93 protein-coding genes and 10 pseudogenes (1 of these 103 cut by a window edge) are annotated in these 115,102 nt (G+C 71.2%); 43 read left to right on the top strand and 60 right to left on the bottom strand.

What is annotated here, in order from left to right; translation table 11 throughout:
• From FB563_RS41865 to FB563_RS41890, 6 genes and pseudogenes are all read right to left on the bottom strand, one after another.
• A pseudogene (locus FB563_RS41865) lies at positions 1-487 on the bottom strand (hypothetical protein); the annotation flags it as partial.
• A gap of 35 nt (positions 488-522) precedes the next feature.
• A complete protein-coding gene (locus FB563_RS41870; protein WP_055705810.1) occupies positions 523-1,506 on the bottom strand; it encodes a ScbA/BarX family gamma-butyrolactone biosynthesis protein in 984 nt (327 codons plus the stop codon).
• Positions 1,507-1,516: 10 nt separating this feature from the next.
• Complete coding sequence (locus FB563_RS41875; protein ID WP_055705809.1) at positions 1,517-2,455, bottom strand: nucleoside-diphosphate kinase; 939 nt, start codon at positions 2,453-2,455, stop codon at positions 1,517-1,519.
• Positions 2,452-3,543 carry an SDR family oxidoreductase gene (locus FB563_RS41880; protein WP_055705808.1) on the bottom strand — a complete coding sequence of 364 codons (1,092 nt, stop codon included), beginning with the start codon at positions 3,541-3,543 and terminating at the stop codon, positions 2,452-2,454. Before FB563_RS41880 ends, FB563_RS41875 begins: the two co-directional genes overlap by 4 nt.
• 38 nt (positions 3,544-3,581) lie before the next feature.
• The gene (locus FB563_RS41885) at positions 3,582-5,234 is read right to left on the bottom strand and encodes a hypothetical protein (protein ID WP_055705807.1); all 1,653 of its coding nucleotides are present in this window, start codon (positions 5,232-5,234) and stop codon (positions 3,582-3,584) included.
• On the bottom strand, positions 5,231-7,993 hold the full coding sequence (locus FB563_RS41890; RefSeq protein WP_234357711.1) for a phosphoenolpyruvate synthase: 2,763 nt from the start codon (positions 7,991-7,993) through the stop codon (positions 5,231-5,233). Before FB563_RS41890 ends, FB563_RS41885 begins: the two co-directional genes overlap by 4 nt.
• Before the next feature lie 330 nt (positions 7,994-8,323).
• On the opposite strand from FB563_RS41890, the gene FB563_RS41895 reads away from it, so the two are divergent.
• The 4 genes and pseudogenes from FB563_RS41895 to FB563_RS41910 all read left to right on the top strand — a co-directional run bounded on the left by FB563_RS41895 (position 8,324) and on the right by FB563_RS41910 (position 13,042).
• Positions 8,324-10,069, top strand: a complete 1,746-nt coding sequence (locus tag FB563_RS41895) for a TIGR03767 family metallophosphoesterase (RefSeq protein ID WP_055705806.1) — start codon at positions 8,324-8,326, stop codon at positions 10,067-10,069.
• Positions 10,070-10,336: 267 nt separating this feature from the next.
• Positions 10,337-10,522: pseudogene (locus tag FB563_RS41900) on the top strand (ATP-binding protein); the annotation flags it as partial.
• 180 nt (positions 10,523-10,702) lie between these two features.
• Positions 10,703-11,167 (top strand): hypothetical protein, encoded by a 465-nt coding sequence (locus FB563_RS41905; protein WP_142219289.1) that lies wholly within the window; start codon positions 10,703-10,705, stop codon positions 11,165-11,167.
• A gap of 264 nt (positions 11,168-11,431) precedes the next feature.
• Positions 11,432-13,042 carry a S8 family serine peptidase gene (locus FB563_RS41910; protein ID WP_234357710.1) on the top strand — a complete coding sequence of 537 codons (1,611 nt, stop codon included), beginning with the start codon at positions 11,432-11,434 and terminating at the stop codon, positions 13,040-13,042.
• Between the two features lie 145 nt (positions 13,043-13,187).
• Here FB563_RS41910 and FB563_RS41915 read toward each other — a convergent pair whose 3' ends face one another.
• From FB563_RS41915 to FB563_RS41955, 9 genes are all read right to left on the bottom strand, one after another.
• A complete protein-coding gene (locus tag FB563_RS41915; protein WP_055708996.1) occupies positions 13,188-13,382 on the bottom strand; it encodes a hypothetical protein in 195 nt (64 codons plus the stop codon).
• Positions 13,379-13,990: a TetR/AcrR family transcriptional regulator gene (locus FB563_RS41920; protein WP_055708995.1), complete on the bottom strand. Its 612-nt coding sequence runs from the start codon at positions 13,988-13,990 to the stop codon at positions 13,379-13,381. Before FB563_RS41920 ends, FB563_RS41915 begins: the two co-directional genes overlap by 4 nt.
• A gap of 47 nt (positions 13,991-14,037) precedes the next feature.
• Positions 14,038-14,940 carry a 3-hydroxybutyryl-CoA dehydrogenase gene (locus tag FB563_RS41925; protein ID WP_055708994.1) on the bottom strand — a complete coding sequence of 301 codons (903 nt, stop codon included), beginning with the start codon at positions 14,938-14,940 and terminating at the stop codon, positions 14,038-14,040.
• Positions 14,941-14,975: 35 nt separating this feature from the next.
• Positions 14,976-16,145, bottom strand: coding sequence for an acyl-CoA dehydrogenase family protein (locus tag FB563_RS41930; RefSeq protein WP_055708993.1), 1,170 nt, complete (start codon positions 16,143-16,145; stop codon positions 14,976-14,978).
• Between the two features lie 140 nt (positions 16,146-16,285).
• On the bottom strand, positions 16,286-17,458 hold the full coding sequence (locus tag FB563_RS41935; RefSeq protein ID WP_055708992.1) for an acyl-CoA dehydrogenase family protein: 1,173 nt from the start codon (positions 17,456-17,458) through the stop codon (positions 16,286-16,288).
• A gap of 50 nt (positions 17,459-17,508) precedes the next feature.
• On the bottom strand, positions 17,509-19,563 hold the full coding sequence (locus tag FB563_RS41940; RefSeq protein ID WP_142219290.1) for an acetate--CoA ligase family protein: 2,055 nt from the start codon (positions 19,561-19,563) through the stop codon (positions 17,509-17,511).
• Between the two features lies 1 nt (position 19,564).
• Positions 19,565-19,756, bottom strand: a complete 192-nt coding sequence (locus FB563_RS41945) for a ferredoxin (RefSeq protein ID WP_055707605.1) — start codon at positions 19,754-19,756, stop codon at positions 19,565-19,567.
• 63 nt (positions 19,757-19,819) lie between these two features.
• Complete coding sequence (locus tag FB563_RS41950) at positions 19,820-21,076, bottom strand: NADH-ubiquinone oxidoreductase-F iron-sulfur binding region domain-containing protein (RefSeq protein WP_055707604.1); 1,257 nt, start codon at positions 21,074-21,076, stop codon at positions 19,820-19,822.
• Positions 21,073-21,498, bottom strand: coding sequence for a hypothetical protein (locus FB563_RS41955; RefSeq protein ID WP_055707603.1), 426 nt, complete (start codon positions 21,496-21,498; stop codon positions 21,073-21,075). The genes FB563_RS41950 and FB563_RS41955 overlap by 4 nt, the downstream gene beginning before the upstream one ends.
• 406 nt (positions 21,499-21,904) lie before the next feature.
• On the opposite strand from FB563_RS41955, the gene FB563_RS41960 reads away from it, so the two are divergent.
• From FB563_RS41960 to FB563_RS41990, 7 genes are all read left to right on the top strand, one after another.
• Entirely contained in the window at positions 21,905-23,080 is a 1,176-nt protein-coding gene (locus FB563_RS41960) for an aromatic ring-hydroxylating oxygenase subunit alpha (RefSeq protein ID WP_055707602.1), read from the top strand.
• Positions 23,081-23,249: 169 nt separating this feature from the next.
• Positions 23,250-24,374, top strand: a complete 1,125-nt coding sequence (locus FB563_RS41965; RefSeq protein WP_055707601.1) for a polyamine ABC transporter substrate-binding protein — start codon at positions 23,250-23,252, stop codon at positions 24,372-24,374.
• A 1-nt stretch (position 24,375) separates the two neighbouring features.
• Positions 24,376-25,260 (top strand): ABC transporter permease, encoded by an 885-nt coding sequence (locus FB563_RS41970; protein ID WP_055707600.1) that lies wholly within the window; start codon positions 24,376-24,378, stop codon positions 25,258-25,260.
• Positions 25,257-26,138 carry an ABC transporter permease gene (locus tag FB563_RS41975; RefSeq protein WP_079048902.1) on the top strand — a complete coding sequence of 294 codons (882 nt, stop codon included), beginning with the start codon at positions 25,257-25,259 and terminating at the stop codon, positions 26,136-26,138. The genes FB563_RS41970 and FB563_RS41975 overlap by 4 nt, the downstream gene beginning before the upstream one ends.
• Positions 26,139-26,141: 3 nt before the next feature.
• Complete coding sequence (locus FB563_RS41980) at positions 26,142-27,212, top strand: ABC transporter ATP-binding protein (RefSeq protein ID WP_055707599.1); 1,071 nt, start codon at positions 26,142-26,144, stop codon at positions 27,210-27,212.
• Positions 27,213-27,221: 9 nt separating this feature from the next.
• Positions 27,222-28,553, top strand: coding sequence for a flavin monoamine oxidase family protein (locus FB563_RS41985; RefSeq protein WP_234357834.1), 1,332 nt, complete (start codon positions 27,222-27,224; stop codon positions 28,551-28,553).
• Positions 28,546-29,979, top strand: coding sequence for an aminobutyraldehyde dehydrogenase (locus FB563_RS41990; protein WP_055707597.1), 1,434 nt, complete (start codon positions 28,546-28,548; stop codon positions 29,977-29,979). Before FB563_RS41985 ends, FB563_RS41990 begins: the two co-directional genes overlap by 8 nt.
• A gap of 215 nt (positions 29,980-30,194) precedes the next feature.
• Here FB563_RS41990 and FB563_RS41995 read toward each other — a convergent pair whose 3' ends face one another.
• Positions 30,195-30,953 (bottom strand): SDR family NAD(P)-dependent oxidoreductase, encoded by a 759-nt coding sequence (locus FB563_RS41995; protein ID WP_055707596.1) that lies wholly within the window; start codon positions 30,951-30,953, stop codon positions 30,195-30,197.
• Positions 30,954-31,120: 167 nt separating this feature from the next.
• Here FB563_RS41995 and FB563_RS42000 point away from each other — a divergent pair, with 167 nt between their 5' ends.
• A complete protein-coding gene (locus FB563_RS42000; protein WP_244329081.1) occupies positions 31,121-31,537 on the top strand; it encodes a VOC family protein in 417 nt (138 codons plus the stop codon).
• A 73-nt stretch (positions 31,538-31,610) separates the two neighbouring features.
• Here FB563_RS42000 and FB563_RS42005 read toward each other — a convergent pair whose 3' ends face one another.
• The 6 genes from FB563_RS42005 to FB563_RS42030 form a co-directional block, all read right to left on the bottom strand.
• Complete coding sequence (locus FB563_RS42005; RefSeq protein ID WP_055707595.1) at positions 31,611-32,273, bottom strand: methyltransferase; 663 nt, start codon at positions 32,271-32,273, stop codon at positions 31,611-31,613.
• A 126-nt stretch (positions 32,274-32,399) separates the two neighbouring features.
• Positions 32,400-33,380 carry a 2,3-diaminopropionate biosynthesis protein SbnA gene (sbnA, locus tag FB563_RS42010; RefSeq protein ID WP_055707594.1) on the bottom strand — a complete coding sequence of 327 codons (981 nt, stop codon included), beginning with the start codon at positions 33,378-33,380 and terminating at the stop codon, positions 32,400-32,402.
• Positions 33,381-33,416: 36 nt separating this feature from the next.
• Entirely contained in the window at positions 33,417-34,487 is a 1,071-nt protein-coding gene (gene sbnB, locus FB563_RS42015; RefSeq protein ID WP_055707593.1) for a 2,3-diaminopropionate biosynthesis protein SbnB, read from the bottom strand.
• Positions 34,484-35,488, bottom strand: coding sequence for a TauD/TfdA family dioxygenase (locus FB563_RS42020; RefSeq protein ID WP_055707592.1), 1,005 nt, complete (start codon positions 35,486-35,488; stop codon positions 34,484-34,486). Before FB563_RS42020 ends, sbnB begins: the two co-directional genes overlap by 4 nt.
• A gap of 70 nt (positions 35,489-35,558) precedes the next feature.
• Entirely contained in the window at positions 35,559-38,810 is a 3,252-nt protein-coding gene (locus FB563_RS42025) for a non-ribosomal peptide synthetase (RefSeq protein WP_055707591.1), read from the bottom strand.
• A gap of 13 nt (positions 38,811-38,823) precedes the next feature.
• Complete coding sequence (locus tag FB563_RS42030) at positions 38,824-41,409, bottom strand: Pls/PosA family non-ribosomal peptide synthetase (RefSeq protein ID WP_055707590.1); 2,586 nt, start codon at positions 41,407-41,409, stop codon at positions 38,824-38,826.
• 361 nt (positions 41,410-41,770) lie between these two features.
• Between FB563_RS42030 and FB563_RS42035 the strand changes: the two genes are divergently transcribed.
• Complete coding sequence (locus FB563_RS42035) at positions 41,771-42,757, top strand: L,D-transpeptidase (RefSeq protein WP_234357833.1); 987 nt, start codon at positions 41,771-41,773, stop codon at positions 42,755-42,757.
• A 152-nt stretch (positions 42,758-42,909) separates the two neighbouring features.
• Positions 42,910-43,263, top strand: a complete 354-nt coding sequence (locus FB563_RS42040) for a hypothetical protein (protein ID WP_055707589.1) — start codon at positions 42,910-42,912, stop codon at positions 43,261-43,263.
• A gap of 127 nt (positions 43,264-43,390) precedes the next feature.
• Here the strand turns inward: FB563_RS42040 and FB563_RS42045 are convergent, their stop codons facing one another.
• The 6 genes from FB563_RS42045 to FB563_RS42070 form a co-directional block, all read right to left on the bottom strand.
• Complete coding sequence (locus FB563_RS42045) at positions 43,391-44,509, bottom strand: PP2C family protein-serine/threonine phosphatase (RefSeq protein ID WP_055707588.1); 1,119 nt, start codon at positions 44,507-44,509, stop codon at positions 43,391-43,393.
• 164 nt (positions 44,510-44,673) lie between these two features.
• Positions 44,674-45,342 (bottom strand): CoA transferase subunit B, encoded by a 669-nt coding sequence (locus tag FB563_RS42050; protein WP_055707587.1) that lies wholly within the window; start codon positions 45,340-45,342, stop codon positions 44,674-44,676.
• A 2-nt stretch (positions 45,343-45,344) separates the two neighbouring features.
• On the bottom strand, positions 45,345-46,145 hold the full coding sequence (locus FB563_RS42055; protein WP_055707586.1) for a CoA transferase subunit A: 801 nt from the start codon (positions 46,143-46,145) through the stop codon (positions 45,345-45,347).
• Positions 46,146-46,370: 225 nt separating this feature from the next.
• The gene (locus FB563_RS42060) at positions 46,371-48,323 is read right to left on the bottom strand and encodes a helix-turn-helix domain-containing protein (protein WP_055707585.1); all 1,953 of its coding nucleotides are present in this window, start codon (positions 48,321-48,323) and stop codon (positions 46,371-46,373) included.
• Positions 48,324-48,439: 116 nt separating this feature from the next.
• Positions 48,440-49,837, bottom strand: a complete 1,398-nt coding sequence (locus tag FB563_RS42065; RefSeq protein WP_199832891.1) for an MFS transporter — start codon at positions 49,835-49,837, stop codon at positions 48,440-48,442.
• Between the two features lie 129 nt (positions 49,838-49,966).
• Positions 49,967-50,794 (bottom strand): 3-hydroxybutyrate dehydrogenase, encoded by an 828-nt coding sequence (locus FB563_RS42070; protein ID WP_055707584.1) that lies wholly within the window; start codon positions 50,792-50,794, stop codon positions 49,967-49,969.
• Between the two features lie 456 nt (positions 50,795-51,250).
• On the opposite strand from FB563_RS42070, the gene FB563_RS42075 reads away from it, so the two are divergent.
• Positions 51,251-52,717 (top strand): extracellular catalytic domain type 1 short-chain-length polyhydroxyalkanoate depolymerase, encoded by a 1,467-nt coding sequence (locus FB563_RS42075; RefSeq protein ID WP_055710424.1) that lies wholly within the window; start codon positions 51,251-51,253, stop codon positions 52,715-52,717.
• Here the strand turns inward: FB563_RS42075 and FB563_RS43400 are convergent.
• Positions 52,695-52,859 carry a hypothetical protein gene (locus FB563_RS43400; RefSeq protein ID WP_159045635.1) on the bottom strand — a complete coding sequence of 55 codons (165 nt, stop codon included), beginning with the start codon at positions 52,857-52,859 and terminating at the stop codon, positions 52,695-52,697. The genes FB563_RS42075 and FB563_RS43400 overlap by 23 nt on opposite strands.
• Positions 52,860-53,293: 434 nt before the next feature.
• On the opposite strand from FB563_RS43400, the gene FB563_RS42085 reads away from it, so the two are divergent.
• Positions 53,294-55,423: an amylo-alpha-1,6-glucosidase gene (locus tag FB563_RS42085; RefSeq protein WP_055710425.1), complete on the top strand. Its 2,130-nt coding sequence runs from the start codon at positions 53,294-53,296 to the stop codon at positions 55,421-55,423.
• A 65-nt stretch (positions 55,424-55,488) separates the two neighbouring features.
• Positions 55,489-55,695, top strand: coding sequence for a hypothetical protein (locus FB563_RS43405; protein WP_159045636.1), 207 nt, complete (start codon positions 55,489-55,491; stop codon positions 55,693-55,695).
• On the opposite strand, the pseudogene FB563_RS45700 reads toward FB563_RS43405, so the two are convergent.
• From FB563_RS45700 to FB563_RS42095, 3 genes and pseudogenes are all read right to left on the bottom strand, one after another.
• Positions 55,692-55,784: pseudogene (locus FB563_RS45700) on the bottom strand (serine protease); the annotation flags it as partial. The gene FB563_RS43405 and the pseudogene FB563_RS45700 overlap by 4 nt on opposite strands.
• A 2-nt stretch (positions 55,785-55,786) precedes the next feature.
• Complete coding sequence (locus FB563_RS42090; protein ID WP_055710426.1) at positions 55,787-56,671, bottom strand: alkaline phosphatase family protein; 885 nt, start codon at positions 56,669-56,671, stop codon at positions 55,787-55,789.
• Between the two features lie 311 nt (positions 56,672-56,982).
• On the bottom strand, positions 56,983-57,207 hold the full coding sequence (locus tag FB563_RS42095) for a hypothetical protein (protein ID WP_055710430.1): 225 nt from the start codon (positions 57,205-57,207) through the stop codon (positions 56,983-56,985).
• Positions 57,208-57,861: 654 nt separating this feature from the next.
• Here FB563_RS42095 and FB563_RS42100 point away from each other — a divergent pair.
• Together FB563_RS42100 and FB563_RS42105 are read left to right on the top strand one after the other, a co-directional pair.
• Positions 57,862-58,671 (top strand): pentapeptide repeat-containing protein, encoded by an 810-nt coding sequence (locus tag FB563_RS42100; protein ID WP_055710427.1) that lies wholly within the window; start codon positions 57,862-57,864, stop codon positions 58,669-58,671.
• A 298-nt stretch (positions 58,672-58,969) separates the two neighbouring features.
• Positions 58,970-60,028, top strand: a complete 1,059-nt coding sequence (locus FB563_RS42105; protein WP_324615902.1) for a PP2C family protein-serine/threonine phosphatase — start codon at positions 58,970-58,972, stop codon at positions 60,026-60,028.
• Between the two features lie 305 nt (positions 60,029-60,333).
• Here the strand turns inward: FB563_RS42105 and FB563_RS42110 are convergent, their stop codons facing one another.
• Positions 60,334-61,068, bottom strand: a complete 735-nt coding sequence (locus FB563_RS42110) for a DUF1275 family protein (protein WP_167528561.1) — start codon at positions 61,066-61,068, stop codon at positions 60,334-60,336.
• A 201-nt stretch (positions 61,069-61,269) separates the two neighbouring features.
• Between FB563_RS42110 and FB563_RS42115 the strand changes: the two genes are divergently transcribed.
• The 3 genes from FB563_RS42115 to FB563_RS42125 all read left to right on the top strand — a co-directional run bounded on the left by FB563_RS42115 (position 61,270) and on the right by FB563_RS42125 (position 63,865).
• Positions 61,270-62,130 carry an NAD-dependent epimerase/dehydratase family protein gene (locus FB563_RS42115; protein WP_055703590.1) on the top strand — a complete coding sequence of 287 codons (861 nt, stop codon included), beginning with the start codon at positions 61,270-61,272 and terminating at the stop codon, positions 62,128-62,130.
• A gap of 177 nt (positions 62,131-62,307) precedes the next feature.
• Positions 62,308-63,204: a LysR family transcriptional regulator gene (locus FB563_RS42120; protein WP_055703591.1), complete on the top strand. Its 897-nt coding sequence runs from the start codon at positions 62,308-62,310 to the stop codon at positions 63,202-63,204.
• Positions 63,205-63,403: 199 nt separating this feature from the next.
• Complete coding sequence (locus tag FB563_RS42125) at positions 63,404-63,865, top strand: SRPBCC family protein (protein WP_055703592.1); 462 nt, start codon at positions 63,404-63,406, stop codon at positions 63,863-63,865.
• A 62-nt stretch (positions 63,866-63,927) separates the two neighbouring features.
• Here the strand turns inward: FB563_RS42125 and FB563_RS43410 are convergent, their stop codons facing one another.
• Complete coding sequence (locus FB563_RS43410; protein ID WP_159045427.1) at positions 63,928-64,068, bottom strand: hypothetical protein; 141 nt, start codon at positions 64,066-64,068, stop codon at positions 63,928-63,930.
• A 217-nt stretch (positions 64,069-64,285) separates the two neighbouring features.
• Between FB563_RS43410 and FB563_RS42130 the strand changes: the two genes are divergently transcribed.
• The gene (locus FB563_RS42130; protein WP_055708833.1) at positions 64,286-64,657 is read left to right on the top strand and encodes a hypothetical protein; all 372 of its coding nucleotides are present in this window, start codon (positions 64,286-64,288) and stop codon (positions 64,655-64,657) included.
• Positions 64,658-64,945: 288 nt separating this feature from the next.
• Here FB563_RS42130 and FB563_RS42135 read toward each other — a convergent pair whose 3' ends face one another.
• The 3 genes from FB563_RS42135 to FB563_RS42145 all read right to left on the bottom strand — a co-directional run bounded on the left by FB563_RS42135 (position 64,946) and on the right by FB563_RS42145 (position 68,596).
• Positions 64,946-65,875 carry a LysR family transcriptional regulator gene (locus FB563_RS42135; RefSeq protein WP_055708832.1) on the bottom strand — a complete coding sequence of 310 codons (930 nt, stop codon included), beginning with the start codon at positions 65,873-65,875 and terminating at the stop codon, positions 64,946-64,948.
• A gap of 131 nt (positions 65,876-66,006) precedes the next feature.
• Positions 66,007-67,113 (bottom strand): NAD(P)-dependent alcohol dehydrogenase, encoded by a 1,107-nt coding sequence (locus tag FB563_RS42140; protein WP_055708831.1) that lies wholly within the window; start codon positions 67,111-67,113, stop codon positions 66,007-66,009.
• A gap of 25 nt (positions 67,114-67,138) precedes the next feature.
• Positions 67,139-68,596, bottom strand: coding sequence for an aldehyde dehydrogenase family protein (locus FB563_RS42145; RefSeq protein ID WP_055708830.1), 1,458 nt, complete (start codon positions 68,594-68,596; stop codon positions 67,139-67,141).
• Positions 68,597-68,702: 106 nt separating this feature from the next.
• Here FB563_RS42145 and FB563_RS42150 point away from each other — a divergent pair, with 106 nt between their 5' ends.
• Positions 68,703-69,131 (top strand): MarR family winged helix-turn-helix transcriptional regulator, encoded by a 429-nt coding sequence (locus FB563_RS42150; RefSeq protein ID WP_055708829.1) that lies wholly within the window; start codon positions 68,703-68,705, stop codon positions 69,129-69,131.
• A 29-nt stretch (positions 69,132-69,160) separates the two neighbouring features.
• Here FB563_RS42150 and FB563_RS42155 read toward each other — a convergent pair whose 3' ends face one another.
• Complete coding sequence (locus FB563_RS42155; protein WP_055708838.1) at positions 69,161-70,423, bottom strand: phosphatase PAP2 family protein; 1,263 nt, start codon at positions 70,421-70,423, stop codon at positions 69,161-69,163.
• 396 nt (positions 70,424-70,819) lie between these two features.
• Here FB563_RS42155 and FB563_RS43415 point away from each other — a divergent pair, with 396 nt between their 5' ends.
• Together FB563_RS43415 and FB563_RS43420 are read left to right on the top strand one after the other, a co-directional pair.
• Positions 70,820-70,975, top strand: a complete 156-nt coding sequence (locus tag FB563_RS43415; RefSeq protein ID WP_167528562.1) for a DUF6131 family protein — start codon at positions 70,820-70,822, stop codon at positions 70,973-70,975.
• Between the two features lie 467 nt (positions 70,976-71,442).
• Positions 71,443-71,709 (top strand): hypothetical protein, encoded by a 267-nt coding sequence (locus FB563_RS43420; RefSeq protein WP_167528563.1) that lies wholly within the window; start codon positions 71,443-71,445, stop codon positions 71,707-71,709.
• A gap of 182 nt (positions 71,710-71,891) precedes the next feature.
• Here the strand turns inward: FB563_RS43420 and FB563_RS42170 are convergent, their stop codons facing one another.
• Together FB563_RS42170 and FB563_RS42175 are read right to left on the bottom strand one after the other, a co-directional pair.
• On the bottom strand, positions 71,892-72,716 hold the full coding sequence (locus FB563_RS42170) for a cytochrome c oxidase assembly protein (protein ID WP_199832955.1): 825 nt from the start codon (positions 72,714-72,716) through the stop codon (positions 71,892-71,894).
• Positions 72,717-72,724: 8 nt separating this feature from the next.
• Positions 72,725-73,291 (bottom strand): DUF2243 domain-containing protein, encoded by a 567-nt coding sequence (locus FB563_RS42175; RefSeq protein WP_055708827.1) that lies wholly within the window; start codon positions 73,289-73,291, stop codon positions 72,725-72,727.
• Between the two features lie 501 nt (positions 73,292-73,792).
• On the opposite strand from FB563_RS42175, the gene FB563_RS42180 reads away from it, so the two are divergent.
• On the top strand, positions 73,793-75,148 hold the full coding sequence (locus FB563_RS42180) for an alpha/beta hydrolase family protein (protein WP_234357913.1): 1,356 nt from the start codon (positions 73,793-73,795) through the stop codon (positions 75,146-75,148).
• A 794-nt stretch (positions 75,149-75,942) separates the two neighbouring features.
• Complete coding sequence (locus tag FB563_RS42185) at positions 75,943-77,862, top strand: ArnT family glycosyltransferase (RefSeq protein ID WP_055708826.1); 1,920 nt, start codon at positions 75,943-75,945, stop codon at positions 77,860-77,862.
• Between the two features lie 186 nt (positions 77,863-78,048).
• Here FB563_RS42185 and FB563_RS42190 read toward each other — a convergent pair.
• Positions 78,049-78,665 (bottom strand): annotated as a pseudogene (locus tag FB563_RS42190) (hypothetical protein); the annotation flags it as partial.
• A 100-nt stretch (positions 78,666-78,765) separates the two neighbouring features.
• Here FB563_RS42190 and FB563_RS42195 point away from each other — a divergent pair.
• Together FB563_RS42195 and FB563_RS42200 are read left to right on the top strand one after the other, a co-directional pair.
• Entirely contained in the window at positions 78,766-79,188 is a 423-nt protein-coding gene (locus FB563_RS42195; protein ID WP_142219292.1) for a hypothetical protein, read from the top strand.
• Positions 79,189-79,265: 77 nt separating this feature from the next.
• Positions 79,266-80,453, top strand: coding sequence for a permease (locus FB563_RS42200; RefSeq protein WP_055708836.1), 1,188 nt, complete (start codon positions 79,266-79,268; stop codon positions 80,451-80,453).
• Positions 80,454-80,547: 94 nt separating this feature from the next.
• Here FB563_RS42200 and FB563_RS42205 read toward each other — a convergent pair whose 3' ends face one another.
• The 4 genes from FB563_RS42205 to FB563_RS42220 all read right to left on the bottom strand — a co-directional run bounded on the left by FB563_RS42205 (position 80,548) and on the right by FB563_RS42220 (position 84,361).
• On the bottom strand, positions 80,548-81,765 hold the full coding sequence (locus FB563_RS42205) for a threonine synthase (protein ID WP_055708835.1): 1,218 nt from the start codon (positions 81,763-81,765) through the stop codon (positions 80,548-80,550).
• Between the two features lie 248 nt (positions 81,766-82,013).
• On the bottom strand, positions 82,014-82,214 hold the full coding sequence (locus FB563_RS42210) for a hypothetical protein (RefSeq protein WP_234357912.1): 201 nt from the start codon (positions 82,212-82,214) through the stop codon (positions 82,014-82,016).
• A 246-nt stretch (positions 82,215-82,460) separates the two neighbouring features.
• Positions 82,461-83,615, bottom strand: coding sequence for a carboxylate-amine ligase (locus tag FB563_RS42215; RefSeq protein ID WP_055708822.1), 1,155 nt, complete (start codon positions 83,613-83,615; stop codon positions 82,461-82,463).
• Positions 83,616-83,851: 236 nt separating this feature from the next.
• Entirely contained in the window at positions 83,852-84,361 is a 510-nt protein-coding gene (locus FB563_RS42220) for a hypothetical protein (protein WP_055708821.1), read from the bottom strand.
• Positions 84,362-84,477: 116 nt separating this feature from the next.
• Here FB563_RS42220 and FB563_RS42225 point away from each other — a divergent pair.
• Positions 84,478-84,928 (top strand): annotated as a pseudogene (locus FB563_RS42225) (thioesterase domain-containing protein); the annotation flags it as partial.
• Positions 84,929-85,293: 365 nt separating this feature from the next.
• On the opposite strand, the gene FB563_RS42230 reads toward FB563_RS42225, so the two are convergent.
• Entirely contained in the window at positions 85,294-85,731 is a 438-nt protein-coding gene (locus tag FB563_RS42230) for a PPOX class F420-dependent oxidoreductase (protein WP_055708819.1), read from the bottom strand.
• Positions 85,732-85,894: 163 nt separating this feature from the next.
• Here FB563_RS42230 and FB563_RS45065 point away from each other — a divergent pair, with 163 nt between their 5' ends.
• From FB563_RS45065 to FB563_RS42265, 8 genes and pseudogenes are all read left to right on the top strand, one after another.
• Complete coding sequence (locus FB563_RS45065) at positions 85,895-86,362, top strand: amidohydrolase family protein (protein ID WP_208766336.1); 468 nt, start codon at positions 85,895-85,897, stop codon at positions 86,360-86,362.
• A 17-nt stretch (positions 86,363-86,379) separates the two neighbouring features.
• Positions 86,380-86,649, top strand: coding sequence for an amidohydrolase family protein (locus FB563_RS45070; protein ID WP_280116606.1), 270 nt, complete (start codon positions 86,380-86,382; stop codon positions 86,647-86,649).
• 32 nt (positions 86,650-86,681) lie between these two features.
• Positions 86,682-87,182 (top strand): annotated as a pseudogene (locus tag FB563_RS45075) (GntT/GntP/DsdX family permease); the annotation flags it as partial.
• A gap of 90 nt (positions 87,183-87,272) precedes the next feature.
• Positions 87,273-88,142: a hypothetical protein gene (locus tag FB563_RS42245; RefSeq protein ID WP_055708834.1), complete on the top strand. Its 870-nt coding sequence runs from the start codon at positions 87,273-87,275 to the stop codon at positions 88,140-88,142.
• Between the two features lie 44 nt (positions 88,143-88,186).
• Complete coding sequence (dnaK, locus tag FB563_RS42250) at positions 88,187-90,043, top strand: molecular chaperone DnaK (protein ID WP_055708817.1); 1,857 nt, start codon at positions 88,187-88,189, stop codon at positions 90,041-90,043.
• Positions 90,044-90,045: 2 nt separating this feature from the next.
• Positions 90,046-90,597, top strand: coding sequence for a nucleotide exchange factor GrpE (grpE, locus tag FB563_RS42255; RefSeq protein WP_079048991.1), 552 nt, complete (start codon positions 90,046-90,048; stop codon positions 90,595-90,597).
• A gap of 62 nt (positions 90,598-90,659) precedes the next feature.
• The gene (locus FB563_RS42260) at positions 90,660-91,904 is read left to right on the top strand and encodes an LmeA family phospholipid-binding protein (protein ID WP_079048990.1); all 1,245 of its coding nucleotides are present in this window, start codon (positions 90,660-90,662) and stop codon (positions 91,902-91,904) included.
• Positions 91,905-92,023: 119 nt separating this feature from the next.
• Positions 92,024-92,515: a hypothetical protein gene (locus FB563_RS42265; protein WP_142219294.1), complete on the top strand. Its 492-nt coding sequence runs from the start codon at positions 92,024-92,026 to the stop codon at positions 92,513-92,515.
• Positions 92,516-92,586: 71 nt separating this feature from the next.
• On the opposite strand, the gene FB563_RS42270 is transcribed toward FB563_RS42265, so the two are convergent.
• The gene (locus FB563_RS42270; RefSeq protein WP_055706218.1) at positions 92,587-93,810 is read right to left on the bottom strand and encodes a saccharopine dehydrogenase family protein; all 1,224 of its coding nucleotides are present in this window, start codon (positions 93,808-93,810) and stop codon (positions 92,587-92,589) included.
• Between the two features lie 139 nt (positions 93,811-93,949).
• Here FB563_RS42270 and FB563_RS42275 point away from each other — a divergent pair.
• Positions 93,950-94,642 (top strand): annotated as a pseudogene (locus tag FB563_RS42275) (TetR/AcrR family transcriptional regulator); the annotation flags it as partial.
• On the opposite strand, the pseudogene FB563_RS43425 reads toward FB563_RS42275, so the two are convergent.
• Together FB563_RS43425 and FB563_RS42280 are read right to left on the bottom strand one after the other, a co-directional pair.
• Positions 94,640-94,735: pseudogene (locus tag FB563_RS43425) on the bottom strand. The pseudogenes FB563_RS42275 and FB563_RS43425 sit on opposite strands and share 3 nt — an antisense overlap.
• A gap of 155 nt (positions 94,736-94,890) precedes the next feature.
• Positions 94,891-97,197, bottom strand: coding sequence for an FUSC family protein (locus FB563_RS42280; RefSeq protein ID WP_079048768.1), 2,307 nt, complete (start codon positions 97,195-97,197; stop codon positions 94,891-94,893).
• Between the two features lie 323 nt (positions 97,198-97,520).
• Here FB563_RS42280 and FB563_RS42285 point away from each other — a divergent pair, with 323 nt between their 5' ends.
• Complete coding sequence (locus tag FB563_RS42285) at positions 97,521-99,038, top strand: glycoside hydrolase family 43 protein (RefSeq protein WP_234357752.1); 1,518 nt, start codon at positions 97,521-97,523, stop codon at positions 99,036-99,038.
• 461 nt (positions 99,039-99,499) lie between these two features.
• Here FB563_RS42285 and FB563_RS42290 read toward each other — a convergent pair whose 3' ends face one another.
• The 11 genes and pseudogenes from FB563_RS42290 to FB563_RS42340 all read right to left on the bottom strand — a co-directional run.
• Positions 99,500-100,183, bottom strand: coding sequence for a response regulator (locus FB563_RS42290; RefSeq protein ID WP_055706216.1), 684 nt, complete (start codon positions 100,181-100,183; stop codon positions 99,500-99,502).
• A 170-nt stretch (positions 100,184-100,353) separates the two neighbouring features.
• Complete coding sequence (locus FB563_RS42295; RefSeq protein WP_199832815.1) at positions 100,354-102,036, bottom strand: ABC transporter family substrate-binding protein; 1,683 nt, start codon at positions 102,034-102,036, stop codon at positions 100,354-100,356.
• Between the two features lie 63 nt (positions 102,037-102,099).
• Positions 102,100-104,184: a dipeptide ABC transporter ATP-binding protein gene (locus FB563_RS42300; protein WP_055706215.1), complete on the bottom strand. Its 2,085-nt coding sequence runs from the start codon at positions 104,182-104,184 to the stop codon at positions 102,100-102,102.
• Complete coding sequence (locus tag FB563_RS42305) at positions 104,181-105,020, bottom strand: ABC transporter permease (RefSeq protein ID WP_055706220.1); 840 nt, start codon at positions 105,018-105,020, stop codon at positions 104,181-104,183. The genes FB563_RS42300 and FB563_RS42305 overlap by 4 nt, the downstream gene beginning before the upstream one ends.
• A gap of 100 nt (positions 105,021-105,120) precedes the next feature.
• Complete coding sequence (locus tag FB563_RS42310; protein WP_055706219.1) at positions 105,121-106,104, bottom strand: ABC transporter permease; 984 nt, start codon at positions 106,102-106,104, stop codon at positions 105,121-105,123.
• Between the two features lie 270 nt (positions 106,105-106,374).
• Positions 106,375-106,903, bottom strand: a pseudogene (locus tag FB563_RS42315) (LLM class oxidoreductase); the annotation flags it as partial.
• 3 nt (positions 106,904-106,906) lie between these two features.
• Positions 106,907-108,352 carry an NtaA/DmoA family FMN-dependent monooxygenase gene (locus FB563_RS42320; RefSeq protein ID WP_483030219.1) on the bottom strand — a complete coding sequence of 482 codons (1,446 nt, stop codon included), beginning with the start codon at positions 108,350-108,352 and terminating at the stop codon, positions 106,907-106,909.
• A gap of 80 nt (positions 108,353-108,432) precedes the next feature.
• Positions 108,433-109,479, bottom strand: coding sequence for an aliphatic sulfonate ABC transporter substrate-binding protein (locus tag FB563_RS42325; RefSeq protein WP_055706214.1), 1,047 nt, complete (start codon positions 109,477-109,479; stop codon positions 108,433-108,435).
• 36 nt (positions 109,480-109,515) lie between these two features.
• Positions 109,516-110,247 carry an ABC transporter ATP-binding protein gene (locus FB563_RS42330; protein ID WP_055706213.1) on the bottom strand — a complete coding sequence of 244 codons (732 nt, stop codon included), beginning with the start codon at positions 110,245-110,247 and terminating at the stop codon, positions 109,516-109,518.
• Positions 110,244-111,137 (bottom strand): ABC transporter permease, encoded by an 894-nt coding sequence (locus FB563_RS42335; RefSeq protein WP_055706212.1) that lies wholly within the window; start codon positions 111,135-111,137, stop codon positions 110,244-110,246. The genes FB563_RS42330 and FB563_RS42335 overlap by 4 nt, the downstream gene beginning before the upstream one ends.
• A gap of 41 nt (positions 111,138-111,178) precedes the next feature.
• A pseudogene (locus tag FB563_RS42340) lies at positions 111,179-111,793 on the bottom strand (TauD/TfdA dioxygenase family protein); the annotation flags it as partial.
• A 521-nt stretch (positions 111,794-112,314) separates the two neighbouring features.
• Here FB563_RS42340 and FB563_RS42345 point away from each other — a divergent pair.
• Positions 112,315-113,136, top strand: a complete 822-nt coding sequence (locus FB563_RS42345; protein ID WP_055710188.1) for a class I SAM-dependent methyltransferase — start codon at positions 112,315-112,317, stop codon at positions 113,134-113,136.
• Between the two features lie 182 nt (positions 113,137-113,318).
• A protein-coding gene (locus FB563_RS42350; RefSeq protein WP_234358073.1) for a helix-turn-helix transcriptional regulator crosses the window boundary here: on the top strand, positions 113,319-115,102 show its 5' portion. 1,117 nt of this gene lie beyond the right edge of the window; only the first 1,784 of its 2,901 coding nucleotides appear in the window; its start codon is at positions 113,319-113,321; its stop codon lies off the right edge, out of view.

Below are 115,102 nucleotides of genomic sequence, written 5' to 3' on the forward strand. Positions count from 1 at the left end.
AGCACTGCACCGGGTAGGTGACCGCGAGATTGAGCAGGTGCCGGTCGCGTACCGCGGGTGACCGCCGTTCCAGCGCGGCGAGGAAGGTCCCGTAGCCGAGTGCCACGAGGATCAGCAGGGCCGCCGTGGCCGAGAGGACGGCGTTCAGGCCCGTCACGGCCACCGCGATCGCCGCCATCGCGGCGCGCAGCTCGGCCCCGGTGATCGCACCGGTGACCAGCGGCCGGTCCGGGTGGTGCACCCGGTCGTGCGCGAGGTCCTTCTGCTCGTCGAGCATCCGCAGGAACAGCAGCGCCAGTACGACGCTCAGCACCCGCACCCAGGTGGCGCCGGACGGCCGCCAGGGGGTTCCCGTCGCGGCCACCGCCGAACCCTCCAGGGCGAAGACCCACAGCAGACCGTAGGCGGCGTAGAGCTGCGGCGCGAACCTGCGCAGCACGAAGCGGCCCAGCCGGGCGGGAACCCGCGCGGCGGCGACGGAGGTCACCGCCGGGACTGCCCCGGGTCCACCGCGTGCCCGGTTCATGCCGCTCCCCGGGCCGCCGCGGCGGCACCCGCCAGGCCGGCCGGGTCGAGGTCCGGGTCGGCGAGCCTGATCCGCGCCTCGGCAGCCACGGCGCCGGGCTGGCGCAGGGTGCACTCGATGTCGGCACCGGGCCGGACCGGGGCGGTCCGGCACTCCAGCGGCAGGTCCATCTCGGCGAAGCAGCGGAACCGGGCGGCCAGGCCGAGCGGAAGCACCGTGGGCGTGCGGACGGTGCCGGCCGCCACGGCCGCCGTCAGGGCGAGTTGGCGGAAAGCCTCCAGTTCCAGCATGCCGGGCACGTGGTCGACCCAGTGGTCGTAGAGGGTGGGATGCCCGGTGTCGGCGGTCAGCCGTGCCGTGCGGCCGCCGTCGCCCGTGGCGCGCGGCGGGGAGATCACCGTGTTGGCCGGGTCGCGTCGCCCGACGAGGGCCGCAGCGACGCGTGGTCCGGGCAGCGCGACGGGCCCGTCGGGCAGGCCGAGCGCGCCGCGCTGTCCGGCCCGCAGCCCGGTCCAGTCCTCCGGGCGCATCCAGGAGTAGCCGATGCGGGCCAGCAGGGCCACCTGCGGGCCGATGGCCAGGGCGAAGCGCAGCCGCAGGCCGGTCACCCCGGTGCGGACGCGGAACCGGTGCTCGACATGCGTGGTGATGACGGCCTCCGTGGGACCGTCTCCCATGGTGAGGGCCGATGCGTGCGGCACCTCGAACTCGACCGTGCGCAGCAGGAACTTGTACCCCAAGGGCACGTCGAAACAGCGGTGGGCGACCACGAAGATGCCCTGCCGGCACACCTCGAGCAGCAGCAGCGGATCGTGCCGGTCACGGGGGCCGAGGGTGTCGTGGTAGAAGGCGTGGCGGCGGGGGAGCTGCGCGCCCAGCAGCAGTTCGTCCTCGCCGTGGTACTCCATGTCGGTCAGGAAGACCTCGGCGACCGCGGCGCGGTGCACCAGCTCCTTGGGGAGTGTCCGGGTGAACTGCATGGGCCGCTCCTCAGGTCAGGGTGGCGCGGACGGCCCGCAGGTGGCGGCGCCAGGCGTCGGCGTCGGCTCCGTCGAGCACCGGCGCACGGCCGGGCTGCCGCATGGGCAGCACCGTCGAGCCGACGATGACGGCGTCCCACGGGTCGAGTTCGATGCCGTGCCGCCACGCGGTCTCCAGCAACTGCCGCGCGCCCGCGTCGGTGCCGCAGTGCGGTGACATGAGGTCCCGCAGCCGTTCCACGGCGGGCTGGAAGTCGAGGTCCCGGGGCTTGGTCGCGGCGTAGAGCCGCCCGGTCAGCTCCAGGGCGTCCGCAAGGCGGTCGTCGCCGGCGAGGGCGGTGCGGAACAGACGCTCGCGTGCGCTGTCGTCGAAATGGACGGCCAGCTCCCGCAGGACGTCGGCGGGTTCGTCAGGGGTGTGCACCAGGTTCAGCAGGTAGCTGTAGCGGCCGAGGAGATGACGCAGTTGGCCGGGCTGCCGGGCGTCGGGGTCCGTGGGGCCCTTGAGCCGGGTCAGTTCGACCGATGCGGGGACGTCCAGGTCGTGGACGGCTCGGACCAGCAGCACGAGGGCGTCGGCGTCCTCGAGGAACAGGGCCGCGAGCCTCCTGCGGTAAGGGGTGGCGAGGTTCCACTGGAAGTACCACAAGGAGCGGATCATGGTGCGGGTCAGCCGGGTGACCGCCGCTCCGACGATCCTGAAGCCCTGCCCGGCCAGCCAGTACACCGCCGCGTCCAGCCTGCGGGCCACCACGGCGTCCGGTTTGAGCAGCAGCATCGCGTGCCGGTGGGCGAAGCCCGGGACGTCCTCGGTGAGGGTGGCGAGCTGCTCGTGACTCTCCTGGTAGTAGGTGTCGGCGCCGTACAGCCGCTGTTTGGCGGGCTGGCAGGTGAGCAGCGGGGAGACGGGAATGCCGCGCGGGGGCTCGGCGAGGTGCGCGGTGGTCATCGATGGGTGCTCCCGTCGGGTCGGGCGGCGGCCGGTCCCCGGTGCGGGGCCGGGCCGAGATAGCCGGTCATGAGGCAGTGGTCGAGGAGGCGGCGCAGGTACGGTCGTGCGCCGGCCGGCGCCGGCCGGTGGCTGAAGACCGTCGCCTGGGCGTCGTCGAAGTGGACACGCCGCCGGAAGTAGGTCTCGTACAGGGAGATGACGCGGTGGTAGTAGGGGCGTTCCCGGTCGGGCAGGTCCGCGGCGGAGAACGCGGACCGCGGGACGAACCGCGGCACGTGGAAGGAGGGGTACTCGGCCAGGACGTCGGAGAAGTCCCGCAGCGTCAGCTCGTGCCCGACGGCGTGCAGGGTGCGGCCCTCGGCCTCGGGGAAGCGGGTGGCGGCCTCGGTCACCAGGTGGGCGACCCGGTCGACGGGGACCAGGTCGAGGACGGCGTCGTAGCGGCCCGGCACGGTACGCACCAGGCCCCGGGTGAGGACCCGCAGCACGGGGTAGATGGTCTTGAAGTCGCGGACGCGGCCGGTGCGGGCGGCCCCGGTGACGATGCTCGGGCGCACCACGCTCACCGGCAGGCCCTCGGTCGCCGCCGTGCGGACCAGCGTCTCGGCGCCGAGTTTGCTCTTCTCGTAGCCGTTGCCCAGGCGTTGCCCCAGATCGGTTTCGTCCTCGCGTGCGGTGCCGTCGCGTTCCCCGCACACGTAGGCGGTGCTGACGTGCACCAGCGGTGTGCGGTCGGCGAGGGCCAGGGCCAGGACGTGCCGGGTGCCCGCCACGTTGACGCGGTCGTAGCGTTCGTCGGGCAGTCCGAAGTCGGTGACGGCGGCGCAGTGCACGATCCGGTCGGCGCCGGCGGCGAGCCTCCGGTCGTCGTCGGTCAGCCCGAGGCGGGGGCGGGTGATGTCCCCGGTGATCCGGGTCAGCCTGCCCGGCCCGGGGGTGAGCTCGCTTCCGTGGTTGCGGACGATGCGGGGGGTGCGGTGCAGCAGCGCCAGCACGGTGTGGCCCGCGGCGGTGAGCCGGGCGGTCACCTCCGCGCCCACGAGGCCGCCGGCTCCGGTCACCAGCACCGTCATCGGGTCGGGCATGGGCGGCTCCTTCGGGCGGAACGTCGGATGCGGCACCGTCACAGGGCCTGGTGGGGCTGGGCGCCGTTGCTTGCCAGGAGGTCGCGGGCTTCTTCGACGGGCAGGTCCGCGTCGAGGTGGGCGCCGATGCGCAACCAGTCGTGGCCGAGCCGCAAGGTGGCCGCCCAGGTGGCCGCTGAGTCGAAGGAGGCCGGGAACGTCCCGGCGCCCACCGCGGTACGGACCAGGGCGGTGCAGGCGCGCACCTCCGTGAGCAGTCCGTCGCCCTCTTCCGCCGAGTCGACGGTCCGCCGCAGCAGTTCGCCGGCGCGTGCCCCGATCGGCCGGGTGGCGGGCGGCAGGAGGTCGAGGCGGCGTACCAGACCGGCGTCGGCGGGCAGCGGATGGACGCCGTGGGCGCTGAGCAGTCCGCGCAGCACGGCGTGCACGGCACGGCGCGCGCTGAGTTCGGCCACCCGCCACTGACCCTGGCGCAGGGCACCCGTCAGATCCTCGACGGCGTTCTCCACGACGACGTTGGACCACACCAGGGCCATGGCGGCGGCCGCGAACCGGTCGGCGGGCAACGGCAGCAGGTCGACGGCGCGGGAGCCGGTCACCGCCGCACCGTGCAGCGACAGCAGCGGCCGTGCGAGGGAGGGCGGTGGGGTGACGGGGCCGGGCGGAGCGGCGAGCGGCAGCGCGGGGGTGACGGTGCCGCCGCCCTTCCAGGCGAGGCGGATCAGGCCGTAGCGCAGGAAGGCGGCCAGCAGCGCTCCGGGCTCGCTGACGCCGGTGTGCGCGGCGGTGTCCAGCACCCAGGGCAGCGGCCGGCCCAGGACGAGGGAGCGCCAGACGGACCCGGCGTCGTCGCCGAGCGCGAACACCTCACGGCCACCGCGGATGACATGCACCCGCTCACCGGTCTGCCAGGTGGTCACCCCGGCCACGCGTTCGACGGTGAGCCGCTCGGGCCGCCAGGACACTCCGGTGAGTCCGAGATCCCGGGCGAAGGCGAGGCAGGCGGTCAGGTGGTCGCGGGCGGCGTCGGCGTCGCCGGGCGCGGGGGTGACGGCGTCCAGTTCCCCGTAGCGGTCGCGTACGTCCGCGCGGCCGGTCCGGGCAAGCTGCAGGGACAGCCACTTGGGTTCGAGGTAGGTCTCCCCCACCCCGGCGGCCCAGGACTTGACGGCCTGGACGAGTCCGGCGCGGGTCCATTCGGCCGCCTCGTCGCCCTCGCCGAGACACAGCAGCGCGATCGCGTGGCGCAGGGACTGGCGGGCCCGGTGCGCCCACCAGTCGGCGGTGATCCGGCGGAACTCTTCGACGGGCAGCATCGCCTTCACCTCCTCGACCAGGGCGTGGTCGCGCAGCGGGTGGCTGTGCAGCAGCCGCTGGCAGCGGTTGAGGAGGTCCTCCGGGAGCCGGCCGGGCCGCTTGGCGTGCTGCTGCACCGCGTGGAACTGGGCGGCGATCTGCCGCACCGACCGGGTGCGGATCTCCACTCGCCGGCCGTCCACGAACAGCAGGGACGGCATGATCGGCAGGTCGTCCCCGCAGCGGTCGATGAGGAGGAAGTCGATGTCCGAGGAAGAGTTGCCGAAGCCCTCGGCCACGGAGCCTTCGAGGGTCACGGCGCTCTGGGTGGCGCGGGGCAGTTCGGCGAGGGACTTGTCGAGCAGGTCCTGGAGCTGCTCCTCGGTGAGGATCACGGGTGGGTCTCCGTTCCAGAGCTGTGCCGGGCGGCGGGCGTGGCGTCGTCGGGCGGATCGGCGAGTACGGTGACCGTCCCGGCGGCGCCGTCGACGCGCAGCCGGGTGCCGGTGCGGATCTCGGTCGTGGCGTCCCTGACCTGGACCACGGTCGGAATGCCCAGCTCACGTGCCACGACGGCGACATGGGTGAGCGGGCTGCCCCGCTCGATGACGAGCGCGGCCGCCGAGGTCAGCGCGCCGACCCAGCCCGGGTCGGTCCGATAGGTGACGAGAATGCCGCCGCCGATGTCGCGCGGGCTGTCGGTGACGACGGCGCCTCCCTCGGCGACGCCGGGGCAGCAGGGGGTGCCCTGCAGTTCACGGGCACCGCTGCGGGCGGCCGGGGGGCTGCTCCAGCCGGCCCGCTCCAGGTTCCCCGACCAGTACGGGGCGCCGCGGGTGACGAAACGGGACGGCGCGCTCTGCGCGGTATCGGCGGCCAGTCGCCTGCGGCGCAGGGCGGCCAGCTCGCGCAGTTCCGTGTGGACGATCGCGCCCTCGTAGGCGCCCGCGATCTCCTCCAGGCGCAGCATGAACACGTCGTCCCAGGCGTCGATGGCTCCGGCGTGTGCCAGGTCGCGGCCGAGGGCGCGCAGCATGCGCTTGGCCGCTCCGAAGGCACGGGTGCGGCAGAACCTGAGGCGTTCCCGGTCGGCCAGCGCCGTCCGGGCCTTGCCCCGCACCCGCTCGTACAGCAGTCGGCGCGGGCCGCGCAGGTGCGCGTCGAGGTAGGCCTGGGCCTCGTCGGGACGCGCCTCTGCCGCGCCGCGCCGCTCCGCGGCACCGCTGTCCGCGCTGTCCGGCAGGGCGTCCCGCAGCAGGGTGACGAGTCCGGCCGGGTTCTCGTGCAGGTCGGGGACCTCCAGCTTCAGTTCGTCGGGGCTGCGGTAGCCGTAGTCGGCGAGGTAGGCGTCGACGGCGGCGAGGAACCGGGTGTGCCCGGCCGCGCGCAGTGCCGGGAGGCACTCGGAGTCGGCGGTGTGCTCCAGGACATGCAGGACCTCGGCGTCGGCGCGGGCCTGGGCGGCCAGCTTGCGCAGGGCGCGCACCGGTTCGGCGGATTCCACGGTGCCGGAGGGGGCCGCCGCGGCCCACGTGAACCATTCCGGTGCGTCGGGCAGCCATCGGCGGGTGAGCAGGGCCAGCAGCCCCATGGAGAGCAGAATGGTGGCGTCCAGGGCCTGCATCGGGCCCCATTTCTCGATGAGTTCGCGCTGCAGGCGGCGGAAACGGCGGTAGGTCTCGTCACCGGGCAGCGCGTCGTAGTCGATATTGTTGAAGATCGCGTATGCCCGGTGGAAATCGCGGTGGAATCGCTCCACGGACTGGTGGATGGTGACGTACCTCCCGGCGAATTTCACCGTGCGGGTCAGGCGTGACCAGCGGCCGCGCAGGCCGGGCCGGGGAGTGAACGGATGGAGGGTGTCGGCGAGTTCGTCGGAAATGCTCTCCGCGACGCCGAGGGATTTCTCCAGGACTCGCCGGCCCAGCGGGTACAGCGGGGCCAGGCGCACCATGCGGTACCAGTGGAAGAGGTTGTAGTAGACCCGGCCGTGGACATAGCCCAGCAGGTGCGGGGTCCACTCGCGCACCTCGCGCAGTTGCTCGCCGCGGACACCGAGGGCGCGGGCGTAGCTGTCGTACACCTTGGCGTAGGTGTCGGCGGCGAAGCTGTAGGTGAGCGGGGAGACGACGCCGCTGAAGCTCTCGATGATGTTGGAGTTGTCCCAGATCCGCTGCTCTCCCCGGGGTGCGGGGCTGGTGACCGGGCGGCTCTGCAGGATCCACAGGGTGTCCTCGGCGATGGCCCACTCGATGTCCTGAGGGGCGCCGTGGTGTGTGCTGATGCGGGTGCCGGCCTCGTGCAGCCGGGCCAGGTCGGCGGCGCTGAGGGCGGGCTCGGCGCGCTCCTCGTCGGCGACGGGTGAGACCTTGCAGCCGGGTCCGGAGCCGGCGTCGTAGCGCTCCCGCTTGTCACCGATCACGGTGGTGAGCGGCTCGCCGGTGGCGGCGTCCAGGACGACGGTGTCCGCATCGACGGCGCCCGAGACCAGCCCTTCCCCCAGTCCGTGTACGGCGCTGACCACATGCCGGTCGGTGCGGCCGGTTGCCGGGTCGGCGGTGAGGAGCACGCCGCTGCGCTCGGCCGGCACCATGCGCTGCACGACGACGGCGACGCCCCCGGTGCCGGGCGGCAGCCGGCGCCGGGCGCGATAGCGCAGGGAGCGTTCCGAGAAGGCGGAGGCCCAGCAGCGGCGGACATGGGCGATCACCTCGTCGGTGCCGCGGATGTTGAGGAAGCTGTCGAACTGGCCCGCGAAGGAGTGCCGCGCGCCGTCCTCCTCGGCACCGGACGAGCGGACGGCCACCGCGCCGCCACCGGCCTGCTGGTAGGCACGCCGGACGGCGTCGGCGACGGGCGGGCCGAGGGGCGCGGCCCGGATGAGACGGGCGATCTCCTCGGCGACCTGCCCGGGCCTCGACTCCCAGCCGTCGGTGAGGAGCCGTGCCAGGTGCGGTTCCAGACCGCTGCCGCGGCAGAATTCCGCGAAGACATTCATGCCGAGGACGGACCATCTCGGCACGTGAAAGCCGAACGTGGTGAGGCTGTGGAGGTTCTTCCCTTTTCCGCCGGCCCATTCGGCGATCAGCGACGGGTCACTGGACGGGGTGAGGACCTGCAGGGACAGGTTTCCGGATGTCGTACCGAGCGACAACTCGTTTCCCTTTCAAGGGTGTCCAGGGTGTTGCCCAAGCGGTGTCAGTCGACCTCGCCCGAATGTTCCACAGTGAGACCGGTCAATTCATCCGGCGGGCTCAGCGGGGGGCACTTTTCGGTCGTGGTAGTGCTTTCAATTTCCTGAGGCGAACCGGGCCGAGCCGGGCCGCCGCCCGGCGCCGGGACCGCGTGCGCCATGCGCTGGCCGTGTTCTCTCCAAGTTTCCCTCCGCGCCCTGGACACAGCTGTACCCATCAGTAGGGTTGCCGCGGCGGGGCCGCCCGACCGGCGGGCCCGAAGCCAAGTGACCTTCGTACAAGGGGGATTCATGAGCGGGACGAGCCGTCGTCGGTTCCTGTCGAGAGCGTCCGCCGCGGCTGCGGGAGCGGCCCTTTGGCCGGTGCTGACGCCGGGAACCGCCGCAGCGCTGGACCGGGCCGTCGCGGCAACCGCGGCACGTGCGGTACGTACTGCCGGGACCACCTTGGAGCAGGTGGCGACACCGCTCGATTCAGGTGCGTACAAGCGGCTCACGGCGGGGCCGGGCTGGCCGCTGGTGGTGCGCGCGGAGCTGGCCGGCGCGGACGCCGGCCGGGACGACCGGCGCACCGGGCTCGCCTCCTTCGTGCAGTTCACCGACCTGCACCTGACGGACACCGAGTCACCGGTGCGGTTCGAGTACCTGGCCCGCCTCAACGACAGCGCGCACCGGCCGCAGGAGGCGCTGACCGTGCGGGGCGCCTCGTCGCTGGTCGAACGGGTCAACCAGGTGCGCCAGGGCCCGTACACCGGGCTGCCGTTCGGTTTCGTCATGGCCACGGGTGACAACACCGACAATCACGAACGGATCGAACTCGACTGGTATCTGACCGTCATGAGCGGCGGCCGGATCACTCCGAACAGCGGTGACCCCCGTCGCTACGAGGGTGTGCAGAACTCCGGCAGCGCGCAGTACTGGAACCCGGAGTCCCCGCTCCAGGACGCCTACAAGGCCAAGGGCCTGCCCGAGATCCCCGGACTCCTGAGCGGCGCCATCCGCCCCTTCGACGCCCCGGGCCTGAGCGTCCCGTGGTACACCACGGTCGGCAACCACGACGACAGCATCGAGGGCAGCCTGCCCGACCTGGGGCTGCTGAACGACCTCTACACCGGCTCGCGCAAGCTGGAGGGCTGCGACGACGCCACGGCGGCGCAACTGGCGGACGCGGTGCTCCACGACCCCGCCCAGGCCGTGCTCCTGCTGAGCAAGCTGCTCGCCAACGGTGGTGCGATCCGTACGGTCACGCCGGACGAGCGACGCCATCCGTTCACACCGGCCGAGTTCGCCCGGGCGCACCTGAACCCCGCGTACACCGGCGCCGGCCCCGCCGGACACGGTTTCACCGCGGACTCGGCCGACACCGGGCGGCTCTACTACACCTTCGACCTCGCCGACGGCGTCCTCGGCATCAGTCTCGACACCACCAACCGGGCCGGCTTCGCCGACGGTTCCCTCGGCACCGCACAGCTGAACTGGCTGGAGTCGGTCCTCAAGGCGCACAGCGGCCACTGGTACGACACCGACGGCCACGTGGTGCGCGGCGGTTCCGACAGCCGTCTCGCCGTCGTCTTCAGCCACCACACCAGCGGCACCATGGGCAACCTGCTGCCCGACCCGTACCACCCCTTCGAGGGCCGGCACAGCGGGGCCGAGCTCGTCGCCCTGCTCCAGCGCTTCCCGAACGTCGTGGCCTGGGTCAACGGCCACACCCACACCAACCGGATCCTCGCGCACGGCCACGCCGTGCCCGAGCGCGCCTTCTGGGAGATCAACACCGCCTCCCACGTGGACTACCCGCACCATGCCCGGATCATCGAGATCGCCGACAACCAGGACGGCACCCTCTCGGTGTTCACCACGCTCATCGAGTCGGCCGCGCCGTACCGGACCGACTTCACCGACACCTCCGACCCCGGCCTGGCCGCGCTGTACCGCGAACTCGCCTACAACGACCCCTACGCCACCCCCGCCACCCGCATCGGCACGGCCGCCGACCACAACACCGAACTCCTGCTGGCAAAACCGTCGGCCTAGCCCCGTACGGCCAAGTGCGCCGTCGGGCAGCGGCCTCGTCCGCTCCCCTCCCCCGCCACCACCCCGGCGAGCCCCGCGCAGGGCGTCGAGAACGCGTGCCGGACACGCCGTGGTCGGTGGTGATGGGGGCCGCGATCGCCCCTGGGCGTCCGGCTCGGTGCACTGGCGGCGGCCGTGCAGCACGGCGCCGGACTGCCCCGTGCAGCCCGGCGCCGGACTGCCGGGCTTGCCGATCCCGCCGTCGTGTCCGAGGCACGCAAACGGGTGGAGCGTTCCCTGATCTGCGAGGTTTCCGACGCCCGCAGCACCGCCCCTCGTCTACGCCGGGCCCGGCTGAGCGACGAGGGCGGGCGCGGCCTGCTCATGGTCGCCGAACTCACCAGGCGCTGGGGCACCCGCTGCACACCCACGGGCAAGACCAACTGGGCCGAGCAGTCGATCGGCGAGGGGTAAACCGAGCGGTCGGCAACAGGAGGCGGGGCGATCGGGGGTTCCTCTGCCCTGGGCGGTTCTTCCGATTGCGGTCGTGACCTCGTCAACCTAGCTTCAACACGTCGGTTTTATTCCGATAAGGCCAACATTATTCCTTATGTGGGCCTTTCCATGGCATCGAACGGAGCTTTCATGTCGGTGATGACCGGTACCCAGCCCCAGCAGCAGTTCGGCCAGCAGATCGGCGCCCCGCAGGGCCAGCTCGCACAGGTGGTCCAGCAGGCGATCCAGCAGGCCTGTCAGCAGGCGGGCCAGCAGATCGCGCAGCGCATGCAGCAGACGTTGCAGCAGATCCAGCAGGTCCAGCAACAGCTGCAGCAGCAGGGCATGGCCCACCAGGCGCACCCCTACCTCGCGCTCGCGCTGCACCACACGCTGCACCAGGGCGTCCGCAGCGCGGTCGAGCAGTCCGTGCAGCAGGCACTGCCGACGGCGATCGTGACGCTGCTCCAGCAGAGCCAGCAGGGCGCCCAGGGCATGCAGGGCATGCAGGGGCAGCAGTGGGGCGGCGGGTACGGCCCGCAGTCGTTCGGGCAGCAGTTCCCGCAGTACCAGCAGTCCGGCTTCGGCTTCGGCCAGATGGGCCAGCCCTTCGGCATCGGCTGACATACGCGGCGCGCGGTGCGGTGTGCCCGGAACTGGTCCCCGGGCACACCGCACCACTGTGGAAGCGCGCGCCGCCCGGCACCGGATCAGGAGCAAGAGGACGACACAGCCGTTGTGAAGGTGGACGTAATGGTCAAGGAAAGGCCCGGAAACAAGCCCCGAAACAACCGCGAGAGCGCATCAGAGGGCTCGGGGGCCGGTGGGCCGCGCCCCGAGGGCAGGGAAGCGGAACCACGCGGGACGGGCGCGCCGTCACCGATCACGGTGCAACCGCGCCGGGGCCGGTACCTGGTCACGCCGCTGCCGCAGCACCTGCTCCCGTCGGGGGTCGCCGCACTGGGCACGGACGCGGTGTGCGACCAGCTGGAGCGCATGCCCGAGGTCACCGTCGTACGCAGGCTGCGGCCTTCGCAGAAGCTGCAGTCCGCCGGGCTGTACCCCTCGTGCCCGGACGTCGCTGTCGTCGAGGCGGCCGAGGCCCAGATGCCGGCGATGCGGGCGCTGCACGTGCACATCGAACCGGACCTGCCGCTGACCGGGACCGGACCCGCATCCGTGGGCACAGCGACGCTGCCGCTGCGCGACCCGGGGCTGCTGACCCCGCTGGAGCGACCCGCCGAGATCACGCTGCGCGTCTGCGGCCCGGACGGCGAACCGCTGGCCGGCGCGGGAGTGTTCCTGATCGGTGCGACCTGGCCGGCCCAGGGCATCACCGGTGCGGACGGGTCAGTCACCCTCACACTCACGACGGACACGGCGGAGTCCGTCCAGTCGCTGTACGTGCGGCCCAAGGGCGGCTACACGGACCGCTGGATCCATCGACCCGACCTGTCGGCAACCCAGGAGAACCTCGTCACCCTCACCCCGCTCGCCACCGTGTACCCGGAACTGGAGCAGCGGCAGCACTACGGCTGGGGCCAGCAGGCCATGCGCGTGGACCGGCTGCCGCCCACCTTCCGCGCGTTCGGCATCAAGATCGCGGCCATCGGATCCGGCGTCAGCGCCGAACACCCCGACCTGCGGCAACGGGTGCGCTCCGGGGTCGACATCGTCCGCGGCACGGACGATGGCTGGGCCCACGACACGCTGGGCAGCGGCACCCACGCCGCCGGCATCATCGCCGGAGCCGACACCGGCAAGGGCATCATCGGCATCGCCGTCGACGCGGAGATCGAGGTCTGCCAGGTGCTGCCCGACGGCCACTTCAGTGACCTGATCGCCGCCCTGGACCACTGCATCGAGACCGAGGCCGACATCGCCCACATCGCCGTGGCGACCCCGTACCCCTCGGCACTGGTCTCCCGCAAACTCGCCGACGCGGCCGCGGCGGGCATCGCCTGCGTGGCCCCGGCCGGGGACACCGGCGGGCCGCTCTCCTTCCCTGCCTCGCTGCCCACCGTGTTCGCCGTCGGCGCCCTCGGCGTCTACGGCTCGTACCCGCCGGACACGTCCCAAGCCACCCACTGCGGAACGCAGTTGACACCGGAAGGGCTCTTCGCCGCACCGTTCAGCTGCCACGGCCCCGGAGTCGACGCGGCCGCCCCCGGAGTGGCGGTCCTGTCGTGCGCGCCGGAGGGCGGGTACACCGTCCTCGACGGCACCGGCACGGCCTCTGCCCATGTCGCCGGCCTGGCCGCGCTCGTCCTCGCTCACCACGAGGACTTCCACGGCCAGTTGCTGCCACGCGGAGCGGGCAGGGTGCAGCACCTCTTCGAGATCATCGCGGCCAGTTGCCGACAACTGGCCGCCCCGGGGACGCCGGAGGCGGCCCGCGTCGGCCGCGGCTTGCCCGACGCCCTCGTCGCCCTGGGACTCGCCCCCGGAATCCAGCTTGCCCCGCCCCTGCCGCCGTACGCCGTCGCCATGGCCCGGTAGGTCCCTCCCCCGGCCGGCCCCCGCATCGGCACCCGCCCTCGCGGACGGGTGCCGATCGGCTTTCCGTCGGCGTCCATTGCGGTGGGGTGCCGGCACCGTCGACGGGGAGACGGTGTACGGCGTCCGGGGCGAGCCACACCGCCTGTCAGAGCGACCGGAGCGAGCAGTCGTCGATCCGGCCGGCCACGGGCAGGCCGCAGGCCGCGCAGACCAGGTTGGGTCCATCGGCCCCGTCGAGGCCCCAGCAGGCACCGCCGCGTCTCTCCGGGATCAGCGGGGTGCCGCGGGAGTCGCACTTCTGATGGGCGTGGGCCGGCAGCGCGACCCGGACAGCGGTCACTCCGTCGGCAGCGAGGCCGGCAGGCCCAGCGCGGTGGACACCTGGCGCCAGATGGCGGTGAGGGCCGTGTCCAGGGTGACCGTGGGGTCGCACAGCATCAGGCGGATGCCGTAGCCGTCGCTGAGTGACAGGACCAGCGTGCTCAGTTCGTCCACGTCGGTGGGCGTGAACTCGCCGGAGGCGATGCCGCGCCGTACCGCTCCGGCCACCCAGGCGTGCAGCTGCGCGTACAGGTCCACGGCGAAGGCGCGGGTGGTCTCGTCGCGCAGGGCCCGGGCCCACAGTTCCTGCCACAGCCGCCAGTCCTGCCGCAGTTCGGGGTCGGTCGGCAGCAGGCTGCGCAGGATCCGGGCCAGGACGACCGCGGCCGGCGCCGTTTCCGCGTCGCGTTCGACGTCGACGGCGGTGTGGGCGAAGGAGTGGGTCATCGCCTCGGTGAACAGCTTCTCGCGCGTGTCGAAGTGGTAGTGCAGCAGCGCGGTCGACACGCCGGCGCGCTCCGCGACCATGCGCATGCGGATCTTCTCGAAGCCGATCTCGGCGATGACCTCGCACGCCGCGGTCAGGATGCGCTCGCGCGTGTCTGCCGTGCGCACCTTGGTCGACACCCTGCCGCTCCCCTCGTCCGGTGGTCGTAGGCCGTGGCCATTTTCCCTCACCGCGGTCCCTCCGGTGTCATCGCCTCGCGAAGCGGGTGTTCGTCGTACGTGTGGAAGCCCCGTCCGGACTTCCGGCCCAGCCGTCCGGCCTCCACCATCCGGGACAGCAGTGGGGGCGGTGAGTACTGCGGCTCGCGGAACTCGGCGTACAGCGACTCGGCGATGGCCCGCGTGGTGTCCAGGCCGATGAGGTCCGTGAGGGCCAGTGGACCCAGGGGGTGCGCGCAGCCGAGGACCATGCCGCGGTCGATGTCCTCGACGCTCGCGCTGCCGGACTCCACCATGCGGATGGCGGCCAGCAGGTAGGGGACGAGCAGCGCGTTGACGACGAAGCCGGCCCGGTCCCGGGTGCGTACGGCCTCCTTGCCGAGCATGTCCGTCACGAAGGTTTCGGCGCGGGTCACCGTGTCGGCCGAGGTGAGCAGGGACGGTACGAGTTCCACCAGCCGCAGGACCGGTACGGGGTTGAAGAAGTGCACGCCGACGACGTGTTCCGGGCGGCCGGTCGCTGCGGCGAGCCGGATGACCGGGATGGCGGAGGTGTTCGTCGCGAGGATGGTGTCGTCGCCGGTGACCACGGTGTCGAGGCGGGTGAAGACGTCGGTCTTGAGGCGTTCGTCCTCGGCCACGGCCTCGATCACCAGGTCCCGGTCGTGCAGGGCCTCGATCTGCTCCACCACGGTGATCAAGTCGGCGGCGGCCTCGCGCCGTTCGGTGGTGAGGCTGCCGTGCGCGGTGGCCCGGTCGAGCGAGCGGGTGATGCGCAGGCGGCCCACGCGGGCCGCCTGCGCGTCGCGTTCCACCACGGTGACCGGCAGGCCGGCCCGCGCGCAGACCTCGGCGATACCCGCGCCCATCAGTCCGCAGCCGACGACTCCGACGCGTTCGATGCCGGTCATACATGGCTCCCTTCGGTCCGTGTCGGCCGTTGCTGTCAGGCGGTGGGCAGGTCCAGGACCCCCGAGCCCCGCTTGATCAGCTCCCCGGCGATGATCAGCCGCTGGATCTCGGAGGTGCCCTCCCAGATCCGGTCGACGCGCAGCTCCCGGTAGAGCCGTTCGACGGCGTACGTACGGTCGTAGCCCCGGCCACCGTGGATCTGCAGGCACCGGTCGATCACCCGTCCTGAGGCCTCGCTCGCCGCGAGCTTGGCGATGGCCGCCTTGGCGTGCAGCGTCTTGCGGTCGGTGTCGGGCTGGTCGGCCTCCCAGGCCACCTGGTGGGTGTAGGCACGGTTGACCGCGATGTCCACCGCGCAGTCCGCGAGCATGCCCTGGATCAGCTGGTACGAGGCGATCGGCGCCCCGAACTGCTCGCGCTCCACCGCCCAGTCACGGGCCAGTTCCAGGGCGCGCTCGGCCGCGCCGGTGGTGCGCGCCGCGATCATCAGGCGTTCCTCGGTGAACCACGAGCGCGTGATGTCGTATCCCTCGCCGACGCCGCCGAGCACGGCGTCCTCGCCGACCTGGACGTCGGTGAAGGTGAACTCGGGGTGCTCGTAGACGAAGGTGTGCATGAAGCGGGGCACGCGGGTCATCTCGATGCCGGGGGTGTCCTTGTCGACGAGGAACAGTGTCGGCGCGCGCTCCGGCCCCGCCGCGGCGAGCACGATCATGAAGTCGGCGTGATCGCCCACCGTCACGAACCACTTCTCGCCGTTGAGCACCCAGCCCTGGTCGTTCCTCGTCGCCGTGGTGGCGAGGTTCTGCGGGTCGGAGCCGGCGCCGGGTTCGGTGACGGCGTAGCAGTCGCGCCGCTCGCCCCTGATCACCGGGACGAGGAAGCGTTCGCGCTGCTCCGGAGTGCAGTGACGCAGGGCGTTCGCGGGCCGCCACACCATGTCCCACAGGGCGCCGGTGAGCCGTCCCAACTCCTCCTGGACGGTGGCCTGCTCGGCGATGGTGAGTCCGGCGCCGCCCCATTCGGCCGGCATGTTGACGGCCTGGAGTCCGGCGTCGAGGACCGCGTCGCGGATCTTGGCGTGGACGTCGGCGGGCAGGCCGTTGTTCTCCTCGCACTGGATCTCGTAGGCGGCGATGACGTCGGTGAGGGCGCGGGCCGCGGCCTTGAGCTGTGTCTGGCGCGGGGTGAGACGGAAGTCCATGGAAGTCCTCGCTGTGTGGTGGTGAAGGGGCGGGTTTGAGTGCGTGGCGGGGTTTCAGCGCGCGTCGGGTTTCAGCGCGGGTCGGGGCTTCAGTGCCTGGCCGGTGTCAGTGCGTGGCCGGTATCAGTGCGTGGCCGGTATCAGTGCGTGGGCAGAGCCAGGGCCCGGGTGCCGCGCTTGATCAGCTCGCGTGCGATGATCAGCCGCTGGATCTCGGAGGTGCCCTCCCAGATCCGGTCGACGCGCAGCTCCCGGTACATGCGCTCGACGGGGTAGGTGCGGTCGTAGCCCCGGCCGCCGAAGATCTGCAGGCAGCGGTCGGCGACCCGGCCGGCGGCCTCGCTGGCCGCGAGCTTGGCGGTGGCGGCCTTGGCGTGCAGCGTCTTGCGGTCGGTGTCGGGCTGGTCGGCCTCCCAGGCCACCTGGTGGGTGTAGGCACGGTTGACCGCGATGTCCACCGCGCAGTCCGCGAGCATGCCCTGGATCAGCTGGTACGAGGCGATCGGCGCCCCGAACTGCTCGCGCTCCACCGCCCAGTCACGGCCCAGTTCCAGGGCACGCTCGGCCGCGCCGACGGTACGGGCGGCGATCATCAGGCGTTCGTCGGTGAACCACTCCTTGGTCAGCTCATAGCCCTTGCCGACGCCGCCGAGCACGTCCTCGTCGGCCACGAAGACGTCGGTGAAGGTGAACTCGGGATGCCCGTTGACCGCGGAGTGCATGAAGCGCGGGACCCGCGTGATCTCGACGCCGGGCGCGGCCTTGTCGACGAAGAAGAGGGTGGGCAGCCGGTCCGGGCCGGCGTCCGCCTGCACCAGCAGGAAGTCGGCGATGTCGCCGCAGGTGACGAACCACTTCTCCCCGTTGAGCAGCCAGCCGCCGTCGGTGCGGGTCGCCGTGGAGGTGCCGGAGGACGGATCCGATCCGGCGCCCGGCTCGGTGACCGCGAACGCGTCGAACCTCTCGCCCCGGATGACGGGCAGCAGGTACTTCTCGCGCTGTCGCTCGTCGCCGTACGCGAGCACGTTGGCCGGGCGCCAGGGGATGTCCCACAGGCAGTTGGTGACCTTGCCGAACTCCTCCTCGACGATGACCTGGTCGAGGAGGGAGAGGCCGGCTCCGCCCCATTCGGCGGGCATGTTGATGGCGTAGACGCGGGCGTCCATGGCGGCCCGGGTCAGCTCGGTGACGAGCTGCTGCGGCAGCGGGCCGCCGGCCTGCTCGGACTGCTCCTCGTGGCGCATCAGCAGGCGTGCGTAGTCGGCGGCGCGGCGCTTCAGATCGGCCTGCTCGGGGGTGTAGCGCATGTCCATGGGTGCCTCTTCGGTCGAGTCGCAACGGGGTCGGGTCGAACGGGGCTGGGTCAGGCGAGTACGGCGCGGGAGTCGAGGGCGAGGACTCCGTGGGGGCTCACGAGCAGGGGGTTGACCTCGAGCTCGGCGATCTCCGGGTGGGCGGCGGCGAAGGAGGTGATCGTCTCCACGGCAGCGGCGGCCGCGGTGATGTCGACGGCGGGTCTGCCGCGCACCCCGTCGAGGAGGGCGGCGGTGCGCAGTCCGCGCAGCAGCTGCAGGGCGCGGTCGGCGGATACCGGGGCCAGGGCGAAGGCGATGTCGCGCAGGGCCTCGGCCAGCACTCCGCCCAGCCCCACCATGGCGACGGGACCGAAGCGGGGGTCCCGGTTGACGCCGACGATCAGCTCGACTCCGCCCGTCGTGTCCGCCATGGCCTCGACGGAGTAGGTGGGGGCGCCGAGCCGGGCGTGCATCTCGCGGAAGGCGGCGAGCAGTTCGTCGCGCCCGGCCAGGCCCAGCGCCACACCGCCCGCGTCGGTCTTGTGCAGCAGGTGCAGGGCCTTGAGGACATAGGGGCCGCCGAACTCCCCGGTCACCGCGAGCAGTTCCGCCTCGTCATGGATCTCCCGGGCGGCGGGGAAGGCGACTCCGGCCGCTTCGAGGGCGCTGCGGGTCTGCAGATAGCCGCACTCGTGCAGGGGGGCGGCGGGTCGGGGCAGGGGCGCGACGCCGGTGCGCGGTGCGCCGGGTGCGGTGGCGGCGAGGGCGCGAGCGGCGTCCTCGGTGGCGGCGAAGACCGGGATGCCGGCGGCGACGAGGGTGCGGCAGCTGGGCGACTCGGGATACATCGACTGCACCACGAGGGGCTTGGCGGTGGCCCGGTGCCGGGCCGCGATGAGGCGTGCGGCCTGCTGTTCCCCGGCCGCGAGCGCCGTACCCCCTCCCCCGAGCCCGCCCCCGGCGGCCGCGTAGCCGCCGAAGTAGCCGGTCATCAGGACGGCGTCGACCTCCTCGGCCGCCAGCAGCGCGGCGACGGTCTCCGCGTACGAGCCCGGGTCCTGCTCGCCCATCCCCGCGAGGTCCACCGGGTTGCTGACGGCCGACTGTTCCCACAGGGCCGTGCGCAGGCGTGCGCGGGTCGGCTCGTGGAGTTCGGGCACGGTCAGCCCGGCCGTCTCGGCGGCGTCGGCGGCGACGACGCCGTGGCCGCCGCCGTCCGTGAGCACGGCGACCCGGTGGCCGGCCGCCCTGCGCCCGCCGGTCAACGCGGCCAGGGCGACGGTGAGTTCGCGCGGGGTGGCGACCAGTTCCACACCGGCGTCCCGGCAGGCGGCGGCCACCACGTCGGCCGAGGTGGTCAGGGCCCCGGTGTGCGACTGGGCGCTGCGCGCGGAGGCGTCGCCGCGTCCGCCGGTGAGGAGCACCACGGGTTTCCCGGCCGCTGCGGCCGCCTCGGCGAAGGCACGTCCGTCGGCGAAGTCCTCCGCGTAGACCGCGACGGCCCGGGTGCCCTCGTGCCGGGCGCAGTCGGCGAGCAGGTCGACGAGCGTCACGTCGGCCTGGTTCCCCAGGGAGACGAAGCGGGAGAAGCCGAGGGCGTGCGGCCGGAAGCGGAGCTGGAGCTCCAGGGCCAGGTTGCCGCTCTGGCTGAGGAGGGCGACCCCGCCCGGGGTGAAGGTGTCGGAGGTCAGGAAGAGGTCCGTGGTGTTGTCCGCCAGGCCGAGGCAGTTGGGCCCGACCAGTACGGCACCGGCGGCGCGTACGCGTTCGGCGACGGCATGCTGGCGGGCGCGGCCCGCCTCGCCGGTCTCCGCGAAGCCCGCGGTGATCGCGACGATCGCACGAGCCCCGCACCGCAGGGCCTCGTCGACGGCGTCCTCGAATGCGGCTGCGGGCACGGAGACCACCGCCAGGTCGACCACGTCGCCGATCGCGCTCAGGGTGGGGGCCGCGGTCCTTCCGAGCACGGTGCCACCGCGGCGGTTGACCAGGTGGACGGGGCGGTGGCCGTTGGCCCGGAGGGCCTGGGCGGCGATGGCGTGGCCGTACTTGGCCGGGTCGTCGCTGGCTCCCACGACGGCGACGGAGACGGGGTCGAAGAGTGCGGACAGGTCGCGTCCCATCTCACTTCACCAGCTTCAGGGCGGAGTTGGGGCAGGCGGCGACGGCGGCCTCGGCGGCGTCCTCACTGCCGGGCGGCACGTCGTGGACCCGCACCTGCGCGTAACCCCACTCATCGATGTCGATCAGTTCCGGGGCGGGTTCCTGGCACAGGCCGTAGCCCTGGCAGCGGGTGGAGTCCAGCAGGAGTTTCATCGTGCGGTCCTTTCGGTGCGCCGGGTTCCGGCGGTTCGACGGGGGTGGGGCGGGGGGTACGGGTCAGGGCACCGGCACCGTGAACCGGCGGCCGTCCTCCGGCCGCTCGCCGTGGCACGCGCGGCAGCCGGCATCGCGGTGGGTGTCGATCCGGTCGGGGAAGTGGGCGAGGAGGGTGGCGACGACGCGGGCGGCGGCATCGAGCAGCCCGCAGGCCCCTCGGCCGGGCAGTTGCGCCGACCAGCGGCGAAGCCGGCCGGTCGGGTCGTGGTCCGCACCACCGCGTGCGGCGGCGGCGAGGGTCCGGGCCAGCGCGCCGGTGCCGGAGACGCACACCCCGCACTGGCGGGCGCTCTGGGCGGCGAGGTAGGCGGCGGCCTCGACGGCCACGGCGACCGGGCAGTCCTCGGGGTGCGGAAAGTGCAGCGCCGCGCAGCCGAGCGCGGCGCCGGCCTCCTGCAGCCGGTCGTGGTCGAGCCGGAGGTCCGTCCAGCCCGTGCCGTACAGCCCGCCGAACAGGCCGCCGAGGAGGACCGCCGGGGCCCTGCCGTGTCCGGTCAGGTCGGCGAGGACCTTCAGATGTGTGCCGGCGGGCACCTCGACCAGCGCCGCCGCGGAACCGGCCGGTCCCGAGAGGGTCACCAGGTGGGCACCGGCGACGGCGGCCGCTGCGTCGGGGCACGCGTGGATGAGCGCGATCCGTGCCAGTGTCTCCACGTTGGCGACCAGGGTGGGCGCGCCGCCGACTCCCGCCTCGAAGGGGCGGGGTGGTTTCGCCGTGGGCAGGGCCGGGCCGCCGTCGATGCGCCGTACGACGGCGGTCTCCTCCCCCGCCACATAGGTGTGCTCGGTGCGTACGACGTCGACGGGCGGGTCGGTGGGGCGTTCGGCGAGGGCCCGCAGGACGGCCTGCTCGGCGAGGGGGTCGGCGAGGTAGACGACGCCGCGTGCGGCACCGGTCATGGCCGCCGTCAGGCGCAGGCCGTCCAGGATCAGGTGCGGTCGGTGGCGCAGCAGCCACCGGTCCTTGACGGAGCCGGGCTCGCCCTCCTCGCCGTTGGCGACGACGACGGGCCTGCCGGGGGCGTCGCGGACGGCCTGCAGTTTCACGGCTGTGGGGAAGCCGGCGCCCCCGCGGCCGCGCAGTCCGACGGCGGCGATCCGCTCGGGGAGCCGGTCGCGCGGGGCCAGAGGGGTGTACCCGCCTGCGGCGAGGTAGCGGGCGTGGTCCTCGACCCCGCGGCACGGCTCGGCACCGAACACCGGCGAGACGAGCAGACCGGGCTGTCCGCCGGGGAGGAGGGAGAAGACGCCGGTCATACTGTGCTCCTGGGCTCGGAGTGGCCGGGGAGGGCGGGGCGGCGGTGCCGCAGACGTGCCAACGCCCCTTCCAGGGCCTGTCGTTGGGCGGCGGTGCGCGCGTAGGCGGCGCCGGGCAGGCCGATCAGCATGCGGTGGTGGTCCAGGACGACCTCGCCGGCCAGGAGCGCCGCCCCGGGGTCGGCGGGCGGCGATGCCGCCGCGGCCTCGACGACCAGGTCGGTGACTTCGCTCAGGTAGCGCAGCCAGCCGCGCTGGGTGCCGCGCAGGACCAGCCGCTCGACCCGGCGTCGCTCGGCGCTGACCAGGGCCGCCGGTGGCCGGCCTGTCGCCGGGGCGCGCAGGGCGGCCACCGCGGCGGGCAGTTCCTGTTCCGGTTCGGGCGTGAGGCCGAGCCATACCAGACTTCGGCGAGCGCTCATGGGTGCCTCCGGGGTCGCGCCGGTTCCGGACGGCCGGGAAACGGGGGGCGCGGCGATGGCGTGGAAGGAAGGGGAAGGGAGGTGCTCCCGGCGCCGGACGAGTCGAGGCGGGGAGCGTGTGCGGGGGTGCAGGCCCTCGGGGCGTGCACGGTGGACAAGCGAGGTCCGGACCGGTGCGAGGCGCGCGGCCGGGCTGTTTGCCCTGGCCATCCGCCTGACACGAGACTAACTAACTAATTAGTCAGCCCACAAGTCTTGACTTGCCGACCCGCCGGTCCCACTCTGACTAACCAATTAGTCAGCCGGGAGCCCGGCAGGCCGGCGCGATAGTGCGCTGCCGCCCGCCGTCCTTCCGCGACCCAGCCTCACCGCCCATCGCCGCCGCCGCGGCGCGGAGGAGGACTTGATGAACCCCTCGACCACGCGGGGACCCGCCCTTCCAGCTGCCCCACCGGAGCCGCAGGACCAGCATCCCGGGGAAGCGCTGCCCGCCCGCTACTACACGGATCCGGTCATCGCCGGGAGCGAGACCGACCGCATCTTCGCCAAGTCCTGGCAGCTCGTCTGCCACGAATCCGACCTCCCCGGCCCCGGCGCACGTCTCACGGCGACCGCGGCCGGCCGGGAGGTGCTGGTCGTCCGGACCGAGGACGGCGGCCTCGCCGCTCACCTCAACGTCTGCCGGCACCGCGGCACCCGCCTGGTCGCCGCCCCCGAACCGGCGGGCAAGGCGATCCGCTGCCCCTACCACGGCTGGACCTACAAGCTCGACGGACGCCTCGTGGGCGCGCCTGAGGCACGCCGCATCCCCTGCCTGGACAAGCCCCGGCTCGGCCTGCACCCGGTGAACGTGGAGTCCTTCCTGGGCTTCGTCTTCGTCAACCTCGACATGGAGGCGACCCCGCTCGCCGAGACCTGTGCCGGGCTCGCCCGGGCCGTCGGCCGCTACGCCGGGCCCGGCCTCGTACCCGTCGGCAGGCACCGCATCCATGACCTGGTGCGCTGCGAGCAGCAGAACGCCAACTGGAAGGTGATCGTCGACAACTATCTCGAGGGCTACCACGTCCCCGTCGCCCATCCCGCGCTCATGCGGCTGCTGGACTACCAGGCCTACACGGTGGACGTTCAGGAGAGCTACGTCCTGTTCGAGTCACGGCTGCGCGACAAGCCCTCCTCGAACTGGACCGAGCGGCTCTACCAGCGGCTGGCGGCCCCCATGCCGGGACTCACCGAGGCCGACCGGCGCGTGTGGCGGTACGCCGTGATCTATCCCAACACGCTGATCGACTTCTACCCTGACCACGTGCTCGCGTGGACCGCCCTGCCCACCGCCCAGGACCGGGCGGCGATCCCCGGCGCGTTCTACACCAAGCACGGGGAGAGCGTCCGCACCAGGCTGGCCCGCCGGCTGAACATCCACATCGGCTGGGTCACCAACGACGAGGACGCCGAGCTGGTGGAGCGCGTGCAGGCCGGACTGAGCACGCCCGGTTTCGAGCCGGGTCCGCTCTCGCAGCGCGAGGCCGCCGTCGGCTGGTTCGCCCGCCGGGTCCGTGCCGACCTGGAGGGGGAGCAGCGGTGACACACTCCCGCGCGCCGTACGCCGCAACCCTCCGGACGTACTTACCCCTCCCCCGCTGACGCACCCTCGCACCTCCCCAGACCGGTCTTTCCTACGGAGTCAGGGCCTGTAGTGAGCCGACCAGCCGGTCCAGCCCTGGAGTTGTGCTTGCTCGACGGAGAGGACGTCCATGTCCCCCGAGGTACTTCCACCGACCCGGCGCGCCGTGCTGCGGGCGGGCGCCTGCGGCCTGCTCGGCGCAGCGGCCGGCGGCTGCGGGTTCATGCCCGCGAAAACGCCCAGCGCCGGCGAGCTCGCCCCGGTCAAGGCGCGCGTCGACGGCGATCTCGTCTACTTCAACTGGGCCGACTACGTCGACCCGTCCGTGTTCAAGGGCTTCGAGAAGGAGTACGGCGTCACGGTCGTCCAGTCGAACTTCGACTCGATGGAAGGCATGGTCGCCAAGCTCAACGCCGGCAACCGCTACGACATCATCTTCCCGAGCGCCAAATGGGCCCAGCGCCTGGTGCGCGGAGGCCGGCTGCGCCGCATCGACCACAGCCAACTCCCCCACGCGCGCGCCATATTCGGCGCGTACACCTACTTCGCGGACCCGTGGTACGACCCCGATTCCGCGCACACCGTCCCCTTCACCGCCTACAAGACCGGCATCGGCTGGCGCCGCGACAGGGTCGGTGAACTGACCGGCTCCTGGCGGGACCTGTGGAGCGACGAGGTCAAGGGCAAGGTCTTCCTGCTGGACGACCGCGACGAGGTCCTCGGCATGGGCGCCCTCGAACTCGGCCTGGGCGTGAGCACCGGCGACCCCCATGACCTCGACCGCATCAGCTCCCTGATGGGCACGCTGCGGCCCCGGCTGCGCGGCTTCTCCAGCGACAGCTACAACAACCTCCTCAACGGCAACGCGCTCATGACCCAGGCCTGGAGCGGCGACATGGCCGCCATGCTCAACCAGGCCAAGGACCCCTCCGTGTTCGGCTTCGAGGCCCCGAAGGAGGGCACGCCGATCAACTCCGACTGCTACGCCATCCCCTGGAACGCCCCGCACCCCGGCACCGCGATGCTGTTCATCGACTACATGCTGCGGCCGGAGAACGTGAAGAAGAACATCGAGTACATCGGCTACCCGATGCCGGTGCCCGGCACCGAGAAGACGTACGCCGAGCTGGTCAAGCCGTTCCCCGAGTGCGTCGTCACCGAGGAGGACCTGAGGGCGGACCTGTTCTTCCGCAACGGCAGCCGCGCGGCGGAGGACGCCCGCGACACCGCCTGGACCCATGTGAAGGCAGGCTGACATGGCACTTCCCCCGCGCCGCCGGGGCTCCGACGCCTCCGGCGCCCGCATGTGGACCTGGCTCATGCTGCCCGGCACCCTGTGGATGACCGGGTTCCTGATCGCCTCGCTGGTCCTGGTCGCCGTCCTCGCCGTGGGCACCACCGACGAGCTCGGCAACCCGCGCTTCGGCTTCGACCTGTCCGCCGTACGCGCCCTCGCCGACCCCGCCTACACCGAGGTCCTCGCCCGCTCCCTCGGCTACGCCGTACTGACCTGCCTGATCTGCCTGATCGTCGCCTACCCGGTGGCGTACACCATCGCCCTGCACGGCGGACGCTACAAGCACGCGCTGATCGCCGCGATCGTGGTGCCGTTCTTCGCCAACTACCTCGTCCGCATGTACGGCTGGTCGGTGGTCCTCTCCGACGACGGCCCCGTGCTGCGCGCCCTGCGCGCGGTGGGACTCGCCGACGGCAGCACGAAGATCCTCAACACCGGTGCCGCTGTGGTCGCGGGACTCGTCTACGGCTTCGTCGTCTTCATGATCATCCCCCTCTACGCGGCCCTGGAACGGCTCGACGTCTCCCTCATCGAGGCCGGCCGCGACCTGTACGGCGGCCCTGTCCGCACCTTCTTCTTCGTCACCCTGCCCGCCACCCGGCAGGGCGCGGCGGCCGGGCTCGTCCTGGTCTTCCTGCCCGCCATGGGCGACTTCGTCAGCGCACAGCTCATGGGAGGCCCGGACCAGATCATGATCGGCAACCTCATCCAGGACAAGTTCTTCCAGGGCCAGAACTGGCCACTGGGCTCCGCGCTCACCATGCTGCTGATGCTGGTGCTGCTGTTCGGGATGTTCGGCTACCTGCGCCGCACCCGCAAGGACGAGGCGGAGGCCCGCCGATGACCCTGCTGCGCCCGCCCTCAGCCACCACACCCGACCGGCCGGCCGCCCGGACCCGCACGCGACGGGGCCGTGCCGACCGCAAGCCCCGGTTCCTCGTCGCCGCCACCGCGCTCTTCTTCGCTCTGCTCTACCTGCCCATCGCCGTCGTCGCCCTGTTCTCCTTCAACACCAAGAAGTCCCTGACCGTCTTCGGCGGGTTCAGCCTGCGCTGGTACCGCGCCTTCCTCCACGACGACGTCCTGCTCTCCTCCCTGGGCACCAGCCTGCGGATCTCCCTGGTGGCGATGGCCGGTTCGGTCGTCCTCGGGGTGGCGCTCGCCCTCGGCCTGGTGCGCTGCCGCACCCGCCTCGGCTCACTGGCCGGGCTGATCATGCTGGTGCCGCTCATCACGCCGGAAATCGTCACCGGCGTCGCCTCGATGCTGCTCTTCAAGGGCCTGGGCGTGGCCCTGTCCACATCGACGGTGATGCTCGCCGAGATCACGTTCTCCATCTCCTACGTCACCGTCATCCTCCGCTCCCGGGTCGCCGCACTGAACCCGGAGGTGGAGGAGGCCGCCATGGACCTCGGCGCCACCCGCTGGCAGGCGGTGCGCCTGGTGACCCTGCCCGCCCTGCTGCCCGCCGTCCTGGCCAGCGCGGTCCTGATCTTCGCGCTCGTCTTCGACGACTTCGTCCTCGCCTACTTCACCACCGGTGTGGACCCGCAGCCGCTGTCGGTGCGGATCTACTCGGCGATCCGCTTCGGGGTCCAGCCCACCATCAACGCCGTCGGCACGCTGATGCTCGCGGGCTCCATCGCCCTGATCGCCCTCGCCCTTTTCATCCCGCGCCTCTTCGGCCGCCGCGGCGGCCTCGACATCCTCTCCGGAGAGTGACCCATGGACGCGACCCCCGCCGTCCGCCTCGACGGCGTCTCCAAGCAGTTCGCACACTCATACGCCGTCCACCGCCTCGACCTCGACATCGAGGCCGGCCACTTCTTCTCCCTGCTGGGCCCCTCCGGCTGCGGCAAGACCACCACGCTGCGCATGATCGGCGGGTTCAGCGATCCCAGCGAGGGCTCGGTGCTGCTCGCCGGCGAGGACGTGACCGCTCTGCCGCCGAACCGGCGCAACGTCAACACGGTCTTCCAGAGCTACGCCCTCTTCGACCACCTGAGCGTCGCCGACAACGTCGCCTTCGGCCTCCGGCGCAAGGGCACCGACAAGGCGGAGACCCGGCAGCGCGTCGGCGAGATGCTGGAACTGGTCCAGCTCACCGGGCTCGCCGACCGCAAGCCCCGTACGCTCTCCGGCGGCCAGCGCCAGCGCGTCGCCCTGGCCCGCGCGCTGGTCAACCGACCGGCCGTGCTGCTCCTCGACGAGCCGCTGGCGGCCCTGGACCTGAAGCTGCGCCGGCAGATGCAGGTGGAGCTGAAGCAGATCCAGCGCGAGGTCGGCATCACCTTCGTCTTCGTCACCCACGACCAGGACGAGGCGCTGACCATGTCCGACCGGATCGCCGTGATGAACGAGGGCCGCATCGAGCAGTGCGGCACCCCCGAAGACGTCTACGAGCACCCCGCCGGCCGGTTCGTGGCCTCCTTCATGGGCACGTCCAACCTGATGACCGGCACCTACCGGGGCGGCGAGGTCGCCCTCGACCAGGGCCCCGCCCTGCCGGTGGGCCGCCGCAGCGGCATCGCGGACGGCACCGCCGTCAGCGTGTCCGTGCGCCCCGAGAAGATCTGGCTGTCGGACTTCGAACCGGGCATGTCGGTGCTCTCCGGGGTGATCCGCGAGACGGTCTACAGCGGCCCGACGACCACCTACCTGATCGAACTCGCCCCGGGCGTCACGCTGTCCGTGCTGGAGCAGAACACCGCCCGCGCCCGCATGGAGGACCGCTGGAGCGGCGGCGAGACCGTGCAGTTCGGCTGGCGGCCCGAACACTGCCTGGTCCTGGCCTGACCCCGCCCCATGACGAAAGCGAATGCGATGCATCACGACGTGATCGTGCTCGGCGCGGGTCTCGCCGGACTCGCCGCCGCCCGGGACCTGGCCCGGGCCGGCACCGACGTGCTGGTCCTGGAGGCCCGGGACCGCGTCGGCGGCCGGGTCGAGCAGACCCACGCCCCCGACGGCCGCACCGTCCAGCTGGGCGGCGAGGTCGTCGGCCATGCCCACACCGCCTACCTCGGCCTCGCCGAGGAACTCGGCCTGGAACTGGTGCCCAGCTACGTGGCCGAACCCGGCCGCATCACCCGCGCCACACCCGAGGGCCTCTCGGCCGGCGACCCGCCCCACTGGTTCGGCCCGGGCGACGCGGCCCAGCACGAGGCACTCGGCAGGGAGTTCGGCGACCTCGCCGCGACCGTCGATCCCGACGACCCGTGGTCGCACCCGGAGGCGACCACCCTGGACCGGCTGTCCGTCGCCGACTGGCTGCGCTCCCGCCATGCCACGCCCGCCGTGGTACGGCTGTGGGACATCGGCCAACTGGCCCTGGCGGGCGGGTCGTACGAGCGGATCTCGCTGCTGGCCGCGCTGCGCAAGAGCGCGGCGGTGCCCGGTACCGGCGACTACGACTACGCCGGCTGGGAGGGGCTGCGCCTGGCGGCAGGGTCGGCGACCCTCGCCGAGGTCATGGCGCGAGAGCTGGGCCCCCGCATCCGCCTCGGCGCGCCCGTCGCCGCGGTCGACGCGCGCCCCGGCCGCTGCACCGTGCGCCTGCTCACCGGCGAGGTCCTCACCACGGCGGCCGTGGTGAGTGCGCTGCCCGTGGGACCGCTGCGGTCGGTCCACATCACGGGGGTGAGTGACGCCCGCCTGGCCTCGCTGCACCGGCAACGCCAGGCGGTCGCCGCGAAGTTCGCCGCCGTCTACGACCGTCCCTTCTGGCGCGCCGACGGCCTCAGCGGCCTGTCCGAGACCGAGGGGATCCTGGGGAGCACCTGGCCGCAGAACGAGGGAGTGCTCTCGGCGCTGATCCCGCCCGAGCGCTACGGCGTCCTGCTGGGCACCCCGCCGCGGCTGCGCACCCCGGAGCTGCTCGCCGAGATCGCCGCCATGTTCGGCACGGAGGCACTCCGGCCGACCGCCTGCCACCTCCGGCTGTGGGGCACCGACCCGTGGACGCAGGGCTACGTCACCCAGTGGCCACCAGGTGAGGTCATGGCGGTCGGCCCGCTGCACGGCACCCACGAACCGCCGTTCTACGTGTGCGGCTCGGACCAGTGGGTCGCCGGATACATGGAAGGCGCCGTCCGCACCGGCCGCGCCGCCGCCGAGGAGGCACTGCGCCGTGGCTGACACCCCTCCCCTCACGGCAGTTCTGAACCACATCGCCGGCCAGGACGTCCCGGCCGTCTCCGGAGCCACACTGCGACTGATCGACCCCGCGACCGCACTCCCCCACGGACTGGCCCCGCTCTCCGGCCCCGAGGACGTCGACTCCGCCTGCCGGGCGGCCGAGGACGCCTTCGACGGCTGGTCGGCCACGACACCGGCGCACCGGCAGACCGCGCTGCTGCGCATCGCCGACGCGGTGGAACGGGAGGCGGAAGCCCTGGCAGGTGCGGAGGTGAACGACACCGGCAAGCCGCGCGCCCTCTTCCTCGCGGACGAGCTGCCCGCGATCGTGGATGTGCTGCGGTACTTCGCCGGGGCGGCCCGGAATCTGCCGGGTGCCGCGGCCGCCGAGTACACCCCCGGCCGCACCTCCGTCCTGCGCCGCGATCCGGTGGGCGTGTGCGCCCAGATCACGCCGTGGAACTACCCGCTGATGATGGCCGTGTGGAAGATCGCTCCGGCGCTGGCCGCGGGCAACACCGTCGTCCTGAAGCCGTCCGACTCCACGCCCTCCACCGCCACGCTCCTCGCCCGGCTGGCCGCCGAGCATCTGCCGCCGGGCGTGCTCAACGTCGTGTGCGGCGGCCGGGACACCGGACGCCTGCTCGTCGCCCACCCCCACGTCCGGATGGTCGCCGTCACCGGCAGCGTCCGTGCCGGACAGGAGATCGCCGCCGCGGCGGGGGCCGACCTGAAGCGGCTCCATCTCGAACTCGGCGGGAACGCACCGGTGTTGATCCACGAGGACGCCGATCTCGACGAGGCGGTCGAGCAGCTGTCGTACCTGTCCTTCTACAACGCGGGTCAGGACTGCACGGCGGCCGCCAGGATCCTGGTCCACCGGCGCATCCACGACACCTTCCTGGACGCCTTCGCCCAGCGGGCCGCGCAGCGCAGGCCCGGCACGTCCGCCGACGCCCGCGCCGACTTCGGCCCGCTGGCCAGCGCCGCCCAACTCGTATCGGTGGGCGGCCTGTTGCGACGTCTCCCGGCCCATGCCGAGATCGTCACCGGGGGCGCGGCCCTCCCGCGTCCGGGCTACTTCCACGAGGCCACGGTGGTGGCAGGGGTCCGGCAGGAGGACGAGATCGTGCGGAGCGAGGTGTTCGGGCCGGTCGTCACCGTCCAGCCCTTCGTCGACGAGGCCGACGCCGTCCGCATGGCGAACGCCGTGCCGCAGGGGCTGGCCGCGAGCGTCTGGACCCGCGACCACGACCGCGCGATGCGCGCGAGCCGGGCCCTGCGCACCGGCATCGTCTGGGTCAACACCCATGGCACCACCGTCTCGGAGATGCCGCACGGCGGCGTACGGCACTCCGGTTACGGAAGCGACCTCTCCCTCGCGGGCCTGCTCGACTACACCCAGGTCAAGCACGTCATGCTGTGACGCCCGTCCGGCAAGGCGGTCATCCGAGCGCGGCAAAGAGGTTCTGGACCAACGCCCGCTGCTCACCGGGCAGTTGCTGCCCGCCACGTCCGCCATCGCGTCCAGCGACGATCCGGTTCGACGCGGTCGGCTGTCTCAGTTCGCCTCCGGTACCGGGGTGACCGCAGGGCCGGCCGACCAGCCGGGGGCGTCGCGGGGGCCTCGATCGGCAGCGTCTACGGGAAGAACCGGCCCGCGCTCGGGTGGTCCTGGGCACCGTCCACACAGATGTTGGTGCCGTTGATCCCGCCGGCGCGGGCCGACAGGAGGAAGCACGCCACGTCCGCCACCTCGTGCAGCTCGACCAGCCGCCCACGGGGGAAGTCGTCGCGGGCGAAAGCCTCGTACTGCTCCGGCCGGTTGTCCCGGAACCAGGCCCAACCCCCGCCCTCGAACATCACCGAACCCGGACTGAGCGCATTCACCCGGATGTTGCGCGGGCCGAGCTCCTGGCCGAGGGTGGCCGCGAGGTGGATCTCCGCCGCCTTCGCCGAGGCGTACGACGACCTGGGTCCCGGCTTCCACCCCGTGATCGACGCCACTATGAGCGCGCTGCCGCCCCCGCGCCGCTCGAAGTGGGGCACCGCGGTGCGGATGGCGTGGGCGGCATGCAGCACGTTCAACTCGTACGTCCGCAGCCAGTCCTCGGGCGTCGAATCCAGCAGCCCACCGCCGTACACACCGCCGGCGTTGGCCACCAGCAGGTCGAGCCCGCCCATCTGCTCGGCCGCCTCGTCCACGGCCCGGGCGAGCGCGTCCGGATCCGTGACGTCCGCCTGGACGCCGGGGAGTCCGGACTCCTTCAGCCGGTCCGGATCCCGTCCGCAGACGGTGACCGCCGCCCCCTCTGCCTGCAGCGCCCGGCCGATGGCCAGTCCGATGCCGCTGCTTCCCCCGGTGATGAAAGCCGTCTTCCCCGTAAGTCCCAGATCCACGGTGGCAGCCTGTCACCGGACGTCGAAACGATCAACCCACCTGATTCCGCGGCCGAATGCGAAGGTCGAGCAGGCTGGTCGTTCGCTGTCACATTTCCTCGGCTCGGCGCGTCATCCGGACGGACCGCGAGACACGGTCCATGTGAGGGGTTCCGCCGACGAGGCGCATGACGAACGAGGAGAACGCGATGTTGAAGAACCTGATGTACGTGACGGTCTATGTGACCGACCAGGACCGGGCTCTGGCGTTCTACACGGAGGGTCTCGGACTGCAGAAGCGTGTCGATCAACCGGGTCCTGACGGGCGCTTCCTGACAGTCGCTCCGGGCGATGCCTCGGTCGAGATCATCCTGTGGCCGGGCAAACCGGGGCAGGGCCCGGCGGCCGAGGGCGGGGAGCCGGGTGTCGTGCCGGGTCCGGTGTTCCTCGAGTCCGACGACCTGGCCGAAGAGTTCAAGGCGCTGCGGGCGCGGGGCGTCGGGTTCGCCGAACCTGAGCCGGTCCCTTATCCCTTCGGCGTCCGCGCCACGGCGTTCGATCCCGACGGCAACCGGATCGAGCTCCGTCAGCGGGCCCGGGGCTGAAGCAGGACGGTTGACCGGCGGCCGGCGGAACCGGACCCGAGGGGCGCCGGCTCCGCGGCCCTGCCCGGCGGTCCTATTCGTCCTGCTCCTCAGCCGCTGACTGCAGCTTGTCGTACCCCACGAAGGTGAAGAGGCGCGTGCCCGTCTGGAGCGGCCGGGGCCGGTCGGTGAATCGGTGCACGCCCACGGCGTGGAGTTCGTCCGGGTCGGTGACCCACTCGCGTTCGAAGCCGCGCTCCTCGAACCATGCGCAGATCAAGGGCACACGGTCCGGTGACTTGCGGTTCCTTGTCCAGATGACCCGGCCTCCCGTCTTGCACAGTTGCGTGCATGCGTCGATGGTGCGCTCGATGTCCGACTCCACGATGTTGCCGAACAACCCGCAGACCAGCACCACGTCGGCCGGTGCGATGCCGTCGTAGTGATCGAGCAACGCGGCGTCCGCGGCGATGGCCTCGATGCCGTGCAGCCCGGCCGCCTTGGCGGCCTCGGCCGCCAAGGCGACGTTGCGCGGGTCGAGCTCCACCAGGCGTGCGCGCACGTCCCGGCCACGGGGATGGCCGGGCAGCACACCCAGCAGGTCGCGCCCCTGACCCGCGCAGAGACTCACCACGTCCAGGGGGCCGGGAGGACAGTCGTCCAGTGCCAGACGGATGCGTTCCTGCACGGTGAGCAGTCGGCGAGCGAAGGGCGAGTCGGGCGTGTCGTACCGGTCTTGCCATGTGTGCCAGTCCATGCGCGGACCCTACGAGGTCCCCTCGGCGCCCTGCGGCGCTTTTTCGTGTACGCCTGCGGGCAGGACCCGGAACCCGGTAGGTGTGGCGCATTCGGGGACCGGCTGGTCGTGCGGACCGGCTCCCTGTCAGGTCTCCGCCTGTGCGGTGTCCTCGGCGTCGAGGATCCGATCGCCGTACAGGTCCTGCAGCCAGTTGGTCTGGTAGACGGTGTCGAGGTAGCGCTCGCCGAGGTCGGGCGCGATGGCGACCGCCGTGACGCCGCTTGTGTCATGTCGTGCCAGCCAGTCCGCGGCGGCGCTGACCACCGTTCCGGTGGAGCCGCCGAACAGGAAACCACGCCTGGCCATGCGCCGGCACATACGGATGGTGTCCCTCTCCTCCACCTGGATCACCTCGTCCACATAGGACTCGTCCAGCAGCGGCGGGCGCATGCTCATACCGAGGCCCGGGATCATCCGGCGGCCCGGTTCGCCGCCGAACGCCACCGAGCCCACGCTGTCGACGGCGACGATCCGTACCGGCCGGTGCCACTGGCGGAAGTAGCGTGCGCACCCCATCAGGGTCCCGGTGGTGCCCGCCCCGACGAAGAGAACGTCCAGTTCGGGGAACTGACGGGCGATCTCCGGTCCGGTCGTGCGGTAGTGCGCCCACCAGTTGCCCTCGTTGGTGTACTGGCTCAGCCAGACGTATCGGTCGTCGGAGGCGCACAGCGCACGGACGTACTCGATCCGCGTGCCCAGGAAGCCACCGTTGGAGTCCTGGTCGGCGACTATGTGAACCTCGTTGCCGAGCGCCTCCATCAGCAGTCTGGTCGACAGGTTGCAACGGGAGTCCGTCACACACAGAAACCGGTAGCCCTTGCTCGCGGCGATCATGCTGAGCGCGACGCCCAGGTTCCCGGAGGACGATTCGACGAGGACGGAATCGGGTCCCAGCATTCCGTCGCGCTCGGCGCGCTCGACCATCTCGTTGGCGGCCTTCAGCTTGATGGAGCCTGCAAAGTTGAAGGCCTCGCACTTCAGATAGAGCGGGTATCCGCAGATCGACTCCAGGTCGACGAAGAGATCGCCCTGGTTGAACTCGTACGGAGCGGAGATGACAGGCACGGCGGACCTCCTGGTGCCGGGCCGAGGGCGACCGCCTCAGCCGTAGCGGCGAAGTTCGTGGAAGAAGTCATCGATGAGACGGAGGTGCCCGGCCCGGGACACCTCGTCGTAGACGTACTTGCCGACGGCGAGGTCGAGGACGCCGAGTCCGAAGGGCGAGAAGATCACGGGCCGGTCGGCCGGCGGTGTGGCGCGGCCGGCCATGACGTCGCTGAGCGTTCCGTCCAGGAAGTCACGGTTGCCGGTGAGCTGTTCCACCAGGTGGGGCGATGTGTCGGCCTTCAGGCAGTGCTCGACGTCATCGACGAAGTTGGCCGAGGCCAGCAGGACCTCGGGGGCGAGGTCGCGCAGGGACACGTGCAGGACCAGGGGGTTGTGGCCGAACCAGGCCGGGTCGCTGACGTGCGGCCGGCCGGCGATGGTGGCGAAGACCACGAGGTCGCTGGCGCGGACGAGGTCCTCGGCGCTGTCGTGGACGGTGATGGGCGCGGTGGTGCCGGTCTGCCGTAGATAGCCGCAGAATCCGGTGGCGCTGTCGGCGGACACATCGTGCACGCCGACCGCCTCGAAGGCCCAGCCCGTGCCGGTCAGGAAGGTGTGGATGTAACGGGCGATCAGACCCGTGCCGAAGAAGCCGACGCGGGTGGGGCGGGGGCGGCCGCGGCTGAGCCGGTCGGCGGCCAGCGCCGCCGACGCCGCGGTTCTGGTGGCGCTGATGATCGAGCTCTCCAGGCAGGCGAACGGATAGCCCGTTTCGTGGTCGTTGAGGATGAGCACCGCGCTGGCTCGCGGCAGCCCCGCGCCGACGTTCTGCGGAAAGCTGGAGATCCACTTCAGACCGTCCACGGGGGCCGACCCGCCGAGGGAAGCCGGCAGCGCGATGATCCGCGCCGTGGGGCGGTCGGGGAAGCGCAGGAAGTACGACGGCGGGTTGACCGTGTCACCGGCGTCGTGCAGCCGGTAGGCGGCCTCGACCAGTGCCACCAGGTGCTTCTCACGCCCGCTCAGTGCTCGCTGTACCTGGTCCCCCGTGATCACCGCGAAGGTCGGCGCGGGAGTCCGCTCGGGCATGGCCGGCTGGGCGGCGGTCGGCAGTACGTCGGTCATCGCTCGCTCGCCTCCGGGGCCGGGCAGTCGTCGGCCGGCCGAAGGGGCTCGGCCATGCCGACCAGGACCTGCCGCTGTCCGGTGAAGGCCTCTCTGCTGTGCGCGGTGCGGATGTTGTCCACGAGCAGCAGGTCACCGGCCTGCCAGGGGTCGCGCCGGGTGTGCGCCTCGTAGGTGGAGTTGATCAGCTGGACGACGTCCTCGCCGATCGGACTGCCGTCGCCGTAGCGGGTGTTGAACGGTAGTCCGTCCTCGCCGTAGACGTCGACCAGGTACTCGCGCACCTCCGGTGCCAGCGTCCACTCGTTGAGGAAGGCGATCTGGTTGAACCAGCAGCGCCGGCCCGTGCGGGGGTGCCGGACGACGGCGCTGCGGCGCTGCTCGGTGCGCAGTGTCCCGTCGGGCTGCCAGGTGAAGTCGATGGCGTTGGCCCGGCAGTAGCGTTCGATCTCGGCGCGGTCGCCGGTGCCGAACGACTCCGCCAGGCTCGCCCCGATCTCGTCGTTGTAGGTGCGGGTCAGCAGCCAGCCCTCCCGCTCGAACCGTTCGGTGAGCGCGGTGGGCAGGGCCTGCAGGACCTGTTCGGCGTCGGCGACCGCCGTCGCCCCGCCCTGTTCGGGCGCGGTGAGGCAGGCGAAGAGCATCAGACCGGGCACCTCACGTGGGTAACTCAGCTCGTGGTGCATGCACATCGGCTGGTTGGCCGGCCAGGTGGTGGACGCGTACAGGCCGGGGCGGTGGGCCTGACGGGGGGCGAAGGCCTCCCGTTCCGTCATCAGACCGTCGGTCAGACGCGCGAAGACGGCACCGACCTGATCGATGTCGCGCAGCCCGAGTCCGCGGACGACCAGCGCCCCGTGCTCGGTGACCTGCGCGCGCAGCGCGTCTCGGTACTCGGCCGCCCAGCTGGGGGCGTCGTCGAGGGGATCGACGTGCAGCAGGGCCGGCCTGTCCGGCCGCGGCTCGACATCGAGCGGTGATGCCAGGGATGAGAACGGCAACTCGGATTCCTTTCGGTCGACCGCCTGGGGTACGACGGGTCGCAGGAGGAGGCAAGTGGTGCGAGGGGTCTCAGGAGGAGGCGAGTGGGACGACGGTGCTCAGGACGGCCCGTGCCGCCTCGGCCGGACGGGTGCGCAGGAAGTAGTGGCCTCCGTCGGCGAGTTCGTGCAGATCGACGTGTTCGGCCAGGAGCAGCCAGTCGCGGCAGTGGTCGGCGTAGCCGGCGGTATGCGGGTCGTCGGCGGCGACGACCACCGTGACCGGCGCGGACAGCCGGGTCGGCGGCGGCGCTTCGAGAGCCTGGCGGAAGTAGCGGTGTGCGCAGACACAGTCGTGCCGGTAGGCCGCACCCAGGTGTTCGGCGTGCGGTTCGTTCAGCTCCGCCAGTTCCGGGTAGCCGCCGTCCGCGGACAGCCGTGCCGCGATCTCGGCGTCGCTCCGGCTGTTGAGCTCCTCGATCGCCGTGCGTCGGCCGGTGGCCGTGCCGAGGAGGTGTGCACCAAGGAACACCCGTGTCACGCGCACGCCTCGCTGCGTGAGCCTCCGGGCCGTCTCCATGGCCGGCGCGGCACCCGAGGAATGGCCCCACAGCATGACCTGGGTCAGGCCTCGCGCGGTGATCTCGGCGGTGACCTGCTCGGCCACCTGCTCGATCGTCGCGAACGGCTCGGGGTGTGCGGCCAGGCTGTGACCGGGGAGGTCCACGGCGAGTACCGCCACTCCCCCGGCCGCCAGCGCGCCTGCCAGCGGCTGGTAGTTGACGGCGTTGCCGCCCGCGTGAGGGAAGCACACCAACGTGCGCTCCGGCACACCGCTGCCGTGCGACAGGGGCAGCAGCAGTTCCGGACGCTGCCGGGCCGTGCCGTCGATGAGGGCGGCCAGGTCGGCGAGGACCGGGTGCCGGGTGATGTCCTTCAGGGACACCGACCGGTCGAGGGCGAGGCTGAGTTTGACCGCGGTCAGGGAGGTGCCCCCGGAGTCGAAGAAGTGGTCCGTACGGCTGATCCGCTCCTGCGGCACCCCCAGCAGCTCGGCCCAGGCCGCGGCCAGCCTCCGCTCGGTCGGGCTGAGCGGGCCGGCGTCGTCGCCCTCCTCCCTCTCCGGTGCCGATTCCTCGGCCAGTGCCGTCAGGGCCTTTCGGTCGATCTTGCCGTTGGCGGTCAGCGGAAGGCTGTCCTGCCAGTGGAAGGCCGATGGGACCATGTAGGCGGGCAGCGTCGCCCCGAGTGCCTCGCGCAGCACGTCCGGCTGCTGCCGTCGGCCGGAGTAGAAGGCGATCAGCTGCTTGCTGCCGCCGGACCTCTCGGTGACGACCACCGCGCCGTCCCGTACTCCGTCCACCCGCAGCAGGGAGTTCTCGATCTCGCCGATCTCGATCCGGAAGCCGCGGATCTTGACCTGGCTGTCCCGGCGGCCGAGGAACTCCAGCTTGCCCCCGGGGTGCCAGCGTCCCCAGTCCCCGCCCAGGTAGAGCCGCTCACCGGGCCGGTACGGGTCCGTCCGGTACGCCTCCCGGGTCCGCTCGGGATCGTTCACGTACCCCCGGCCCACGCAGACGCCGGAGAACGCGATCAGCCCCGGGGCGCCCAGCGGGACCAGCGACAGGTGCTCGTCCACGACGTAGACGCGCACGTTGTTGACGGGCCGCCCGAGCAGCACCCGGTCGGGCACGCCCCGGATGGCCTCGTGGTTGGTGTCGTCCGAAGTCTCCGTCAGTCCGTAGGCGTTGAGCAGCGCGATGCCCGGCTGGACCGCGAACCAGCGCTGGACCAGCTCCCGTTTCAGCGCCTCGCCGGTCACCGACACGCACCGCAGGTCCGGCAGTGCGCGCGGCTTCTGCTCCAGACGGGAGACCACGACCTCCAGGTAGGAGGGGACGAGCTGGGTCACGCCGACCCGGCCGCGCTCCAGCGTGTCGAGGAACCGCTCCACGTCCGTGATGACGTCCTGCTCGACCAGCAGGGTCCGCCCGCCGACCAGCAGGGGGGCCATGAGTTGCCACAGGGAGATGTCGAAGCACTGCGGGGCCGTCTGCGCCACCACGCAGCCCTCGCCGATCGCCAGGTCCTCGATCTTGGCGTACAGGTGGTTGAGCATGCCCGCGTGCTCGCACATCGCCCCCTTCGGCTCACCGGTGGAACCGGATGTGAAGTAGATGTAGGCGAGTTGGCCGGGGTCGACCTGAACGCCGAGGTCGTCGTCGGCGTGTGGTTCGGCGTATGCCTCCTCGACCGGGAGCTTCTCGACTCCCGGCAGTGTGGCCAGGGCCCGGTCGAGGGTGTGGGTACTGCCGGACTCGGTCAGGACCAGCCGGCACCCGGCTCGCGACAGCGTCGCCGCGATACGGCCGGCCGGGAAGTGCGGCTCGATGGGCAGGTACGCGCCGCCCGCCTTGAACACCGCCAGCATCGCCGCCGGCCAGTCCAGGTCGCGCTCGGTGACGACGGCGACCACGTCCTCCCGGCCCAGCCCCCTGGCCAGCAGCGCTCGGGCCAACCTGTTCGCGCGCCGGTTGAGCTCGTCGTACGTCCACTCCCGCTCGCCGTGTACGGCCGCCACCGCCTGCGGATGTGCCCGCACCCGCTGCTCGAACAGTTCATGTGGCCGCGCGTCGGGCAGCGGCCGCTCGGGCCCTGCCAGGCCTTCCAGCTGCTCTCGCACCTCTTCGGCCGACAGCAGGCTCTGCCGCGTGTGGTCGGCGTCCGGATCCTGTGTCATCAGCCGCAGCGCCGTCACGTGGTAGCCGCCGACACGGGCAGCGGCCTCGGCGTCCAGCACGTCCGTGCGGTAGCGAAGGCGCAGCGTCAGCCGTCCGCCCCGGTCGGACCAGCGCACCTGCAGGACGCCGTCGTCCGCGTGGGCCTCGTCGGCCCCGATGGGACCGAACACGGTCTCGTACGGCGGTTCCGTCAGCCCCAGCTCCCGCCGCAGCTTCTCCACCGGGAACTCCCGGTGCGCCAGCACCTCCGCCTCGGCGTGCTCGGCGGCCGACAGCAGGGCCTGCCAGGTCCCCGGCGGCACAGCGGACCGGCACGGCAGGGGCTCGCCGCGCACACCGGTGGTGTAGCCCGTGACCACTTCCGGCTCGCCGGACAGCACCGCCAGCACCTTGACGTGCGCGGCCAGCAGCAATGCGCTGACCGGTACTCCCCGGTGCCGGACCAGTTCCCGCACCGCCTCGGTCACGTCGTCCGGCACCGGCAGCTCGTGCTCGCCGGCTCCCGGCACCGGCTCCCGAACCCACCGCGGCACGGTGGTGACACCGCCGGCGGTCAGTACCCGGCTCCAGAACTCCCGGTCCGCTTCCACGCCCGTTCCCATCGAATGGCCTTCCTCAACTCGCTGTCACTGCAATGGTGTTGGGCGAAGACGCTGCCCGGCCGAGGTCGATGGACCGGCTGCCGCTCCCGGGCATGTCCACCGCGGGATTGCCGCCCCACTGTGCGTTCCTGGGGACTTCCTCGCCCTTCATGAGGAAGGAGTCGGGTGCCAGCACCGAGCCGTCGCCCATGGTCACGCCGTAGTGCACATGGGCTCCGACGCCCAGCGTGCAGCCGGTGCCGAGCGTGGTGCGGTCGGACTTGAAGGTGCCGTCCTCCTGCGAGTGGCACTGGATCTTGCTGCCGGCGTTGAGGGTGCACTCGTCGCCGATGGTGGCGAGCGTCCGCTCGGTCAGGTAGCAGCCGTCGTCGAAGACCCTGCTGCCGATGCGGACGCCCAGCAGCCGCCAGACCAGACTCTTGAAGGGAGTTCCGTTGAAGACGTTGAGGAAGTGGTCGGGAACCTTCCACAGCCGCTCGTGCCACCAGAAGTACGGGTCGTAGATGGAGCACAGACGGGGGCGCAAGGCACGGAACGACGTGATGCAGCGCTCCACCAGGATGAAGTACGCGGTGGAGAAGCCGAGGGTGAGCGCCAGGTATCCGGCGATCACCACGTGTCCGACCACGCCGTACAGATCCACCGAGGCGAGAGCGAACAGGGTGAGCGCGAAGGTGTGCAGCCACCGCACTAGCAGCATGAGCACCATGGAGCGAAGGTTGTAGCGGTTCTTCGCGGCGAGCCGGCGGCGCAGGGTGTCGCCCGTCCTGAGATGGTCGAACCGTGCGTCACGGTCCACCGAGCGGGGGATCTCGAAGCACGGTGAGCCGAGGAGTCCCACGCCTTCGCGGACCTCGCCGTCGAGGGGAACCATCACCTTCGTCGCGAGCAGGCAGTTGGCCCCCGTCCTGCCGCCCGCCGGATAGGCGATGTTGTTGCCCAGGAAGTTGTGCGGGCCGATCGACACCCGGGACAGCCGGAAGGACGTACTGGAGAAGTCGGCGTTCATGATCGAAAGTCCGTCGGCGACCATCGTTCCGCTGCCGACGGAGACCAACAGGGGTGTCTCGTGCTGCACTTCCGTGCCGAAGTTCGACCCGGTCTGCTCGACCCGTGACAGGTCGTATCCGAGTCCGCGGAGGTAGTGCACGATGTAGGAGCTGTCGCCGAAGAGCCAGGCGAAGAACTTGATGTTCGTCATGCGCGCCGTGGCCCGGTGGAGCGCGTAGTGGAATCCGTACAGCGGATAGACCCTGTCGGGCTTGACGACCAGACCGACCAGGCGCGGAAGGGTGCACAGGGCCACCAGTCCCAGGGCGGCGCACCCGAAGAACAGTACGAGGGAGAGCACCAGGGCGTCGGAGACCAGTTCGGACCGGGACAGTGCGGCCGTCTGCGGGTCGAGTCGCTTGCCGATCGCCGGTACCTCGGTGAAGAGCATGTACGCACCGCCGACGGCCAGCGGGACGTAGAGGAAGAACAGCTGCACCAGGGTGCCGAGGCCGAACCAGGCCCGCCGCGCGGTGCCGCAGTCGGCCGGAGCGACCCGGACGTAGTCGGTCCGGGTGGGCTCGGCCGGGCATCCGTGCCAGTGTTCGCCGTCCGGGACCGCCTGGCCGCGGTACAGGGCGGACGCGTGGCCGAGCTGGGCACCGTCCCCCATCGACGTGTCGATGTCCAGGACGGTCTTCTCACCGACGAAGACGTCGCTGCCGAGGGTGATCCGGCCGGTCTGGATGTGTCCCGCGTGGGCCCGGTAGCCGAGGAAGAACGAGTCCTTGCGGATCACCGTGCCCGCGCCGATCGTCAGCAGGTCGGTGCAGACCGGGACCGAATGGGAGAGGATCGTGACTCCCTTGCCGATCCGCGCGCCGAGGGCCCGCAGATACAGCACGTACAGCGGAGTCCCGGTGAGGAACACCATCGGATTGGCGTGCAGCAGTACCTTGACGAGCCAGAAACGCAGGTACGTCGGACCCCAGACGGGGAACTCACCAGGTCGCCAGCGGCCGATGAGAACCCATTTCGCGACGACCGGGAGCGCGCACAGCGCGACGAACCCGATGCCTCCGAAGAGCAGCGACCGCAGATAGACGTCGGCCACGCCCGAACCGGTGGCGATCCACTCGTAACCCGCGGCGGTGACGAATCCGGAGACGAGGGAGTAGCCCAGGAAGACCAGTAACTGGATGGTTCCGCAGAGCAGATGGCTCTGCGGTCTCCCCTGCGGCCCCGGAGCCGGCTCCGGCGCGGGCGCCGGCTCCGACGGGGCGTCCGCCGGCTCGACGGGAGCGACGGCCGTCTCCCCGAGGGCCGCCGTCAGGCCCTGGATCGTGGGGTGTTGATAGATGTCTCTCATGGACGGGGACGGCAGATCCGCTGTTTTCCTTATTCGCGCACAGAACTGGGCCATGACCAGGGAGTTGGCGCCGAGGTCGGCGAAGAAATGGGCGTCGACCGGGACGCGCTCGACACCCAGGAGGTCGGCCAGTGCCTCCGCCAGCTGCCGCTCGGTCTCCGCTCGCCTGGGGCCGCCGTCGCTCGGCGCGACGGCAGGTTCGTCCGGCTCCGACACGACCTGGGGGGACTGCTCCACCATGCGATCTCCTGGAGAACGTAGATGTTCCTGATCACGGTCCGGCGGATTCAGTTTGTCCAGATAGATGCGTTCCTGCCACCTTCCCGGCGATTCAACCGCCGGGAAGAGCGATCCGTACGGTCATGTTCCCCTGGTATCTGGCCAGGTCGGCCAGCACCTGACTCACCTGAACGGCGGTCCCCCGGACGGCAGCGCGCTCCTCGGGCGACTCGCGATGCGGCCCTCACGACTCTCGCCCCGGTGGTGCGCACCGAGTTTTGAGACAGGTTTTACGCAACGCGCGCAACTGTGCCCGGTGTGCCGGCTGTCTGACAGGGGGTCGGGCCCATGAGGGCCGAGGAGCGAGAGAGCGGGGCAGGTCGTGGGACGGCGCAAGGGCGGCATAGGGATCGCACTCGTCACGGGGGCGATGCTGGTGGGCGTGACTGCCTGCGGTGGGGGCGGCAGCAACAAGGCGAGCGGGGACGACGCCAAGGCGTCGGGCAGGCCGAGCGCGAGCGCCTCTCCGTCACCGACGAAGCCCGCGGGGCCGCCGATGCTGCTGGACACGATCACCCCGCAGTCGGGAACCACGGTCGGCGTGGCCATGCCGATCTCGGTGGTCTTCACCAACCCGGTGGCGGCAAAGGCCCGGGCCGCGGTGGAGAAGCACATGAAGGTGAGCGCCTCACAGCCGGTGGCCGGCGCCTGGCACTGGTTCGGCGACAGGCGCGCCGACTGGCGGCCGAAGACGTACTGGCCCTCCGGTACGAAGGTGAAGATCGACGCGGACCTGAACGGCGTCAGCAACGGCAACGGTCGCTACGGCGTGCGCGCGTACACGCACACCTTCCAGATCGGCGACGACGTACGGGCCGACGTCTCGGTCACCGGCCACACCATGAAGGTGACCCGCAACGGCAAGCTGGTGCGCACACTGTCGATCAATGCGGGCAGCGCCGAGTATCCGACGTGGAACGGCACGATGGCCGTCATCGACAAGGAGGAGAAGGTACACATGACCTCCTGCAGCGTCGGCATCAGCTGCGACAAGGGCAGCCCCAACTACTACGACCTGACGCTGCCCTGGGACGTCCACCTCACCCAGTCCGGCACGTACGTGCACTACTCGACCGGCGACCCCTATCCGGGCAGCGGCAGCGCCCGCGGCTCGCACGGCTGCGTCCACCTGTCCATGGCGGACGCCAAGTGGTTCTACGGCCAGGTCAAGCAGGGCGACCCCGTCACCATCACCGGCTCGCCCCGCGCCAAGGCCTCGGCCGACAACGGCTACGCCGACTTCAACCTGGGCTGGGACCAGTGGCTCGTGGGCAGCGCGTCCGGGGAGGGGACGACCGCCACGCTGTGACGCCGAGGGTGACGCTTGTCGTACAAAGTAGAGCGAAAGGATTGACACAGCGCATGGGGCGCCACTAATCCCAAATCGCTACAAAACGTGCAGATATTCTCACGTTGAGTAGTCAACCCGGGGCTTGGTGTCCCGGCAAGAAAGGGTGAACCATGCGCAGAATTCAGCGTGCCGCCGTCGTAGCCGCGGCGGCCGCGAGCCTGTCCGTCCTCGGCGCAGGCGTCAGCTTCGCAGGCGGCCACGGCGCCCCTCCGCAGATCACCGCCGTGGCCAACTCCCAGGCCACCGCCATGGCCGTCGGGGGCGGCACCGCGGTAGCCAACTCAGAGGCCACCGCGGTGGCCACGTGGGGCGGCTACGAGTACAACCAACCGCGCTACGCCCCGCAGTCGGCTCCTTATGCCGCCCCGCAGACAGCCCCAGCTCCTTACTCCGCCCCGCAGGCAGCGCCGGAGACAGCGCCGCAGGCCGCTCCGTACTCCGCGCCGCAGTACGTCACCAACTAACGGCTCGAAACCGGCCGCCGAGTCCGGGCGGCCCTTGCCGGGTGTCAGGTCCAGGGTCGCCCCGGGGCGCCGCCTTCCGGCGGTCGTCGCCCGGGCCGTCCAGGGCCTGGACCCGGCTTCCAGGCGCCTACCCCGAGGGCTCGTGAGGCCCGGGGTGCCTGGAGCGGACGGCGACGGCGGCGATGTCGTCGTCGAGCCTCCCGCCGCCGTAGTGGAGGAGGTCTCGGTGAAGCTGGTCCAGCAGCTCGCGGGGCGCCGCCGGGCCGAGCTGCCGCATCCACTCCGCCAGCGGGAAGAACGTGCCGCTGCGGTCCCGGGTCTCGGTCACCCCGTCGGTGTAGAGCAGCAACTGGTCGCCCGAGGCGAAGGCGACGGTGTCGACGTGGTAGTCGTCCCCGAGGAGCGCCGAGAGATTGAGGGGCGGCGAGGGGACCGTGGGCTCAAGGACGCGGATCTCTCCGCTCTGCATCAGCAGTGGCGGAGGGTGCCCGCAGTTGAGGACTTTCACATGCCCACCGGCGTACGGGATCTCGGCGATCAGAGCGGTGGCGAAGTGCTCGGGCTGGTCCGGATCGATGATCGCGAGGCTGTAGCGGCACATGCTGGTCTCCAGGCGATGGATGATGCCCCTCAGGTCGGGCTGGTCGTACGCGTTCTCCCGGAAGCAGTTGATCACCGCTGAGGCCGCCCCCACCGCCGACAGCCCCTTGCCCCGCACGTCACCGATGAGCAGCCGAACCCCGTACGGTGTGTCGGCCACCTCATAGAAGTCACCTCCGATCCGGGCCTGCTCCTGGGCCGCCAGATACAGCGACTCGATCTCGACGTCCTGGACCCGGCGCGGCAGCGGACGCAGCAGCACCTGCTGCGCCGCGTCGGCGACGAGCCGGATCTGGAAGAGTGTCTCCTCCCGCTGGAGCCGCAGGTGGCTGGTATAGGCGGCCGCCAAAGTGACCGCGACGATCGCAGCCGCCGTGTAGGGCGTGCCCAGATCGGTGTACACGAGGCTGAGCCCGATCATGACCAGCAGGCAGAACGCCCCCAGCAGGATCGTCGCGAGCACGGGCCACATCGCGGCGGCGAGGGCGGGCGCGGCGGGCAGGAGACGGCTGAAGGCGATCTCCCTGGGGGTGGCGAAGGCCAGGGCGGCGATGACGACGGTGAGGATCAGGGGGGACAGCAGTACGGGCTCGCGTGGGCCACCGTACGGAGGGCGGTGACGCCGCGGCCGTCCTGTCCTGATCACAAAGGTATCTTATCGGGGCATAACGGGCTTCGTTGTACGAGAGCGCATGCTGCCTGAACAGTGTCGATACACTCCACCGCTTACTCCCCACACTGACGGGGCGGGGCGCGAGCGATCGATCAGGACGTTCGAAACTTTCGACGGCAACCCCAGGAACAGCCGGCTCAATTTCGCCGGACATTTCGGAGGGCGTCCACGGCCTCGTCGATCCGGAGCGGGGCGCCGGTCGCGGCCCGGACCTCCTCCGCTGTGATGCCGGGCGCGGTCTCGACCAGTCTCAGTCCCGCGGCGGTGACGTCGATGACGGCCAGGTCGGTGATGATCCGGTCGACCACGCGGCGGCCCGTGGCGGGCAGGGTGAGCTCGTCGACGATCTTGGGGGAGCCGTCCTTGGCGACGTGCTCCATGACGACCAGCAGCCGACGGGCGCCGTGGACCAGATCCATCGCACCGCCCATGCCCTTGACCATCTTGCCGGGGATCATCCAGTTGGCCAGATCGCCACGGGCCGAGACCTGCATGGCACCCAGCACGGAGACGTCGATCCGGCCGGCCCGGATCATCCCGAAGGAGAAGGCCGAATCGAAGTAGGCGGTGCCCGGGATGGTGGTCACCGTCTCCTTCCCCGCGTTGATCAGGTCGGGGTGCTCCTCGCCCTCGTACGGGTAGGGGCCGACGCCCAGGATGCCGTTCTCCGAGTGCAGCACCACATGCACCCCGTCCGGCAGGTGGTTGGGGATCAGGGTGGGCAGGCCGATGCCCAGATTGACGTACTGGCCGTCGCGCAGTTCGCGGGCGGCGCGGGCGGCGAGTTGGTTCCGGTCGAGCGGCATGGTCACTTCTCCTCGGAGTCGGTGCGCGATGTGGTCGCTGCGGCGCCGGTGCGCGCCGGCCGCACGGTGCGGCGCTCGATGCGCTTGTCCAGCGAGTGATCGACGGCGACCACCCGGTCCACGTACACGCCCGGCAGGTGGATGTGGTCCGGCGGCAACTCCCCGGGTTCGACGATGCGTTCGGCCTCCACCACGGTCACGCGGCCCGCCATCGCGCACAGCGGGTTGAAGTTGCGCGCCGCGGCGTGAAACACGCAGTTGCCGTGCCGGTCCGCGACGGCCGCACGCACCAGCCCGAAGTCGGCCGTGATGGCTTCCTCCAGCAGGTAGCGGCGGCCGCCGAACTCCCGTGTCTCCTTGGGCGGGGAGGTCACCGCGACGCCGCCGTCAGGGGTGTGGCGCCAGGGCAGGCCGCCCTCCTCCACCTGGGTGCCCACCCCTGCCGGGGTGTAGAAGGCGGGGATGCCGGTGCCGCCGGCCCGCAGCCGCTCGGCGAGCGTGCCCTGCGGCGTCAGCTCCACCTCCAGTTCGCCGCAGAGGTACTGGCGGGCGAACTCCTTGTTCTCCCCCACGTAGGAAGACGTCATCCGGGCGATCCGGCCGGTCCGCAGCAGCAGGCCCAGTCCCCAGTCGTCCACACCGCAGTTGTTGGACACGACCCGCAGACCGGATGGGCCGGCCTCGGCCAGCGCGGCGATCAGCGTCGACGGGATTCCGCACAGGCCGAAGCCGCCCACCGCGAGGGTCGCACCGTCGGGGATGTCCGCCACTGCCCGCCCGACCGCGGCCATCACTTTGTCCATGCCGTTTCCTTCCCCACCGGGATTCGTTCCGTTCTTCGGCCCGGCCCGCCCGCCGTGGCGCGACGGAGACCAGGCATTCCTCACCCTTACGGCACCGGACGTCACCGACCATGTGTGACGTCGCTACGAATGGGCCGGCAGGCACGGTGCTCGCCACCATGTCTCCAGGGGGTCTGCGGAGCAGGCGGGATGGAGGAGTTGTGAGACCGGCCGCCCCGGACGGTGTCAGGCTTCCGACAACAGGTGCAGGCGCAGGGCGAGTTGGAGTTCCAGGGCCCGCTCGGGGGCGTTCCAGTCAGGGCCGAGCAGCGCCTGGATGCGCTCCAGCCGCTGCACGACGGTGTTCACATGCACGTGCAGCTCCTCCTTGGCCCGGGTCAGGCTCCCGCCGCAGCCGAAGTAGGCGTGCAGGGTGCGCACCAGTCGGGTGCCGCGCTGGGCGTCGTACTCGAGCAACGGTCCCAGGGTGGTGGCGACGAAACCGCGCACGTCGTGGTCCTTGCCCAGCAGCACCCCGAGGAAGCCGAGCTCCGCGGCGCACGCTCCGGTGCCGTCGCGGCCGAGCACGTGCAGGGCCTTCAGACAGCGCGCGCTCTCGGCGTGGGCGTCGGCGATCGCCCGTGGGCCTGTGGCGGGTCCGGCGCCGGCCACCGTGACCGGCGCGCCGGCCAGTTGGGTGAGCTGCCCGGCGGCGACCCGGGCCGCCTCGCCCGGCCCGGTGCCGTCGTCCGGCAGCAACAGCACGACGGCGCCCTCGTGTTCCGCGCTGCCGCTGCCGCATCCGAACAGGTACTGCACCGCCGCAGCGGCGAGCCGCTCCCCGGCCGCGTCTCCGGCCGCGGCGGCGAGCACCAGGTGGGGCCGGTTCAGGTCGATGCCCAGACGGCGGCCACGGTCCACCAAACCGGACGGGTCGCGGTCGGGCGCGGTGAGCAAGTCGGTGATGAGGTCGCCACGCACCCGGTTCTCGGTCTCGGCGACCGAGCGTCGCAGCAACAGCAGCAGAGCGGTGACGACGCCGCTGCGCTCGAACAGGCGCCGGTCGGGCCCGTCCAGCTCCGGGCGTCCGTGCAGGACCAGGCAGCCGAGCAGTTCCTGCCCGGCCAGCACGGCGCAGACCCAGCGGCCGTCGCGGAACACCGCGTGGGCGGCGGCGCGTGAGCTCTCGGCGGCGGCGACCAGGGCCGCGGCGTCCGCGGCACTCACGGCGTCCGGTGGGCCCCAGGTGAACACGCCGTCGTCCCCGGCGGCCTTGGTGAGCGGCCACCCGGCGCCGTCGTGCACGACGACGGCACCCTGCAGCAGGCCCGCCACGGCGGCGGCCACGTCCGAGATGTCACCGCCGCGCAGCACCAGATCGGTGAGCCGGTCGTGGGCCTCCTCGGCGCGCTGCATGGCGGCGGAGTTCTCCCGGATGACGGCGTTGGCCTCGGCGAGCTCGGCGAGCGCCGCCCGTGCGTCGGCCATGGCCTTGGCGGTGTCGATGGCGATGGCGGCGTGGGCGGCCAGCGAGCACAGCAGCGCGACCTCGTCGGGAGAGAAGGTGCGTGGCGTGCGATCCGCTGCGAAGAGCGCGCCGATGACCTGCCCGCCGCTGCCGGAACCCAGCAGCAGCGGTACGCCGAGGATCGCGACGAGGCCCTCGTCCAGGACCCCGGCGTCGATGCTGCCGGTGTGCAGGAACCGGCCGTCGGTGCGGTAGTCCGGGGACGCGTAAGGGCGGGCGGTCTGCGCGACGAGGCCGCCGAGGCCTTCACCGAGTTGCAGGCGCAGGTTCTGGAACAGCTCCGACACCGATCCGTCGGTGACCCGCATATAGGTGTCCCCCGCCTCCTCGTCCGGCAGCGTGAGGTAGGCCGTGTCGGTGCCGAGGAGCATGCGGGCGCGGCGCACGATGGAGCGCAGTACGGCGTCGAGGTCACGCAGCGCCGCGAGGTCGCCGGCGGTGTCGAAGAGGGCGGTCAGCTCCGCCTCGCGGCGCCGGTGCTGCCTGAGCACGCTCTGGACGCGCAGCGCTGCTTCGGTGGCCTGCTCGACTTGAGCGAGTTCCGCCGCCGGGATGCTGCTGCGCCGCGCCTCGGCGGCGACTGCTCCGAGGTCCTCGGCGGGAGCGCCCTCGGCGAGGAGGTCGAGCAGCCTGCGCAGGTGCGGGGCGACGTGGGTGGGTTCTTGGGGCATGGGCGGGCCATCGTTCGGGAGTCGGTGAGGCGGTGGGACCGGTCAGCGGTGACAGCGGGGGCCGGGTCTCCCGACCGGAGAGACCCGGCCCCCGGTCGGGGACTCGGCGACGGGCGTCAGGTGGAGGCGGCCGTCTGCTGGTCCGCGGTGGGCCGTGCGGCGGTGTCGTCCGGGTCGATGGCGGCCAGATCGGTGCCGCGGGTCTCCCGGGCCGCGATGACGGCGATCACGGTGATCAGGGCGGCCAGACCGACGTACACCGAGATCGGGGTGGAAGTGCCGTAGGAGCTCAGCAGCGCGGTGGCGATCAGCGGGGCGGGGGCGCCTGCGGCCACCGAGGAGAGCTGGGCACCGATGGAGGCACCGGTGTAGCGCATCCGGGTGGCGAACAGCTCGGAGAAGAAGGCGGCCTGCGGGGCGTACATGGCGCTGTGGAAGACCAGGCCGACGGTGACGGCGAGCACGAGCGCGGGGAAGGACCTGGTGTCGAGCAGGCCGAAGAAGGCCCAGGACCACAGGCCCACGCCGACCGCACCCACCAGGTACACCGGCTTGCGGCCGATCCGGTCGGAGAGCGCACCGAACAGCGGGATCAGGCAGAACTGCACGGCCGAGCCGATCAGCACGGCATTCAGCGACGTCTGCTTGCCGATCTTCAGATGGTCCACGCAGTAGGTGAGGACGAAGGCGGTGATCACGTAGTACGAGATGTTCTCGGCCATCCGGGCGCCCATCGCGACCAGGACGTCGCGCCAGTGGTTGCGCAGGACGGCGACGAACGGCAGCTGCTCGGCCTTCTGTTCGGCCTTGCGCCGCTCGGCCTTGGCGAGTGCTTCCTTGAACAGCGGGGACTCGTCGACCGACAGCCGGATCCACAGGCCGATCATGACCAGTACGGCCGAGAGCAGGAAGGGCACGCGCCAGCCCCAGGAGTTGAACGCGTCGTCGCTCAGCAGGCTGGTCATCAGGGAGAGGACGCCGACGGCGAGCAGGTTGCCGGCCGGGGCGCCGCCCTGCGGCCAGGAGGCCCAGAACCCGCGCTTTCGGGGGTCGCCGTGTTCGGACACGAGCAGCACGGCGCCGCCCCACTCTCCGCCGAGAGCGAAGCCCTGGATCAGACGCAGGGTGGTGAGCAGCAGCGGAGCGGCGACGCCGATGGTGTCGTAGCCGGGGACGCACCCGATCAGGGCGGTGGAGACGCCCATCATCAGCAGGCTGATGACCAGGAGCTTCTTACGGCCCAGGCGGTCGCCGAAGTGACCGAAGACGACGGCGCCGACCGGGCGGGCGGCGAAGCCGATGGCGTAGGTGAGGAAGGAGAGCAGGGTGCCGGTCAGCGGGTCCGACTCCGGGAAGAACACGTGGCCGAAGACCAGCGCGGCGGCGGAGCCGTAGAGGAAGTAGTCGTACCACTCGATGGTGGTGCCGATCAGGCTGGCCGCGACGATCTTGCCGAGACCGCCTGGTCTTCCGGAGGTGCCTGGGTCGTTCACGGCGGTGTGAGCGCTGGGCATGGTTGTCACCGTTTCGGAGTGAGAAGGGAGCGGATCCGCCGGGCTCGGCCGGTGTCGGGTGACGGTCGAGCGGGTCCGGGGGCGAGTGGATGGGGACAGACGGGGACAGGGGCAGACCGGGAAAGGCCGTCAGTGGGCCGTCCAGCCGCCGTCGAGGGGGATCGAGCTGCCTGTGATATAGCCGCTGCGCTCGGTGCAGAGCCACAGGGCCGCCGCGGCGACCTCCGCCGGCTCGATCAGGCGCTTGATCGCGGTGCGCTCCAGGAACACCTGGTCCGTCACGTCTGCCGCCGGTATGCCGTGGGCGGCGGCCTGGTTGGCGATCTGTTCCTCGACGAGCGGGGTGCGGACGTAGCCGGGGTTGACGCAGTTGCTGGTCACACCGTGCGCGGCTCCCTCCAGGGCGACCACCTTGCTCAGTCCCTCCAGGGCGTGCTTCGCGGCGACGTACGCCGATTTGTAGGGGCTGGCCCGCAGGCCGTGCACGGAGGAGACGTTGACCACCCGGCCCCACTCCCGCGCGTACATGTGCGGCAGGGTGCGGCGCAGGATGCGGAACGGGGCCTCCACCATGACCCGTTGGATCAGCGTGAAGCGCTCCGGGGGGAACTCGTGCAGGGGAGCGACGTGCTGCAGACCCGCGTTGTTGACCACGATGTCGGCGTCGTCCGGCAGCATGTCCACGGCCTCGGACTCGGAGAGGTCGGCCACGACGGCGATGCCGCCGATCGCCTCCGCCACCTCCTTGGCGGCCTCCGCGGCCCGGTCCACCACGTAGACCTCGGCCCCGGCCGCGGCGAAGTGCTCGGCACAGGCCCGGCCGATTCCACTGGCCGCGCCGGTGACCAGGGCTTTGCGGCCCGCGAGGAATCGGGTCGAGCCCGCCGCGGACACCGCGGCAGCGCTCGGTCCGGGGAACTGGGGAGGACTCTCGGCGGAGTTCCTGGTGCTTTCCATGGCGGAACACGGTAGGGAGGAACCCGAAGGTGAGACACGTGGGCCGACGACATATTTACGCAGCATCAGGTGGGTGCCAGCACTATGTCCCGACGATCGCCGGCCGGTGCGGCGGGCGGGGGCTTCCGCGAATGTCCGATACGCCCCCTCACCCATGGCGTCCGGGCCCTGCTCATGCCACGACGGGATCGCCGACACCATGTGTGCGCGAGCCACGTCGGCTACGGCTTTCCTGGCCGCCCTTCACATGTCGTGGGTCGGCAACCGGTCGTACGGTCCGCTTCGAGTGAGCCGGTACGACGGCGTGCCCTGGCACCGGCGCATCGCACCGGCCGGCACGGGACGGGCCGGGACGGGCCGGCCGGCCCTGCTCTGCGAAGCGCCCGGCCAGGGCACCGGGCAGCGTCCGTGCTCCCCCCTTCCCCACTCCTCTCCCCCACCCATAGGAGCCGCCCCATGCGTTCCACCCCTGTGCGCACACTCTTCAGGCGCGCCGCTCTTGCCGCCGGGCTCGGGGCCCTCGCCGCGGGCCTGGGCCTGGTCACTCCCCTCACCCCGGCCGCAGCTGCCGCCGGCACCCTCCAGCAGGTCACGAACTTCGGTTCCAACCCCGGCAATCTGGCGATGTACGAGTACGCGCCGGCGAACCTCCCCGCCGGCGCTCCGCTGGTCGTCGCCCTGCACGGCTGCACCCAGTCGGCGAGCGACTACCACTCGCACTCCGGCTGGCAGAAGTTCGCCGACCAGTGGGGCTTCGCCGTGGTCTATCCGCAGACCGGCACGGCCAACAACAGCCTGTCCTGCTTCAGTTGGTTCGACTCGGCCAAGGACACCCGCGGCAAGGGCGAAGCAGCCTCGGTCGTGCAGATGGTCGACACGGCCGTGGCGCAGTACAGCTCGGACCGCACCCGGATCTACGTCACCGGCCTGTCCGCCGGCGGCGGTATGACCGCCGACCTGCTCGCCGACTACCCGGACGTGTTCGCCGGCGGCGCAGTCGACTCCGGGCTTCCCGCACAGTGCGCCACCACACAGAGCGCCGCCTCCGGGTGTCAGTACAGCAACCAGAACCTCACCCCGAGGCAGTGGGGCGACAAGGCACGCGGCTCCTACCCGGGCTACACCGGGCCGTGGCCACGCGTGGCGATCTGGCAGGGAACCTCGGACACCACCGTGGCGCCGGTCAACGGCACAGAACTGCGCGACCAGTGGACCGATGTCTGGGGCATCGGACAGACGGCCTCGAGCACCCGGAACCTCACCGGCGGCACCACCGAGAGCGTCTACAACGACTCCGCGGGCCAGCCCGCCGTCGCCCTCTTCTCGGTCTCCGGCATGGCCCATGGCCTCGCGGTCAACCCCGGTTCGGGCGCCGACCAGTGCGGCAGCACCGGCACCTACTACCTCAACTACATCTGCTCCAGCTACTACACCGCGAAGTTCTGGGGGCTGGACGGTTCCGGCAGCGGCGCCGGCAGCAGTTCCCTGCCGGCGCCGTCCGGGGTGACGGTCACCGGAACCACCGACACCAGTGCGTCGCTGTCCTGGAACGCCGTCAGCGGCGCCGCCTCGTACAACGTCTACCGCGACGGCACGAAGGTCGGTGCGGCGACGGGTACGTCGTACACCGACGTCGGCCTGTCCGCCGGCACCTCCTACCGGTACACCGTCGCCGCGGTCGACTCCACCGGTGCCGTCGGTGCGTCCTCCTCGGCCGTCACGGCGACCACGACCGGCGCGGCTCCGCAGTGCTACACCGACAACAACTACAACCAGGTGGCGGCCGGCCGCGCGCACCAGAGCGGTGGTTACACCTACGCCAACGGCTCCAACCAGAACATGGGGCTGTACAACGTCGCCATCACCCACACGCTCAAGGAGACCTCCTCGGGCTACTTCGTCATCGCCGACGCCGGTTGCTGAACATGGGGGCCGCCGCGCTGCCGTCGCGTACGACGAGCGCCGGCTCCAGCAGCAGCCGTACGGCGACGTCCCGTCCGGGCAGGGCGCCCCTGGGCGACGAGGTGTTCGACCGCGGCGTCCGTGCCCGAGGCGCCGTCGACATCGACCCTGTCACCGATCTGCCGGCCCGACCACATCCGGCCGAAGCCGACGAAGGGCACCCTCGATCGCCATGGTCGGTACCGCTGAGCACACAACCGCCGACCTCGTGCTGGGCGAGCAACTCCTCGTATCCGTCGAGGCCGGGGCCGCCGGGCGGGCAGGCCCAGAGCAGGATCCGGTAACCGGCCTCGTCCGCGGCCTGCGGCAGGGCGTGCAGAACGCGGTCCAGGGCGGGTTGTCCGGTCGGCGCCGGCTGAATGCCGTAGCCGATCAGTCTGCTGGAGCGGGTGCGCAGCGTCTGCGCGGCGCGGCTGGGGCGGTACCCCGTCTCGCCGGGCGGCCATCGCGAGGGTCACCGGGCCGCCTTGACTGCCACGGCTCTGGCAACTGACTTAGTGTCTTTGGGACGATCCAACGCTGGGAGGTTCCACTTCCTTGGACACCCATGGCAAGCTCCAGGACACCGACGGCCCGGCCGGGCCACCCGCGTCCGCCGTCCCGGGCCTGCAGCCGTTCCTGCACGAGTCGGTGGTCACGCTGCACGCGCCGAGCCTCGCGGTCTCGCGCGCGGACGGGCAGCTCAGCGAGGGTGCGGACGGCTTCTACCACGGCGACCGCAGAGCGCTTGCCCGGTTGACCGTCTCGGCCGAGGGCATCCCTCTGGCGCCGGTCCAGGGCGGACTGCGGGGAGCGGATCGCGCGGACTTCCGGGCGATCCTGCGCGGCCTCGGCGAGACCACGCCGGACCCGGCCGTCGCCCTGCACCGGCGCCGCCGCCTGTCCGCCGGCCGGCTGGAGGAGACCTTCGAGATCACCAACTCGGGTACCGAGCACGTACGCCTCCGCATGACGGTGCACGCCGGGACGGACCTCGCCGCGATGGAGCAGGTGAAGTCCGGGCAGGTTGTGCCGCCGCTGCCGCCGCAGGCCCTGGACACCGGGGCCACCGGCTTGTCCTGGACCGGCGGCGACTTCGCCGTGACCCTGGTCAGCGAACCCGCCCCGACCGCCCTCGGGCTGACGCCGGGTCATTTGGCGTACGACATCGCCCTCCAGCCAGGTGCCTCGTGGAGCGTTACGCTGACCTGCACCGCGGCCTACAGCGACGGCGACCGGTTCCCGGCCCCTCCCCACGGGCAACTCCCCTGGCGGACCCCCCGGACACGCAGTGCGGACCGCAGGCTCGACCGCTGGCTGGAGCAGTCACTGACCGACCTGGACCGGCTGCGCCTGACGGACCCCCGCTCCCCTGCCCCGGACCGTCCGGACCAGTTCCTGGCCGCCGGAGCCCCCTGGTACCTGACCCTGTTCGGCCGCGACTCGCTCTGGGCCGCCCGGATGCTGCTGCCGATCGGCACCCGCCTCGCCGCCGGCACCCTGCGCACGCTCGCCCGCCGGCAGGGCACCGCGACCGACCCCGCCACCGAGGAACAGCCGGGCAAGATCCTGCACGAGGTACGCCGGGACTCACTGCGCCACGGCGGCGGGCTCTTCCTGCCTCCCGTGTACTACGGCACGGTCGACGCCACCCCCCTGTGGATCACCCTCCTCCACGACGCCTGGCGCTGGGGCCTGCCCCCGGAGGAGGTCGAACCGCTGCTGCCGCACGCCGAGTCGGCACTGGCCTGGGTGCGCGATCAGGCGGAGGCGAGCGGCGACGGCTTCCTCAGGTATGTCGACCACACCGGTCAAGGCCTGTCCAACCAGGGCTGGAAGGACTCCAACGACTCCATCCGCTTCCGCGACGGCCGCCTCGCCGCCGCGCCGATCGCGCTGTGCGAGGTCCAGGCGTACGCCTGTGAGGCGGCACACGGCGGGGCGTCCCTGCTGCGGGCGTTCGGCCGGGCCGGGGCCGAGGAGTGGGAGGAGTGGGCCGAGCGGCTCGCCGAGCGGTTCCGCAGGCGCTTCTGGGTGGAGGACGCGTACGGCCCCTACCCCGCCGTCGCCCTGGATCGCGACGGCCGCCCGGCGGACGCGGTGACCTCGGGCTTCGGTCACCTGCTGGGCACGGGACTGCTCAACGAGGGGGAAAGCGCACTGCTGGCCGCCCGCCTCACCGACCGCGACCTCGACGCCGGGCACGGTCTGCGCACGCTGAGCAGCGACTCGGTGGGCTTCAATCCCTATGGCTACCACACCGGTTCCATCTGGCCGCACGACACGGCCATTGCCGTACACGGCCTGGTCAGGGCCGGTTTCCCGGACGCTGCGGCGTCCTTGGCGAGCGGTCTGCTGACCGCGTCGGCCGCCTTCGACGCCCGCCTCCCCGAACTCTTCGCCGGCCACGGCTGCGAGGCCGGCCCCGGTCCGGCCCCCTACCCGGCGTCCTGCCGCCCCCAGGCATGGGCGGCCGCCTCCTCGGTCCTGGTGCTCCAGGCCGCCCTCGGCCTCCACGCGGACGTCCCCGCCGGCACGGTCACCGTGGCCCCCGGATTCGCCCGGGCCTACGCACCGCTCACCGTGACCGGCCTCCAGGCCGGTGGGGACCGGCTGGACGTCACGGTCACGACCGACGGAACGGTGCACGTGAGCGCGCCGCGAGGACTGACCGTGGTCGCACCTTGATACGGCCGCCCGTCCGTCCGGCGGCGCGGCATCGCTCCGCCGGGGTGGCCACTGATCGCCGCTTCATGGATGCGGGCACCCACGAGGACGTATGCGCGTTCCCGGACGCGCTGGTGCGCTGGTACTCGTCCGGCCGCAGCGTCGTTGCCGACGCGTCGGCGCACAGCTGCCCTGTCACCGGCGAGCCGCCTGCGGGCGTTCAGCTGCCGGCAGGCGGCTCGACGGTCGTGGTCGCGCCGTCCGGCGGATGCCGGCGCGGTGGTGGCTGGTAGACGCTGACTCCGTAGGCGCTGAGCGCCTCGGAAGCCGGCCGGCGGAACGTCGTGCCGCCGGTGGCGCAGTCGCCGCCGGCGCTCCGCAGGGTCAGTTCCAGATACCGGTGATGTCGGAGGCGTTGGCCGCGGCCCCGGCGTGCGTGGTCAGCCCGGCCAGGTCCTCGAGGGTGCGGAGCGTGTCGTAGTGGTTGTAGTGCGTCGAGGTGGAGCTGCCCGGCGCGACGTGCGCGCCGTAGAAGACGGTGGCGATGTGGTTGCTGTGCGAGCTGTCGTCCTCGTCGAAGGTGACGGCCAGGATGCTGTTGTGTGTCTTGGCCCAGGTTGCGTAGGCGCCGAGGTTGTTCTTCAGCCAGTTGTCGCCCGTCGTGATGGAGCAGTCGTGCATGTCGTTGCACAGGTTCGGGACGACGAACGAGACCTTGGGCAGGGTGGTGTAGTCCGTCGGGAACTGGGTGAAGGTGTGCGCCGTGTTCAGCGGGACGTTGCTGAAGCCGAACCACGGGTTGTGCTTCCGGGCGTACTTGGTGGCGGAGTTGGTGCACACCGTGGAGCCCTCGGAGGGCAGGCCCTCGTTGTAACTGCCCCAGGTCTTGCCCGCGGCGATGAGCTCGGAGCCGAGGTTCGCGGCGCTGCTGAACTGCGGGGTGTAGCAGTTGTCGTTGGTGATGCCCTGGTTGTTGCCGGAGAACAGGTCGAGGTAGTTCGGCTGGCTGGGGTGGGTGATGGCGAACGAGTTGGTGAGGTTGCCGCCACCGGCCTTCAGCGTGTTGTTCAGGTACGGGGCGCTGGTGCTGCCGATGACCTGCTCGTAGGAGTGGTTCTCGAACACCACCACGATCACGTGGTCGGGTGTGGGAAGACCTGCGGCCTGCGCGGCCGGGGCGGCGACCCACATCCCGGCCAGGGCGGCGGGGAGGGCGGTGACGAGGGAGAGCGTCCGACGGGAGCGCTTGATGCGGGACAGCAAGGACACGGTGGGCCTCCTGTGTGAGCGGTGAGCGGGGAGGTTCTCCACTGATCAGGTCCTTTCTGATCAGGCGGTAGGAGAGTAGAGGTGCGCCATCGCGGCCTTCAGGTGCCTGGCAGTGAAGACCCGTCAAACAGTCGTTGGCTCCCGGTGCCCCTGCCGCTCCTTGTATTCACCTGTCGGAGGATTGTCCCTGTATCGGGCGCAGCGCCCCGCCGCACGGTGATCAGGGCGGTCCCGAGCCGCCGTCACGAGGAAGCGTTGCCGCGGTGTTCAGGTGCCGGCCCGTTGACAACAGCGCGGACGGCACCGGCCGACTACACCTCCCCGGTGGCGAACAGCTCCAAGTGCCCGCACTTGGGGCAGCGGAACGCCTCTATCTGCCGCCGGGGCCGGCCCATCCGCTTGGCACCCCCGAAAATCCCCCGCTCCAAAGCCCCTTCGATCCAGCGCGCGTAGCCACGCGAGTGCTCGCCGGCATCCTCGATGAAACCCTCCACCAGACCGACGGTGCCGCAGTGAGTGCACGTGTAGTTGTCCATCCGGTGAGTGTAGAAAACGGTGGAGTGCCGACCGCGTTCAACGGTTGCCGCCAGGTGGAGCACACAGCGCCGGGAAAGGTTCGGCAGCCGCCGGTGCACGTCGGCTGAGAACCGCAGGATCACGGCGCCCCGGCCGGAATCGCACCGTGCGCCGGGCCCACCGGAGCCGGGCGACCGCCACCCCGGCCGTCGCTCGGGGTGTCATGTGCCGTCTGCGAGAATGGACGGCGTTCTCGCAGCGCCGCGGTACGCGGTGGTCATCGCCCCACAGGAGCAGGCACGGTGTCGCCACAGCACGGAACCCCCTCTTCCTCCGGAGAGCGGAAGCGCCCCGCTGCGGGCGAGGGCCGGAAGCAGCCCTCCTCCACGGCAGGACGCAAGGAGTCCCTTGCCGACGGTGGGCAGGGGCGTCCGTCCCCGGCGGGCGAGCGCAAGAGTCCATCCGCAGGGCAGGACGGGGAGCGTGCCACGGGCCGGGGCCGCGAGCACACCGCCCCCACGGGCCAAGGTCGCGAGCGCGCCACCGTCGGCATGGACCGCAAGGCGCAGCAGACCGGGAAGAGCCGTGAGGCCCGGACGGCCCGGAAGAACCGGCCGGGGCAAGGAGGGCACGACCGCGCGGCATCGCACGATCCCGGAACGTCCCGGGATGCCATGGCCTCCCAGGAGCGCAAGGATCTGCAGGCCGATTGTGCCGACTGCTTCGGCCTGTGCTGTGTGGCCCTGCCGTTCGCCCGCTCCGCCGACTTCGCCGTCAACAAGCCGGCCGGACAGCCCTGTTCGAACCTCCAGTCGGACTTCCGCTGTGGCATCCACGCGCAACTGCGTGACAAGGGCTATCCCGGCTGCACCGTCTTCGACTGCTTCGGCGCCGGACAGAAGGTGTCCCAGGTCACCTTCGGCGGCACCGACTGGCGTCAGGCACCGAAGACGGCGCGCTCCATGTTCGAGGTCTTCCCGGTCATGCGGCAGCTGCACGAGTTGCTGTGGTACGTCGCCGAGGCCCTCGACCTCGCACCGGCCCGCCCCGTCCACCAGGAGCTGCGGCGGGCCATGGCCCGCATCGACGGCCTGACCCGCGGCAGCGCCGAGTCGATCACCGGGCTGGATGTGAACGCGGTGCGCGCCGAGGTCAACACGCTGCTGCTGCGGGCCAGCGAGCTGGCCCGGGCCGGCGTGCCGGGCCGCAAGAAGAGTCACCGCGGGGCCGACCTGATGGGCGCGAAGCTGGCCGGCGCCGACCTCCGGGGCGCGAGCCTGCGCGGCTCCCTGCTCGTAGCCGCCGATCTCAGCGGGGCCGATCTGCGCGATGCCGATCTGATCGGGGCGGACCTGCGCGACGCCGACCTCGGCGGGGCCGACCTCACCGGCGCGCTGTTCCTCACCCAGGCACAGGTGAACGCGGCCAAGGGAGACGCGGCGACCGCGCTGCCTCCCACGCTCAGGCGCCCCGCGCACTGGTAGGAGCGGGGATCTCCACGGCGGTCACCGCCGGCTCGTGGCGGACCCGCCGCCGCGCCCGTCGCCTGCCGAAGTCCGGCTGGGACCGCGCCTGCCGGTCGCCCCTTCCCCGCCCTGAAGCGGGAGACGGTCCCCGTACACACGTTGGGGTGTACCGCATCGAGGGCCAGGGCGCCGGGTGGAACACCGGACATCAGGGAGGCAGGCTGTAGTCATGCCGTCGCACATCCGCCCATCTGGCCCCTCAGCGGCGGGCGGTCATAGCCGGGTCCTCTTCAGACTCGCGCAGTGTGTGCCATTCGTGGTCGTACTGCTCGCGCTGGGGATCGAGCTCTCCCCTGCACACGCGTTGATCACCGGTCCTCTCCTCGCCGCCATGCCGGCATTGGCTTCGCTGACGATGGGGCCCAGAGGGACCCTTTCAGCAGCGGCCGGAGCCCTCACCGTCACCGTCATCACGGCCACTCTCCACCACAGCTGGGGAGGCCAGGTCTACAGCAACCTGATCTCCCTCCTCCTGGTGTCGGCAGCGAGCGTCACCATGAGTAACGCGATGCGCACGCGCCGGCAGAGCGAGCTGAACCAGGTTCGCCGGGTCGCCGAGGCGGCACAACGGGTTCTGCTGCGGCCCGTTCCACCCCGGCTCGGACCCGTGCAGATGGCCAGCAAGTACCTCGCCGCAGAGACGGGCGCGCAGATCGGCGGCGATCTGTACGAGGCGGTGCACACCCGGTACGGGGTCCGGATGATCGTGGGAGACGTCCGCGGCAAGGGGCTGCCCGCCGTGCGCCTGGCCGCAGCCGTGCTGGGTGCGTTCCGAGAGGCTGCGCACTACGACGAGGATGTGGCGGAGGTGGTCAATCACTGCGCGGCAGCGCTGGAACGCGAGCGGGCCGCGCTCAGCGCGGTTGATCAGGCCGGGCAGGACCATCCGACCGAGGATTTCGTCACCGCGCTCGTCGCTCAGGTGTCGGACGCCTACGTGGTCGAGGTGGTCAATCGCGGCCATCCGCCCCCGCTGGTGCTCCGCCGGGGCAAGGTGGAGGCCCTCATCCCCGCCTGCTCACTGCCGCCCCTGGGCCTGGAAGATTTCATGACCGTTCCGCCTGCCGGAGCGGAGAGCTACCCATTCGCGCCCGGTGACCGTCTCCTGCTGCACACCGACGGCGTGATCGAAGCCCGCAGCCCCGACGGCGACTTCTTTCCCCTGCACGAGACCGCAGAATCGGTGCATCCCTGTACCCCGTCGGAGTTCCTGGAACGGCTCCATCAGGAATTGATCCGCCACACCCACGGCTACCTGGCAGATGATGCCGCGATGCTCGTCGCCGAACGGCTCGACGAAGCATCGGGAATGTAGGCCCGGCGCCTAGACTAGGCCCTGTCGTCTGGATCATCCCGGCGTCCACACGACAGCGCCTGGCTGAGCCGCCCACTGGCGGCTGCCAATCGACCACCGCTCCCCAAGCTCCCACTGCCGCGGCGACGTGTACCGCGGTCGGGAAGGTCTCGCCGGGGCTCTGCCCCATCGTGATCCGGCCGTCGGAGTGGAGCGCGAAACGACCGACCGAACCACGCCCCAGACCACGTACCTGGTCGGGGAAGGCGGCCCGGCGGCGGTGGATCGGGTTCCGCCGGACAGCCACCGGCTCCGCCCGCGGTCGGTCAGGAGGGGCCGGAGGAGCCGCGACGCCGTGCCGCGAGCGGTGTGCAGGCGGCGGCGATCGCGCACAGCATCAGGATGACGGGCGGGAGAGCGGCCCAGGCCCGCGCTTCCTTCAGCAGCGCGGCGGAGAGGGCGGCGCCCGCGATGAGGCCGATGAACCGCAGCGGCACCCAGACGCCCGGGCGGCCGGCGCCGATTCCCTTGACGATGTAGGTGGCCAGTGTGCCGGTCAGATACGTGGTGGGCGCGGCGGCCTCCCCGGCGGCCACCATGGCGGCGGACTGCGACCCCATGGCGAGCGCTGCTCCGAACTGCAGGACATCGCGGGTCGCCGCGCCGGGCATGCCGCCGGCGAGTCCCCAGGCCAGCGCGCCGACGGCCAGGAGGACCGCCTCGGCGCCGAGAACGGTCATGATGTGCCGGGGCCAGTGGGTGTCCGCCGTGACACGGCCGCGGGTGCCCCAGGCGACGACCAGGGCGCCCACGCCGAAGCCGGCCAGTGCCAGCACAGCCGCCTTCACGCCGACGGCCTCACCGCGGCCGACGGCCATGCCGAGCAGGGCGAAGTTGCTGGTCACGACTCCTGCGAAGACCCGGTCCAGACCGAGGAAGGAGACGGATTCCAGGGCTCCGGACGCTGCCACCAGCAGCACCACGGCGATCCGTAGGGACCGGCCCGGGCCGGTCTTCGCCTGCACCTGCTGCTCCACCGTTCCCCCGGCCGGACTCGTCACTTTTGGTGAACCATAGTAACCGTGCGCTACGGAGCCCGGCACCGGGCCGATGGCGAAGTCGAGTCGGGCGGCGGTGGCGATGACACCGCCGTGATGCCCTTCGGGTATCACAGGCCCCGGAAGAGGTCTTGGACGCGGGCCCGTCTCCGCGCGCAGGCTGGTCAGCGAACTCACCGGCCCACGGAGACAGGAGCCACAAGCATGAAGATCTTCCTCACCGGTGGATCCGGGTACATCGGCAAGGCCACGATCAGCGCGCTGGTCCGCCACGGGCACACCGTCGAGGCACTGGCCCGCAACGACCGTGCCGCCGAGACGGTCAGGGCCCTCGGGGCGACGCCGGTGCGCGGCGGACTGGGAGACCTCGGCGTACTCAACGCCGCCGCGGCCCGCGCCGAGGCGGTCGTCCACCTGGCGCAGGCCCAGACCGGCGACGAGGACCTCGCGGCCGCCTGCGCCATGCAGGACGGCATCGGCACCGGTACCTATGTGCACACCGGCGGCACCTGGGTCTACGGCGACACCGGCGGGGTCGTGGACGAGACCGCCCCGTGGAATCCGCCGGCCCTGGTCGCCTGGCGCAAGCCCGTCGAGGACGCCGTCCTGCAGCGGGCCCAGCACGGCGGCCGCCCCGTCGTGGTGCGGCCCGGCCTGCTGTACGGCCGCGAGAACCGCCTGATCGACATCTTCTACACCACCCCGGGCAAGGAAGCGGGCGCCATCCCGTACATCGGCGACGGTGCGAACCGCTGGGCACTGGTGCACGTCGACGATCTCGCTGAGCTGTATGTCGCCGCGCTCAGGGCGAAGCCGGGTTCGGTGTACGTCGGCGTGGGCGGCGTGAACCCCACTGCCAAGGAGTGCGCGCTGGCCGTCGCCCGGTCCGTCGGCCTGGAGGGCAAGGTCGCCTCCATCACGCTGGAGCAGGCCCGCACGCAGATGGGCCCGGTGGCGGACGCCTTCGCCCTCGACCAGCAGTTCACTCCGGCACGCGCCGAGGCGGAGCTGAGCTGGACCCCGAGGCACACCGAGCCGCTGGCCGTGCTCGCCGCCGGCGAGTGAACCGGGGGGCGGCGGGAGGGAGAGTGGAAACCGTCTGCGCCAGCCCCCGGCCCCCGGGACGGTAGATTCGTTGTCAAATGCCTCGGTCGTTCCCACGGGGCGATCGAGGCAGTCGCTTCCACGCCGGCCGAGTGACCAGACGAGTCGTCGCGTGGAGAAGGTGAGCGGTGAGTCCGGGTGGATCTTGATCTGCGGAAGCTCCGGTATTTCGTGGCGGTGGCCGAGGAACTCCACTTCGGACGCGCGGCCGAGCGGCTGCACATCGCACAACCCGTGCTGTCCCGGCAGATCCGAAGCCTGGAGGACGAGTTGGGCGCCGAGGTCTTCGACCGTGGCCGGCGCGGCACGCTGCTCACTCCGGCCGGACAGCAGTTGCTGGAGGACGCCGTACCACTGCTCGCCTCGGCCCAGGCGCTGGTCCGGCGGGTGAAGGCGGCGGCGCAGGACACCCCCACGCTGACCGTCGGCTTCATGCCCGGCATCACGGTCACCCCTGCGATGGCGGTCTTCACCACGCGCCATCCCGGCGTCGACGTCCGCCTGCTGCGCACCACTTGGGACGACCAGGTGGAGGTACTGCTGAACGGCCGGGCGGACATCGGCGTCGTACGACTGCCCATCGACCAGCGCGGCCTTCAGGTGCGGCCGCTGTTCAAGGAGCCGCGGGTCGTCATGCTGCCGGTGGGGCACCCACTGGCGGACAGGGCGTCGGTGACCGTCGGCGACCTCGCCTCCGAGCACCTGCTCCAGGACGCGGATGCCGTTCCCGAGTGGCGTGATGTGGCGCTGGAGTTGCGCGGCGAGCGGCGCCCCCAAGTCCCGGAGATCCACCAGGTGGAAGAGAAACTGGAGTTGGTGGCGTCCGGAGCCGGCATCTGCGTGCTCCCGCTGTCCACCGCCGGCTTCTACACCCGCCCGGACGTCATTCCGCTGCCCGTGGACGACATCGGCCCCAACGAGGTGGCCCTGGCATGGGCGGCCTCCCGCCGCTCCCCCCTCATCCACGACTTCGCCGAAGCCGCGGCGGAGACTTTGGGCCGGCCCCTGGCCGAGGAACGCCCGGGCGCGGACTGAGCCGGGCCGGCCGATCGGCAACGCTCCGTGTGCATCACCGTGGCCGGCGGAGTCCCTGCCGAGGGGACGGCAGGAACCGCTGCCCGGGCCCACATCCACAGCGGTGGCCGCATCCCTCAGCTCTGCACAAGCCCGGGGGTTGTAGCCCGTGGCGTGCCGGGTACTCGGCTCAGCACCGGATCGATCAACGGAGGCACTGATGAGCACGGTCAAGGAAGCAGTGGAAGTCGACGTGCCCCTTCACACCGCCTACAACCAATGGACGCAGTTCGAGACGTTCCCGGACTTCATGGAAGGCGTCGAGGAAGTCAGGCAGCTGGACGATCGGCACAACCACTGGACCACCAAGATCGGTGGAGTCCGGCGGGAGTTCGACACGGAGATCGTCGACCAGCTCCCGGACGAGCGCATCACATGGCGCACCACCAGCGGTGACACGTCCCAGAAGGGCTCGGTCCGCTTCCAGCGTGTGGATGACACGCACACAAGGGTGGAACTCGTCATGGATGTCGAACCCAGCGGGGTCGCGGAGAGGGCCGCGGACATGGTCGGAACACTCGACCGGCGCGTCAAGGGCGACATGAAGCGCTTCAAGCAGTACATCGAGCAGCGCGGAGGAGAGTCCGGAGCCTGGCGCGGACGCATCCGGCCCGGGGGTTAGGGGTACCTCCTGAGGCTACGGCGCACCGCCGCCTTCCCGGCTGTGTCCGGAGGCGGACGGCCCTACAGGCCGATGTTGGTGAGCGGGAGGTTCCAGTCGTTGCTCTCCATGTCGCCACGACCGTCCTGAGCCGCAGCCGATACGGCGCACAGCATCAGGCCGGCCAGGGCGAGAGCCAGGACCGCGAGGAGACGACGCTTCACGATTCCTCCCGACGACGACAGCACTGACCACCCTGGACCGAGCCGGCATCCGGGCCTGCCCGGACACGCCGGTCGGCCCAGGGGTTCATTCTTGCGTCTTTGCTTGCTTGAGCAAGCAGATGACATGGGCGACGTGAACGCCCCGCCGCCCTCCCACCCCCCTTGCCCGCCGACGCCGCGCAGGACGACGGCTGGTGCATGGCGGTACGGGCTGCCGTTGTCGGAGTACCGGGCGCTGTGCGCGCTGGCCCGGTCGGACAGCCGGTCCGCCCTGCGCATGGGGAAACCGGCCGACCGGATCGGCCTGAAGGGCAGCACCGTCTGGGTCCTGGCCGGACAGTCGGTTGCGAGTGGCGCCCGCGCCGAAGGGGCGGCGGCTTCCCCGCAGGCCGCACTGCTGCGGGAGGCGGGCCTGCCGGCCGGCACTGCCGAGGGCGGCAAGGACCTCGCGGTCGACCTCGGCTGCGGCCCCGGTCCGCAGTCCCTCGCGCTGGCCCGCCTCGGCTACGCGCCGGTGTTCCCCGTGGACACCGGCGCCCGGCCCCCCGACGAGCTCACCACGCACGCCGCCGAGGCAGGCCTGGCCTGAGCCGTCCGGCCGGTACGCCGCGACATCCGCCAGGCGCACCCCGAGGCGGTGGACGCCTTAACGGCCGCCAAAGCGGACCTCACCCGGCTGCTGCACGGCGTCGCCACCGCCCTCCGCCCCGGCGGCCAGTCCAGCTCTCGGAGCGACCCGCCTACGTCGCATACTGGCCCCAGCTACGGAGGGTGCTGAAGCCGCACGGCACGGTCGCCGTCGACGACGCGATAAGTCGTACAGGTCCACGAAATCGGCGATGGCGTGCTCACCGCGGTCCGACCGCGCTGACGCGGGTCAGTGCGGGAGCAGGTACGGGTCGTCGGCCGGCAGCCAGGCGTCCGGGGCATGGATCCCGAGGTCGCCGACGCCGGCGCACAGGGCGTCCACAGTGGCCGTGACCGCAGGGCGGTCCTCGGCCGCGCGCCACACCAGGGACCAGGTCCAGTACACGTTCGGCGCTACGACCTCGCGACGTACCAAGTCGGGTGGCAGCGGAGTGGTCTGACCCTTGGGTGAGTTCAGGACGGGGCGGGTGCAGCGGCGGACATGGTCGAAGTAGGCGGGGCCGGTGACGGCACCGTCCGAGATGTGCACCGCGCGGGCCCCGGTGGCCTGCGTGAGCTCTTCGGCGTACACGTTCCAAGAAGCCCAGGAGGTGACGTCGTCGTCGATGAGGACGTCCATCTCCCGGGCCGGCACATCGCTCGTGTCGGTGCCCTTCGCGACGGCGTAGAGCCGGTCGGCGCCGAGCAGAGCGGCCCGCAGTCCGAGTCGGGTGAGGTCCTCGGTGCGCACCCAGCAGACTGCGAGGTCGAGGCTGCCGTCGGCAACCCGGGCGGCCTGGGTGTGGGAGGGGGCGACCCATGCGTCGACGAGCACCCGGGCGACCGCGGCGGTACGCGAAGTCAGATCCGGCGGCAGCCAGTTGACGTATCCGATGCGTACCGGCTGCGAACCCGACAGCCGGCCGGCCCGGCGCTTGAGGTCGTCGGCTCGTTCCAGCAGGACGCGGGTGTGCGGCAGAAGCGCGGCGCCAGCCGGGGTGAGGGAGACCGAGCGGCGGTCCCGGTCGAACAGCCGCACACCCAGGTCCCGCTCGAGCGCCTTGATCTGCTGGGACAGCGAAGGGCCCGCGATGAGCAGCCGCTCGGCGGCCCGGCCGAAGTTCAGCTCCTCGGCGACGGCGACGAAATACCGCAGCTGACGCAACTCCACGCGCGCCATGCTACGCGCCGGGAGACTCCGCCTGTCGGCGACGAGGCAGCCGGCGGCCCAGGCGGTGCCCCCCGGAAGAAGCGAGAACACACGATCGAGTGATCGCATCGCTCGCCGTACGGATCACAGTGAGAGCGCGCTCAGAATGTGAGCACGGGCTTGATCGTCTTGCCCGCGTTCATGTCCCGCACCGCCTGGTCGATGTCCGTGAACGGATACGTGCTGATCAGGCGGTGCAGTGGGAGCCGTCCTTCCTTGACCAGTTGGACAAGGGCGGGGATCAGGGTCTGGGTTTCGCTGTCCCCCAGGGTGAGCCCGACGATCCGCTTGCCTGCCAGCAACCCGTTGACGTCCAGGGCGACTTCGGTACCGAAGGGCGGGGCGCCGACGACGACCAGGGTGCCCCGGGCGGCGAGCGCGTCGGCGCCGTGGCGCAGCACGGCGACGTTGCCCGTGGTCTCGACGATTCCGTCCGCTCCCTGCCCGTCGGTCAGCGCCGCGAGGGTGTCGCCGAGGTCGGCCTGAGCCGCGTTGACGGTGTGGGTGGCGCCCAACTCCTCGGCGAGCGTGAGGCGTTCGGCGAACCGGTCGACGGCGATGATCCGGGCAGCCGGGGTGAGGGCGGCGGCCATCACCGCGGACAGGCCCACGGCTCCGGCGCCAAGGACGACGAGCGTGCTGCCGGCCCGGGGTTTGAGGACGTTCCACACGGCGCCCACGCCGGTCTGTACACCGCAGCCGAGCGGGGCGATGGACTCGAGCGGCACATCAGGGTCGACCTTCACCAGGCTTCGCCGGTCCACCAACGCGCGTTCGGCAAAGGAGGACTGGCCGAAGAAGTGCCCGCCGATCGGGCTGCCGTCGCGGCTGATGGTGCTGGTGCCATCGGCGCGCCGGCCGCCGATGAGGTTCAGCGGGAGCCAGGTGACGCAGTACGCGGGATGTCCGTCACGGCAGTTGCGGCAGCTGCCGCAGGAGGTGAAGGACAGCACGACGTGGTCGCCGGGTTCGACTCCGGTCACGTCCGGGCCGACGGCCTCGATGACACCGGCTCCTTCGTGGCCGAGGACGCCTGGCAGCGGGAAGGGCAGAGCGCCGCTCGCCACGCCGAGGTCGGTGTGGCACAGGCCGGTGGCGGCCATGCGCACCAGGGCCTCGCCCGGCCCCGGGGGCTCGAGTTCGACGTCGCAGAGCGTGAAGGGCGCTCCTCGGGACTCGACCACGGCGGCGTGCGTGGTGGTGGTCATGCGCTGAACTCCTTCGCACTGGCGCTCAGTCGAGCGAGACGACGACGGACTTGACCTTGCTGTAGGCGGCGAGGGCCTCGGGGCCGTACTCGCGGCCGAAGCCGGAGTCCTTGACGCCGCCGAACGGGACCGCCGGGTCGAGCATGGCCCAGTCGTTGATCCAGACGATGCCGGCCTGCAGCCGCTCGGCGACGCGGTGGGCGCGGACGAGGCTGGTGGTCTGGATGCCCGAGGCGAGGCCGTACGGCGTGGAGTTGGCGAGGGTCACGGCCTCGTCCTCGGTGGCGAAGGGCTGGACGGTGAGGACGGGGCCGAAGATCTCCTCCTGGACGACGCGGGAGTCGTTGGACAGGCCGCTGATCACGGTCGGCCTGTAGTAGTAGCCGCCGCCCAGGTCGAGCCGCTCGCCGCCGACGACCACCCTGGCGCCCTCCTTGCGCGCCAGTTCGACGTACTCCTCGACCTTCTTCAGGTGCTTGTGTGCCGCCATCGGCCCGACCACGGTGCCGGGATCGCGAGGGTCGCCCACCGGCACCCGCGCGACGGCCTCGGCGAGGATGCCGACCAGGGTGTCGTGCACCGGGCGCTCGACCAGCAGCCGGGGGCCGGCCATGCAGAACTGGCCGGTGTTGAAGACGAACGCCTTGATGATCGCGCCGACCGATTTCTCCAGGTCGGCGTCGTCGAAGACGATGTGCGCGGCGTTTCCGCCCAGCTCCGTCACGACGGTCTTGAGCCCGTCACCGGCCACGCTCGCCACGTGCCGGCCGACGGCGGTGGAGCCGGTGAAGGCGACCTTGTCGATGCCGGGGTTGCGCAGCAGAGCCTCACCCGCCACCGGGCCCGTGCCGGTGACGACGTTGACCACGCCGTCGGGGACGCCCGCCTCCGTCAGCAGGCGGGCCATGTACAGGGAGCTGAGGGGAGTCTCCTCGGCCGGCTTGTGGACGACGGTGTTGCCGGCCGCGAGGGCCGGAGCCAGCTTGGTACCCGAAAGTATCAGCGGGAAGTTGAAGGGTGTGATGGCCGCGATGACGCCGAGCGGCTCGCGTCTGGTGTAGGCGAAGACGTTGAGCGGGGTGTCGCGGGTGGCACCGTCCTGGCTCTGAGCGAGGCAGGCGTAGTACTCGTAGTCGTTGGCCGCGTTCGTCACGTCGACCGCGGTGCACAGGGAGATCGGCTTGCCCACGTCGAGGCTCTCCAGGGCCGCGATCTCCTCGGCGTTCGCACGGATCAGCTCCGCGACCCGGTGCAGCACGCGCCCACGCTCGCGCCCGCTCATCCGGGGCCACGGCCCGGAATCGAAGGCGTCCCTGGCCGCGCGCACGGCGGCGTCGACGTCACCGGCGCCGGCCTGCGCGACGGTGGTGATCGCCCGACCGCTGGACGGGTCGATGACGTCCATGCGGGCGCCGTCGGCGGCTTCGCGCCACTGGCCGCCGATGAACAGCTGTCCCGGACCGGTGTCGAAGGTGGTGGCCATGACCGACTCCCCAGCATCGTTCGCCAAGCTTTCAACAAACAGGATTCCTGTTGGTCTCGAAGTCTGGTTAAGGACAGGTTTCCTGTCAATGGTCTAGGGTGCACGCATGGTCGGTACACGGACACGCCCGTCGTTGCTCTACATGGTCAAGCAGGTCGAACTCGTCGTGCGCTCGCACCTGGACGAGCTGGTCAGGCCCGCGGGGATCACGGCTCTGCAGTACACCGCCCTCACCGTGCTGGAGCGGCATGACGGACTGTCGGCGGCCCAGCTCGCCCGGGACTCGTTCGTCACGGCACAGTCCATGGCCGATCTCGTACGGTCGCTGGAGGCCCGGGGGCTCGTGCGGCGCGAGCGCAACCCTCGCAACCGCCGGGAACTGCTGATCCTGCTGACCGACACCGGGCGCGAACTGCTCGACCGGTTCGCGGGTCCGGTGCGGGACCTGGAGGAACGGATGATCCACGACCTCACACCGCACCAGGCCGACCAGTTCCGTCAGGCGTTGTCGAAGGCGTGGCACGCCCTGTCGTAGGTCTGGCCTAGCTTCCCTCGCCGGGGGGCTCACACAGGTTCGGGTTGCGGTTCCGCCCGCGGCACGGGCACAGCAACCGGCTCCCACAGTTTTGTGGTCCGCGCGTAGCCGTGGGCCACCGAGGCCATCGCCAGAAGGAGAAGCGGTCCGAACACCCACGGATGTCGGGCCATCTCCACCGGCAGATACCGGTACGACACCAAGAGCACGGCGAAGACCGTCGTGCCATGAGCGACCAGCTGGATTCCCGACCGGTCCCAGCCGCGTTCGTGCGAGCGCAGAGCCGCCTCGATCGTGAGCGCGAACACCGCGCCGGCGATGAGATCCATGCCGTAGTGGTAGCCGAATCCCAGCGTTGCGCCGAGCGTGGCGACCAGCCAGAACGCGCCTGCGTATCGCAGAATCCTTGGGCCCCTGCGGGAGTGCAGGAATATCGCGGTGGCCCACGCCGTGTGCAGGCTGGGCATGCAGTTGCGCGGGGTGATCTCGTCGAACGGAATCCGGTACGGGGCGCCGATCGGCGGCGGCGTGTCGGGCCATGCATGGGCCACCGCCCAGTGCCCGCCCTCGGCACCGTACGCGAAGACCGGTCCGACCACCGGGAAGATCATGTAGACGGCAGGTCCGAGCAGGCCGATGACCAGAAAAGTGCGCACCAGATGGTGGCTCGGAAACCGGCGCTCGACCGCCACGTTGCGCAGCTGGTACGCCGCGACGACGACTGCGGCCACCGCGAGCTGAATGTAGACGAAGTCGAGAACGAGGCCGCCGATGGGATCGGTCGCCCTGACCATCCGGCCTGCCAGCCACGACGGGTTGCCCAGCGCGCGATCGGCGGTCGCCACGTACTGATCGAACACCGCCGTGCGGGTCTTCGACGTGATCAGCAGCCAGGCGTCGCCCGCCTTGCGGCCGGTCACGAGCAGCAGGCCCAGTCCGACGCCCTTCAGCAGCAGAACACGTTCCCGCCCTCTTCGGCGCGTGACTGCGATGACGGCGTAGCCCAGGACCACCCACAACGCGCCGTTGCCGAAGGGGTGGCCCTCGGTGATCTTCACCCCGAGCGCCCAGCGCCCCAGCAAAAAGGCGACGTCAATGCCGATCGCCGTGGCGGCCGCGACAAGCCGTTGCCGCCAGGTGAGCACCACCATCATCAACGCCATGCTGGCGTACAGCAGAAAACCCGACTTGGGCGGGCATATCACCTCTCGCGCCTGGTTGGTGATCGGCCCCGGGAGGCCGTAGCGACGGGCTGCGAACTCCAGCGTGACGAGGAACCCGAGGGCCACCACAGCCACCGCGCCCCACAGCACCCCCCGGGGTTGCCGCCACGCGGCGAAGTCAATTCTGCACTTTATTCGCGAAAAAACCCGCGACGCGATAGGTATCAATTGTTCGGCCGATTTATGAGTTGTTAATCAAATTGGTCACCCTTCGGCCGGACAGCATGGTTTTCCGGTGACGGGCAAGCCATGAGGGATCTCCTCTTGAGTTGGATCATGTTACCCGAGCGGCGCAAGTGGCATCGCCGCCCGGATCGATTCGCGCGGGACGGCCATCCAGTCACCCTAGGTAGTCGATCCGTCTCTCCAGTACGACAACCCGGAACCGCGGTTTTCCGGGTGGCGTAGCGCGTGTCACTTCGGGGCACTCGGATGCTAAGAGCGATTCATCACCAGGAGGCTGTCATGATCGCCCTGGGTGTCATACTCCTCATCGTCGGTTTCGTCACCGGGATTTCCATCCTGTGGACCATCGGCATCATCCTCTTGGTCGTAGGCGCGGTGCTGTGGATCCTGGGTTCCATGGGGCACGCGGTCGCCGGCCGACGCCACTACTGGTAGTCATTCAGCCCTCTTCCCGGCCGCCCAACCCAGCGGGCGAAGGATCCCTCGGCATTGAGGTCGCCCGGGGCATGGTGCCTCCCGAGCTTCGGCCCGGGAGGCACCCGTACGCCGTGGCGCGGGTGCCATCTCGTCGCCGGTGAGCAGGCACGAGTCGAGCGAGACCGGCAGACGCCGTTCTCGCCGCCGGACGACGGTGCTCACGCCGTGGTCGTCGGCCTCCTGCGGCAGGCCGTACTCGGCGAGGATCCGCGTGCAGTTGGGCGCGATCTGCAGGCCGACGCCCACCTCGCCGAACTCCTTGGCCCCTTCCAGGACACGTACCGCAGTCCCTGGCGGGCCAGGGCGAAAGCCGCGCCGAGGCCTCCGATGCCGCGGCCGACGACGAGGACGTCGGGCCGTCCGGCTGGGGCGGATTCAGGGTTCATGACGTGTGTTCCTTCGATCGTGGGTGTGTTCCTTCGATCGTGGGACGGTCCCCGGGTCACAGCCAGGCGCCCAGCGTGGGTGCGGGCGTGCCGTCGGCGGTGAGCGGGAGGCGTGCCGTAGGCGGTGAGCGGGCCGGTGTCCCGTCCGGTCAGATGGGCCGCGATGTCGTGCAGCTCGCCGGTGACCAGGGCGGCCGCGCCCTCGCCCGGCAGGTCCCACGCGGCTCCGGCGGCCGTGGCCCGCAGGCTCACGGCCTGGCCCGGTGCCGCGGCGCGCTTGGGGACGACGACGTCGGACAGCGCTGAGGAAGTCGGTGGACAGGTCGGCGCAGGACACGCCGCCCGCCAGGTCGACGGCGTGCACGCACACTTCACGGGAGCGCAGCCAGGGCACCTCGGTCGCCGGTCCGGTCCGGCCCTGTGGGGTGACGACCTGCGCATCACTGTTCCGCGTCCAGCACGGCCATCCCCCGCCCAAGCGGGTCGGTTCAGCCCGGTGTCGGCGCGCCTGCGCCTGGTCGGCCGCGCCACCCGGCCGTCGTGGTGCGACGTTCGGGCCGCCAGGTCGCCACCAGGGCGCCGGCCAGCAGGAGTTCGGCGATGTCCCCGCCGTAGTACATGATCTCCGCGCCTTGCTGGACCTGGTGGATGGGGGCGTGGACGTCGATCAGGAAGCCACCGTACATGGCCTGTGCGATCAGGGCGTGCGCGGCGATGGCGACGCCCAGGTACACCAGCCGGCTCCGCACACCGGGCCGGCTGGGTGCGGGGTCGGGTCCGGCGATGACGTGGGCGAACAGGCATCCCGACACGAGGAAGTGCGCGTGCAGGAGCCAGTGCCCTGCCGGGTGGGTCATGGCGGTGTTGTACAGCGGCGTGAAGTACAGCACTCCCAGGGTTGCGGTGCTCAGCACGAGCGCTGTCGCGGGACGCACCAGCAGTCGAGCCGGTGCGCTGTGCAGTGTTACGGCCACTCGGCGGGCTTGGCCGTGGGGCAGCGTGCGCAGGAGAAGCGTGACCGGCGCTGCCAGCACGAGCGCCAGGGGCGCGTACATACCGATGAGCATGTGCTGGGCCATGTGACCGCGGAAGTCGGCGTGTGCGGCGGGCGCCAGCGGCGGCAGCAGCGCGACGGCGAGCAGTGCCAGACCGGTGAGGAAGGATGCCGACCGCCAGGTGTTCCACCCCTGTACGGGGTTGCGGCGCCTTGCCCGTCGTGCGGCGAGCAGGTAGCCACCGGCAACGCCGAGCAGGAGCAAAGCCGTCAGTACGGTTCCGGGCAGGCCGTCAGTGCCCCCTCCCTGATGGTGCATCGTGCCCATCAGGCGCGGCCTCCGGCCCGCTCGCCGCCACGGGAATCCTCGGGGGCGAAGGGCCGACCGCTGCGCTGCAGCAGGTAGCCGCTGATCAGGAACAAGCCGCCCAGGACGAGGAAACCCGCGTCCCACCAAGCCTGGTGAGGGCCGCCACGGACATGGTGGATGCCGAGGATCTGGTGGTCCAGGACGCCCTCGACCAGGTTGAACAAACCCCAGCCGGCCAGGATCCAGCCCCACAGAACCCGCGAGGTCCACACCGCTCGCCGGTTGTGCGTGACCCGCGAATACAGGATGGCCAGGCCCACCAGTACGGCGATCCAGCACACCGCGTGGAAGATGCCGTCCCACACGGTGTTCATCTCCAGCCCCGACACCGTGTGGGGGTCGTAGTACTTCAGCCCGATGTGGTCGTGGTTGGTGCTGGTGAGCATGTGGTGCCACTGCAGCAGCTGGTGCAGCAGGATGCCGTCGACGAATCCGCCGAGGCCGACTCCGAGGACGATCCCCGGTAGCCGCAGACTGTTCGGCACCGCCGGTAGTGCGCGGGCATCGCCCGCCGTCGTGACCATCACCTGTTGTCCGTCCCGTCGACAGCGTGAGTCAGCGTCAGGTCCTCCCGACACGGTTTCCCGTCCGGCTCACCTCAACCAACGGTCCGTACGGCTTCAGCCATATCGCCCATTCCCGGCGATGCGCTGCTGTTCCTCGCAGAACATCGAGGTCGATGGCGCCCCGGCAGGACCGGGAGGCGCTGTTGTCCCCTGTGCGCCGGGGCCGAACCAGACTTGTTCACCCACACACTTTTCGTGAACGAAGGCGTCCAGGAGTCCCGGCGCTCGCAGTTTTTTCCACTCAGGTCCATGACAATGTCGCTACCGTGATCGGGTCCCGACCGCCAGCACTACGGTCGCAGCGCGTGCCGGCCGCCGCCGGGGAGCGCCGAGGCGAGCGGGGGCCACGCGTCAACTCCACGGTGGACGCACGGTGGCGCCCTCTGTCGGTCCGGGCAGCGGTACGGTGTGCCCCTGAGCATCACCGGGCCGATGGCCTGTGATCACTAGGGGAGTTTCATGCACCACCGCAGACCGCGCCACCGCCGCAGACTCATAGCCCGAGCGGTCGGTACCGCAGGTGTGCTCGCCGTCGCCCTGGGTGCCGGGGTGACGCCGTCGATGGCCGCCGGGAAGACCTCCTCCAAGCCCACGGCCACGGGGTCGTCGCCCGACCAGGACACCACGAACGACCAGGACACCACGAACTGGGCGCCCGAGAACGACAGTGCGGCCGCGCCCAAGGGCGCCCACCCGGCCGCCACGCTCAGCCGTGGCCGGACCTCCGCCGTCCAGCTCAAGCTTCCCGCGCCGAGCGGGCGCTACCAGGTCGGCACGTTCAGCCAGCACCTCGTCGACAAGTCCCGCACGGACCCGTACGTACCGGGCAACCGGGCTCGCGAGTTGATGGTGACGTACTGGTATCCGGCCTCCTCCACGTCCGGGTACCCCCTGGCACCGTGGATGCCGTCGGGCTCGGGTGCTCACTTCCTCTACTCGCGCGGCCTGTCGCCGCAGCAGGTCACGCTGCCGCAGACCGCGAGCCACGTCCTGGCCCCGGTCAAGACCTCGCTCGGCAAGCTGCCCGTGCTCCTGTACTCGACCGGGCTGCACTCGGACCGCGCGATGGGCACCGCCCTGGCCGAGGACCTCGCCAGCCGCGGCTACATCGTCATCGCGGTCGATCACACGCACGACGCCAATGAAGTGCAGTTCCCGGACGGACGGCTCGAGGTCAACACCATGCCGGCCGGCGCGCACTCCTCCGACACGCTCAACGTGCGCGCCGCCGACATCCGCTTCGTCATCAACCAGCTCGGCACCATCGCCAAGGGCGGCAACCCGGACGTCGACCACGCCAAGCTCCCCTCCGGTCTGTCGCAGGCGGTGGACACGTCCCGCATCGGGATGTTCGGCTGGTCGCTGGGCGGCGCCGCGGTGGACACCGCCATGCAGCTCGACCACCGCATCGACGCCGGCGCCAACCTGGACGGCCAGTTCTTCGGCACGGCGCCGGGCAAGGACCTGGACCGTCCGTTCATGCTCTTCAGTTCCGGCACGCACAACCGCAACAACGACTCGTCGTGGCGCAAGCTGTGGCCCCATCTCAAGGGATACCGGGTCGACATCCAGCTCCACGGCTCCAGGCACCTGTCGTTCAGCGACAACGAGTGGCTGGTGCCGCAGGTGGCGCCCCTGCTCGGGATGTCGCCGGACCAGGTGCAGCAGCAGTACGGCACGATCGACCCCAACCGGGCGATCAAGGTCCAGCGTGACTACCTCGCCGCCTTCTTCGACCAGGAGCTCGGTAAGAAGCACAGCACCCTCCTGGACGGCCCCTCCAAGAGCTACCCGGAGATCGCCTTCGTCCGCTGACCGGCCCCCGAGAAACGGGCCCCTTCTGGGGCCCGCCCATCCCGGGCGCTCGGCCGAGTACGACCTGGGTCACCGCACCGGCACGACACGCGTACAAGTACGAGTACGACCCAGGGACGTAAGTGTGATTGTTGTGTGATCTCATGCGGCTAAAGTGTGCGCTTGTCGAACGTTCGAGCGCTCGCCGCCCGGTTGAGAGAGGATTCGCTGCCCTGCCCACCGCTTCCCGGGCGCCGCGCCACAGCGCACCCTCCGCCCGCCACAATGCCGCTGCCCGGTCAGGTGCGCCCGCCGGGCGCCTCGCTCGTCGTACAACTGTCACTGGCAGCCGCCCTCCCTGTGGGCGGCCCGGAGGCCATCCCGTCCAAGGGCGTGCCAGAAGCAGTGTCGACCGCTGCGGAGCGGATCGTCGGAGACATCCCGCAGTCGGCGTGCATCGCGATCGACGCCGGGACGACGACGGGGAGCCGCACGGCAGACGCGTGCACGTCGGCCGGAGCACCGGCGTCCGCCCCCGTGGGCCTCGCCGACGCCCGGGAGCCGACGCCGACGGATCCCGTCGTTGACCGCTGCGCCCTGTGCACGGGCCTCGACGACCAGGCCCGCCACGGCTACCACCCCGGCTGGGCCGCCCCCGACGGCACCGTCACCGACAGCCTGTCCCAGCCGTACTGCCACCCACGCACGACCACCGGCGGTCTGCCGGAGGGCACACACCGGCTCCGCCCGCGGCTCCCGGACAGCCCAGCGCCTGTACCCCCGCCGCCCCGCCTGACCACTGAAGGACCACCGTCATGGCCACCCTCCCCACCGCCCAGACCACCACCGCCCAGACCACCGGCGCCCACAGCGGCCACCGGGCCGCGCGCCGGCGCGGCAGCCGGCCGGAAGCCCCGGCGGCCTGGGAACGCCCCGCGCTGGCCGCGGTGCTGGTCGTCGCCGCGCTGCTGTACGCCTGGGGCCTCGGGCACGCCGCGATTCACCCCTACTACAGCGCGGCGATACGGTCCATGGCCGACAGTTGGCGGGCCTTCTTCTTCGGCGGTCTGGATCCCAGCGGTTCGATCACCCTCGACAAGCTGCCCGGCGCCTTCTGGCCCGAGGCCATCTCGGTCTGGGTCTTCGGCCCGAGCACGTGGGCGGCGGCGCTGCCGCAGGTCGTCGAGGGCGTGCTCACCGTATGGCTGCTCCACCGGATCGTACGGGCCTGGGCCGGGCCCTTCGCCGCGCTGGTCGCCGCGCTGACGCTCACCTTCACCCCGGTCACCGTGGTCCTGAACAGGGCCACCATCCCGGACACCGCACTCACTCTGCTGCTGGTGGCAGCCGCCGGCGCCCTGCAGAAGGCGGTGCGCTCCGGGCAGCTGCTGCCGTTGATCACCTGCGGCGTGTGGGTCGGGCTCGCCTTCCAGACGAAGATGCTGCAGGCCTGGCTGGTGCTGCCGGTCTTCGCCCTCGTCTACCAACTCGCCGCGAGCGGCACGCCGTTGCGACGGGTCCTGCGCCTGCTGCTGAGCGGTGCGGTGACCCTGGCCGTCTCCTGTTCGTGGGCGCTGCTCGCCTGGCTGACGCCCGCAGCGGACCGCCCGTACGTCGACGGCACCTCCAACAACAATCCCTTCAGCCTGGTCTTCGGCTACAACGGCCTGAGCCGCTTCAGCGACGACGACACCGCGCTCGGTGCCGTGTCGGGGACCGCCGCCAGCCGGACCTCCGGAAACACCGGCTGGGGCATGCTGGTCAACCACACCGTCGGCCCGCAGATCGCCTGGTTCCTGCCGCTGGCCGTGCTCGCCACCGTACTGGCCCTGCTCTGGCGCGCCCGCGAACCGCGAACCGACCTGCTGCGCGCCGGTTTCCTCCTCTGGGGCGGCTGGCTGGCCGTGCACGTCGTGGTGTTCAGCGTCTCCAACGGCAATCACCCTTACTACACGGCCGTGCTCGCACCGGCCATCGCCGCGCTCGCCGGGGGCGGGCTCGCCCTCTTCCGGTCCGAGTACGAGGCAGGCGGTCAGCGGCGGGTGTGGCTGCCGTCGGCCATCGTGCTGACGGTGGTCTGGGCGGTGGTACTGGACGTGCCGACCTTGTTCGTCTCCTGGCTGCTGCTGCTCGCCGTGGGCCTCGCGGGGTGCGGCGCGCTGGGCCTGTGGACCAGCGGGTCAGGCTCCTCCCAAGGGATGGTCCAGGGCTCCCTGGCCGCCGCGATCGCGGCCACTCTGCTCCTGCCCGCCGGCTGGGCCGCCTCCTCGCTGGACCCGCTCTACGCGGGCGCCTCCACGTCGCCCACCGCCGGTCCGGTCGGCAAGGTCTACCGCCACGCCGTGCACCATCGATCCGCCCTGCGCCGGGTCGGGCTCGACCAGCCCAGCGCCCGTGACACCGCCCTGCTCGACTACCTCACCGCACACCACCACGGCGAGAAGTACCTCCTCGCCACCCAGGCCGCCTACCCCGCGGAGCGCCTGCTGCGCGCGCAGTCGCAGCCCATGCTGGTCATGGGCGGCTTCACCGGCAAAACCCCCTTCCCCACCGCCGACCAACTCGGCACCCTGATCACCACGCACCAACTCCGCTACGTCCTGCTCACCTCGGTGCGGCCCACCACCCCGGCCACCACCTGGGTGAAGTCCCACTGCACACGCATCCACTCCAAGGCGTACGGCTGGCGCACCAGGGGCAGCTTCAGCCTTTACGACTGCCGCCCGGACAACTGAGCCGACGGCGCCGCCAGCCCCGGCCGCCCCCTGCGAGGTCGCCCCAAGGCCTCCCACGGCCGAGCCCAGCGCCTCGGGTCCTGGCGGGCGGGGTCCCGATCTCCTCGCAGTACGCCAAGTAGGTGCCCTTGTCGGCGTCGACGAACGTGATGTCGACGCCCGGACCGGTGCCGAGCGTGCGCAGCGTCTCGAGCACGGGGAGCGCGCCGCCTTCTCGCCGCGCGCGACGGGGAACACCCGGGCCGCGTGGGGCCACTGCGGTACTCGCGGGGGTGCAGTCGCTCACCGAGCCGTGTCCGCGTCTCGCGGTGTGCGTCCACGTCGGCGCGTTCGGCCGGTGCCGCTGCGACGACCGCGTCAAGGCCCGCGAGCAGCGCCGGGCGCGCCGCGCGGGGCAGCGTCCGCAGCCGCGTCGGCTCCTGGAGCGTCACATCGCCGCCCGACAGTGCGCAGGCCGGCCGCAGCACGTCGGTGACGGTGTCCAGCAACAGGCCGGCCCCGGCCATGAGCCGGGCCTGGTTGACCACGGCCCGCGTCTCGCGCACCGGGATCCGGTCGGGATGCGGCCCAGGTACGCAGAGACCGGCGAGATCCCGCAGATCCCGCAGGCCGTCCTCGCCCAGCGGGCGTGCTGCTGCCCGCCAACGCCAGGTACAGGGTTCGTCGTCCACCGCGCCGCCCAGGTGCAGGACGGTCCAGCGGTCGCCCGCGGCGGCGATCAGCTCGTCGTGCCGGTCGAGCATCTCGGCGTACGTGTGCCGGTAGTCGCCGTACGTCGGGAGCGTGAGCAGGTTCACCACTCCCTGCCGATCCTCAGTCCTCTGGCCGCCCCGCTCCACGCGAGGCGGCCCGAGACGACACCCGTGCCGTGTGCTCGTTTCCCCCTCACCTATGATCATGGGCATGTCCGCACTCCGCGAGCGTTCCGCCCACAGTCAACTGGCCCCCGGTGAGCGTCTCCTGGCGTACGCCACCGTCGTCCCCGCCAAGAGTGCCAAGGGCATCGGTATCGGGGCATCCCTCGCGAACCACATGGTCAACACCATGGGCGCGCAGTCCGGTGGAGCGGGCAGCATCGCGGCGGGGATGCCGCGCACCTCCGGAGCGCTGCTGATGCGCGTGACCGACCAGCGCGTCGGACTGGTCCAGCCGCTGGACGGCACCCCGGTGTGGGAGGTGCCGCGGTCGTGGGTGATCCGGGTCGAGCGCCGGCCCCGGACGCAGCTGATGGCCCGCTTCCGGCTGCACTTCGCCGACGGCTCGTGGCTCGCCTTCCTCACCATGCGACGCCGTACGATCGAGCAGTTCCGCTCCCTCATCGGCTGACGTCACCCGGCGCACATACCCCTCCCGGGTATAAACTGGAGCCCAGTGGCGGCATACGACGGCGAGGGGTGTGCACCATGCACGCGATCGGCCATGCGCTGTCCATCGCCGGGTCCATGACCTGGGCGATCACCTGGGCGTTGATCCTCGGCTTCACGTTGTCCGCCGTCGTCCAGGCGGTGGTGCGCCGAGAGACGGTGGCACGCCTGCTCGGGGACGACCGGCCCCGCACGCTCGCCCTGTCCGCGGGGCTCGGCGCCGCCTCGTCGTCCTGCTCGTACGCCGCAGTCGCGCTCGCCCGCTCGCTGTTCCGCAAGGGCGCGAACTTCACGGCGGCGATGGGCTTCGAGATCGCCTCGACCAACCTGGTGGTCGAACTGGGCGTGATCCTGGCGCTGTTGATGGGGTGGCAGTTCACCGCCGCGGAGTTCGTCGGCGGCCCGGTCATGATCGTCGTACTCGCGATGCTGTTCCGGCTCCTCCTGCGTGAGCGGTTGCTGCGGCAGGCACGGGAGCAGGCCGAGCGCGGGCTGGCCGGATCGATGGAGGGGCACGCGGCGATGGACATGTCGGTGGGCGCCGAGGGCGGCTTCCTGCACCGGCTCCTCTCCCGCGAAGGTCTCACCTCCGTCTCGCACATCTTCGTCATGGAGTGGGCGGCGATCCTTCGCGACCTGGTCGCGGGGCTGCTGATCGCCGGGGCGATCGCCGCGTGGGTGCCGGACGACTTCTGGCACGCCTTCTTCCTGGCCGGCCATCCGCTCGCGGCCAAGCTGATCGGGCCCCTGATCGGGCCGGTGGTGGCGATCGCCACGTTCGTCTGCTCCATCGGCAACGTGCCCCTGGCCGTGGTGCTGTGGAAGGGCGGCATCAGTTTCGGCGGTGTCATCGCCTTCATCTACGCCGACCTGCTGATCCTGCCGATCCTGAACATCTACCGGAAGTATTACGGCGCACGGATGGCCGCTTTCCTGCTGGGCACGTTCTTCGCCGCGATGGCGGTGGCCGGCTACGTCGTGGAGTTCGCCTTCGGTGGGCTCGGCCTCATCCCCGACCAGGCCGAAGCGAAGGTCCCCCAGGAGGGCGTCAGCTGGAACTACACGACCTGGCTCAACATCGCCTTCCTGGTGCTGGCCACCGCTCTCCTGCTCCGTTTCCTGCGCACCGGCGGTCCTGCGATGCTGCGCACGATGGGTGGCTCACCGGACCGGGGCGAGCATGATCACGACCACACGCATGGTCACGGCGAGCACCACCGTCACTGAGCCCCTGCAGCCGGCGCCGTCGTGGCGCTTTTCCTACGGCCGCCGTCAGCCCACTGAAGGGTTGCCTTGCTGTTGCCGATCACCGTACGCCCGCTCACTCGCCGAGCCCGGCCGCCCGCAGCCGGGCCCGCACGGCCGTCCACTCGGGTGCCACCGGTTCGCTGTGGTGCCGGCCGACGCCGCGGTCCTTGAACCCGCTGGAGGTGGACACACAGACCACCGGCCCGTCGAAGTCCTCGTCGGCACAGGCCCGAAGCCCGGCCAGGCCGGCCGCCGCCGAGAGCTCGGCCCACAGACCGGCTCGGGCCAACTCGGCCTGTGCAGCCCGCAGTTGCTCGTCGGTGAGCAGCACCGCGCGGCCCCCGCTGCCACGCACGGCGAGTACGCCGCGGTAGCTGTTCACCGGGCAGTCGATGCCGTACGCGTCGGTGGCACCGGCCTCCACATGCGCTGTCGGCAGGCCCTGGCGCAGGGCGGCGGCCAGCGGTCCGCCGGCCGCCGGTTCACAGGCGATCAGCCGGGGGACCCGGTCCGTGACCCCGAGGCGGCGCAGCTCGGCGAAGCCCTTCCCGATGCCGAAGAGCAGCTCGCCGTAGCCGGTCGGGACGAACACGGCGGCGGGAACGCCGAGTTCGGCGTGAATCTCGTACGCCACCGTCTTGTAGCCCTCGGGCCCGAAGGCGTGGCCGGTATGAGTGCGGGTCAGGTTGCTGACGGGCTGCAGCCCGAAGTGCTCGGCGATCCGTCGGGTGAGGGGCCAGCGCGCCTCCTCGGGCACAGGCAGTACGACCGCGCCGTACGCGCGCAGGAAGGCGTGCATTGCCGGTGACAGGTCGGTGGAGGTGAGGACGACGCAGCGCAGCCCGGCCCGCGCCGCGTAGGCCGCGGCGGAGGCGCCGTGGTTGCCGGACGACGCGACGACGACGCCGGGCGCGCCGGAGGCCAGGGCGGCGCTGACCGTGCACCGGTTGAGGCGGTCCTTGTGGCTCCAGGTGGGATTGCGGGACTCGTCCTTGACGAAGACCCCGGGCTCGAGCTCCACCAGGGGAGTGCCGCCCTCGCCGAGTCCGGGGGCGGCCAGGGGCGGGAGCAGCGGGGCCCAGTGGTCGAGGCCGGTGCGAGCGGGGCGCCCGTCGAAAAGCCCGGCGGGTACGCGCTCGTACGCATAGTCCACCTCGACCGGGTACGCGACCTCGTCCGTGCTCGTCCTCGGACAGCCGCTGGTCAGCGGAGGCCACAGGGGATAACGCAACGCGGGGTCGCCGAGCGAGCGTTGGGCGGTGGCCAGCGAGACGGCGGGGTCAGTCGTCATGGGGCGATGGTAGGTGCGGGAGGTCGGACGGCCACGGGATTCGGACACCACCGTGCCCGCCTCATCAGCAGGGCCCGGAGGCAGCGCGACGATGGGCGGGACGTCGTGGACACGGCGGGTGTGCGTCACCACGAAGCCGTGCGGGAGCCGGCGGGGCAGAACGGCGACCGCGGGGGCTCCCGCGGTGCGCGCCTCGCCGCTCACCCCGGCTCCCCTTCGAGGAAACGCAAGGGGATCGCGCCCCGGCGTCAGCGGGCGCAGCCGACGTCCAGTACCTCGACCACGTCGCCGCGGATGGTGTACACCAGCCAGCACCACTCGCCGAACGCGGCCGCGAGGTCCGGCGCCTGTGTCTCGTCGTCGTCGGTGACCGCGGTGATGAGCATGATGATCTCTTCGTGCATCGCGTCCGGCACGTCGAAGAGCACGTCGGCGGCCCTCTGGATCATTTCGACTCTCATGGCACCCCCCGGACGATCAGGAGCGGCACGGTTCGGCGGAGCCGGGTACCGAGTCTGCGGGCTGCGCTCAGTGTCCGAACAGAGCCCTCACGACCACCGTAAACCCACCGGGCCCACTTCGATGCCAACCGATGGCGGATGGCTGCGGTCCGGGCGTCCGGAGAACATGCCCACCGAAGCAACCCTCGCAGCAAGACCAACAACAGACACATCACCCCCAACCGCTTGGGGCGGTCAATGCCGGGGAACCTCGACGGCAAGATCGTCCACCACAGCCCGCAGGCCACCCTCGTGTCGTTCCGCCACGCGCCTCTGTCGCGCGGAGCCGGACCCGGCGAGCCGCACATGGTCCAGCCAGGCGCTCACGCGCCGGTCGTCGCCGTGACGACTGAGGTACGGCTCGGCCCGTTTCCACAGCTCCTCGATCAGCCGGCCGACGACCATCGGGGCGCAGTCGCGGGTGTGGGTGCCCGGCAGGGTGCCGACCGGCCCGTGCCGGGCGGCCTGCCAGCACGCCGCCCGCAACAGCAGCTCCGGGACGTCGGGCGCGGGTTCGCCGGAGCGCACCAGCTCCACGGCATGTCCGACGAGCGCGCGGACGAGCAGCGCGTACGCGGTGGTGGTCCTGGCGTCGGGCAGCACGTCCGCGATGCGTACCTCGATGGTGGGCAGATGCGCCGACGGCCGGACGTGCCAGTAGACCATGGCCGGATCCAGCGCCGCTCCCGAGGCAACGAGCCGGTCGACGACCCGTTGGTAGTGCGCCGCGTCGCGCAGGCGGGGAGGTGGTCCGGCCGAGGGCCAACGGCTCCAGACGATCGAGCGCCAGCTCGCGTATCCGGTGTCCGCCCCGTCGCCGTACGGGGAGTTGGCGGTCAGGGCCAGCAGCAACGGCATCCAGCCCCGCAGGTGGTTGACCGCCCGGACGGCCTCCTCCCGGTCGGCCACGCCGACGTGTACGTGGCAGGCGTTCACGCCCTGTCCGTGCACCACGGGCCCGAAGCGGCCGGCGAGGGCCCGGTAGCGGGCCTGGTCGAGGACGGGCGGCGGCCCGGAGGGGCCCAGCACCGCCACGCCGCTGGGCACCAGCAGACAGTCGTGCTCGGCCGCCGCGGCAGCCGCACCGGCGCGTAATCGAAGGACTTCCGCCTCCACTTCGGCTCCGGTACGACACACCGCACTGACCGTCTCCAGCTGGGACTGCGACAGCTCGGGGGTGACATGCGGCCCGCCGAGGCGGGCACGGGCGGCACGCACCACGGACAGCGACCTGCACACGGCCGACCTGGTGCGCCGGTCGGCCAGGACGAACTCCTCCTCCACACCGACCGTCGGCGGTGCGGGCGCCTCCGGCGAGCACCCGGACCCGCCCGCAGAAGCAGGGGTCACGGCGTCAAACGGCTCTGGCACATCCAGCCCCTTCGGAAGACACGGGACACCGGCATCCACTCGGCACGACTCGGCGCAGCTCGCGATCACTCCTCACGCGCCCGGGCGCTCAGGCCGGTTGCCGGCGAACAACGAGTGGGACCGTCATGCTGAGCCTTCGGGCGAAGCCTCTGCAAGCGGTTACCCGGCCACCATCGCAGCGCGTGGACCGGCCGCCCACCGGTTCGATGATCCGCTCAGGGACGTCGCTCGTCTCCGCCACGATGGACGAGTGCCACCGAACCGGCCACGGCCAGTCCCGCGCCGATGGTGAACGGGAGCCATCGGTGCTCGATCAGGTCCCATGCGTTCCAGTGCAGAACGCCGGCCGCCTGCGCGTCGTCCGGGTCGGCGGGGTCGTACACCACGGTGGTGTGGACGTGGCCCTCGGCGTCCCTCTCGCCGCTCGGTACGTAGAGGGCATGGGCCAGGCGGGTCTCGGCGGTGAACCGGGGCAGCCCCTTGGCGTCGGGGAAGCTGAGCCACACCGCGCTCGTGGAACACGAGCTGGTACGACCCGTCGAGCACACGGTCAGGACGGAGGCGTCGCCCGGGACCCGGCGCCCATGGGCGCGCAGTTCCGATATCCGGTCGTCGCCCTGGACCACCTCGACGATGTTCGCGGCGAGGATGCCCACTCCGAGCAGCGCCATCACCAGGGCGGCGACGGCGCGAGCCCAGCTTCTCGTACGCGTGTCGAACTGCACGCGCCCACGCTATCCGGGGTGCGGAGCCGGGGCCGCGGCGGGCCCGGACGGGTTAACGGACTCACAGATGACGCACCAAGTGACTGACGCGAACATAATCACGCCCCTACCGTCTGACCGGCCCCTACAGCCTGTGGGGTTACTCCTTCGGCGCCCGCGGCGCCTTCGAGGCCGCCTGGCGGCTGGAGCAGTCCGGCCGCCAGGTCGAACACCTCCTGCTGATCTGCCCCGGCAATCCCAGGGTCCGCGCGGAAGGCGCCGACGGCTTCGGCCGCGAGGCGTCCTACCGCAACCCCGTGTACGTCGCGATCCTGTACTCGGTCTTCACCGGTACCGTGAGCGGTCCCGAGGTGGCTTCCTGCGTTCGAGTGCACCTTCCGCGAACTCGCAGAACGCCGCCTGGACACACCGGTGACCCTCTTCAAGGCGGCCGGCGACAACTACGCCTTCATCGAGGCGCACTCCGACTGCTCCAGCACCCCGCCGACGATCGTCCGGTTGGCCGGCGACCACTACGACGTCCTGAAGGAACAGGGCATCGCGGAACTGGCCACAGCGATCGACGCAAGGCTGAGTGCCCGCCGGGCGGTGGCGGTTCCGGGCACTCGTCGGGCCATTGGTCCGCTGCTCGATCCATCTGCCTGATGCCGGCGCCGGCCCCGGGCCGGCCAGTATGACCTGGACCACACAGCTGAGGGGGTTCCGCCGCGGCCGGTGGAGGCGTAGGTTCCGTTTACCCCGCGAGAGCGCCCTCACAGGCGCCGGTCCGCCAAGTCCCGGGGCGGCGGACCAGCGGGGGCCAACCTTCACATGTCCCGAGCTGGACCGGCATCGTCCTCAGCCGGTCGCGAGGCCGACGTGGTACGGGCCCGGTACCGCGTCTCGTCGCCGGCCATGAGGCCCTCCGGCTGCCGCGCTGCCGCCGCGCATGCTCAGGAGGGGATGACTCCCGGCCGGAAGGGTTCCACACCGACGGTGTGGCGCACCCGCTCCGGCTCGACCAGAACGTGGACCCGCCGCTCGCCTTCGATCAGCCAGGGGTATCCGTTCAGCCCCAGGTACTTGTGGGCCAGCCGGTCCATGGCCCGCTCGGCCTCCTCACCCTCCACCAAACGCACCGCACGACCGGAGATCTGCACCCGGTCGTAGGGGTTCTCCGTGTCGGCGTGCGAGAGGTGGACCCGGTTGTCGTTGCGGAGGTTCTCCTCCTTGATCCGGCCGACCGAGGTGTTGAAGACGATCAGCCCGTCCTCGAGCCCCACCCACATCGGCGTGACGTGCGGCGCCCCGTCCGGCGTCACCGTGGCCACGTACCAGAAGTTCGGCTCCTCCAGCCGCTTGCACACCTGCTGGTTCAACTCCGCCGCCATGACCGCTCCTCGCCCGGATCAGCACTGACAACAACCACTGTGTCACAGTGGTGCACTGACGGGACGTCAGTCCCGCGCGGCCAGGAGAGGGGCGAGGGCTCCGTGTCAGTCATCGATGTGTGGATGCAGCACCCCACGCTCCGTCACTAACTCCAACCACGAGATGTTCGAGTCGTTGCGCCGATGGACCGGGCAGGGACTGCTGGAGGAGCCACTGCCGGTCAAGGCCACGGTGGCGGCCATGGCCGCGGCAGACGTGGAGATCGGTCTTTCCGCCGCCTGGTACGGGCCTCAGGGCCCGCTCATCAGCAATGACGAGGTGGCCGAGTTCGTAGCGCAGTCCGACGGACGGCTGCGGGGCGTCGCCGGCGCGGACCTCAGCCGGCCCGTCCAGGCCGTGCGCGAGCTGCGCCGGGCCGTCGGGGAACTCGGCTTCATCGCCCTGCGGATCGTGCCCTGGCTGTGGCAGCTGCCGCCCACCGACCGGCTGTACTACCCGCTGTACGCCGCCTGCGTCGACCTCGGCATCCCCTTCTGCACCCAGGTCGGCCACACCGGCCCGCTGCGCCCCTCGGAAACGGTCGTCCCATCCCCTGCATCGACCAGGTCGCGCTGGACTTCCCGGAGCTGACCTTCGTCTGCGGGCACATCGGATACCCGTGGACCACGGAGATGATCGCCGTGGCCGACAAACACGCCAACGTCGACATCGACACCAGCGCCTACACCGCCCGCCGCTACCCGCGAGAGCTCGTCGACCATCTGCGCGGCCGGGGTCGCCGGAAGGTGTTGTTCGGCACGAACTACCCCATGATCACCCCTGCCCAGGCGCTGGAACACCTCGGTGACCTCGGCCTGGACGAGGAAGCCACCGAGCTGTTCCTGTCCGGGAACGCCCGCCGGATCTTCAGCCTCTGACCGCGGGGTCGGCCGGGTCACCTGGGACAGCGCATCCCGGCCCGACCTCGGTCGCGGCGACCTTCCACGTCTCGGTCGGACCGAGCCTGTTCGACGGCCTGTTCATCGCCGTCCCGGCCGCCGCGCTGATCGCGCTGACCTGGCCGCGCCCTGCCGTTCGTCCGGAGGATGAACCCCTTGAACCCCTCCATACCCACCGGCCTGGTCAGTGACCGGGTCTTCTCCGACGAGAAGATGCCGGGTATGGGTTGGCCGCTGTCGGTGGCCGTCGGTTCGGCGCCCATCGCCCTGCTGCTCACCCTGGCCGTCGCGATCGCCCAGGCGAGGGCGATGACCCTGCTCGTGATCGGCGCGGGCGGCGCGTTCAAGCAGGTGCTCCAATCATGGTCCTCGCCATCTCCTGCGAGTCGATCGCCTTCTCCCACGTCAACGACCCCGGGTTCTGGATGTTCAAGGAGTACTTCAACCTCTCCGTCCTCGGCCTCGGCGGTGTCCTCGCCATGGAGTCGATCCTGGACGCCCTGAACGTGTGACATGTGGTCTCTCGGTGTGGCAGACATCGCGGGACACAAGGGACGAGACATGATGGAGGTACCGATGTGTTCCGCGATGAGGAGTACGGCATGGCCGAGTCGGGCCCTGGCGACACGGGCGGCGTGGCGTGCGGCAAGTCGCGGTTCGACGACATCTACGACCGGCCGGACCCCCGCATGTACTTCAACCGGCTGGCTCCGCTGGAGTACGAGATCCCGCACCACGCCCAGCCGGTCTTCCGGCAGGCCGCCGCCGAACGGGCCGCGCTCGACGACGGCAGCCCCGGCAGGCCGGCGGTGCTGGACGTGTGCTGCTCGTACGGGATCAACGCCGCCCTGCTCAACCACGACCTGACGCTCGCGGAACTGTACGAGCGGTACACCTCACCCGATTGCCAGAAGCTGTCGACGGACCGACTCGCCGCAAGGGACCGGGAGTTCTACGCCGAACGGCGCCGACCGGACGCCGTGCCGGTGTTCGGCCTGGACGTCGCCGCCCCCGCCGTGCGGTACGCGCTGGAGGTGGGTCTCCTGGACGCCGGCTTCACCGACGACCTGGAACAGGGACCGCCGGGCCCCGGGCTGAGGCGTGCGCTCGCCGAGGTCGGGCTGATCACACTGACCGGCGGCGGCAGCTACATCACCGACCGCACGTTCACGGCCCTGCTCGACGGTGCCCGGAGGCCGGTGTGGGTCAGCGCCTTCGTGCTGCGGACGGTGTCGTACCACCCGATCGTCCGCACCTTGGCCGCGCACGGTCTGCGCACCACACTCGAGGTCTCCCGCACCTATCCCCAGCGGCTCTTCACCGACGAGCGGGAGCGGCAGTACGCGATCGCGACGGTACGGGCCCTGGGACATGATCCCGCCGGGCGCGAGGAGAACGGCCGCTTCCACAGCCTGCACTACGAGTCACGACCTGTCGCAGCAGGCGACATCGACCACCGCGAGCCTCGGTGAGCCGCCGGGCCGAGAATGGAGGAGAGGCAGGAGGGAGAGTCGAGATGGCGCGTCCAGTCGGTATAGACCTGGGAACGACGAACTCCGTGGTCTCGGTCCTCGAGGGCGGCGAGCCCACCGTGGTCACCAACGCCGAAGGGGCCCGTACGACGCCTTCGGTCGTGGCATTCGCGAAGAACGGCGAGGTGCTGGTCGGGGAGGTCGCCAAACGGCAGGCGGTCACCAACGTCGATCGCACCGCACGTTCCGTCAAGCGGCACATGGGCGATCATGGCTGGCGGTTCCCCGAGCACGGGGACATCGACGGCAAGCGCTACACGGCGCAGGAGATCTCCGCGCGCGTGCTGCAGAAACTGAAGCGGGACGCGGAGGCGCACCTGGGCGAGGACGTCACCGACGCCGTGGTCACCGTCCCCGCCTACTTCGACGACGCCCAGCGGCAGGCGACCAAGGAGGCCGGGGAGATCGCCGGCCTGAACGTGCTGCGGATCATCAACGAGCCGACCGCTGCCGCGCTGGCGTACGGCCTGGACAAGGAGAACGACCAGACGGTCCTCGTCTTCGACCTGGGCGGCGGCACCTTCGACGTGTCGCTGCTGGAGATCGGCGAGGGCGTCATCGAGGTCAAGGCGACCAACGGCGACACGCACCTGGGCGGCGACGACTGGGACCAGCGGATCGTCGATCACCTGGTCACGACGTTCAAGAACAGCTACGGCATCGATCTCGCCAAGGACAAGATGGCTGTGCAGCGTCTGCGGGAGGCCGCGGAGCGGGCCAAGGTCGAGCTGTCGAGCTCCACGGAGACCAACATCAACCTCCCGTACATCACGGCCTCCGCGGAAGGGCCGCTGCACCTGGACGAGAAGCTGACCCGCGCCCAGTTCCAGCAGCTGACGTCGGACCTGCTGGAGCGGTGCAAGGGCCCGTTCCACAACGCGGTGAAGGACGCCGGAATCAAGGTCTCCGACATCGACCACGTCATCCTGGTGGGCGGCTCGACCCGTATGCCGGCGGTGACGGACCTGGTGCGGGAGCTGACCGGCAAGGACCCGCACAAGGGCGTCAACCCCGACGAGGTCGTCGCCGTCGGCGCCTCGCTCCAGGCCGGTGTCCTCAAGGGCGAGGTCAAGGACGTCCTGCTGCTCGACGTCACCCCGCTGTCCCTCGGCATCGAGACCAAGGGCGGCATCATGACCAGGCTGATCGAGCGCAACACCACCATCCCGACCCGCCGTTCGGAGATCTTCACCACCGCCGAGGACAACCAGCCCTCGGTGACCATCCAGGTCTACCAGGGCGAGCGGGAGATCGCGGCGTACAACAAGAAGCTCGGCATGTTCGAGCTCACGGGCCTCGCACCCGCGCCGCGCGGAGTGCCGCAGATCGAGGTCGCCTTCGACATCGACGCCAACGGGATCATGCACGTCTCCGCCAAGGACCTCGGCACCGGCAAGGAACAGAAGATGACGGTGACCGGCGGCTCGGCGCTCCCCAAGGACGACATCGACCGCATGGTCCGCGAAGCCGAGCAGCACGCCGAGGAGGACCGCAAGCGGCGCGACGACGCCGAGGCCCGCAACCAGGCCGAACAGCTCGTCTACTCCACCGAGAAGCTCATCAGGGACAACCCCGAAAGGATCCCGGCGGACGCCAGGAGCGAGACGGAGAGCGCGATCAGCGAGCTGAAGGAGCGGCTGAAGGGCGAGGACACGGCCGCGATCCGGCAGGCCACGGAACGTGCGGCCGAGGCGGCCCAGAAGATCGGTACGGCGATGTACGAGAGGTCTCGCGCGGAGGGCCAGACGTCCCCCGGTGCGGACACCTCCTCCGCCGCCTCCTCGGACGAGGGCGTGGTGGACGCCGAGATCGTCGACGACGACAAGCCGGAGGCGGGCTGACGATGGACAAGGGCCGGCTGCAGAATCCGGACCCCGCCCAGCTGCGGCGTCTGCTGGAGGAACGCACGGCCGACCTGCAGCGGGTGAAGGCCGAGTACGACAACTACCGCAAGCGCGTGCGCCGGGACCGCATGGCCGTATGCGAGATCGCCGTGGCGAACGTCCTGCACGCCCTGCTGCCCGTCCTGGACGCCGTCGACCGCACGTGCGCGCACGAGCCCATGACGCCGGGCCTGCGGGACATCACCGACACCCTTGCCGCGCAGTTGGGCTCGTTGGGACTCGAGGTCTTCGGGGAGAAGGGAGACCCCTTCGACCCGGCGTGCCACGACGCCGTCACCCATCACGTCTGCCCGGGCACCGACCAGCTGGTCTGCACGAAGATCCTGCGCCCGGGCTACCGGCTCGGTGCCCGGCTGCTCCGCCCCGCCCACGTGGAGGTCTCCGGGCCGCCGCCACCGGCGAGAAGCCCGCTCGTGCACGATCGGGGAACTCCCCGATTCGCGGAGGGCCGCCGGACGCGTGCTCCCGGAAAGCCGGCAATCCGTGGCTGATTTCGCGCCTTGCTTCAAGGAGGACTTGCGCCCCGGGTATGACTATATGATCAAATCTACCGATGCGTACCCCCCACAACCAGACGCATCATGCTGTCCAGTCGGACGGACCTCCCACCGAGATGGTTCCGCTCCGCCGTAATCCGTACGACGAACTGGCCTCGCTGGCAGACCATCCGCTCGACGACTTCCTCACCGACGACGCCGCGGCGACCCGGCGGGACGACGACGCCGAGGAGCCGTGGACACCGCCCAATCACCGGCGTGGCAGCCGCCGTCGCAACCGCGCCACCGGTCTGCCCACGGTGGCCCGGGTCCTCGTCTGGGTGCTCACCCTCGCCTGTCTCGTCACCCTGGCCGACCGGTGGGCGCTGCTGTACGCCGAGCACAAGGCCTCGCAGCAGCTCAAGGACAAGCTGCATCTCGTCGCCGCCCCCGAGGTCCACATCGGCGGCTTCCCCTTCCTCACCCAACTGGCCGCGCAACGCCTGGACTCGGTCTCCGTCACCGTCCCCGACATTCCCGCCCACCGGGTGACCCTCACTCAGGTCACCGCCACCGCAAAGGACATACGCCTCGACGGCGACGGGCCCACCGCGATACGCGGTGCGCTGGTCCGGCAGGTGCACGGTCAGGTCCTGCTGTCCTTCGCCGACATGAACCGCGAACTGGGCGCCTCCCAAGTGGCGTTCACGGCGCATGGCCCGGGCGGGGTCCGGGCCCACGGCACCCTGCGTGTCGCCGGCCGCGCTTTGAGCGTACGGGCCGACGCCCGCGTCCGGCGCGACGGGGACCGCGGCATCGCCACCTCTGTGGACGGCATACGGCTCGATATCGACGACCTCGCCACGTACCGGCCCGGCACCGGGCCCACCGAGGGCCTCCGGCTGACCCCTGCCTCGGCGCGCCGTCTCGCCCGCGAGGAGCAGAAGATCAAGGCCTTGCTGACGGTCCCGGAGATCGTGCACCGCCTGGGCGTCCCCGACAGCGCGGTGCGCGCCGCGCTCCTTGACGAGGACAAGCTGCACCAACTCACCGGGGCGCCGCGGTTCCTGCACGATCTGACCCGCGTCAACCTCCTGGACGTGGCCCTCGCCCACCCGAAGCTCCTGGAGCGGCTGGGCCTGGACCTCTCCTTGCTCACCGCCCTGACCAAGCTCACCCGGCCCCGGATCGCCGACCGCTTCTCCTTCGCCTTCCGGCTGCCGAGCCCACCTGACGGCGCCGTACGCCTGCAGCGGGTGACGGTGAGCAGGGACGGCATCCGCGCGGACGTGTCGGGGACGGGACTGCTCCTGGGCCACTGACCTCCGACGGGACCGTTCGGGTGCCTGTGACACCCGTGCATCTCACTCGATGTGCGGGTCACAGCCATGCGCTTTTCACTGAGGGGAACAGTTCGTTCCGAGGTCACGGGAGTCACGGTATGAATGGGCACGGGACACGGCGCACGGCAGGCGCGGTGCTGGCCGTGATCGCGGTCGCGGTCACCGGGTGCTCCGGCTCCGGGAACCCCTCCGGCAACGCCAGCAAGGCGGCCTCGGTGGCCTCCTCCGCCGCCGCCTCCCTTGCCTCCCGTGGGGCAGACGCGCTGGCCTCGGCCTCGGCCGAGGCCAGGCGCAGGCTCGACGAGGCCAAGGGCGGGGTGAACGCCAAGGACGAGGTGACGCTCGGTGCCGTCGCCATCGCCGGCGACGGCCGGGCCACGGCCAAGGTGACCGCGAAGAACACCGCCGGTTCGGCCAAGTCCTTCGCGGTCCAGGTCAATTTCACCGACAAGGGCGGCAATCTGCTGGACGTGGTCGTGGTGACGCTCAAGGACGTGGCCGCCGGCGCCTCGGGCGAGGGCACCGCCCGCAGCAACCGCAAGCTCAACGGCGAGGTGCACGCGACCGTCGGCACGGCGCTGCGTTACTGATCTCCAGCGCCCGTACCCGCCCACCCGCCGCCCGGTACGGCGCTGGGTGTCACGCCAGGGCGACCGCCGGGTCAGCTGCCGTCGCGCAGGCCCCACGGGGAGCCGTACTCGGTGAGCAGGTCCAGGAAGGGGCGCGGGGGCAGGGCTTCCGGGCCGAGGACGCCCTTTCCGGACCAGGCGCCGGTGGACAGCAGTTCCAGGGCGACGACCGGGTTGACCGCCGTCTGCCAGACGACGGCCTGTGAGCCGTACTCCCGCATCGACCACTGGTTGTCGACCACGTGGTACAGGTACACCTCCCGGGCCTTCCCGTCCTTGATGCCCTTGACCCAGGTGCCGGCGCAGGTCTTGCCCGTCATCCGCTCCCCCAGGCCGGCCGGGTCGGGCAGGCACGCGGCGACCACGTCGCGCGGCGAGACCAGTACGGGACCGTCGTTCCCGGGCACGCTCACCCTGGCCGTCGAGTCCAGGCCGAGCGCGTGGAGGGTCTTCAGCTTGGCGATGAAGTCGTCGCCGAGCCCGTACTTGAACGTGACACGACGCGCATCCACCCAGCGCGGTATCAGCAGCACTTCTTCGTGTTCGACGTTGACACACTCCACCGGGCCTATGCCCTCGGGGAAGTCGAAGACCTCGGGCTCGCTGAACGGAGCGGTCGTGAACCAGCCGCGGCCCTCTTCGTACACCACCGGTGGGTTGAGGCATTCCTCGATGGTCGTCCAGATGCTGAAGGACGGCGCGAAGTCGTAGCCCTCGACCGTCAGGTTGGCGCCGTCCCGGACGCCGATCTCCTCGATGTCGTCGAAGAGTTCGTCGGCGGCGTACCGGGCGAAGACGTCGGACAGGCCCGGCTCGACGCCCATTCCGACCAGTGCCAGCCGTCCGGCTTCCGCCCAGCGCCGGTCCAGCGCGAACTGTTCGTCCCCGAGCTTGACGCCGCACTCCTCGTAGGGGCGCGAGTCATGCGGCGCGGACAGTGACATCGCCATGTCCAGGTAGTGCGTGCCGGCCTCCAGGGCGGCCTGGAACAGCGGCATCACGAACCGGGGGTCGGTGGCGTTGAGCAGCACGTCGCACCGCTCCTCGAGGAGCATCCGGCGGACCGCGTCCCGGTCCGAGGCGTCCAGCCGGCGCGCGCTGTAGCGGGCCGCCTGCTCCCCGAGCGCCGCGACCGCGGCCTCGGCACGGGCGAGGTCGTAGTCGGCGACGACCATGTGGGCGAGGAACTCGCGACGAGCGGCGATCCGGGTGACGGCCGTCCCCACGCCGCCCGCGCCGACCAGAAGTACGCGCATGTCACACACCTTTCTCCCGGGAGGCGAGCGCCTCCGCACAGGGTCACGGGGGTCGATGCAACGCGACACCGGGATGTAAGGTCAACCGCGTTGGCATAAGGACGGAAGCGGGTGCCGACGGAAGGGCGAGGCGAGGGACATGGCGAAGCAAGTGGTGCCGGAGGCGGCACGTCAGCGACGGCGGCCCACGCGCGGCGGCACCGTGCTGTCGGAGGAGATCATCGTGCGCACCGCCCTGCGTGTGCTGCGGGAGCACGGGAGTACCGGGCTGACGGCACGCCGGCTCGGCGCGGCGCTGGGCGCCGATCCGAGCACGCTGTACCGCTACTTCGCCGGGATGGACGATCTGGCCCGGGCCATCGGGGACGAGCTCATGGGCAGGGCTCTCGACAGCTGGACGGCCACCGGGGACTGGCGGACGGACCTGCGGGCGCTCGGCCGGGCCATCCACGCCTCCTACCTCGCCCATCCGCAGGCCGCCGTCCTGACCGCCAGCCGGGTCACCGGCAGACCGCGCGAGATCGCGGTGGACGAGACCATCCTCGGCATCCTGCGCGGAGCCGGGCTGCCCGACGCCGTGGCGGTGCGCGTGTACCACGCGTTCATCGACCAGAGCCTGGCCTTCGCCGCGCTCGACGCCGGCTCGCTCGCGCTGGCGGAGGAGGCCCGCGCGGGCGACGAGGAGATGTGGCACTCCACCTATGCGCGCCTGCCCGCCGAGTCCCATCCGAACATCGCCGCGACGGCACACCTGCTCGCCCGGTACATGCCGCACAGCGCCTATCCGGTGGCCCTGGAGATACTGCTGGAGCACACCGCCGCGCAACTGCGGAGAGGGCAGGATTCGAACCTGCGTGGACCCCGTGGGATCCGACCGTGAGGCGTTGCTCGCTGGTCCCCGATAAACCACTCCGGGCACCTCTCCCGATGCTCCCGGCCGTCCGGTCTCCCGCACCGCCGTTCACGTGAACAACCCTGGCACAGGCGGCTGACCTGGCCCTGACGGATCGCTGACGATGCGCGAGCCGGTCAACACGGTCCGTCGACAAGCGAGTTGTGGCTCCCGGCGAACGGCGCGCGTCAACGCGCGGCATACCCCTGCGCCGCGGCGGCGAGGCTCGGCTGGAGGCGGCGGGCGACGTCGATGTGGTCGCGGGTCCAGATGATGCGTACGGCGGTGGCCGTGGCCTGGCCGCGGCCGTCGACGAGGTCGGTGCGGACGGACTCCACGAGCTGTGATGCGGCCTGGGGATGCAGCGGGACGGGCTCGGGAATGGGCGCCTCGTGGTCGAGGCCGGCCGCGAAGCCGCAATACCACTCCATGACGTGGGACGCGGCGCCGACGAGGGCACGGTGGGCGTCGGTCCGGCAGACCCTGGTGCGCGGCGGAGCGACACCCCGCCACAGGGAGAGGACGGCGTCGGCGGCCAGGCGCAGGGCGGCCACGCCGGTGACGAGCGCGGTCATGTCGGCCAGGGGCAGGGGCTTGGCGCCGCGTTCGGCCAGGTAGGTACGGAAGGCGTCGTCGAGGCGGCGGGCGGAGGCCGCCGCCTCGCGGTTCCGCAGCACCGGATCGCCGACCGGCGCGTCGGGATCCGCCGGGCCGGACGGGCCGAGGACGTGGCGCACGGCGTCGACCAGGTAGCGGGCGCTGTCGGTGTACGCCTCGGCGAGAGCCTTGTGGACGGCGGCCGTGGCACCACGGGGCCAGAAGAACAGCGCGACGACGATGCTGACGGCGCAGCCCAGGGCGATGTCCTGCACGCGGAACAGGACGATGTGCCAGTCGGGGTTCTGGCCGATGTTGAACAGCACGACGAGCGTGACGGTGAAGGCGGCCTGCCCCGCGGTGAAGGAGATGGCGGCGGGAGCGATGCCGGCCAAGAGGATGGCGACAGGGAGCAGGAACCACAGGGCTGTGCCGTGGTGCCCGATCAGTTGCAGCAGCCCGGCGCCGATGAACGAGCCGACCACGGTGCCGAGCACCGCGCGCAGGGCGTTCTGGCCGGTGCTGAGTGCGTTGGAACGCAGCACGGACAGGGTGCCGAGCAGCACCCAGAAGGAGTGCTGCACCCCCGTCAGGTCGGCTGTGAGCACCGCGATGGCGAGTCCGACGGCTCCGCGCAGGCTGTTGTGCAGCCACACCGAGCGCGGTCCGAGGTGCGCCGCGGCGCGTTCGCGGGCCAGGGCCAGCGGTGCGGACAGCGCGCCGGGTTCGCGGCCGAGGAGCCGGTCGGGCCAGGGACGTTGCCATGCGGTGGTGGCCAGTTCGACGTTGCCGGCGATCTGCAGGACGGCGTACCCGAGCTCCTGGGCGCGGAAGGACAGGTCGAGTGTGGAGATGAACGCGTAGATCTCCGCCGGGCTGTCACCGACCGGGTGGTCGGCGGGCAGGCGCACGGTGGAGGTCTGCTCCATCCCCTTCATGGTCTGCCGCAGTTCCTCCATGGAGGCCCGCAGCGGGGCGGCGTCCCCGCGCATGTCCGTCAGGAGGTCCGCGGCGTGATCGAGGACGTCCGCGGCGACGAGGCGCACGGTGCGCGCGGCCGGGTCGCAGGCCGGGGGCTCGTCGGTGTCGGCGGGGCGGTCCGCGAGGATGGTGCACAGCCAGGTCAGCTCGTCGACCAGGCGGACCACGGCGCGTGAGGTCGTGGACAGACCGGTGGGCCGGTATGGGGTGGTGTCGAAGGCGCTGCGCAGTTCCGCGCTCGCGTCGGCGGTCCGGTCGGCTGCCGCCCGGCGCCGCGCGGCGTCGGCCACCGGTCCCTGTCCGCCGAGGCCGGAGGCGTCCGCGCGCAGGTGTGCGCCGGCGGCACGGCAGACCGCGGCCGCGGGAGCGCTGAGCGGATCGGCGACGGGCCTCGGCCACAGCAGGGAGACGGCGGGCAGCGCCAGGGCTGCCGCCAGCCCGGCGCCCGCGAGTCGGTCGGGCAGCTGGGACAGCGGCACCGGTGTCGCGACCGGCAGGACGAAGGCCAGCAGGAGCGCCGTCGTACTGCCCGCCAGGAGTGAGCTGACCACACCGGAGAAGAGGACGACGAAGCCGACCAGGAGCGTGGTGACCACGGCGAGCCAGGTGAGGTGCGCGACCAGTGTCCCTACGCTGATCAGTGCCGCCCAGGCCACCGCGAGGCCCGTCTGCGCGCGCAGCCGCTCCACCATCGGGCCGCTGAAGTCGACCAGCAGCAGCATCGAGAAGGAGCCGAACGCGGCGAAACTCGCCATCGTCGGAGAGTGGAACACCTGGCTGCACAGCGCGAACAGGGCGGGCATGACGATCGCGGTCCGCCCGGCCCGCCGCGTCGCCGCCAGATCCGGATCACGGTCACTCCACCACGTCACCAGGCGCGGCAGGGCAGGCATCCGCCCCGCGATCTGCACGGGCATGCACACCTCCCACCCGCACGGCCGGCAGGCGATCACCACCCGCTGAGCACGGTCCCGTGCATCCAGTGTGGACATGGCCCGCCGAGACCGGCCACGGGAAGCGGGGATCATCCCGCCGTGGCTGTCGCCGCCACCGGCGACGGATTATCGAAGCGCTTCGAATGTCCATTACTGGAGAGAATTTTTCACTGGTTCAAGCCCTTTCAATTCTCGCCCCTTGTCGCGCAAGGATCTCGTCCGTTAGCTTCACCGAGCTGGTGAAGCGCTTCAACGACCTCTCCGGGAGGACCGTGTCCATGCACCCGACAGAAGGACCGACAGGGGTGCCCCTTCAGCAGCCGGCCGCCCGTGCGGCCAACCCCGTCATCCCCGGCTTCCACCCGGATCCCAGCATCTGCCGCGTGGGGGACGACTACTACCTGGCCTGCTCAAGCTTCGAGTACTTCCCCGGCGTGCCCGTCTTCCACAGCCGCGACCTGGTGCACTGGACGCAGCTCGGCAACGCACTGGACCGGCCGTCCCAGCTTCTGCTGCCGGCCGGCACGCCGTCCTCCGGCGGGATCTACGCCCCGACCCTGCGCCACCACGACGGACGGTTCTGGCTGATCGTCACCGATGTGAGCGAGGGCGGCGGCAACCTGATCGTGACGGCCACCGACCCGGCCGGACCCTGGTCCGAGCCCGTCCGGCTGCCCGGAGTCCGGGGCATCGACCCGGATCTCGCCTGGGAGGAGGACGGCACCTGCTGGTGCACGGTCGCGGGCGTCACGCAGGTCCGCATCGACCCGTACACCGGGAAGACGTACGGTCCACCGCGCAGGCTCTGGTCCGGCACGCCCGGCGCCAAGGCCCCGGAGGCTCCGCACCTGTACCGGATCGGCGACCACTGGTACCTGCTCATCGCCGAGGGCGGCACCGAGCGTGGCCACGGCGTGTCCATCGCCCGCGGCCGTACGCCCAACGGCCCGTTCGAGCCGTGCCCGGCCAACCCGGTCCTCACCCACCGGAGCACCGGCCATCCCGTGCAGAACACCGGGCACGCGGATCTGGTGCAGGCGCCCGACGGCTCCTGGTGGATGGTGCTGCTCGGGGTACGGCCACGCGGCGGCACCCCGGGTTGGCACGTGCTCGGCCGGGAAACCTTCCTGGCGCCGGTGACCTGGGACAACGGCTGGCCGGTCGTCGGCGAGGTCGCCCTGGACCCGGCCCCGCTCCCGTGGCCGCCCTGCCCGGGCCCGGTCGACGAGCCGCGGGACGACTTCGAGCTCAGCGAACTGCGACCGCACTGGATCTCCCTGCGGGACCGCTCCCCCGAGTACTGCACGACCAGGGAACGCTCCGGATGGCTGACGCTCCGGGCGCGGGGCGACTCCCTGGACGAGCCCGACGTCGTGTTCACCGGCCGGCGCCAGCAGCACCTGTCGTGCCGGGCGCGCACCCTGGTCGATGCCTCGGCGGGCCGCGGCGGCCTCGCCGTCCGGCTCGACGAACGGCACCACTGCGCGGTCGAAGCGGACGGCACCGAGGTGAAGGTGATCGCGCGCATCGGCGACCTGCGCACGGTGATGGCGGTGCACCCCCTGCCCGCCGGACCGGTGGTCCTCGCCCTCACGATCGCCGAACCGCCGCCTCCGCACGGGCCGTGCACCGGACCCGACGTCGTCTCCCTGGGCGTCGAGCGACCCGACGGCACCTTCGACGTACTCGCCACCCTCGACGGCCGCTACCTGTCGACCGAGGTCGCCGGCGGCTTCACCGGCCGCGTGATCGGCATGTACGCCGCGACAGGCACGGTTCGCTTCGACTGGTTCGACTACGAGCCCGTGGAGGAACCGGAGTAGAGGCAGTATTCCGGGGGCACCGGCGAGGAGCGCGAGAGCCTTGGTGAGTCAACTCGCCTGCTCCTTACAGCTGCTGATGACAACGGCATAGGCCGTTCGGCCCCCGGAATGGACCGCTCAGCCCCCTGGCCGGTACGTCGCGAGACCCGACAATCGAAAGCGGGAGTTGCGGCCGGGCCCCTGAGACACGGGGTCAACCGGCCGACGGTGCCATGTCCTTACGGCTCGTTCGAGATGGGGCGGTTCTCCCGTGGGCACCCCAGGCGCCGTGAGGACATCCGCGCGAGTTTCCCGTGTCGGGGGAGGCACGACGCTCGCGCCACGGCCGTCGCCCCGCCGCCACAGGGGGCGGGGCGACGGCCGTCCTCGCCGCGCCCGCCCTCGGACGCCACCATCGACACCCGTGCCCTGCGCGCGGTACGGGCGGCATCCCGTTGCGAGTGGTGCGCCGGCCCCGGAATTCAGTGGCCTTCCCGCCTCCGCCGGTCCTCGAACTGCGTGGCGATGACGGCGGCCTGGATACGGCGCTCCACGCCGAGCTTGGCCAGCAGGCGGGAGATGTGGTTCTTCACCGTCTTCTCGGCCAGGTACAGACGCCGGCCGATCTGCCGGTTGGTGAGCCCTTCGCCGATCAGGGCCAGGATCTCCCGCTCCCGGTCGGTCAGGCCCGGCAGGCCGTCCGGCGCCTCCTCCTGCTGCTGACCGCCGCGCAGCCGGGCCATCAGCCTGCTGGTGGCGCTCGCGTCGAGCAGGGACTGGCCGGCGGCCACGGTGCGGACGGCCGACACCAGGTCCGAGCCCTGGATCTGCTTGAGCACGTACCCGGAGGCTCCCGCCATGATCGAGTCCAGCAGGGCCTCCTCGTCGTCGAAGGAGGTCAGCATCAGGCAGGCCAGCTCGGGCATGCGGGAACGCAGCTCCCGGCACACCGTCACGCCGTCACCGTCGGGCAGACGAACGTCGAGCACGGCCACCTGTGGACGCAGTGCGGGAACACGCACCAGCGCCTGCTCCACCGTGCCGGCCTCGCCGATCACACTGATGTCCGGCTCGTCGTCCAGCAGGTCGCGCACCCCGCGCCGTACCACCTCGTGGTCGTCCAGCAGGAAGACCCGGATAGGGCTGCCCTGCTCGCCGTCCGCCATCGATCGCTCCTGTTCCGCGTCCCTGCCGCTGTCCGCTCGGGAAGACGGGATCGGTCTGCCCACCGGGATCCTTCCCCCGTCCCGGGACGAAGGGCCAGGGCCGTTCGGCCCTCTTTCCCGGGACGCGGCCGGCGCCGGCCATCACGGTGTCGCGACCGTGGTCACCATGGTCACTTCTGCCAACCGACCGTCTCCGGGAGCGGGTTGTAGAAGATGGTCGCGCCGACGTTGGCGAGTCCCTTCTTCACGGCGTAGGTCGAGGGGCCGCTGAACAGCGGGAGGAAGGCGTACTCCTGGAGCGCCTTCCGCTCGGCCTTGTTGGCCGCCGCGGCCTGCTTGCCGAGGTCGGCGATCCTGCTGGTGGCGCGGATCTCCTCGTCCAGCGCGGGCGAACCCGCACCGGTGAGGTTGGAGTCGCGGTCGGAGCAGTAGAAGTCGCACAGGTAGCGGGCGCCGAAGGGGTCCATCGAGCGGTTGCCCGAAAGGAAGAGATCGAACTTGCGGTCGCTGAGGATCTTGGAGAAGTCCGCCTCGTCGGCCTTGTTGATGTCGAGGCGGATGCCGACCGGTTTCAGCATCGCCGCGAAGGCGCCGGCGGTCGCCTTGTCCAGCGGGTCGTCGCCGAGGAGCGTGTAGCCGACTTCGAGCTTCCGGCCGTTCTTGACCCGTACACCGTCGCTGCCAGGCTTCCAGCCCGCCGCGTCGAGTGCCTTCCCCGCCTGGTCCGGCGCGTACTTCAGCACGGCCGAGACATTGTCCTCGTAGCCCTTCTGGAAGCTGTAGAGGATGGCGGAACCGGGCAGCGGCTCCTTGTAGTCGAGGCCCTGGAACCGGATCCTCGCGATCTGGGTGCGGTCGATGCTCTCCTCGATGGCCTTGCGCACGGCCTTGTCGGCGAGGACGGGGGACTTGGTGTTGAAGTAGAGCGCGTATTCGAAGGGGCTTCCGCCGCTGCGGATCTCCGTGCCCTTGAGACCCTTGACCTGCTTCAGGCTCTCGGCGTCGACGGCGGAGACGTAGTCGAGCTGCCCGTTCCTGAAGGCGTTGACCGCCGCGGTCGACTCCAGGTTGACGTAGACGCGCTTGTCGAGCTTGCCCTTCCTGCCCCACCACTTCGGGTTGCGGACGAACGTGATGTTGCCCGAGTGGGTGTCCCACGTGCCGACGGTGTACGGCCCCGCTCCCCACTCCGGGTGCGCCTTCTTGACGTAGGCGTTGTTGAAGTTCCCGACCGTGGCGGCCCTGGGGTGCAGGAAGGTGGTGAACAGGCTCGACCAGGAAGGGTCGACCCCCTTGAAGGTGATCACGGCCTGCTTGGCGTTCCTGCCCTTGTCGACCGAGGCGATCTGGTCGTAGCCGTCGGTGGAGGAGGCGGCGTAGGCCTTGTCGGAGCCGTTGTTGGCCTTCCATGTGGCCCTGATCGCGGTCCAGTCGATCGGGGTGCCGTCGTTGAACACCGCCTTGGGGTTGATGGTCAGGGTGACCTGCTGGTTCCCGCCCTCCACGGAGACCTTCACATCGCTGAAGTAGTCCGGGTTGTACTGCACCTCGCCGGTCGGCGAGTAGGTGATCGCGTCGGCGTTGTACCAGGACCAGACACGGAACGCGGTCAGTGTGGAATTGACGTTGAACGGGTTGCCCTGGTCGTCGAAGGTCCCGACCGTGGTGTACGTGCCCCCGTCCTCGACACGGTCGTACGGCGTGGGGTTGTAGTCGGCGACCGACGGTGCGGCCGTGGGGGCGTTCTTGGCGTCCGACTCCGCGGAGTCCTTCCCGGACGAGGACTGGCACGCGGTTGCGGTGACGCAGACGGCAGCGATCAGGGCGACGGGCAGGACCGGTCTTGCGCGCATGGTGGAGGTTCCTTACAGGTCGGTGAGGGAAGGAGAGTGGTCCCCGGTCGCCGGGGCCGGTGTTCACACGCCGTGGCAGGCGTACTGATGGCCGGGCCGCCCGGCCACGGGGACCGGCACGGGGGGCTGTGTGCGGCAGCGGTGCCGCAGTTCGTCGTCGGCACGGCGGTACAGCGGGCAGCGGTCGACGAAGGCACAGCCCGCGGGGAGGCGTGCGGCGTCCGGCTGCTCGCCCTCCAGCACGACGCGTTCGCGGGTGCGTTCCCGCGCGGGGTCGGGTATCGGGATCGCCGACAGCAGGGCACGGGTGTAGGGGTGTTTCGGGTCGGAGAAGATCGCCTCGGTGTCCCCGGTCTCGACGATGTGCCCCAGGTACATCACGGCGATGCGGTCGGAGATGTACCGGACCACGGCCAGATCGTGGGCGACCACGAGGTAGGCGAGTCCGAGTTCACGCTGGAGCCGCGCCAACAGGTTGATCACCCCGGCCTGCACCGAGACGTCCAGGGCGGACAGCGGCTCGTCGAGCGCGAGCAGCTTCGGCTCCGTCGCCAGGGCACGGGCGATACCGACCCGTTGGCGTTGGCCTCCGGAGAGCTGGGCCGGGAAGCGGTCGCTCACCGCGTCGTCCAGACCGACCAGCGTCAGCAGTTCGTGGACTCGTGCGCGGATCGACTCGCGGTCACGCCCGATGGCCCGCAGGGGCTCGGCCAGCAGGTGGAAGACGGGCATGCGGGGGTCCAGGGCACCCAAGGGGTCCTGCATGACGATCTGTACGTCCTGCCGCAGCTCCCGTACCCGCGTGCCGGAGGCCACCGTGCCGACATCGGTGCCGGAGATCTCGATCCGGCCGCCCTCGGGCCGCCGGAGCCGGAGGATCTCCATCAGGGTCGTGGTCTTGCCGCTGCCGGACTCGCCCACCAGGCCCAGCGTCTCACCGGCGCGCAGCTCGAAGCCGACCCGGTTGACGGCGTGCAGCGTGCCGACCCGGCGCTTGAGGAGGGCGCCCTTGATGACCGGGAAGGTCTTGACGAGGTCCTCGACGCGGAGCACCACCTCGCCGGCCTCGGCACGCCCCGACGGCGCCGGCCTGGCGACGGGCGCGGCCTCCCCCGCCGGGTCCAGGGATCCGTCGGCGATCTCGGCGGCACGCAGACAGGCCACGTGCCCGTGCCCGGTGACATGGCGCAGCTCCGGTTCGCCGGAGCGACAGGCGTCGAGCACGACGGCACAGCGGGCTGCGAAGGGACAGCCGTCCGGGAGGCCCACCAAGGCGGGTGGCTCTCCGGCGATCGGGACCAGGGGACGGCGGGTCCCGCCGTCCACGGTCGGCACGGCGGCCAGCAGTCGTGCGGTGTACGGCATCATCGGCCGGCGGAACAGTTCCTCGGCGTCCGCGTGTTCCACGAACCGGCCCGCGTACATGACGGCGACGTCGTCCGCGTGGCCCGCGACCACCCCGAGGTCGTGCGTGATCAGGACGAGACCGGCACCGGTCTCCCGCTGCGCCAGCCGCAGCACCTCGAGGATCTGGGCCTGCACAGTGACGTCGAGTGCGGTGGTCGGTTCGTCGGCCACGAGCACGGACGGTCTGTTGGCGATGGCCATGGCGATGACCACGCGCTGGCGCATGCCGCCGGAGAACTCGTGCGGGAAGGCGGCGGCCCGGCCGCGCGGGTCGGGGATGCCGACGAGATCGAGCAGTTGCACGGCCTGTTCCCAGGCCGCCCGCTTCGTCAGGTCCTGGTGGACCCGCAGGGCGTCGGAGAGCAGCCTGCCCACCGAGAAGATCGGCGTGAGGGCGGACAGCGGGTCCTGGAAGACCATGCCGATGGAGTTGCCGCGGATCCTCGACAGGGCGCGGTCGTCGAGGCCGATGAGGTCCTGTCCGCCGAGCAGCACCTGGCCGCGCAGGTCGGCGGAGGGCGGCAGCAGTCCCATGACGCCCATCGCGGTGGCCGACTTGCCCGAGCCGGACTCGCCGACGATGCACAGGGTCCGGCCGGGCAGCAGGTCGAAGCTCACGCCGCGCACCGCCTCGACGGTGCCCGCCTCGGAGGGGAACGAGATCCGCAGGTCCCGCACGGAGAGGACGGGCTCGGCCTGGGTGGAGGGTGCCGGGGTGGGCAGCGGGGTCGCCAGGGTCATCGTCGGCCTCCTGCCGCGCCGGTCACCGACGTGGGGTCGAGGGCGTCGCGCAGGCCGTCCCCGATGAAGGTCATCGACACGGTGAGCAGGACGACCAGACCCGCGGGGAAGGCGAAGAGCCACGGGGCGCTCGTGACGGTGCTCGCGCCGTCCGCGAGCATCGTGCCGAGGGAGACGTCCGGGGTCTGGACGCCGAACCCCAGGAAAGACAGGGCGGTTTCGCTGAGCACGGTCGCGACGACTCCGAGCGTCAGGTTGACGATCAGCAGGGAGCCGAGGTTGGGGATGATGTGGCGGACGATGATGCGCAGCGGGCCGACGCCCATGAACTCGGCCGCCTTCACGTAGTCCCGTTCGCGCAGCGAGGTCGAGACGGACCAGATCACCCGTGCGGTGGGCATCCAGCCGAACACGGTCAGCACGAGGATGAGGACGCGCCAGTCGCCGGCCAGCCGGTGCGAGACCAGCGCGAGGATGAGGAACGAGGGGACGATCAGCAGGAAGTGGATGACCGCGAGGGTCGCCCGCTCGACCCGGCCGCCGACATACGCGGCGCCGGAGCCGACGACCGCGGCGAGGACGATCGTCAGTACCGACACGCTCACGGCGATCGTCAGGGAGCGCTGGAGCCCGTGGACGGCACAGGCGTAGATGTCGTTGCCACCCTGGTTGGTGCCGAACCAGTGTTCGCCGCTCGGCGGCTGGGTGAGTGCGGTGAAGTCGGCGTCGGTGTACGCGTACGAGGTGAATCGGCCGCCGAGGGCGGCGAACAGCACCAGCAGCACGAGGATCACCACTCCGACGGCGGCGAGGCGGTTGCGCAGGAAGCGCCGCAGATAGAGCCGGCCGAGGCCGAGGTTGGTGTGCTTGCGCGTGACGGCTGCCGCTTGTGTTGCCGGCCCGGCCGCCGGAGAGGAGGACACGTCGGTGGTCACGTCAGCTCACCGTCACCCTCGGATCGAGGAAGACCGTGGCGATGTCCGCGAGGATCGCGCCGATCGCGGTCAGCGCTGCGGCGAAGGCGGCCGTCGCGACCGTGCCGTGTACGTCGTTCTTGCTGATGGTCTGGATGAAGTAGCGGCCCATGCCGTTCCAGCCGAAGATCGTCTCCGTGATGACGGCGCCGGTGAAGACGGCCGGGACACTGAACGCCACGGAAGCGGCCGTCGGGATGAGCGCGGCCCTCAGGGCGTGCCTGCGGACGGCCTGGGCGCGGGTGAGCCCGGTGGCCTGGGCGGTGCGCACGAAGTCGGCGTGGAGCGTGTCGAGCAGCAGCGAGCGCTGGGTCAGGTGGTAGCCGACGTAGCCCATGAGCGTGAGGGTCAGGGTGGGCAGGATCAGGTGCAGGAGGCGGTCACCGATGGTGGGGAGCAGCCCTTCGACGCCCGGTGAGTTCTCCCCGGCGACGTAGAGGAAGTGCAGCCCGGCGTGCTGGTTCAGCCAGATGGCGACGAAGACCACGGCGAGGGCGGCGACGGAGGTGGGGACGTTGAACACCACGATGGACACGGCCTGCGACACCCGGTCGGCCCAGCCGTACTGCCGTGCGGCGGTGTAGACGCCGAGCGCGACGCCGATCACGACGGACAGTACGGTCGCGACGACGACCAGCTCCGCGCTGACGAGCGCCCGGTAGCCCACTTCGCCGTTGACGGAGACGCCGGTGGGTGACTTTCCCCAGTCGAAGCGCAGGGTCACCGAGGTGAGCCAGTCCCACCAGCGGTGCACCAACGGCACCCTGGGATCCAGGTTGTACGGCGCGAGGGCCCGGTCTATCTGTGCCTCGCTGCGGACGGGCCGCAGCTCCTTGAAGTTCGACCGCGGGTCCAGGAACCAACTGGCCAGGAAGTAGGTCGCGTTCGTGGCGACCACGATCATCAGAAGCCAGCCGACCGCCTTGCGTGTCACATGGCGCAGCACGTCCGGCACCTCCTCACCACACACGGGATGTGTGTCTCGGGGGCACCGGGGAGACAGGTCGATTGCATGCGCGGTGAGGCTTTCTGCGGGTACGGAAGGGAGCAACGGATGTGCGCCGCGAATGCGGGCCCACGGATGTGTACACGTCAGCCTGGTCCGTACTTTGCTGCGGCACCAGGTTCTGCCCGGTGCCGCCATGAGCTCGACATGTTGCCGTAGCACACGGTCCGGAATACCGCGCAATTCGGACGATCCTGATGTGCCCGGCCGTTACGATCGCGCAGGCCGGTCCGGGAGTTCACGGTCCGGGAGTTCACTCGCCGCCCGGCCAGCCGGCTCGCCGAGCAGTACCCAGGTACGCCGCCGGTCCGCGTCTCCCGCGATCGCCGTGCCCGAGAAGACGACCACCTCGGCCGCGGCCGTGAGGGTGGGGACCATGTGTTTCTCCAGGGCGCGCGGACCCGCCGAATAAGCCAGGATCCTGTCCGCAGGTTCGCCGCTGACACACAGCGCCTGCGGCCCGGTCGGCCGGGCTGGCCTGCGTCAACTTCTCTACTGCCGCGAGGAATTGACGCAGCGGGACGATTGGGTGTTCGAAGGGCAGGCCGAAGCCGGTCTCGGTCAGGAGCTGGGTGCCCAGGGCCGGCCCGAGGTGGTAGTGCCCGTGGGTGGCTGCCTGGGCTGTCCGGGCCTGTCCGGCGACGAGCAGGGGGTGCCGGCCGAAGACGGGGATCGCCGAGGTGCCCGGATGGAGCCGGGGGACCTCATCACGTCCGACGATGGCCGCGCGCCGCGGTGCCGCTCACCACCGCTCCCGTCCGGTCCGCCGTTCCGACCGCTTACGGCCATGCGCAGCCGCACGGCCGCAGGGGAACCCGGCATCGCCCGCTTCGTTCGGCCCGGCTCCCGGTACGTCCGGGGAGACGGGCCGAATCGGCGGCCCACTGCTCCCCGAGCCGCGCATCAGGCATGGAACTGGTTCGGCGGGACCGGGAGTCCGTAGTGCTCGCGCAGGGTCGTGCCCTCGTACTCCTCGCGGAAGAGTCCCTTGTCGCGCAGGATCGGCAGCACCTGCTCGACGAAGGTGGCAAGACCCGACGGCAGCGCGGGCGTCATGATGTTGAACCCGTCCGCTGCGCCGCCCTCGAACCAGGTGATGATCGTGTCCTCGACCTGCTCGGGAGTGCCGACGAACTCGAAGTGACCGCGCCCGCCGCCGAGCCGGGAGATGATCTGCCGTACCGTGAGCTTCTCGCGCGCCGCGAGCTCGATGATCAGTTCGGAACGGCTCTGCGAGCCCTCCAGCTGCGGCCGGGCCGGAATGAAGTCGGGTAGTGGCTCGTCGAGTTCGAAGACCGACGGATCGGTCTCGAAGACCGCGGCCAGCTGGCGCAGCCCGTACTCCGGGATGCGCAGCCCGTCCAACTGCCCGGCCAGCGCGCGCTTCGGCCTCGGTCGATCCGATGTACGGGACGATTCCGGGCAGGACGATCACGCCGTCCGGGTCACGCCCCGCGGCCCTGGTCCGTGCCTTGATGTCGGCATAGAAGGCGGCCGCACGCTCGTACGTGGTGTGGGCGGTGAAGATCGCCTCGGCGTGGCGGGCCGCGAAGTCCTTGCCGTCCTCGGAGGAACCGGCCTGGACAAGCAGCGGGTGGCCCTGCGGAGGGCGCTCGACGTTGAGCGGCCCGGCCACCTTGAAGTACCTGCCGTGGTGGCCCAGTCGGTGCAGCCGCGCGGGGTCGGCGTAATGCCCTGTGGTCTTGTCGGCCGCTACGGCCTCGGCTTCCCAGCTGTCCCACAGCGCCTTGGCTACCTTCAGGAACTCATCGGCGCGGGCGTAGCGTTCCGCGTGACCCGGGCGGTCGTCGAGGCCGAAGTTGGCCGCCTCGTCGGCGCCGGCCGAGGTGACGATGTTCCAGCCTGCGCGGCCCCCGCTGACGTGATCGACGGAGGCGAGCCGGCAGGCGAGGTTGTACGGCTCGTTGTACGTCGACGACACGGTCGCGATGAGGCCGATCCTGCTGGTCGCCTGGGACAGTGCGGTCAGCAACGTCAGCGGTTCGAGCTGGCCCGGTGGCCGGAATTCGCCGGTTCCGACGAGGGCTGGGCCGTCCGCGAGGAACAGCGAGTCGAACTTGGCGCTCTCGGCGAGCCGGGCCGGCCCGACCCAGTGCTGGAGGTCGAAATCCGCCCGTGGGTTGCTCTGCGGGAGCCGCCACGCCGCTTCGTGGTGACCCGCCTCCATGAGGAAGGCGTTGAGGTGGAGTCGCCGCGATCTGGTGCTCACGTCTTCTCTCCTTTGCGTGTCGAGGTGGACGGCGGGGCTCAGCCGAAGGTCAGCTTCGAGCTGTCGTAGCCGGCCGGGAGCAGGTTGTCCGTGATCGACGGGACGTCGACCTTCTTGGTGATCTGGCCCGCCCTCAGGAAGGCATCGGCGAGCTTCTGTTCCGCCGCGATGTCCGGCCTCCCGATCGGAGTCACCCGGGTCTCGAAGGCCTTCAGGGACGCCTTGGCGTCGGCCAGCGGGATGCCCTCCTCCTCGGAGATGGCCTGCGCGTACTTGTCCTCGTGCTTGATCGCGTAGGAGAACTCGCGCGCGAGCCGCTGCAGTACGTCCGTCAGGGCCGCCCGCTTCGTCTTGTCACCGAGCGACTTCCCGGTGGCGACGTAGTAGCTGCTCGTCTGATCGATCGGCGGCAGGCCCTTGGCCAGGATCCGGGCACCGTTCTTGACCGCGATCGCCGACTGCGGGTTCCAGATCGACCAGGCGTCCACCTTGCCGGTGTTGAACGCGGTGGCACCGGCCGCCGGGTCGAGGAAGACCAGGTGCACGTCCTTGGGGCCGAGGCCGGCGCTCTTCAGCGCGTTGAGGGCGAGACCGTGGGCCGAACTGCCCTGCGGCACGGCGATCCTCTTGCCCTTGAGGTCGGCGAGCGTCCTCAGCTTCGAGCCCTTCGGCACGATGATGTTCTCGTTGGACTGGCCGGGCGTGAGCGAGCGGTTGACGGCCACGATCTTGAAGCCGTACTCCTTCGCGGCGCCGGTGATCGGCGGTACGTCGCCGACGGCGCCCAGGTCGATGTCGCCCGACGCGGCGGCCTGCACCAGCGGCGGGCCGTAGGTGAAGCGGGCGAACCTCACCTTGTACGGCGCGTCGGCGAACGCCCCGGTTATCTTCGCCAGGGCCTGGCTGCCGTCACCGCCGTTGTCACCGATGGTGAAGGTGTACTTGCTCCACTCGGGGTGCGCGGACGTGCTGCCGCTCGACTTGGCCAGCGGGGCGGCCTGCGACGACGCGCCGCATCCGGCGAGGGTGCCGGTGAGGGCGAGCAGACCGACGGCGCCGACGAGGCGGGTGCTACTTCTGTACATGGCTTCTTTCCGGCTTTCTGTGCAGGGGAAGGGCAGTCAGTGGTGTCCGGCGACACCGAGGTCGTTCAGGAGCGCGGCACGCAGCTCCTCACGGGCGACGCTCGCCTCGCGGTCCGCCGCCGAGAGCTGGACGCGATGGGAGGCGCCGATGCGCCCGTCGCTCATGACGACGATGCGGTCCGCCAGGGCGATCGCCTCGTCGACGTCGTGGGTGACCAGCAGCATGGCCGCGTGGTGCTTGCTGCGCAGTGCCCGCACGAGGTCGTGCATGCGCAGCCGGGTGATCGCGTCGAGGGCCGCGAACGGCTCGTCCAGCAGGACGAGTCCGGGCTCGGAGACCAGTGCCCGCGCGAGCGACACCCGCTGGGCCTCACCGCCGGAGAGCTCCTTGGGCCATGCCTTCTCGCGTCCCGCGAGTCCGACCTCGGCGAGCACGTCCCGGGCTCGCTGCTCGGCGTCGGGCCCGTACAGTCCGAGTGTGATGTTGCGCAGGACCCGCTGCCACGGCAGCAGCCGGTCGGCCTGGAACACGATCGCGCGCTTCGCCGGCACCTCCACCCGGCCGCCGTCGGGCCGGTCCAGGCCGGCGAGCAGTCTCAGGAGGGTGCTCTTGCCGCAGCCGGAGGGGCCGAGCAGGATCACCAGTTCCTCCTCTGCGATGGTCAGGTCCAGGCGGTCGAGCACCACCCGGTCACCGAACCGGCGGACGACCTGCTCGACGACGACTCCGGTCCGCCGCCGGGTCTGTGTCCCGATCGTGGTGCTCATGACGCCTCATAACCCGGGCGCCACCGCAGCAGCACCCGCTCGAGAACCCGGACGAACTGGTCGGCGAGCAGACCGAGGAGCGAGTAGACGACCAGCCCCACGAAGACCTGGTTGGTCTGCAGGTAGGTCTGCCCTTGAGTGATGAGGAAGCCGAGTCCCTTGTCGGCGTTGACCGTTTCGGCGGCGACGAGGCCCAGCACGCTGTACGCGAGGGAGAACCGCAGTCCGACGAGGAACCCGGGCAGGGCTCCGGGCACCAGCACCCGCGTCACGATGCGCCACGTGCCCGCGCCCGACGTCCGCGCCATCTCGATCAGGCGCTGGTCGACGCCCCTGATCGCGGCGAACAGGTTGAGATACATCGGCACGCCGGCACCGAACGAGATCAGCAGCACCTTCGTGAGCTCGTCGATGCCGAACCACACGATCATCAGCGGCAGCACCGCCAGCAGCGGGATCGTGTTGAGGACCTGCACCACGCCGTTGAACAGGTACTCACCGCTGCGCAGCAGACCGCCGAGCACTCCGGCGACGATGCCCACCGTCAGACCGATCAGGAGCCCGATGCCTGCCCGTTGCAGCGAGATGGCCACGTCGGGGCCGAGCACGCCCTGGTTCCACAGATCGGCGGCGGACTTCACGATGGAGGTCGGCGCCGGAGCGTACGTCTTCGCCAGCACACCGGCCCTGGCGAGAACCTCCCAGGCGACCAGGATCACGACCGGAGTCGTGTAGATCCCGAGCGGCCAGCGAAGGCGCTCACGCAGCGTGCTGAACGCTGTCCGGCGCCGGGCGTCGCGGGGCAGGAAGACGTCCCGGTCCCGCGCGCTCGCCGGCTCGGCGTCGGCGGTCCTGGTGACGGCCGGTGTCCCGAGGGGGATGTCGGTCATGCCGCCGCCTCCGGGACGCCGGAGCGGTGCGAGGCGTCATCGACGATCCGCTTGACGAACCCGCCGATGAACAGGCCGCGTTCGCCGGTCAGCGGGTGCACTCGCACCGCCGGGTGTTCCGCCTCGTACGGCGTCGAGACGAAGACCCGGTCGTACTCCTCGCGCAGTGCCGTCGTGGCCGAAGGCCGGGCGTGGTCGTACCGGTCGGTGTGCACGGCGCGCGGTGAGTCCGCGAGGACGCGCAGCGGTTCGGGCAGGTTCCGGTGGGCCGCGGCGGCGTGGGCGACGAGCTTCTCGCCGCCGTACGGGGGGATCGTGAGGGACCGCAGGGTGGTGGCCTGGGGCGGGTTGACCACGAAGGTGACGTCCGTGTGCCACTCGTCGGCCCTGGACGTCTCGCTGTCGACGGCGAGCACGTTCGTGGTGCCATCGGCGGCCGGCACGTTCGGGTGAGCGGTGGTGAGTTCGCCGAACCACGCGGCCACGCGCTCCTGACCGGCGTTGTCGAGGTTCACCCGGTCGAACGCGATGGCCTTGTGTTCGTTGGGGGCTTGGCGGAGCGTGGCGACCGTCGAGGGGTCGGGAGGCGCCGTGAGGTCGACGCCCTCGACGACCGCGCCGATACGGCCGGTCAGCTTGCGGAGGGACGGAGGCATGGGGAGGTCCTTGTCGAGAGGGCGGGCGCAGCACGGGGTGCTGGAAGGCAGAGAGTTGGCGTGCGGGGACGACCGGAGCGGCGGCGGCCCCGTGGATGGTCGTCAGGTCGCGAGACGGGAGGAGCGGAACGACGGCGGCGAGAGCGCCGGACGCAGGCCGGGCCGACCGCTCATCCGCGCTTCAGTGAGGTCCTCGGCCTGCTCGAATCCGTGTGGACGGCCGTGGGGAAGAGTCGGAGGGGGCGACGTTCAGGACGTGGCGACGACGGTCCCGCCGGGCACCGTTTGAGGTCCCGGGAGCCACTCGACGACGTACCGGCTCAACGACAACAGAACGCGCTGGAGACGTGCGCCAGATCGATGTGGCGCCGCCGAGTGAGGTCCACGCGCGGGTTCATGGGACCGGAGTTCAGCAGAGGTCCGTCGCGCTGGTCAAGGACTTCCCGTGGAGGTCTTGCATTGCGGACACGGGCCGCCGTGGTACGTCCGGAAGCCGGGCCGCCCTGTGCCATGGTGATCGCATGGTCAGTGAGATCAGGTTCGAGCCCGGCCTCTACCGGGGCACCGCCGACTACTACGACCGGTTCCGCCTCCCCTACCCCGACGCCATGGTCGCCGATCTCGTCCGCCGGGCAGCGCCCTCGGGGCACGGACGCCTGCTCGACCTGGCATGCGGCACCGGCCAGCTCACCTTCCGCCTGCGCGACCGGTTCGCGGAAGTGTGGTCCGTGGACGCCGAATCCGGCATGACCGAGGTGGTCCGCGCCAAGGCGAGCGCTTGCGGCGCCGCCCACATCCGGACGATCACCGTCGGTGCCGAGGATCTCCACGCCGAGCCGGGCGGCTTCGAGCTGATCGTCATCGGCAATGCCTTCCACCGCCTGCCCCGCGCCCTCGTCGCCCAGCGCGCCCACGGCTGGCTCAAGCCCGGTGGCTGCCTCGCGCTGTGCTGGTCGACCAGCCCGTGGACCGGCCCGCGGAACTGGCAGCGGGCGCTCGACGGCATGCTGCGCGGATGGCAGCACGCCCTCGGCGCGGCCGGCCGCGTTCCCCGGGGCTGGGACCGGGCAAGGCGAGAGGATCCTGACCGGGACGTGCTGGCCCGTGCCGGTTTCGAGCCCGCCGGACGTCATGAGTTCTGCGTCGAGCATCGCTGGACGATCCGCGAACTCGCCGGCTACGTCCGGTCGACATCGTTCCTGCCGCCCTCCGTGCTCGCGGACCACGCCGACGGCTTCGACGCCGGACTCACCGCCGGACTCGGCTCCTTCGCCGCCGACGGCCACCTCACCGAAACGGTCGGCTACGCCTACGAACTGGCACGCAAGCCGGTTCGGGAGTGACGGCCCGCATTGACAAGGCGAAGACGGGCGGGTTGTCATGAACACATGATCCTTCGTCCTGGCGCCAGCCGCACTCGCCGTACCGATGGACTCGCCGTCGGTGCCGGGTGTAACCCGGCACCGGACGGATCCCGCACGAAGGTCACGGGTGCCACCCCCAGGGCGGAGGACGGGCGGCTGCGGTGGGAGCACGGTCACTGACCGGGCGCCGCGAGCTGCTCGACGCCGCCCGGGCCGCACTGACGGCCCGTCCTGGAGTGCTCATCCACGGTCCCCTCGGGATCGGCAAGTCCATGCTCGTGGCAGCCCTTACGGCGTCCCTGACGGCGCATCCCCCGTCGGCCTGCACTGTGCTGCACTGCTCGCCCGCGGAGGAGGACGCCCGCCTCCCGTTCGCCGGGCTCGTCGACCTGTTCGCGCGGGTGCCGGAGAGCTGCCTGGAAACCCTCGCGCCGGAGCCCCGGGCGGCACTGAGGGCAGCCCTGTTGCGCGGCACGGAACCGGCGGACGGCCGCAGCCGTCTCGCGGTGCGCGTCGCCGTCCTCGACGTGCTGCGCACCCTGGCCGCCACCGGTCCCGTCGTCCTGGTGCTCGACGGCCTGCAGTGGCTCGACGAGTGCACCGCCGAGGTGCTGGCCTTCGCCGTACGCCGGCTCGGCGACCTGGACATACGGGTGGTGGCCGCGGAACGGGTCGCGGACGGCGAACCGCCCGAGCGACCGCGCTGCTGCCCGCCCGGCACCGTCGAACTTCCGGTACCGCCCCTCACGGACGACGATGTCGCCCGCCTTCTGCGCGCCGGCACCGGCGCCGGCCTGTCCCCGGGTGTGCTCCGGGCGATCCAGCGCACCGCCGCCGGAAACCCGTTGTACGCACTGGAGTTGGGGCGAGCCGCCGCCCTGCGCGGCCCGGCACCCGCGGCCTGCGGGCCGACGCTGCCCGTGCCCCGGAGACTGCGCACCCTGCTGCTGGACGAGGCGCGCAGGCTGCCGAAGACGGCGCGGAGCACGCTCCTGGTCACCAGCGCCGCCGCCCGACCCGACCTCGCCCTGCTGCGTGCCGCCGGGCTCCCCGACCCCGCCGCGGACCTCGCGGAGGCGGAGCGGCTCGGCATGGCGGCGACCGACACCGGTGGAACCATACGCTTCCGGCATCCGCTGATCCGTGCCGCCGTCTACGCCGACGCCCCCGAGAGCGAGCGCCGGCAGGCACACGCGCTGCTGGCCCGCGCGATCACCGAGCCCGTCGAACAGGCCCGTCATCTCGCGCACGCGCGCCCGCACGCGGACGAGGACACCGCCCGCACCCTGATGTCCGCGGCGGAGTACGCCCGCCGCGACGGCGCGCTCGGCGCCGCTTGCGAACTGGCCCGGCTCGCCGCCCGCCGTACCCCCGGCGACCGGCCCGCGGACCGGGCCGACCGGCTGCTGGCCGCGGCGGAGTACGCCTGCGACGCCGGGCAACGGGAGGAGGCGGCCGGGGCCGCGGAGGCGGTTCTCGCCGAGTCGGACTCGGCACGCCGTCGGGTGCGGGCCCGGCTGGTCCTGCTGCGCAACGCCGGGCAGGCGCTGGAGGGTGCCCACGCACTGATCCAGGAAGGTCTCCGGGACGCCGTCGGCGATCCGGAGGCCGAGGCCCCGCTGCACCACTGGGCGGCCGTACGCGGCCTGCTGTGCGGGGAGCTGGAGGAGGCGGCAGGGCATGCGCGGCGCGCTGCCGGGCGGGCGGCCGCGGCCGGTGACACGGAGACCGTGATCGGAGCGCTCGCCACGCTCGCCCGGGTGCGTTCCCTGGCCGGCGATCCGGTCGCGGCGGAGGCCGCCCTGGAGGAGGCGCTCGCGCTGGCCGGAGGCGCCGACGGCGGTCCGCAGAGCTGGCGGCTGATCCGGATGCGGGCGATCCTCGCCCTGGACTCCGACAGGGTGACCGAGGCCGAGGAGCAGGTGGTCCAACTCCTGCCCATGGT

Source organism: Streptomyces puniciscabiei (genome assembly GCF_006715785.1).
Lineage (GTDB): Bacteria > Actinomycetota > Actinomycetes > Streptomycetales > Streptomycetaceae > Streptomyces > Streptomyces puniciscabiei.

What these genes read in the sequence shown, in the direction of transcription:
- FB563_RS41950 (WP_055707604.1), bottom strand. Translation starts at nt 21,076, where the DNA reads ATGACCGGCGTCTTCTCCCTCCTCCCCGGCGGACAGCCCGGTCTGCTC.
- FB563_RS42320 (WP_483030219.1), bottom strand. Translation starts at nt 108,352, where the DNA reads ATGGAGGCGGGTCACCACGAAGCGGCGTGGCGGCTCCCGCAGAGCAAC.
- FB563_RS42115 (WP_055703590.1), top strand. Translation starts at nt 61,270, where the DNA reads ATGAAGATCTTCCTCACCGGTGGATCCGGGTACATCGGCAAGGCCACG.
- FB563_RS41945 (WP_055707605.1), bottom strand. Translation starts at nt 19,756, where the DNA reads ATGAAACTCCTGCTGGACTCCACCCGCTGCCAGGGCTACGGCCTGTGC.
- FB563_RS42065 (WP_199832891.1), bottom strand. Translation starts at nt 49,837, where the DNA reads ATGCCCAGCGCTCACACCGCCGTGAACGACCCAGGCACCTCCGGAAGA.
- FB563_RS45065 (WP_208766336.1), top strand. Translation starts at nt 85,895, where the DNA reads ATGTTCGAGTCGTTGCGCCGATGGACCGGGCAGGGACTGCTGGAGGAG.
- FB563_RS41985 (WP_234357834.1), top strand. Translation starts at nt 27,222, where the DNA reads ATGACGAAAGCGAATGCGATGCATCACGACGTGATCGTGCTCGGCGCG.
- FB563_RS42335 (WP_055706212.1), bottom strand. Translation starts at nt 111,137, where the DNA reads ATGACCGACATCCCCCTCGGGACACCGGCCGTCACCAGGACCGCCGAC.
- FB563_RS41965 (WP_055707601.1), top strand. Translation starts at nt 23,250, where the DNA reads ATGTCCCCCGAGGTACTTCCACCGACCCGGCGCGCCGTGCTGCGGGCG.
- FB563_RS42185 (WP_055708826.1), top strand. Translation starts at nt 75,943, where the DNA reads ATGGCCACCCTCCCCACCGCCCAGACCACCACCGCCCAGACCACCGGC.
- FB563_RS42205 (WP_055708835.1), bottom strand. Translation starts at nt 81,765, where the DNA reads ATGACGACTGACCCCGCCGTCTCGCTGGCCACCGCCCAACGCTCGCTC.
- FB563_RS41975 (WP_079048902.1), top strand. Translation starts at nt 25,257, where the DNA reads ATGACCCTGCTGCGCCCGCCCTCAGCCACCACACCCGACCGGCCGGCC.
- FB563_RS42200 (WP_055708836.1), top strand. Translation starts at nt 79,266, where the DNA reads ATGCACGCGATCGGCCATGCGCTGTCCATCGCCGGGTCCATGACCTGG.
- FB563_RS42140 (WP_055708831.1), bottom strand. Translation starts at nt 67,113, where the DNA reads ATGACCACCACCACGCACGCCGCCGTGGTCGAGTCCCGAGGAGCGCCC.
- FB563_RS41925 (WP_055708994.1), bottom strand. Translation starts at nt 14,940, where the DNA reads ATGACCGGCATCGAACGCGTCGGAGTCGTCGGCTGCGGACTGATGGGC.
- FB563_RS41875 (WP_055705809.1), bottom strand. Translation starts at nt 2,455, where the DNA reads ATGACCACCGCGCACCTCGCCGAGCCCCCGCGCGGCATTCCCGTCTCC.
- FB563_RS42180 (WP_234357913.1), top strand. Translation starts at nt 73,793, where the DNA reads ATGCACCACCGCAGACCGCGCCACCGCCGCAGACTCATAGCCCGAGCG.
- FB563_RS42260 (WP_079048990.1), top strand. Translation starts at nt 90,660, where the DNA reads ATGCGTACCCCCCACAACCAGACGCATCATGCTGTCCAGTCGGACGGA.
- FB563_RS42050 (WP_055707587.1), bottom strand. Translation starts at nt 45,342, where the DNA reads ATGCCGCTCGACCGGAACCAACTCGCCGCCCGCGCCGCCCGCGAACTG.
- FB563_RS42245 (WP_055708834.1), top strand. Translation starts at nt 87,273, where the DNA reads ATGGCCGAGTCGGGCCCTGGCGACACGGGCGGCGTGGCGTGCGGCAAG.
- FB563_RS42270 (WP_055706218.1), bottom strand. Translation starts at nt 93,810, where the DNA reads ATGCGCGTACTTCTGGTCGGCGCGGGCGGCGTGGGGACGGCCGTCACC.
- dnaK (WP_055708817.1), top strand. Translation starts at nt 88,187, where the DNA reads ATGGCGCGTCCAGTCGGTATAGACCTGGGAACGACGAACTCCGTGGTC.
- FB563_RS42125 (WP_055703592.1), top strand. Translation starts at nt 63,404, where the DNA reads ATGAGCACGGTCAAGGAAGCAGTGGAAGTCGACGTGCCCCTTCACACC.
- FB563_RS42060 (WP_055707585.1), bottom strand. Translation starts at nt 48,323, where the DNA reads ATGCCCCAAGAACCCACCCACGTCGCCCCGCACCTGCGCAGGCTGCTC.
- FB563_RS42325 (WP_055706214.1), bottom strand. Translation starts at nt 109,479, where the DNA reads ATGTACAGAAGTAGCACCCGCCTCGTCGGCGCCGTCGGTCTGCTCGCC.
- FB563_RS42280 (WP_079048768.1), bottom strand. Translation starts at nt 97,197, where the DNA reads ATGCCCGTGCAGATCGCGGGGCGGATGCCTGCCCTGCCGCGCCTGGTG.
- FB563_RS43400 (WP_159045635.1), bottom strand. Translation starts at nt 52,859, where the DNA reads ATGTCGACGGCGCCTCGGGCACGGACGCCGCGGTCGAACACCTCGTCG.
- FB563_RS42265 (WP_142219294.1), top strand. Translation starts at nt 92,024, where the DNA reads ATGAATGGGCACGGGACACGGCGCACGGCAGGCGCGGTGCTGGCCGTG.
- FB563_RS42210 (WP_234357912.1), bottom strand. Translation starts at nt 82,214, where the DNA reads ATGATCCAGAGGGCCGCCGACGTGCTCTTCGACGTGCCGGACGCGATG.
- FB563_RS42290 (WP_055706216.1), bottom strand. Translation starts at nt 100,183, where the DNA reads ATGGCGGACGGCGAGCAGGGCAGCCCTATCCGGGTCTTCCTGCTGGAC.
- FB563_RS41980 (WP_055707599.1), top strand. Translation starts at nt 26,142, where the DNA reads ATGGACGCGACCCCCGCCGTCCGCCTCGACGGCGTCTCCAAGCAGTTC.
- FB563_RS41880 (WP_055705808.1), bottom strand. Translation starts at nt 3,543, where the DNA reads ATGCCCGACCCGATGACGGTGCTGGTGACCGGAGCCGGCGGCCTCGTG.
- FB563_RS42070 (WP_055707584.1), bottom strand. Translation starts at nt 50,794, where the DNA reads ATGGAAAGCACCAGGAACTCCGCCGAGAGTCCTCCCCAGTTCCCCGGA.
- FB563_RS42075 (WP_055710424.1), top strand. Translation starts at nt 51,251, where the DNA reads ATGCGTTCCACCCCTGTGCGCACACTCTTCAGGCGCGCCGCTCTTGCC.
- FB563_RS41970 (WP_055707600.1), top strand. Translation starts at nt 24,376, where the DNA reads ATGGCACTTCCCCCGCGCCGCCGGGGCTCCGACGCCTCCGGCGCCCGC.
- FB563_RS42295 (WP_199832815.1), bottom strand. Translation starts at nt 102,036, where the DNA reads ATGCGCGCAAGACCGGTCCTGCCCGTCGCCCTGATCGCTGCCGTCTGC.
- FB563_RS42195 (WP_142219292.1), top strand. Translation starts at nt 78,766, where the DNA reads ATGTCCGCACTCCGCGAGCGTTCCGCCCACAGTCAACTGGCCCCCGGT.
- FB563_RS42030 (WP_055707590.1), bottom strand. Translation starts at nt 41,409, where the DNA reads ATGGTGGAGCAGTCCCCCCAGGTCGTGTCGGAGCCGGACGAACCTGCC.
- FB563_RS42230 (WP_055708819.1), bottom strand. Translation starts at nt 85,731, where the DNA reads ATGGCGGCGGAGTTGAACCAGCAGGTGTGCAAGCGGCTGGAGGAGCCG.
- FB563_RS42150 (WP_055708829.1), top strand. Translation starts at nt 68,703, where the DNA reads ATGGTCGGTACACGGACACGCCCGTCGTTGCTCTACATGGTCAAGCAG.
- FB563_RS41955 (WP_055707603.1), bottom strand. Translation starts at nt 21,498, where the DNA reads ATGAGCGCTCGCCGAAGTCTGGTATGGCTCGGCCTCACGCCCGAACCG.
- FB563_RS42005 (WP_055707595.1), bottom strand. Translation starts at nt 32,273, where the DNA reads ATGGACTGGCACACATGGCAAGACCGGTACGACACGCCCGACTCGCCC.
- FB563_RS42135 (WP_055708832.1), bottom strand. Translation starts at nt 65,875, where the DNA reads ATGGCGCGCGTGGAGTTGCGTCAGCTGCGGTATTTCGTCGCCGTCGCC.
- sbnB (WP_055707593.1), bottom strand. Translation starts at nt 34,487, where the DNA reads ATGACCGACGTACTGCCGACCGCCGCCCAGCCGGCCATGCCCGAGCGG.
- FB563_RS42145 (WP_055708830.1), bottom strand. Translation starts at nt 68,596, where the DNA reads ATGGCCACCACCTTCGACACCGGTCCGGGACAGCTGTTCATCGGCGGC.
- FB563_RS42175 (WP_055708827.1), bottom strand. Translation starts at nt 73,291, where the DNA reads ATGGTCACGACGGCGGGCGATGCCCGCGCACTACCGGCGGTGCCGAAC.
- FB563_RS43415 (WP_167528562.1), top strand. Translation starts at nt 70,820, where the DNA reads ATGATCGCCCTGGGTGTCATACTCCTCATCGTCGGTTTCGTCACCGGG.
- grpE (WP_079048991.1), top strand. Translation starts at nt 90,046, where the DNA reads ATGGACAAGGGCCGGCTGCAGAATCCGGACCCCGCCCAGCTGCGGCGT.
- FB563_RS42300 (WP_055706215.1), bottom strand. Translation starts at nt 104,184, where the DNA reads ATGACCCTGGCGACCCCGCTGCCCACCCCGGCACCCTCCACCCAGGCC.
- FB563_RS42330 (WP_055706213.1), bottom strand. Translation starts at nt 110,247, where the DNA reads ATGAGCACCACGATCGGGACACAGACCCGGCGGCGGACCGGAGTCGTC.
- FB563_RS41930 (WP_055708993.1), bottom strand. Translation starts at nt 16,145, where the DNA reads ATGGACTTCCGTCTCACCCCGCGCCAGACACAGCTCAAGGCCGCGGCC.
- FB563_RS41960 (WP_055707602.1), top strand. Translation starts at nt 21,905, where the DNA reads ATGAACCCCTCGACCACGCGGGGACCCGCCCTTCCAGCTGCCCCACCG.
- FB563_RS43405 (WP_159045636.1), top strand. Translation starts at nt 55,489, where the DNA reads ATGGATGCGGGCACCCACGAGGACGTATGCGCGTTCCCGGACGCGCTG.
- FB563_RS41870 (WP_055705810.1), bottom strand. Translation starts at nt 1,506, where the DNA reads ATGCAGTTCACCCGGACACTCCCCAAGGAGCTGGTGCACCGCGCCGCG.
- FB563_RS42040 (WP_055707589.1), top strand. Translation starts at nt 42,910, where the DNA reads ATGCGCAGAATTCAGCGTGCCGCCGTCGTAGCCGCGGCGGCCGCGAGC.
- FB563_RS42345 (WP_055710188.1), top strand. Translation starts at nt 112,315, where the DNA reads ATGGTCAGTGAGATCAGGTTCGAGCCCGGCCTCTACCGGGGCACCGCC.
- FB563_RS41940 (WP_142219290.1), bottom strand. Translation starts at nt 19,563, where the DNA reads ATGGGACGCGACCTGTCCGCACTCTTCGACCCCGTCTCCGTCGCCGTC.
- FB563_RS42100 (WP_055710427.1), top strand. Translation starts at nt 57,862, where the DNA reads ATGGCCTCCCAGGAGCGCAAGGATCTGCAGGCCGATTGTGCCGACTGC.
- FB563_RS42055 (WP_055707586.1), bottom strand. Translation starts at nt 46,145, where the DNA reads ATGGACAAAGTGATGGCCGCGGTCGGGCGGGCAGTGGCGGACATCCCC.
- FB563_RS42025 (WP_055707591.1), bottom strand. Translation starts at nt 38,810, where the DNA reads ATGGGAACGGGCGTGGAAGCGGACCGGGAGTTCTGGAGCCGGGTACTG.
- FB563_RS41895 (WP_055705806.1), top strand. Translation starts at nt 8,324, where the DNA reads ATGAGCGGGACGAGCCGTCGTCGGTTCCTGTCGAGAGCGTCCGCCGCG.
- FB563_RS42000 (WP_244329081.1), top strand. Translation starts at nt 31,121, where the DNA reads ATGACGAACGAGGAGAACGCGATGTTGAAGAACCTGATGTACGTGACG.
- FB563_RS41905 (WP_142219289.1), top strand. Translation starts at nt 10,703, where the DNA reads ATGACCGGTACCCAGCCCCAGCAGCAGTTCGGCCAGCAGATCGGCGCC.
- FB563_RS42170 (WP_199832955.1), bottom strand. Translation starts at nt 72,716, where the DNA reads ATGCACCATCAGGGAGGGGGCACTGACGGCCTGCCCGGAACCGTACTG.
- FB563_RS42095 (WP_055710430.1), bottom strand. Translation starts at nt 57,207, where the DNA reads ATGGACAACTACACGTGCACTCACTGCGGCACCGTCGGTCTGGTGGAG.
- FB563_RS41935 (WP_055708992.1), bottom strand. Translation starts at nt 17,458, where the DNA reads ATGGACATGCGCTACACCCCCGAGCAGGCCGATCTGAAGCGCCGCGCC.